Source organism: Novosphingobium sp. BL-S-20 (genome assembly GCF_055521635.1).
In genome coordinates, this window is sequence record NZ_CM145494.1 from 2,208,532 (window position 1) to 2,319,069 (window position 110,538).

The following is a 110,538-nucleotide window of genomic DNA, read 5'->3' on the forward strand; positions in this document are numbered from 1 at the left end:
GCGCGGCTGACGGCAAGCCGAATGCGGCTTGTGCCCGGCTCGCCGCTGCTGTTCCTCGCTTTGGCCGCCACGCTCAGAATTCCGATGTTCGGCAAGCCTGCGTTCCAGTCCGACGAGCAGTTCTATCTCCTCGTCGGCCAGCGCATGACCGAGGGCGCGCTGCCCTTCGTCGATATCTGGGACCGCAAGCCCTACGGCCTGTTCCTGCTCTATCGCAGCGTCTTAGCCCTGCCGTTCGATCCGGTGCTGACATACCAGATTGCCGGACTGGTCTTTTCGGTCCTGACCGCGCTCGTCATCGAACGCATGGCCCGCCGGATCGCCCCGCCGCGCGCGGCGCAAGCGGCGGGCCTTGCCTATCTACTCTATCAGCCGGTGTTCAACGTGGCGCTGGGGCAGTCGCCGGTCTTCTACAACCTGCCGGTCGCCCTTGCAGCGGGCCTCGTGCTCGATGCCCGGCGGCGCGACGAGGACCGCAGGCTGTTCCGGCGCGGCATGGCGGCCATGCTGCTCGTCGGGCTGGCCTTGCAGATCAAGTACAGCGTCGTGTTCGAAGGCATGGGTTTCGGCCTCATGCTGCTGGCACGCGGACGCGCGGTCGGCTGGAGCATGCCACGCCTCGCCGCAGCGGGAACGGCATGGGCCTTCGCCGCCCTTGTGCCGACGCTGCTGGTGTTCATGGGCTATGCGGCGATCGGCCATGCCGAAGCCTTCCTGCAAGCCAACTTCCTCTCGATCTTCGGCCGCACCGTCGATCAGGCCGACGCCTTCGCGCAGCTAGCCAAGGAAAGCCTCGCGCTTATTCCCTTCGCGCTGGCCATCGTGCTGGCCCCCACCCGCCTGCCCGTCTTGCGGGAAGCGAACCCCGCCGTGCTCACCAGCATCCGGATCTGGGCCTTTACCGCGCTGCTGGGCTTTCTCGTCTTCGGAACCTGGTACGACCACTATCTCGGCCCAGTTCTCGTCCCGCTCTGCCTGCTGGCCGCGCCCGCACTGGCACGCACTGTTCCCGGCGAGCGCTGGTACGGACGGCTGCTGCTCGGCTTCGGCCTGCTCGGCGCGCTGGTGGTCCCGGCCCTGCAAGTTCGCGAGCGCGGAACGGCGAAGGAATTCGCCGCCGCCAGCGCTGCCGTCTCACGCGAACTGCATGGCCGTTGCCTCTACGTCTACGAGGGCGACAGCGCGCTCTACCGGACGACACGGGCCTGCATCCCAACCCGCTTCGCCTATCCCAGCCACCTCAACGCGATGAACGAGGCCGGAGCGCTGGGCATCGATCCCGTGACCGAAGTCCGGCGAATTCTGGCCAGCCGCCCCGGCGTGATCGTCGTCGCGGAAACGAGTCGCCCCAACCTGCCGAACCTCAGGACACGGGCGCAGATACGAAACGCCCTCGCGCGCTCCTATGAGCGCTACGAGGGCGTGGCAATCGGTACGCGGAAGTTCGGTCTCTACCGCCTGAAACGCTGACTCTCAGCGTGCCTTGGCAATCGAGAACCCGTGCTGACGCGCGGCATCCTTGGTCGATTCCTCGGTGCGGTTGAGCGCCTTGGCGATCTCTTTCAGACCCTTGCCCTTACCGGCAAGAGTCTGGAGCTTCTGCAGTTCCTCAGGCTTCCAGGGCTGCTTGTGCTTGGCGATCTTGTCGCTCATTCGGCGGCTTCCTTCTTGGCCTTGGCCGTTGTTTTTGGCGCTGCCTTCTTCGCGGCAGGCTTCTTGGCCGCCGGTTTCTTGGCGGCGGCAGGCTTGTCGCCGTCCTTGGCAGCGGCCTTCTTGGCCGGAGCCTTCTTGGCCGGAGCCTTCTTGGCCGGAGCCTTCTTGGCGGCGGCCTTTTTCGGCGCGGCCTTCTTCTTCGCCGGTCCCTTGGCGGCCTTCTCGTCGATCAGGGTGATCGCCTGTTCGGCCGTCAGGTCTTCCGGCTTCTGGTCGCGCGGGAGCGTCGCATTCGTGGTGCCGTCGGTGACGTAGGGGCCATAGCGGCCCGCCAGCACCTTGATCTCGCCGCCCGAAGTCGGGTGCACACCCAGCACCTTGATCGGCTCCGCCTTGGCACGCGCGGCGCCGCCGCGATTGGCGGCATCGGCCAGCATCGAGACCGCCGCATTCATGCCGGTGTCGAAGACTTCGGCCGTATTGCGCAGGCGCGCATACTTGCCGTTATGCGCCAGATAGGGACCGTAGCGACCGATGCTGGCGGTGATGTTCTCACCGGTTTCGGGGTGCGGACCGACCGTGCGCGGCAGGCTGAGCAGCTTGATCGCCCATTCCAGCGTAAGTTCGTCGATGTCCTTGGGGATCGAGGCGCGCTTGGCCTCCTTGCCCTCGCCGAGCTGGATATAGGGACCGAAGCGGCCCGAACGGCGCACGATCTCAAGGCCGGTCTCGGGGTCCTGCCCCAGCGACTCGTCGTCGCCGCCGTCCGCGCTGCCGCCGGGCTGCGCGAACTTGCGGGTGAACTTGCACTCGGGATAGTTCGAGCAGGCCACGAAAGCGCCGTAGCGCCCGCCGCGCAGCGAGAGACGGCCTTCGCCGCACTTGGGGCAGAGGCGCGGGTCGGTGCCGTCCACCTTGGGCGGGAACAGGTAGTCGGAGAGGAATTCGTCGAGCGCCTCGGTCACTTCCGAGGGCTTCTTCTCCATGACTTCGTCGGACTTCAGCTTGAAGTCGCGCCAGAAGGCTTCGAGCAGCGCCTTCCATTCCTGACGGCCGCCGGACACGTCGTCCAGCTCGTCTTCCATGCCCGCGGTGAATTCGTAAGCGACATAGCGCGGGAAGAAGCGCTCAAGGAACGAAGTGAGCAGTCGGCCCGATTCCTCTGCGAAGAAACGGTTTTTCTCCGTGCGGACGTAGTTGCGGTCCTTGATGACCTGGATCGTCGCCGCATAAGTCGAAGGACGGCCGATACCGAGTTCTTCCAGACGCTTGACGAGGCTGGCTTCGGAGAAGCGCGGCGGCGGCTGGGTGAAGTGCTGTTCGGCGATGACGTCCTTCTTGGCGGGCATGTCGCCCGACTTCATGAAGGGCAGCAGGCCCGAATCGTCTTCGTCCGACTTGTTATCCTGGCCTTCCTCGTAGACGGCGAGGAAGCCGGGGAACTTCACCACCTGGCCCGAGGCGCGCAGCTCGTGCTGGCCGGTGCCGTCGCGCAGGGTGACGGTGGTGCGTTCCAGCGCCGCCGAGGCCATCTGGCTGGCCATCGCGCGCTTGAAAATCAGGTCGTAGAGACGGCCTTCGTCGCCCGAACCGTAACGGTCCTTGGTGAAGTCGGTCGGTCGGATCGCCTCGTGGGCCTCCTGCGCGTTCTTCGCCTTGGTCTGGTAGACGCGCGGCTGCTCGGGCAGGTAGTGGCCGGAGAAGCGGTCGCTGATCGCCGCGCGGGCGGCCGAGATCGCGCTCGGGTCCATCTGTACGCCATCGGTACGCATATAGGTGATCGCGCCCGCCTCGTAGAGCGTCTGCGCCACGCGCATCGTCTGGCTGGCCGAGAAGCCCAGCTTGCGCGCGGCCTCCTGCTGGAGCGTCGAGGTAGTGAACGGCGGCTGCGGGTTGCGCTTGTGCGGCTTGGTCTCGACCGATTCCACCTTGAAGGCGCCGCTTTCGACGGCGGCCTTGGCGCGCATCGCGGTGCCTTCCTCGCCGATGCTCAGACGGTCGAGCTTCTTCCCCTCGAAGGCCACCAGCTTGGCGGTGAAGTCGGTGCCATCATGCGCCATCTGCGCCGCGACCGACCAGTATTCCTGCGGCTTGAACGCCTCGATCTCGCGCTCGCGGTCGACGATCAGGCGCAGCGCAACGGACTGCACGCGGCCCGCCGACTTGGCGCCGGGCAGCTTGCGCCAGAGCACCGGCGAGAGCGTGAAGCCGAAAAGATAGTCCAGCGCGCGGCGGGCGAGGTAGGCGTCGATCAGGTCCTGATCCAGCTCGCGCGGCTGGGTCATCGCCTTGGTGACGGTGTCCTTGGTGATCGCGTTGAACGTCACGCGCTGCACGTCCTTGGGCAGGACGCGGCGCTTGGCCAGCAGCTCGCGGACGTGCCAGGAAATCGCCTCGCCTTCGCGATCAGGGTCAGTCGCGAGGATCAGGCGGTCTGCCCCCTTGGCGGCGTCGGCGATGGCCTTCACCTGCTTCTGCTTGTCGCCGTAAAGCTCCCAGTCCATCTCGAAGCCCTCGTCCGGGCGGACGGAGCCGTCCTTGGGCGGAAGGTCGCGGACGTGGCCGTAACTGGCGAGAACCTTATAGTCCTTGCCGAGGTACTTCTCGATGGTTTTCGCCTTGGCCGGCGATTCTACGATGACTAGCTGCATACTTTCAGACTCTGTGTGCCCCTGGGCGCCAATGCGCCCTTACGTGTGCGCATATACGTGTACGCATAGGGTGGGAAGCCATTGGGCGCTTCGTCAAGCCCGGAGATGTGGCTTGGATGTGGCTCGTTCGTTTCCGTGTCCCAGTCCCGGAAATGCGGCCTCATGCGAGACTTACCCTGCCCCCCGCATGGCGCAGGAGCCTGCCGCCGATCTCCAGTTCCAGCAGGGCCATGTGGATGGCCGGTGCCCCCGCGCCCGATTGCCGAATCAGTTCGTCGACGGCGATGGGGGCGGTGGAGAGCAAGTCGGCGATCTCGATTTCCGTGTCCTGCCCGGCTTCTTCCGCGACGGGGTGCCATGCGGGACGCCCCTCGCGAAAACCCGTCCGCACCGCGCCGTCGAAGCCGGAAAGCAGCTCGACCACGTCCTCCACCGATTGCACCAGCACGGCGCCGTCGCGGATGAGCTGGTTGCAGCCGTGAGAGCGCGGATCGAGCGGCGATCCGGGCACGGCCATGACCTCACGCCCCATCTCCCCCGCCAGACGCGCGGTAATCAGCGATCCCGACTTGGGCGCCGCCTCGGCGACGATCGTACCGGCGGCAAGCCCGGCGATGATGCGGTTGCGGGTGGGGAAGTGACGCGCCAGCGGCTCGGTACCGGGCGGTTGCTCGGCCAGCAGCAGGCCCTCGGTCGCCACGCGCTCCTGCAATTCGGCATGTTCGGGCGGATAGGCCACGTCGATCCCGCTGGCGATGACGCCGACGGTCGCGCCGCCTGCCAGCGCCCCCTGATGCGCCGCGCCATCGATCCCGCGCGCCAGTCCGGAGACGACCGTGAAACCGGCCTCCGCCAGGCCATGGGCGAAGTCCCGCGCCAGACGCACCGCGCCCGCCGAGGCATTGCGCGCACCGACGATCGCGACGGTGGGTCGGCCAAGCACGCCGGTATCGCCCCGGAACGTCAGGATCGGCGGCGCGCCTTCCGAATAGGCGAGCAGCGCCGGATAGTCGGGGGAATCGTGGAAGAGATAGCGTGCCCCGGCCTTGCGGGTGGCGGCGATCTCCGCCTGCACGCGGCGCTCGGGCACTACCTCGTAGCCCTTGCCCGCCCGCCCGGCGAGGTCCGGCAGGGCGCCAAGCGCAGCACGGGCATCGCCGAAGCGCGCCAGGAGCAGCATGTACGTGACCGGGCCGATATGGGGAGAACGCAGGAGACGGATGCGGGCAAAGGCTTCCTCCTGTGAGAGACTAGCTGAAGTCTTGCCTTCCTGTTCCCCCCCTTGCCCTGTCACGGTTTCTTGCCGCTCCCGACTTTCGGCTCGGTCCCGGCGCGCAGGCGGGCAATGTTCTCGCGGTGCTGGAACAGCACGATGGCCGCGATCACCGCGAGCACGGCGGCGGCCTCACCATGACCGAGGAGCAGCGCCGCGATCGGCGCGACGACGGCGGCGATCATTCCGGCCACCGAGGAAATCCGCACCGTCAGCAGCAGGCCGATCCAGGTCAGCGCATAGGCCAGCCCCACCGGCCAGGCGAGGCCGAAGGCGATGCCCGCCGTGGTCGCGACGCCCTTGCCGCCCTTGAAGCCCAGCCAGACCGGGAAACAGTGCCCCAGAAACGCGCCGAGCGCCGCCAGCCAGGTCCATTCCGGCAGGAAGTGCGCGGCGATCAGCACCGCCGCCAGGCCCTTGAGCAAATCGAGCAGCAAGGTCGCGGCGGCCAGCCCCTTGCGGCCGGTGCGCAGGACATTGGTGGCGCCGATGTTGCCCGAACCGATCGCGCGCAAGTCGCCCGCGCCCGCTATCCGGGTGATGAGAAGGCCGAAAGGCACCGAACCGAGGGCATAGCCCAGCACAAGGGCGAGAATCCATTCCATGCGTCGCTCTTAGACTTTGTTTGAAAATGCGCCAAAGCGCATTTTGCGGCACCGGCCCCCAAGTCATTTAGCCCCACCCGACCTCCCACGAGTGTATCCTGATGGGAGGTCGGGTGGGGGCGTGGGCCGGTGCCGTTCTTCCACCAACACTAGAAGCGGCTTGCAGCAATGAACATTGCCCTTTTCCCTCCTCAGCGATTAACAGGGTGCAAGGTCCAGGAATAAAGCCATGCCGTCCCCCGTTCTCGATACCCCCGCCGCCAATCCCGCCGTCGCTTCCGTCGATCCCGCCGCGCCGATCCTGCTGTTCGATTCGGGTGTCGGCGGCCTCACCGTGCTGGGCGAACTGCGCAAGGTGCTGCCCCAGGCCCCGGTGATCTACGCGGCGGACATGGCGGGCCTGCCCTACGGCACCAAGACCGAGGCCCAGGTCACGGCCCGCGTCGCCGGGCTGCTCGGCCGCATGACCGAGCGCTTCGCCCCGCGCCTCGTCTGCATCGCCTGCAACACCGCCTCGACGATCGCGCTCGGCATGGTGCGCGAAGTGCTGGAAGTGCCGGTGGTCGGCACCGTTCCCGCGATCAAGCCCGCGGCAGCGATGACCCGCAGCAGCGTGATCGGCCTGCTCGGCACGCAGGCGACGATCCGCCAGGCCTATGTCGACCGGCTTGAACAGGAATTCGCAGGCGGCAAGCGCCTGCTGCGCTACGGTGGCCCCGGTCTGGTCGAGGCGGCGGAAGCCAAGCTGCGCGGCGAGCCGGTCGATCCTACCGCGATCACCCGCGCCGCCGAAGCCCTGCGAGCCATGCCCGGCGGCGAGGACATCGACACGCTCGTGCTCGCCTGCACCCATTTCCCGCTGTTGGAAGAGGAACTGGCGCAGGCCTTCGGACCCGGTGTCCGCTTCGTTCACGGCGCCGAAGGCATAGCCCGGCGCATCGCCCAGCTTACCGCCGGACAGGAATTCGCGCGCCAGGTCCCCGACCGCGCGCTGTTCACCGGATCGGGCGAATTTCCCGGAGCCTACGGCGAGGCGCTGGCCCGCTACGGGCTGCCCGAAGGCGGAAGGTTTTGACGCCGCGCTTCAACCTGCTGCTGCTCATCCTCCTGCTGCTCGTCGGCGTGCCGCTCTACTGGTTCCAGCTCGACCGTAGCGCCCCCGGCGCCAAGGCCTATCCTCTCGACATCACCCGTCTGCGGGACCTCGCCGCCAGTATGCCCGGCCCCGCTCCCGCCGAACTGCGCCAGGAAGTCGTCGGCTACCGCACCCTCCTTTCCAACCGGATCGCCGCCGGTAGCGGCTTCCACCCGGAGCGACTGGCCGTGCGCGCCTTCGAAGCGATCGTCCCCGGTCAGCCACCTATCCTGATCGACGCCGGGACGACGCCCAGAGAGGCGAAGAAGCGCGATATCGAGGACTTCGACGCCGCCGCCCAGCACCGGGTCGATCGCCGGATCGAAGCGGCAGCGATGAAGCTCGTGCTGCTGGACCGGCCGCTCCATCACGGAAACCCGGCCCTGTCCTCTCCGGACGCGATCCCGCTTCCCGACCTTGGCGACGGCGAGCCGCGCGCAGTGGCGCCCGGCGTGGTGGTCGTTCCGCTGGCCGATCTGCCCGACCGGGCGATGATGGTGTACGTCCGGCTGGCGAACGGCCGCGAATTCCTCTTCACCGGCGATGTCGCCACGATCGACGCAAACTGGATGGAACTGCGCCCCCCGGCCCGCACTTTCGCGACGATGACCGACGGCGACGAGCGCCGCGAGACGGTTTCCTGGCTGATGACGATCAAGGCGCTGAAGCGCGCCGCCCCGGCGATGACCATCGTCGCCGGGCACGAACCGCGCGATGTGCCGGGCATTGCGAGCGGTTTTGCGCAAGCCTATTTGCAAAAGATCGATCACAGTCTGCGGGACAAGCGACTGGCCATGTCCCCGGCGATCATGTATTTGCCCGCAGCAACGGGTAATAGCCCAAGGACGTGAAGTCCCCCAAAGGCGAACGCAGGAAGTGCCCAGGTGAACTACGAACACATTTTCGATCAGGCGATCGAGCGCCTCCATTCGGAAGGCCGCTACCGCGTCTTCATCGACATCCTGCGCAACAAGGGCGCCTATCCGAACGCGCGCTGCTTCGCCGGGCACAACGGCCCCAAGCCGATCACCGTCTGGTGCTCCAACGACTACCTTGCGATGGGCCAGCACCCCAAGGTGATCGAGGCCATGGAAGAAGCGCTGCACGACGTCGGCGCAGGTTCCGGCGGCACCCGCAACATCGGCGGCAACACCCATTACCACATCGAACTCGAAAGCGAGCTGGCCGACCTCCACGGCAAGGAAGGCGCGCTGCTGTTCACCTCGGGCTACGTCTCGAACGACGCCACGCTCTCCACCCTCGCCAAGCTCCTGCCCGGCTGCGTGATCTTCTCGGACGAGCTGAATCACGCCTCGATGATCGCGGGCATCCGCAATTCGGGCTGCGAGAAGAAGGTCTGGCGCCACAACGACCTCGAACACCTTGAGGAACTGCTGGCCGCCACCGACCCCGCCCTGCCCAAGCTGATCGCCTTCGAATCGGTCTATTCGATGGACGGCGACGTCGCCCCGATCCACGCGATCTGCGACCTCGCCGAAAAGTACAACGCCCTCACCTATATCGACGAAGTCCACGCCGTCGGCATGTACGGCCCGCGCGGCGGCGGCATCACCGATCGTGACGAGGCGGCCCACCGCATCGACATCATCGAGGGCACGCTGGGCAAGGCCTTCGGCGTGATGGGCGGTTATATCGCCACCAACCAGAAGATCATCGACTGCATCCGCTCCTACGCGCCGGGCTTCATCTTCACCACCTCGCTCTCGCCGGTACTGGTGGCAGGCGTGCTCGCCTCGGTGAAGCACCTCAAGAGCTCCAGCGCCGAGCGCGACGGTCAGCAGCGCTCCGCCGCGATGCTGAAGCAGATGTTCCGCGACGCGGGCCTGCCGGTCATGGATTCGACCACGCATATCGTGCCGCTGATGGTCGGCGATCCGGTCAAGGCCAAGAAGATCAGCGACATCCTGCTCGCCGAATACGGTGCCTACGTGCAGCCGATCAATTTCCCGACCGTGCCGCGCGGTACCGAGCGTCTGCGCTTCACCCCCGGCCCCGCCCATACCGAGGCGATGATGCGCAATCTGACCGAGGCTCTGGTCGAAATCTGGGAACGGCTGGAAATGCGCGTCGCCGCCTGACCGGCTCTCCGCCACCGAATCTTTGGTATAGGGCTCCCCGTTCGCGCGGCGGAGCCCTTTTCATTTGCCCGGCCGACCCCAAGTTCACCCCGTCGCCCTTTCGCGCGCCGCTTTACGGCGCCCCTCTCCCGCGACGACGTGACCAGAAGGACTTCCATGGCCAAGCTGTTCGAGCCGATCACCCTCGGCAACCTCACTCTCGCCAATCGCATCGTCATCGCCCCGATGTGCCAGTATTCCGCAGAGGACGGGCGCATGACCGACTGGCACGCCATGCACCTCGGCAATCTGGCCCAGTCCGGCGCGGGCATCCTCACGATCGAGGCCACTGCCGTCAGCCCCGAGGGTCGCATTTCCTACGCCGACGTCGGCCTCTGGGACGATGCGACCGAGGAAGCCATGGGCAAAGTGCTGGAATCGGTGCGCCGCTGGTCGGACATGCCGATCGCCATCCAGCTCGGCCATGCAGGCCGCAAGGCGAGCACCGCCAAGCCCTGGGACGGCGGCGGCCAGATCGCTCCCGATGCCGTGAACGGCTGGCAGACGCTATCCGCCTCCGACCTTCCCTTCCTTGCCCATGAAAACGCGCCCCAGGCGCTCGACAAGGCCGGTCTGGACCGTATCCGCGAGGCCTTCGCCGATGCCGCCCGCCGCGCCGCACGGCTCGGCATTGATGCGATCCAGATCCACGGCGCCCACGGCTATCTGCTCCACCAGTTCCTCTCGCCGCTCTCCAACACGCGCGAGGACGAATATGGCGGCAGCCTCGAAAACCGCATGCGCTTCCCGCTCGAAGTCTACGACGCCGTGCGCGCCGCCTTCCCGGCGGACAAGCCGGTGACGATGCGCGTATCCGGTACGGACTGGGTCGAGGGCGGCTGGGATATCGAACAGACCATCGCCTTCGCCAAGGCGCTCGAAGCCCGCGGCTGCGCAGCCTATCACGTCTCCAGCGGCGGTCTCGACGCCGGGCAGAAGATTCCGGTCGGCCCGAGCTACCAGGTTCCGCTTGCCCGCAAGGTGAAGGAAGCGGTGTCGATGCCGGTGATCGCCGTGGGCCTCATTACCGAACCGGAGCAGGCCGAGGCCATCGTCGCCACCGGCGAGGCGGACATGATCGGCCTGGCCCGCACCGTGCTCTACGATCCCCGCTGGCCCTGGCACGCCGCCGCCGCACTGGGCGCGACGGTCAAGGCCGCACCGCAGTTCCTCCGCTGCCAGCCGCGCGTCTACAAGGACCTGTTCGTCCAGGCCTGACGCGCCAGACCGGATAAAAAAAACCGCCGGAACCGAAGTTCCGGCGGGGTTTTTTCGTAACCGTTCCGCTCAGGTCAGCGCAGCGAGACCACGTTGTCCGACACGCGCGGGTCCTTGCGCTCGCCGGTGTAGAGGCTGGCCATCGGCTCGTCCGAGACGTTCAGCACCTCGCCGGTGCCGAAGCCGTTGAACGCCGTGCGCATCGCCGCTCCGTAGGCGCCGAGCATGCCCACTTCGATCCAGTCGCCCGCCTTGATGTCGGCGGGTAGCATGAACGGGCCTTCCATGAAGTCGGCATCGTCGCAGGTCGGGCCGTAGAACGAGAATTCCTGAAGCTCATCCGAACGCTCGCCGCCGACGGCGGTTTCGCGCGAGATGCACTTCACCGGGAAACGCCAGGCGACGTGCGCGGCATCGTAGAGCGCGCCATAGGCACCCTCGTTGATGTAAAGCTCGTCACCGCGACGCTTCTCGACCTTGACGATCATCGAGCTGTACTCGGCCGAAAGCGCACGGCCCGGCTCGCACCACAGTTCGGCGTTATAGGCGATCGGCATGGCTTCGAAGTGACGGTGGATCACCTGGAAGTAGTCTTCGAGCGGCGGGGGTTCCATGCCCGGATAGACCGAGGGGAAACCGCCGCCGACGTCGATCATGTCGATGACGACACCGGCATCGGCAATCGCCGCGCGGGCGCGCTCCAGCGCCTGGACATAGGCGAAGGGCGTCATCGCCTGCGAACCGACATGGAAGCACACGCCCAGCCAGTCGGCGACCTGACGGGTCGCCTGAAGCAGCTCGCCCGCATCGGCGAGATCGACGCCGAACTTCGAGGCAAGGCTCAGTTCCGAATATTCGGAAGAGACGCGCAGACGCACGCAAAGGCGCAGGTCGGCGGCGCGGTTGCCGTCTTCATCGGTGGTCGCGTCGAGAATCTTCTCGACTTCCTCGATGGTGTCGAGGCTGAAGGTGCGGACGCCGTGTTCGAAATAGGCTTCGCGGATCGCGCTGGCGGTCTTCACCGGATGCATGAAGCACAGCGTCGCATCGGGCAGAGCGCCGCGGACCATGCGCACTTCACCGATGGAAGCGACGTCGTAATGGGTGATGCCGTTGGCCCAGAGGATCTTGATGAGATCCGGCGAGGGATTCGCCTTCACGGCATAGAGCGACTTGCCCGGAAACTTCGTGGCGAAGAATCGGGCCGCGCGCGCAGCCGCATGCGGGCGGTTGAGAATAACGGGTTCGTCGGGCGCGATTGCGCGCGCTACAGCCGGTGCGTCAAGAAATTCGAGCAACTCAAGGGACCCCCAAACGGAATTGTTAACGACAAGAGCTGCCTTGCGGTTTGGAAGTCCCCATGGGGCAGCGAGGGGCGGGATATAGGCCCCCCAAGCTGAATCGCAAGTGAAAAAAGTCCCGTTTCATGGAAACGTCACATAAGGGGATCGCGCTAAGGCCCATGCCGCCTCTCCGTTTTAATTTACCCCGCCTTTACAAACATTTGATCGAATAAACTCGACCAGGTCCGCCGTCACAAACACGGCCGCAAAGAGGGAAGTTTCACGGTTACAATGCGATGGGGGCCGATCCGGTTCTCTCGACTCGACGCGGCGGGGGCGGAATGGGGCAATCGCGGGACGGATCGAGCCGTCCCGCGCCTGATTCATGCCATTTTTATCAGCTCAAGCGGCCGCGGAAATCCTCATAATCGAAGCGACGGATGCATTCGAGCGAGTCCGTTTCGGAGTCCCACAACCAGATCGACGGCAGCGGCACGCCGTTGAAGGTCGTGGTCTTGACCATCGAATAATGGGCTTGGTCAAGAAAGGCGAAGCGCGCGCCCGGCTCTGCATCGACCGGCAGGATATAATCACCGATCACATCGCCCGCGAGGCAGGACGGACCGCCGAGACGCACGGCTTCGCCCTCACCTTCCGCCTTCTCGCCCAGCATGGCGGGGCGATAGGGGGCCTCGATCACATCGGGCATATGGCAGGTCGCCGAAATATCGACGATGGCCACCGGCATGCCGTTCTGGGCGACATCGAGCACCGACCCCACCAGAATGCCCGCATCGAGCGCCACGGCCTCGCCCGGCTCGATATAGACTTCGGCGCCGGTATCTTCCTGAAGGTCGATCAGGAATTCGACGAGTTCGTCGCGCTGGTAATCGGCGCGGGTGATGTGGTGCCCGCCGCCGAGGTTGATCCAGCGGAACTGGCCGAAGAACGGTTCCAGATAGTCGAAGGCCTTGTCCCAGGTGCGGCGCAGCGGCTCGAAGTCCTGCTCGCACAGGGTGTGCATGTGGATGCCGTCGATCATCTCGACATGCTCTTCGGTGAGCTGGTCGATCGGGAAGCCGAGGCGCGAATGCGGCGCGCAAGGGTCGTACTTGGGCACTTCGCCCTCGGCATGCATCGGATTGACGCGCAACCCGATGTCGAAGTCCTCGCCGCGCGCGCGGGCCGCCTCGATCTGCGGCCAGAAGCGCTCGATCTGCATCGGCGAATTGAAGATCACATGGTCCGAGAGACGCAGGATCTCGTCGAGGTCCTGTTCCTTGTAGGCGGCGCAATAGGTCGCGATCTCGCCGTCGTAGAACTCGCTGGCAAGGCGCGCTTCCCACAGACCCGAGGTGCAGACGCCGTCGAGATACTCGCCCACGATCGGCGCGGTCGACCACATCGAGAAGGCCTTGAGCGCGGAAAGCACCTTGGCGCCGGAACGCTCGCCGATGTCGGCCAGCACACGCAGATTATCGCGCAGCTTCGCGGCATTGACGACGAAGCTGGGGCTGTCGACGCGCGACAGGTCGAAGTGGGCAAAGGCTCCCGGATCGCCGGCGCGGGTTTCCATGTTCGTTCAGTCCTTTTCGGTCAGCGGCAGGACATCGCGCAGAAGTGCGGCGAAGACCTTGCCCGGCTCCTCGATCATTCCGAGATGAGCCGAATTTTCCAGCCAGATGGTCTTCCTGACCGGCGCGTTCAAGTGATCCATCCATTCGCCCGCCAGTGCGGCGTCGGTCGTATGGTCATGACGGCCGATCAGCATGACCACCGGCACTTTCATGCGGGTAAGCCCGGTGAAGCTGACATCGGCCAGCTTCGGCCAAAGGCGCGTGATCGTATATTCGGAACCCTTGCCCCAATCCTTCACGTCCTCGGACGTGTAAAGCGGCGAGAGGCGCGGTGCCCGCAAGTAGAAATTGCCGTCGGCGCGGCCCCAGGCCAGCGAGCCATAGGGGATTGCATATTGCCGCCAGCCATCGGCCTTCTCGATGGTGAAATCCCGGTCGGGATAGGGCTTCAGCGCCTCGACCGCAGCCGCGGCCTTTTCGTCGCCGCGCCGGCGGCCTTCGGCGGCGGTCCACGCCATGCCGCGCCGCTCGCTTTCCTTGAAATCGATGATCTGGCCGATGCCGACATAGGCATGGAGCAAGTCCGGGCGCTTCGCCGCCACCGCCATGCCGACGGCCGACCCCCAGCTATGCCCCATGACGACGATCTTGCGCTTGCCATAGCGCTTTTCCAGCCACTCGATCAGCTCGATCGCATCGTCGCGGTAGCGTTCGAGCGAAAGCGTCGGTGCCAAGGCATCGGGATCGTTCAGCGGATAGGAACGCCCTGCGCCGCGCTGATCCCATTGGACGACCGTGAACCAATCCTCCCAGGGCCGCTGGAACGACCAAGCGATCGGCATTTCCACCGCGCCGGGGCCACCGTGAATGAACAGCAGGATCGGATTGCCGCGATCCGCGCCGCGAATGTTGACGACCTGCCGCGCTCCGCCGAGCGTGACAGTCTCGGTCTCGTCCACGCCATTCGCGGTCACGATCCGGTCGATATCGGCGATCACCGCGCGACCGGGCGCGTAAGGATCGGTCTCCTGCGCCGCGGCCGGTGCGGTCATGAAAGCCAGTGCGCCCAGCAGCACGGCCCGCGCCGCGCTCAACCGAACGGCCCCTTGAAGATGAACCATGCCCCTGCCCCTACCAATGCAAAACCGACGATCTCGTTCAGCCCCGGTTTCTGCCCGAACAGCGCCCAGGCCACCAGCACGAAGGCGGTAAGCGACATCGCCTCCTGCAGCACCTTGAACTGGCCCAGCGAATAGACCTGGCTGCCGATCCGGTTGGCGGGCACGGCGAGGCAATACTCGAAGAAGGCGATGCCCCAGCTCATGGCGATCGCCACCCACAGCGCCTTGCCCGGCATCTTGAGATGCAGATACCACGCCGTGTTCATGAAGAGATTGGAACCCGCGAGCATGGCCACGGGCGCAACGAAGGTCCAGTTCATGTCCGGCTCAATCGACGCAGATCGCGGCGACGGCCTTGCCCTGCTTGACCTCGGCATAGCAGCCGTAGAGCCTATCGTCGGCCTGGCAGGTGCCGCTGGCCGCCTTGTCGGGCGAGACCGCTCCGGCACTGCCCACGCACTTGCCCTGGCACTGCGATGAATCGGTGCACTGCTTACCCGCATCGGCATAGGCATGGACGCATTGCTCCATGCCCAGCATGCCGCGGCGCTGCACGGTGCCGCCTTCGGCCTGACAGGCCGCGCGGTCCGCCGCGCTCATGTCGCGGCTGTAGCTCTGGTTCTGCCCCTTATCGCCACCGGCAGGCGGCGTAGGCGGTTGCGGACCGTCCTGCGGCGCGCAGCCGACCAGCGCCAGAGCGCCGATGGCCGCGACAAGGACGGTCCGCAAGCTCCGCATCAGAAGGCCAGAGGTCCGTCGAGTTCCTCGACCGTCCAGGGCAGGCCATGCTGATTCAGCATGTCCATGTAGGGATCAGGATCGAACTGCTCCATGTTGAACACGCCCGCACCGCTCCACTTGCCGGTCAGCAGCATGGCCGCGCCGATCATCGCCGGAACGCCGGTGGTGTAGCTGACGGCCTGGTTGCCGGTTTCGGCAAAGGCGTCTTCGTGGTCGCAGATGTTCTTGATGTAGAACGTCTTCTCGCCCGAACCGTCGAGCGCTTCGCCGGTCGCGATGTCGCCGATATTGGTCTTGCCCTTGGTGGTCGAACCCAGCGAGCTGGGCTCGGGCAGCACGGCCTTGAGGAACTGGAGCGGAATGATTTCCACGCCGTTGTAGATCACCGGATCGATGCGCGTCATGCCCACGTTCTGCAGCACGGTGAGGTGCTTGATGTACTCGTCACCGAAGGTCATCCAGAAGCGCGCGCGCTCCATTTCGGGGATGAATTTCGCGAGACTTTCCAGTTCCTCGTGGTACATCATGTACATGTTCTTGGGGCCGACGGCTTCGAAGTCGAAGCTCTGCTTCACGCCCATGGCCGGGGTCTCGACGAATTCGCCGTTCTCCCAGTGGCGGGCCGGTGCGGTCACTTCACGGATGTTGATTTCCGGGTTGAAGTTCGTCGCGAAGGCCTGGCCGTGATCGCCGCCGTTGCAGTCGAGAATGTCGAGCGTGCGGATGGTCTTGAGCTTGTGCTTCTTCAGCCACATGGCGAAGACCGAAGTGACGCCGGGGTCGAAGCCCGAGCCGAGCAGCGCGGTAAGGCCCGCTTCCTTGAAGCGCTCCTGATAGGCCCACTGCCAGTGATACTCGAACTTGGCCACGTCCTTGGGCTCGTAGTTCGCGGTATCCATGTAGTTCACGCCGGTCGCCAGGCACGCATCCATGATCGCGAGATCCTGGTAGGGCAGCGCGAGATTGACGACGAGCTTCGGCCCGATCGAGCGGATCAGCTCACTGGTTGCCGCTACATCGTCGGCGTCGATCGCATAAGTGCTGATCGAGACGCCGGTGCGTTCCTTCACCGACTCGGCAATCGCCTCGCACTTGGAAACCGTGCGGCTGGCGAGGTGAATGTCCGAGAAGATGTCGGGATTCATCGCCATCTTGTGGACCGCGACCGAACCGACGCCGCCTGCGCCGATCACCAGAACCTTGCTCACCAATCTGTCTCCTTAACGCGATAGTCGCGAACAGCCGCATATAGAGGCCCTGTGTGACAACTCAACTCTTCGAGTTTCGTTGAGTCGTTCGTCCGACCTGACGGTCGGGCAAAACGGCCATCCGGCCGTTTTGAGCGGCACCGGCCCACGCCCCCACCCGACCTCCCATCCAGGATACACTGTTGTGGGAGGTCGGGTGGGGGCGTGGGCCGGTGCCGCAAGCTCGTCACGGATGTGACGAGCGCACCCAACGAAAACTGTCACAAACCGCCATCGTCCCGTCATCGCGCGGTCACCCGGCGGAGGCAATGCGGCGAGTGAACAGCTTTCCCTCGCGGCCAAGGAATTTCCGATGCCTCCTGCCCAGCACCCTCACGCGAGGCCTGCGTCCGACCTCATCGGCAAGGCCGTCGTCCGTTCCGAAACGAGCACCGGCGCCCGCCTGCTCGACAAGGCCTTTGCCCTCGCCTTCAAGGGCCTGGTCTATGCGCAGATCTGGGAAGACCCGGTGGCTGACATGGACGCGCTGCAAATCGGTCCCGAAAGCCGCATCGTCACGATCGCCAGCGGCAGTTGCAACGCCCTCTCCTATCTGACCGCCGACCCGGCGGCGATCACCTGCGTCGATCTCAACACCGCGCATATCGCGCTGGGCCGCCTCAAGATCGCCGCGATCCGCAACCTCACCGACTATGCCGACTTGCGCCGCTTCATCGCCGAAGCCGACCAGCCCGGCAACCTCGTCACCTATCGCGACCGCCTGGCCCCCTATCTGGACGAAACGACCCGCCGCTACTGGGAAGGCCGCGATCTCGTCGGTCGCCAACGCATCCGGGGCTTTACCCGCGGCATCTACAAGCGCGGGTTGCTCGGCCACTTCATCGGCGCCGCCCATGTGCTCGCCAAGCTCTACAAGATCGACCCCAGCGAGATTCTCGGCGCCGAAACGCTGGAAGAACAGCGCCGCGTCTTCGACGAGCGCTTCGCCCCGATCTTCGAGCGCAAGCTGGTGCGCTGGCTGACCGACCAGCCCGCCTCGCTGTTCGGCCTCGGCATCCCGCCCGCCCAGTACGATGCGCTGGCAGGCGGCAACCGCATGGCCGACGTGCTGCGCGCCAGGCTAGAGAAGCTCGCCTGTCATTTCCCGCTCAATGACAACTACTTCGCCTGGCAGGCCTTCGGGCGCGGTTACGGACGCCAGCCGGAAGCGCCGCTGCCACCCTACCTCCAGGAAGCCAACGTGCCGATGGTGCGCGAGCGCCTGAACCGTCTCACTCTGCGCCATGCGAGCTTCACGCAGGTCTTGAAGGAAAGCGCCGAAGCCTCGCTCGACCGCTACATCCTGCTCGACGCGCAGGACTGGATGAGCGACGCCCAGCTCACCGAACTCTGGCGCGAGATCACCCGCACCGCCCGCCCCGGCTCGCGCGTGCTGTTCCGCACCGCCGCCGAACCGACGCTGCTGCCGGGCCGCGTGCCGGAGGATATCCTCGCCCGCTGGGACTACCGCGAGGCCGAATCGCTGGCGGCGACGCGGGCGGATCGCTCGTCGATCTACGGCGGCGTCCACCTCTACGTTCTGCGCTGAGGCTGCCATGACCGGCACCGCCCTCTCGCAGGATCACGCCGCGCTGATGGACAGGGTCTATCGCGGCCAGCGCCACATCTACGACTTCACCCGCAAGTACTACCTGTTCGGCCGCGACCGCCTGATCCGCGAACTGGACGCAGCGCCGGGCATGAGCGTGCTGGAAGTGGGCTGCGGCACCGGGCGCAATCTCGAACTGATCGCGAGGGCCTGGTCGCAAGTGCAGTGCCACGGCTTCGACATCTCCAGCGAGATGCTCAAGAGCGCAGGTGCCCGGCTCGGCCCGCAGGCCCGGCTCGCACTGGGCGATGCCACCCGTTTCGATGCGAACGCGCTGTTCGGCCGCGCGGGTTTCGACCGGGTCATGCTGTCCTACACGCTCTCGATGATACCGGACTGGCAGGCCGCGCTGGAGCAGGCCGCCTCTGCGCTGGCGCCGAACGGTGTGCTCCATGCTGTCGACTTTGGCGATCTCGCCGGGTTCCCCTCACCCTTGCGCAAGGGTCTCAGGGCATGGCTGACGAAGTTCCATGTCAGTCCCCGTCTCGACCTGCCGATGGTCGCGGCGCGGCTCGCCGGAGAGAAATCCCTCCGGATCGCGGTGAAGCGTGGCCCGATGGGCTATTACCAGTTGGTGCAGCTCTCCCGATAGGGTTATGCCGGGGCCATGACTCAGGCCCTCCTCCACCGTCCGACCGCGCAAGGCGTTGCGCTAGCTGCCCGCAAAGTCTCGGAAATCCTGCCAAGGACCCCGCTGCTGCCGCTGGATGTGGACGGCCGCACGATCTGGTGCAAGGCAGAAAGCCTCCAGCCGGTCGGCGCCTTCAAGATTCGCGGCGCCTGGCACCGCATGACCGCGCTGACCGAAGCGGAACGCGCATGCGGCGTCGTCGGCGTGTCGAGCGGCAACCATGCGCAGGGCGTCGCCTGGGCCGCCCGCAAGTTGGGCATCAAGGCCGCGATCGTGATGCCGGTCGATGCTCCGGAAGTGAAACTCACCAATACCCGCGCCCTCGGCGCCGAAGTCGTCCTCTACGACCGTCCCGGCGGCGAGGACCGCGAGGAAGTCGCAAACCGTCTCTGCGAGGCACGCGGCGCCACACTCGTCCATGCCTATGGCGATCCCTGGATCATCGAAGGCCAAGGCTCTGCAGGTCTCGAAATCGCCGAGCAGATGGCCGAACAGGGCCTGGCCTCGCCCGACCTGATCCTTGCCCCATGCGGCGGCGGCGGACTGACTGCCGGTCTTGCCCTCGCCCTGCCCGAGGCGCGGATCATCCCGGTGGAACCCGAAGGCTGGGACGATGTCTGCCGCAGCCTGGAAACCGGCGAAATCCAGCGCATCGGCCCCGATGCGCCACCGACGCCCTGCGATGCGCTCCAGACACCCGGCACCTGGCCGATCAACTTCGAGATTCTCAAGGCCCGCTGCCCCTTCGGCCTCGCCGTCACCCCCGCCGAGGTGCGCGCGGCCCAGCGCCTCGCTTTCGCAAAACTGCGACTCGTCGTCGAACCGGGCGGCGCGGCGGCGCTGGCGGCAGTGCTGGCGGGCAAAGTCGAGCCGACCGACCGGACGGCGGTGATCCTGTCCGGCGGGAATACCGACGCGCAGGCCTTTGCCAAAGTGCTGCAAACACAGGACTGACGCGGGACGGCGATCCTGCCGGACCTGTCGCATAGCGGTACGAATCCCCTGAAAGTAAATCTGGACGCCCCTACGCCCGGTGCATTATTCTTGCGCCCAGAAGACAGGATACTTTCGGGAGACAGTCGTGATCGTTCACCGCGAGTCACATTCCATCACCGCCACGCGCTGGGCGTTTGTCGCACTCGAAACCCTGCTCGTGCTCGTCACGCTCGCCGCGCTGACGAACAACCTGCTGGACGCCGACTGGGGACTGAGCTGGTCCACCTTCTTCGTCGGCGTCATCGGCAGCACCTGGGCACTGGTGATTTACCAGTTGATCGCCGCACACATGTCGCGGAACGAAAGCGACTCCTGACCCCCTTCGCGGCAAGGCTACACGCTGCTAGAGCGCGTTCATGGATTTGGACGACCAGCTTCGCCGCTATTTCGGCACCGACGATTTCGCAACCATCGCCCCTGCCGCGCTTGAGGCCGGTATCGAACGGATGCGCGTCGATTTCGGCATGCAGAAGGACCCAGCCCGGCGTTTCGCGCTGTGGTCCCTGCTCTATATGTTCGGCGCCTCGCCCGATCTGGATGTTGCCTTCGACAACGAGGACGATCGCAATGCCGCGCGGGATTTCATGGACATGATGTCCAAGGCGCAGGAAAGCGACTGAGGTCTCCTCAGCCGCGCTCGAAATAGCTCGCCAGTTCGACGTGGGTGGACCAGCGGAACTGTCCCACCGGGCGCAGTTCCACCAGTCGGAAGCCCGCCTCGATCAGCCGCGCCGCATCGCGCGACCAGCTGGACGGGTTGCACGAGATATAGACCACCCGGCCCACGGTGGAATCGGCGATGCACTCCACCTGCTCGCGCGCACCGGCACGCGGCGGATCGAGCACCACGGCCTCGAACTTGCTGAGTTCGTCGGGCTGGAGCGGATTGCGGAACAAGTCGCGGTGGGCGGAGAAGACCGGCAATTGCGCGCGGTCCGCGCCCGCCTTGCAGGACAGATGCGCGTCACGCGCCGCTTCGGCGGCCAAGACCCTCGTCTGCGGCCCGGCGAGCGCCAGCGCAAAAGTACCGAGACCGGAGAACAGGTCCGCCACGGTCGCCGCGCCCTGCAGCCAGGTCTTCGTCGCATCGACGAGCGCCTGCTCGCCATCGACGGTCGCCTGAAGGAACGAACCCGGCGGTAGCGGCACCTTGACGCCGCCAAGCGTTACCGTAACCGGCACCGGCTCCCACACGGTCTCGAAACCGTAGCCGCCGTCCATGGTCAGACGTGCGAGCTTATGTTCGCGCGAGAAATCGAGCATCGCCTCAGTTGCGGCAAGCCCTTCCGCGGTCAGGCCCTTAACCCCAAGATCGACGCCCTGATCGGTCAGCGTCATCTCGATATCGGCGGCCATGCGGGTCTGCTGGTGCTTGCTCGGCTTGCCGTGGCGGCCTTTCTTCGCCGGCGCCGCCTTGCCCATCATGATGAGCAGCTTGCGCAGCGGACCCAGCACCGCGAACAGTTCCGGCGCCATGACCGGGCATTCTTCCAATTCGACCAGCCGGTGCGACTTCGCCTCGCGGAAGCCGATCACCACGCGCCCGCCCGAGCTTTCCGCGCGCAGCGATACGCGGCGGCGTGCGCCCGGCGGCGAAAGGTGCGGCGGCGCGATCTTTTCCGCGCCCAGTTCCTGCGAGGCCGAGGCATTGGCAACGCGGCCCTCGACGAAATCGGCAAGCATCTCATCGCTCAGCTGCTGCAGCTGGCAGCCGCCGCAGCGGCCGAAATGGGTGCAGACCGGCTGGATATGGTTCGGTCCCCATTCCAGGGTGCCGTCTTCATGCAGCAGGTCGCCCGGAGCAGCGCCCCAGGCGAAGCGGCCGGATGCGGTTACGCCATCGCCTTTGGCGGCGATGCGCAGAATCTCTTCGGGGTTTTCTTCGGTTCCAGTAGTCACAGGCAGGCCGCTAGCGCAGCCGGGACCATTTGTCCAAGCTGACCGGCAGTAAAGGCGGGCGGAGAACGCCGCGCGGCCTCTCCATGCAGCCAGACGCCCTCGCAAGCCGCCGCGAATCCCTCCACTCCAGCAGCAAGGCGACTGGCGATGCAGCCTGCCAGCACGTCGCCCGTCCCCGCCGTCGAAAGCCACGAGGTCGCACGCGGAGCACAGGCGAGACGGCCATCCGGCGCGGCAATCACCGTGTCCGGTCCCTTGGCGACCACGACCATGCCGCTCGCCTCTGCCAAAGCCAGTGCACGGGCCGGTTTGCTGCCGCTGCCGTCGAGATCGAAGGCTCGTTCCAGCGCCATCAGTTCACCCTCGTGCGGGGTTGCCACGGTCGCCGCCGAACGCTCCGCCAAAGCGCGCGGCGCCAGCAGGATCAGTGCATCGGCATCGACCACCACCGGCACCGGATCGGCCAAAGCCACCGCCAGCCGCTCCCGCGCGGCGGCATCTCGGCCAAGCCCCGGCCCGACCAGAACCGCCGTGTTGCGATCGTCGCTCAGCACATCGGTCAAGGCACCCTGATTAACCACAAGATCGGCGGGCACGTTGCGCTTGCTGTCGGCAAAAAGCTTCACATAACCCGCCCCTGCCCCCTGCGCCGCAAGGCTAGCCAGCACCGCCGCGCCGGGCATCGCCCCGCCGACCACTGCCAGCAGCCCACGCCGATACTTGTGCGCATCCGCCCCCGGCGCCCCGATCCGGGGTTTGGCGACCGAAACAGCCGCTCCCTCGATCGAGGCAACGCCGATCGGAACCTGCCGCAGCGAGCCCATCATGGCCGTCGCGGGCATCAGGAAATGCGCGAACTTCCACGCGCCGAGCGCCAGCGTCGCATCGTAATCGGGCAGCCCCTGATTGAGCAGCATGCCGGTGTCCGACTGCACGCCGCTCGGCAAATCGAGCGCGATGCGGTGGTGATGCGCCTTTGCCAGCCGCGACAGAAGCGCGAAATCCGCCGCCGACAACGGGCGAGTGAGACCACTGCCATAGAGGCAATCGACGAAGACATCGCCATGCACGTCCGCATCCGCGCCCAGCACTGTGCCGTGGTAGCGCGCGCGCGCATCGCGGGCGGCCTCCGTCTTCGGATCGAGCGACGCAACCACCGTCACCTGCCCGCCGCGTTCGCGAATGGCCTCGGCGATCACATAGCCGTCGCCGCCATTGTTGCCGGGGCCGCAAAGCACGGTGACGGAGCGCCCTGCCGAAACCCGCCAGACCCATTCCGCTGCGCCCAGCCCGGCGATCCGCATCAAGGCCTCCACCGATGAGCCCGCTGCAATCAGCGCCTCTTCGGCAGCGCGCATCTGCGCGACGGTCAGGATCTGGTCATTTTGCGGCAGCAGCCTGTGGGGCATGGGATTTCCTCGTGGCCGGGAACAGGTAACGGTCGGCCCCGACCGAAACGTCGAGTTTGCCGCCTTCCAGCCTTGTTACCGCCACTTGCGCCCCATCGGCAACCTCAAGCCCGCGCCCGTCGCTGACCACGGCGAAGCGGCGAAAGCCGCCATCGGGGTGGCGGACCAGCAGCATGAGACCATCCGGTCCTTCGTGCCGTTCGACCGCGCAGATAGGTTTGAGTTCGCCGGAACCGGAGACCGCGCAAGGAATATGCTCGTCCCCCTCCGCCACTTTCGGCGCTTCTTGCTTCGACGAGCAGGCGGCAAGTGCGAGAATAAGGGCTATAGCAGTGAGCGGGCGTGCCATGGACCTTGGCTACAAGGACTTTCCCACCCGCAGCAAGGGTCCGTCTGGCTCAGGCCGAAAATGGGACACTTACGCAAGCCACCGTGCGGTGTTACGCTGCCCTATAATCTGTCGAGGGAGAGCATAACGATGCCGCTGATAGAACGCGCCGCCCGTGCCCTGGCGAAGGCCGAACACGGAACCGACGACTGGAATGCCCTTACCCCACAAGATCGCGAGCAATTCAAGGAAACCGCGCGGGAAGTCGTAAAGGCCCTGCGCGTTCCGACGCCGGGCATGTGCCTTGCCGGTGAGCATCTGCTCAAGAAGGATCGCGGCCTGTCCGTCAACATCAGCGACGTTCACGACGCCTGGCAGAACATGGTCGACGAAGCCGTCCGATTAGCCCCCGTCAGCGACGGCTAACCCGGCCGCAGGCCCTTCAACAAGCCAGCAAGTGTTGCGCCCACCGATAGGCCGGGCGCAACGAAGACAGTAATGGGGTGCAGGGGTATTAACCCCTGCTCTTACCCTTTTCTGAACCTTACTTCCGCTTGAGCTGCGTCACATCCCGCACCGCGCCCTTGGCCGCGCTGGTGGTCATCGCCGCATAGGCCTGAAGCGCCGCCGAAACCTTGCGCGGACGCGGATGGACCGGCGACCAGGCATCGGCGCCGCGCGCTTCCTGCTGGGCGCGGCGGTGGGCCAGCACTTCGTCCGAAACCATCAGGTTGATGGTGCGACCGGGGATATCGATCTCGATCGTATCGCCGTTCTCGACAAGCCCGATGGCGCCGCCCTCGGCCGCTTCCGGCGAGGCGTGGCCGATCGAGAGGCCGGAGGTACCGCCCGAGAAACGACCGTCGGTCAGCAGCGCGCAGGCTTTGCCGAGCCCCTTCGACTTCAGGTAGCTGGTTGGGTAGAGCATTTCCTGCATGCCCGGCCCGCCACGCGGTCCTTCGTAGCGGATGACCACGACGTCACCCGCGCCGACCTGCCCGCCGAGAATGCCCGCAACGGCAGCGTCCTGCGATTCGTAGACGCGCGCGGTGCCGGTGAACTTCAGGATGGAATCGTCCACGCCCGCCGTCTTCACGATGCAGCCGTCCAGCGCGATATTGCCGTAGAGCACCGCGAGGCCACCGTCCTGGCTGAAGGCATGCTCCTTGCTGCGGATGACACCGTTCTCGCGGTCGAGATCGAGTTCTTCCCAGCGGCGCGACTGGCTGAAGGCGGTCTGCGTCGGCACGCCGCCCGGTGCGGCCTTGAAGAATTCCTGCACCGAGGGCGCATTGGTGCGCGAGATGTCCCAGTGGTTCAGCGCATCGCCCAGCGTGCGCGCATGGACGGTCGGCAGATCGGTGTGCAGCAGGCCCGCACGGTCGAGCTGGCCGAGGATCGCCATGATCCCGCCAGCGCGGTGAACGTCTTCCATGTGGACGTCGTTCTTCGCGGGCGCGACCTTGGAGAGGCACGGAACCTTGCGGCTGAGGCGGTCGATATCCTCCATCGTGAAGTCCACGCCCGCTTCGACAGCGGCAGCCAGCAGGTGGAGCACGGTGTTGGTCGAACCGCCCATGGCGATATCGAGGCTCATGGCGTTCTCGAACGCGCCGAAGCTGGCGATAGCGCGCGGCAGGACGCTCTCGTCTTCCTGTTCGTAATAGCGACGGCAGAGATCGACCGCGAGGCGGCCTGCTTCGAGGAACAGGCGCTGGCGGTCGGAGTGCGTCGCCAGGGTCGAGCCGTTGCCCGGCAACGAGAGGCCCAGCGCTTCGGTCAGGCAGTTCATCGAGTTGGCGGTGAACATGCCCGAGCACGACCCGCAAGTCGGGCAGGCCGAACGCTCGATCGCCTTCACTTCCTCGTCGGTGTAGCTCTCGTCGGCGGCGGCGACCATGGCGTCGACCAGATCGAGCGCCTGCTCCTTGCCGCGCAGCACCACCTTGCCCGCTTCCATCGGCCCGCCAGATACGAAGACCACCGGGATGTTGATGCGCAGCGCGGCCATCAGCATGCCCGGCGTGATCTTATCGCAGTTGGAGATGCAGACCATGGCATCGGCGCAGTGGGCGTTGACCATGTATTCCACGCTGTCCGCGATCAGGTCGCGGCTGGGCAGCGAATAGAGCATGCCGTCGTGGCCCATGGCGATGCCGTCATCGACCGCGATGGTGTTGAATTCCTTGGCAACGCCGCCCGCCGCCTCGATCTCGCGCGCGACCATCTGGCCGAGGTCCTTGAGATGGACGTGGCCGGGCACGAACTGCGTGAACGAGTTCACCACGGCGATGATCGGCTTGCCGAAGTCCGCGTCCTTCATGCCCGTCGCGCGCCAGAGGCCACGCGCGCCCGCCATGTTGCGGCCGTGGGTGGAAGTGCGGGAACGATAGGCGGGCATTGTGCGAACTCCGGGATTGGTCATGGGCACGGTGCTCTGGGCGCGCCGTGTCGATCATTGATATGGGGCGCCCCTACGCCATGTGCATGGCTTTTGCGAGGCATAAAATTTCTCGAAATGCGCTTTTTGCTTTTATGATCGTGCGCGGTCAGCTTTGCGGCACGGGACCGTAGCGGTTCGCATCCGTCTTTCCGGAGCGGGCGAGCAGCAGCACCAGCACGCCGAGCGCGCCGAGGTAACAGAAGTTGTTGAGGAACAGCAGCCCGAACAGGCGCGTGTCGAAGGCGGGATCGGCGAAGAGCACCGGCATCCGCGCGAAGCCGAAGAACAGGAACGGCAGCGGCAGCAGCCCCCAGGCGCCGGAGCGCCCGGTATCGTGAAGGCGCCGCACCACGGCGGCGGCAATCAGCACGATCAGCAGGGCCATCACGCCCTCCATCGCCGTGAGGAACGGCGCGATGTCCGGCATCAGTTCGGGATGATAGCCCTGGATCTCGATCTCGTAATGCCCCGGGCCGGAGGAGATCGTCGCCTGTTCCGGGTGCTCCAGCGCGAACTGGCGCATCTTCGCCATCGAGGCGAGCACCATCGGCATCGCGGTGGCAAAACCGCCGATCATCGCGATCCCCGCGACCACTGCCGCCCATGGCCAGAACTGCGCGCGGGTCTCCCGGCCGGAGAATTTCGCCAGCCGCACAAGATGATAGCCGATCATGTTGCCCCCTGATCCATCGCCGCGAGACTATCGCTGCGTGTGGGGAGCCGCAAGACGGGGCGGGATCAGCCGAGCCGGGCGACGACCGCGCTGCAAAGCCGCGTCATGCGCTCAGCCCAGAGCGCCTGCCCTGCCGCATCGGCGATCTGGTCCTGCCGGATCTCGATGCTGAGATAGGGGCGGCCATGGGCCTCGGCATGGCGGTTCATCGAGGCGTTGAGAATGCGGCCGGAGTAAGGCTGCTGGTCGCCCACGGTCAGCCCTTCCGCCTCCAGCAGCGGGATGGCGAGGCGGGCGGCGCGGTCGTCCTCGTTGTAGAGAATGCCGATTTCCCAAGGGCGCGGCTTGTCGCAAGTCGCCAGCCCCGGCGTGAAGCTGTGGAGCGAGACGATCAGCGCGGGCGGGCTTTCGGCCAGCAGCTTTTCGAGCGCCGTGTGATAGGGATCGAAATAGGCCTCGACCCGCGCCGCGCGGCCTTCGTCGCCGATGCGGTTGCCGGGGATATCGTAGCCGTCCGAGACTTCGGGAAACATGCCGGGCATGCCGATATCCCGGTTGAGATCGCAGACCAGACGGCTGATTCCGGCGAGCCAGGCGGCGGTGCCCGGCGCGATCATCCGCTGCGCCACGGCGGCAACGCCGATGTCGATGGCGATGTGCTGGTTCATCAGCTCGGCCGGGATGCCGAGGTCGATGCCCTCGGGCACATGGTTCGAGGCATGGTCGGCGATGACGAGGATGCCGCCTTCGGTAGGCGTGCCGAGCAGGCTGTAGGGTTCGTTTTTCAACGCAGTTTCCCGGAGAGTTGCCACCAGTCGGGGTGTTCCGCCGCAATCCTTGCCGCGGCATGGCTTAAGGCTTCCTGACTTTCGTAGAGCGCAAAGCACGTCGCGCCGGAGCCGGACATGCGGGCGAGGAAAGGCGCGGTCTCGCCCAGCGCGGCGAGGACATCGGCGATCACCGGGCAGATGGCGATGGCGGGACCTTCCAGATCGTTGCGGCCCGCCAGAGCGATCTCGCGCAGGCTTCCCTCCGGCATGGGGCCGCGATCCTGCCCGTCCCAGGCCTTGAACACCGGCCCGGTGGGCACCGGCGCGCGTGGGTTGACCAGCAGGACCGGACAATGTTCGAGGTCGTTCTCCGCGACTTCGGCAAGCTCGGTGCCGGTGCCGGTGCCGATACAAGGCCGCGAGAGCACGCAGGCGGGCACGTCGGCGCCGAGCCTTGCCGCGCGTTCGTGCCAGTCATCGGGGAGTCCGTGGGCGCGCTCGACCATGCGGAACACCGCCCCGGCATCGGCAGAACCGCCGCCCAGCCCCGCCGCCACCGGCAGGCGCTTTTCGAGATCGACCGACCAGCCCCCATCTCGGCCCACGCCATGGGGCAACGCGGTCAGCGCCTTGGCAACGATATTGCCGAAGGGGTCGTCGATCTTCCCTGCGAATTCGCCGTGGGTGGTGAGACGGTCCTGCTCGGCGGGAGTCGCGGTCAGTTCGTCCCCGGAATCGACGAAGGCGAACAGGGTTTCCAGCTCATGGTAGCCGTCCTCTCGCCGTCTGCGGACATGAAGCGCGAGGTTGATCTTGGCGTAGGCGGTTTCGGAAATCATCGCTCCGTCCATGGCGCGACGCGGACGCAGAGGCAAGGTGCGCCTTGTTTCGCAGCTTCCCACATCTCACCACAAGCCCCGTCATCCTGAACTTGTTTCAGGATCCATCGGGCCGTTTGCGCCGAAGCGTCGTTTCACCAACGGCACCCGCAGCGAGCTACCTACAGCACCGCCCGCGCTGAGCGATGGACCCTGAAACGAGTTCAGGGTGACGAGGGAAATTGCGCGAGGGTCGGGACGGCGCAAAAAAGGGGAGAGCATCGCCCTCCCCTGATCCATCACATATTCGGATAGTTTGGCCCGCCGCCGCCTTCCGGCGTGACCCATTCGATGTTCTGGGTCGGGTCCTTGATGTCGCAGGTCTTGCAGTGGACGCAGTTCTGGGCGTTGATCTGGAGCTTCATGCCCGAACCGTCCGGATCGACGAATTCGTAGACCCCCGCCGGGCAATAACGCGCCTCAGGTCCGGCATAGAGCGGCAGGTTGATCGCGGTCGGAACCGTGGGATCCTTGAGCTGCAGATGGACCGGCTGGTCTTCCTCATGGTTGGTGAACGAATAGGACACGCTGGTCAGGCGGTCGAAACTGATGACGCCGTCGGGCTTGGGATAGGCGATCGGCTTGTAGAGATCCGCGCGCTGGAGCGTCGAGGCATCGGTGTGATGCTTCATCGGCTTGGCAAGGCCGAAGCCGAACAGCGAGCGCAGCCACATGTCGGCGCCAGCCAGCACCGTACCGATCTCGCCGCCCCACTTGGCGACCATCGGCTCGGCGTTCTGGACGAGCTTCAGCTCCTTGGCGATCCAGCTTTCGCGCACGGCGCTATCGTATTCGCCGAGCGTATCCTGCTCGCGGCCCGCCTTGATCGCGGCGGCGATCGCTTCGGCGGCCAGCATGCCGCTCTTCATCGCGGTATGGGTGCCCTTGATGCGCGGTACGTTGACGAAGCCCGCCGAGCAGCCCGCCAGCACGCCGCCGGGGAAGGCCAGCATCGGCACCGACTGCCAGCCGCCTTCGTTGATCGCGCGCGCGCCATAGGCGACGCGCTTGCCGCCTTCGAGAATCGCGCGGATCTCCGGATGCTGCTTCCAGCGCTGGAATTCCTCGAAGGGATAGACGTAGGGATTCTTGTAATCGAGCGCGGTCACGAAGCCCAAGGCCACCTGATTGTTCGCCTGGTGGTAGAGGAAGCCGCCGCCCCAGGAGTCGCTCTCGCTCATCGGCCAACCCTGGGTGTGAATCACCCGGCCGGGGACGTGCTTGTCCGCCGGGATGTCCCAGAGCTCCTTGATGCCGATACCGTAGATCTGCGGCTGGCAATCGGCCTCCAGATCGTACTTCGCCTTGAGCCGCTTGGTGAGATGGCCGCGCGCGCCTTCGCAGAACACGGTGTACTTGCCCAGCAGGTTCATGCCCGGCTGGAAATCGCCCTTGGGGTTGCCCTCGCGGTCGACGCCCATGTCGCCGGTCTGGACGCCGATGACGGCGCCCGCCTCGTCATAGAGAATCTCCGCAGCCGGGAAGCCGGGGAAGATCTCGATCTCCAAGGCCTCGGCCTGCTCGGCCAGCCAGCGGCAGAGGTTGCCCAGCGAGCCCGTGTAGTTGCCGTCGTTCGACATGAACGGCGGCATCACCAGATGCGGCAGGGAGAACTTCTTCTTCTTCGTGAGGTGCCAGTGCCAGTTGTCGGTCACCGGGGTCTCGGCCAGCGGGCAGCCGTCCTCGCGCCAACTAGGCAACAGTTCGTCGAGCGCCTTGGGATCGATCGTCGCGCCCGAAAGAATGTGCGCGCCGATCTCCGACCCCTTTTCGAGCACGCAGACCGAAAGCTCGGGATCGACCTGCTTCAGCCGGATTGCCGTCGCCAGTCCCGCAGGGCCTCCCCCCACGATGACGACGTCATACGGCATCTCTTCGCGTTCAATCATTGCGTCCACTGAGCAGGCCCCTAATTTAGTCGCTCGATTAATTTTCTCGAATTGCCTTGATTGGTGGAAGCCGAGAGGTCAAGACCCAGCCGATGGATCAGGCCCCAAATCGGCAATTTCTGGACGATATCACAGGTGCGCTCGGCTGGTGGCGCGAAGCCGGGGTCGATTTCGACTTCCTGGACGAGCCCCGCCAGTGGATTGTGCCCGAGGAAGAGCAGGACGAAAACGGCGAGCGTCTGCCGCCGCGTCGCCGCCCGCCGGTGGAGGAAAATGCGCCTCCGCCGATGCCGACGCGCATCGACCCTGCGCTGCTGCCCGCCGACCTTCCCGCCTTCCGCGACTGGTGGATGCGCGAATCGCTGCTCGACGACGGCGGCCCCGCCGGGCGCATCGCGCCGCGCGGCGAAGCAGGCGCAAAGCTCATGATCGTGGTCGAGACTCCCGAGCCTCAGGACCGCGAAGACCTGCTGACCGGCCCGCAGGGCAAGCTGCTGGATGCGATGCTCGCCGCCTTCGGCACCCGGCGCGAGGACATCTATCTCGCCAGCGCCCTGCCGCGCCACGATCCGCTGCCGGACTGGCGGGCGGCGGAGACTCGCGGAGTCGGCGATGCGCTCGCCCGCCACGTTAACCTTGTGGCACCGCAGCGACTCATCGTGCTCGGCGGAAACGTCCTGTCGCTCGTCGGCCACGAATTGCCGCAACGCGCTGCCGTTTTAAGACAATTTCAGCATGAAGGAAGGGTTATACCGCTTCTGGCCGGGTGGGGACTCGCCGCGCTGCTGCAACAACCGCGCGCGAAGGCGAGCTTCTGGAACGCCTGGCTGGAGTGGATGCAGTCTAGAACTGACACCAGAAATTAACCTTGCCGGAGGCTTCGGCGTTCTGAAAGAACGTGGTCCCCGGCAAATCGGTCGCACGATGCGGGGAATGAATTTGAAACGATCCGGCAGGGAGAGAATCCGCAAGGAAGCAGGTCGCGTAAGCGCCGCCCTTGCCGTTCTCGCCGTTCTATCCGCCGCAGGCGCAAGCCCGGCTTTCGCCAACAGCGCCGCCGTGGAATATTTCCGCACGCGCGCCGACAACACGGCGGTCCCCTCGCTCCTCAGCCAGGACGACCGCGCCTACTACAAGCAGGCGTTCGACGCGGTCGATTCGAAGGACTGGTCCACCGTGCAGCGCATGCTGGCGGATCGTCCGGACGGTCCGCTGCACCAGCAGCTACGTGCGGCCTATTACCTCGCCTCGGGCTCGCCCAAGATCGAACTGCCCGCGCTGGAATCGTGGCTCGCACAGGGCACGGACCTGCCCGGCGCCGACCAGATCAGCCGCCTCGCGCTGAAGCGCGGCGCGGCCAGCGTGCCCTCGCTGCCGTCCGAACAGCAGTTCGCCCGCCTGCCGACGATGGTGAAGCGCGTGCGGCCTTCCTCGATCAACGACGGCACGATGCCGGCGATGATCGCGAATGGCATCAACGATCGCATCAAGGCCGATGACCCCACCGGCGCGCGGGTGCTGCTTGACGGGATCGACGCCGGTCTCAGCCCGTCAACGCAGGCGGAATGGCGCCAGAAGGTAGCCTGGAGCTTCTATATTGAAAATCAGGACGCGCAGGCCTACCAGCTTGCGCAGCTGGCCGCGATGGGCACCGGCCCCTGGGTCGGCGAAGCCTGGTGGACCGCGGGCCTCGCCGCCTGGCGCCTTGGCGACTGCGACGGCGCCGCAGATGCTTTCGACAAGACCGCCAAGTCCTCGGAAAACGCCGAACTGACCAGCGCCGCGCATTACTGGCGCAGCCGCGCACTGATCCGCTGCCGCAAGCCCGAGCAGGCCTCGGCCGCGCTGCGTCTCGCCGCCGCGCGGGACGAAACGCTCTACGGCATGCTGGCCGCCGAACAGCTGGGCATGAAGCTGCCCGAACAGCACGCCGCCGCCGACTTCACCCAGAACGACTGGCAGCTGCTGCGCGGCAATGAGAACATCCGCACCGCCGTGGAACTGTCGGAGATCGGCAAGGACAGCCTGGCCGACGAAGTTCTGCGCCACCAGGCCCGTATCGGCACGCCTGCACAGTACGCCTCGATCACGCGCCTCGCCCGCGATCTCGGCCTGCCCTCGACCCAGCTCTGGATGGCCTACAATGCGCCCTTCGGCGGCAAGCCCGAACCTGCAAGCCGCTTCCCGACGCCGAAATGGACCCCGGTGGGCGGTTGGAAAGTCGATCCGGCGCTGGTCTATGCCCATGCCCTTCAGGAATCGATCTTCCAGACCGGCGTGGTCAGCCCGGCGGGTGCACGGGGCCTGATGCAGATCATGCCCGCCGCCGCGCGCGACCATGCAGATTCGCTCGGCTACAACGGCAATGCGTCCGATCTCAACAAGCCCGAAGTGAACCTCGCCTTCGGCCAGCGTCATCTGGAAACGCTGCGCAGCGATCCGGGTACGCAAGGCCTGCTGCCCAAGGTCATGGCCGCCTACAATGCGGGGCCGCTGCCGGTGCGCCGCTGGAATACCGAAGTGAACTGCCAGGGCGATCCGCTGCTGTGGATCGAATCGCTGCCGTACTGGGAAACGCGTGGCTATGTGAACATAGTGATGCGCAACTACTGGATGTACGAGCGGCAGGCAGGCGGTCAGTCGGAAAGCCGGATGGCGCTCGTGCAGGACATGTGGCCGACCTTCCCCGGACTCTCCGGTTCGCAGGCCGTTCGCATGTCCGCGAACGGAGCTATCCTGCGTGGCCATTGATACCGAGCGTACTTTCAAGCCTATCCAGATTGCCGTCCTGACCGTCTCGGACACCCGAGGCCCCGAAAACGACACCTCGGGCGATATTCTCGCCCAGCGCGTCGTCGATGCCGGACACGCGCTGGTCGATCGGGCGATCGAGAAGGACGACGCCGAGGTGATCGCCGCGCGGCTGAACGCCTGGATCGACGATCCCAATGTGGACGCGATCGTCTCCACCGGCGGCACTGGCCTGACCGGCCGCGACGTCACCCCGGAAGCGATCGACCGGGTGAAGGAGCGCGATATTCCGGGCTTCGGCGAACTGTTCCGCTGGCTCTCCTACAAGAGCATCGGCACTTCGACCGTCCAATCCCGCGCCTGCGCCGCCGTCTCGCGCGGCACTTATATCTTCGCCCTGCCCGGCTCGAACGGCGCAGTGAAGGATGGCTGGGACGGCATTCTCGCCGAGCAGCTCGACAGCCGCAACCGCCCCTGCAACTTCGTGGAACTGATGCCGAGGCTGCGGGAGAAGTAATTCAGCGGAAGATCGGCAGGCTGGCTGCTTCGGCCTCGCTCAGCGCGATGCCGAACAGCTCGCCCAGCAGACGGGCATATTCGGCGGAATTTTCCACCTGCCGCACCTCGCTGGCGCCGTTCCGGCTGAGCGTGAACTGACGGTCGCTCAGCGAGGCGAAGCCGCCATCCAAGACCACACTAGCAACGCAGACTGTCGTGAAGCGCGTGGCCGGGCGGGTCGAAGTCCAGTGGTTGCTCAGTTCCAGATCGTCCTGCGCCACATCGGCAAGGTCGAAGACGTATTGCGGCTGCCAGTCGCCATGCGGCGCCGCGCGGCCATCGGTGGCGCCGACGGGTCCCGCCCGCTCCAATCGCCATTCGCCGCCCAGCGAACCACGCTCGCCGCTGCGCAGGAGGCGGTGCCAGGCGCCGTCGCCGGTCTGGACTTGCGCGCCGTCTTCCAGCGGCAGCGGCGGAACGTAGGAGCCGCCGAACCCGGCATCGGCAATCCACGCCTCGCCGCCGAGATTGACCAGCAGCAGCGTATGGATGCGCGGCGGCACCACGCCTTCGCCCAGCCCCAGCAGCACCCGCGCCAGCAAGGGCCGGTTGACCAGCCCCAGGGCGGAAAGGACATCGGAAAACAGCCGGTTCTGCTCGAAGCAATAGCCCCCGCGTCCGCGCGTCACGAGCTTGTCGAACACGCTCTCGCTGTCGATGCGGATGCCCTCGCCGAGCAGGATCGCGAGGTTTTCGAAGCCGATGGAGCGGCGGTGTGCCTGCTGGAGGCTGGCCAACCCTTCGGGGGAAAGCGCGGGGGCGTCGAAAAGGCCGATGCGGGCAAAGTAGCGAGCGAGATCCATGCCCCGTCTCTGCATCCCGCGCGGCGTGGGGGCAAGCTTGGGGATAAGCTGTTCAGAAGCAGGGGATGGAGAGTGGAAAGTGTGTGGAGGGTCGGGGGAAATCCTGTGGACTACCCCCGGATGCTCCTTCCGGCGGTCAGCCCTGAACGGCCGCCATCGCTTCGTGGAAGGCCTTGATCGCCGCCACTTCGTCGCCGTTCCAGACGGCGCCCGAAACCGCGAGGAAGTCCGCGCCCGCCGCGACCAGCTCTCCGCAGTTTTCCGGGGTGATCCCGCCGATGGCGACGCAGGGAATCTCGAAGATTCCCTGCCACCATGTCAGCAGGTCCACGCCCGCCATGTGCTTCACCTGCTTGGTGGTCGTCGGGAAGAAGGCGCCGAAGGCCACGTAGTCGGCCCCCGCCTCACCCGCGTCCATCGCCATGTGGCGGCTGTCATGGCAGGTCACGCCGATCTGCGCATCGCGGCCGAGGGCATTGCGGGCTTCCTCGACGGTGCCGTCATCCTGACCGATATGCACGCCATCGGCGCCGAGGCGCTTGGCGAGGCTGATCGAATCGTTGACGATGAAAGCCACGTCGCGGTCGCCGCAGATCTTCTGCAGAGGCTCGGCAAGGCGCGCGGCTTCGTGCTGGTCGAGGTCCTTGACCCGGAACTGGAACGCCGCGACCGGCCCCGCGTCGAGGGCACGCGCCAGGCGTTCGGGAAACCCGCCGGCCACTTCCAGCGGCGAGATCAGGTAGAGCTGCGTCGGTTCGCGTTCGATATCGTCCATGGCTGCGGCACTAGCCTGTCCCTCGGCGGAGGAAAAGGCTTCGTCATTCGCGTAAAGGCGATAGTTAGGACAAGGTTCAGCCGCGATGCGGTTTTCTGCCGGGATCGCCGCTCGGCCAAGACAGACACGTGTGAGGATCATGAGACGACGCGCCCTATCGACCGCACTTTCGCTCATGACCGCCCTAGTCGCGCTTTCGGCCTGCCGGATCATTCCGGAAACGCCGGGTGGAGCGCCGCCCCGGCCCGTCGAGGCGAACCGCCCGCCGCCGCCTGCGCCCGAACCGGATGTCGTCGAAGCCGATCCCCGGACAGAGACGCCGCCTCCGACCGATTTCTACACCCCGCAATCATCCGCCCCGGCGTCAACCCCGCCCGCTCCCTATAGCGGACCGCCCCTGGCCTATACCCGCATCGGTGAGACGATCTACGTCGACGGGCCAAAAGTGACGCCGCTGGCCCTGCTGGAGGACAGCCGCTGCGCCGCAGGGACACAGTGCGTCTGGGCCGGACGCCTGCGCGTGCGCGTGCGGATCGATCTCGGCTCCGGCCCGCGCGAAATGGACATGACGCTCGGCCAGCCCGAGCAGGTCGCCGACGGCCAGCTCAATCTGCTGGATGCCCTGCCCCATCCGATCGGCGGCAAGAAGCCCGCGCCGCTCGCCTATCAGTTCGGATTCCGCTTCATGGGCGGCCTCTGAGAAACGAGAAAGGGCGGCGCCTTGCGGCACCGCCCCTCCCTCAAGCGAAATCCGCCGGAGCCGTTCAGGCAGCCGCAGCGGCACCGATCTTCTGGGTCGAGCCCTTGAAAATCTCGTCGATCGCCTCACCAAGCGCGGCATCGAACTCGGCATCGCTCATCGGCGCGCGCAGGTCCTGGAGCAGCGCGCGGCTGAAGCTGGCGATGATGCCCTTGTTCTTCGCCAGTTCGACGCAGGCCTCGGGACGCTCGTAGCCGCCCGAGAGCGCGACCACGCGCAGCACCTTGGGGTGCGAGACGAGCGGATCGAAAGTACCCGGCACGATCGGCAGCGAGAGCTTGAGCATCACCCGCGTGCCTTCCGGCAGCGCGTCGAGATTCTTGAGCAGCTCGGCGAGCAGAATTTCGTCGCACTCGGCGCGGGTCTCGCTCTTGATGTTCACTTCCGGCTCGATGATCGGCATCATGCCGTGCGAGAGCACCTGCTGGCCGACCTCGAACTGCTGCTTGACGACGGCGGCGATGCCCTCGGCATTGGCCGAGTGGATGACCGAGCGCTCCTTGGTGCCATACACGCCGAGCGCCTTCGAGCGTTCGAGTAGGGCGTCGAGGGTCGGCATCGGCTTCATCAGCTGCACGCCGTTCGCCTCGTCCTCAAGACCCTTGTCGATCTTGATGAAGGGCACCACGCCCTTGGCGATCAGGGCCTGCGGAGTGGGCACGCCGGCGACTTCGCCATCCATGGTCCGCTCGAACAGGATCGCGCCGATCACCTTGTCTCCGGTGAAGGCCGGCGATGCGATGATGCGGGCGCGCATCTGGTGGATCAGACCGAACATCTCTTCTTCGGTCGACCAGGCGCCTTCCTCGATGCCGTAGCCCTTGAGCGCCTTGGGGGTCGAACCGCCGCTCTGGTCGAGCGCAGCGATGAAGCCGTTCCCGCCGGCCATCTTGGCCGTCATCTCTGAAAATTCCATTGTTTTTCTCCTCCTAGATTGTGTGAGCAATCTTGAAACGGGCTTATTCTCCGAGGCTCCGTTTCGCAACTGCGGCAAAAGGCTATCCGTCCGTTGGGCGACCCGTTCCGGCGAAGAGCCGCGCCTGCTTGCGGCGGCGCAGCATGTCGGACAGCAGGGTGCGGGCAGGCACGTCGATCCAACGCACGCAGAACCACGCGGTGGCAAGGCAGGCGCCGAGATAGACGAAGGCCATTAGCACTTCGTTGTAATGCAGGTCGTCCTTGAAGTAGCGCATCGGCTCGATCAGCGCCCAGTGCACGGCATAGAGCGCGAAGGATACTTCGCCCACGAACCAGGCCGCGGGGGCCAGCCTGCGCGAAGGCTCGACGCGCGAACCGAACCAGACCAGCAGCGGCGAAATCACCAGCGTGCAGGCGAGATCGAAATGGCTCTCCGCGATCCATTTTGGATCAGCCAGCAGCATCGCGGCAATGGCGGCCAGGCACAGAAGCCCGCCCAGCTTCGCCGGTCGATGCGCGGGCTGGCGCAGCCGGGCGATCAGTATGCCCGCGCAGAACGAATAGAGCGTCCGCGCGAGGGCCAGCGACCACTCGTGCCAGACCGCCCCGATATTGCCCGAGCCGTTCTCCAGAACAGCAGGCACGAAGTGCCAAGCCGAAACCACGCAAACCGCCAGCAAGGCGAGGCGCGGAAGCCGGAACAGCACGAGGATCATTATCAGATTAGCGACCAGCTCGTAGAACAGCGACCAGGCCGGGACATTGAGCGGGAACAGCGTCCCCGTCAGCGGCGAGGGGATCATCAGCGCATTAAGCGCCGTGCTGATCACGATCGTCGGCAGCTTCAGCGAGGTATCGCCGCCGGTATAGTGGCGCACCACGCCCACGGTGGTCGTCAGCGCGATGCCGACGAGGAACAGCGGATAGAGCCGCACCAGGCGCTTCGTCATGAAGTCGCCGGTGCCCATCCCGCCCTGCCAGCGCGGCAGGTAGCTGGTGCAGAGCACGAAGCCGGACAGCGCGAAGAAGAAGTCCACCGCGACATAGCCGTGCGGGGCCTGCGAGATGTTGAAATGGAACAGCGCGACGGCAAGCGCGGCGATCCCGCGCATGCCGTCGAGCGTTACATAGCGGCCGTGCCAGGGCAGTTGCCGCTCGGGGCGAGCGGCAGGCATCGATGTGTTCATGCTTGCCGCCCCTCCCCAGCCGGTGTCGGATCAGGCCGAAAGCGCGGCGACGCCGGGCAGTTCCTTGCCTTCCATCCATTCGAGGAAGGCACCGCCCGCCGTCGAGATGTACGAGAAGTCGTTCGCCACGCCCGCATGGTTGAGCGCCGCGACGGTGTCGCCGCCGCCTGCGACCGAGACCAGCGAACCTTCACGGGTCAGCGCCGCTGCGGTCTTCGCCAGCGCCACGGTGGCAGCATCGAAGGGCACCGTCTCGAAGGCGCCGAGCGGGCCGTTCCAGACGAGCGTGCGGCAGGTCTTGAGCACGTCGCTGAGGGCTTCCACGGCGAGCGGGCCGACATCGAGGATCATCTCGTCGGCCGCCACTTCATGGACGTTGCAGGTGCGCAGCGAAGGCGGGTTGGCTGCAAATTCCTTCGAGACCACCACTTCGTAAGGCAGGTGCACGGTGCAGCCCGCCTTGTCGGCGGTATCGAGGATCTCGTTGGCGGTGCCGGTCAGGTCATGCTCGCAGAGCGACTTGCCCACGTCCACGCCCTTGGCGGCGAGGAAAGTGTTGGCCATGCCGCCGCCGATGATCAGGTGGTCGACCTGGGTGACGAGGTGCTTGAGCACGTCGAGCTTCGAGGAAACCTTGGCGCCGCCGACGACCGCCGCGACCGGCTTTTCCGGAGTGCCGAGCGCCTTGTCGAGCGCTTCCAGTTCGGCCTGCATCGAACGGCCCGCATAGGCCGGAAGCACATGGGCGAGGCCCTCGGTCGTCGCGTGGGCGCGGTGGGCGGCGGAGAAGGCGTCGTTGACGTAGAAGTCGGCGTTGGCGGCGATCGCCTTGACCAGTTCGGGGTCGTTCTTTTCCTCGCCCTTCCAGAAGCGGGTGTTTTCGAGGATGGCAATGTCGCCCGCGCGCAGAATGCCGACGGCCTGCTTGACCACGTCACCGGCGATCTCGGGCACGAACATCACTTCCTTGCCGAGCACCTTCTCGACCGCGCCGACCACCATCGACAGCGACTGGGTGGAGACGCGCTCGCCCTTGGGGCGGCCGAAGTGCGCGAGCAGGAGGACCTTAGCGCCCTTTTCGGCGAGTTCCAGCACGGTCGGCGCCGCGGCGCGGATGCGGGTGTCGTCGGTGACGACGGCGTCCTGCATCGGCAAGTTGAGGTCCACACGCACCAGCGCGACCTTACCCGTCACGTCACCAAGGTCATCCAGGGTCTTGAAAGCGCTCATTGCTCGATCCTCATCTTATGGTCGCCATGCAGCTAGCCCCGTCATCCCAGCGAAAGCTGGGACCGCTGGCCTGTTACGGCCAACTATCGTCAGGGCGCACCGCCGCAAGGTGGGCCGTTCACGGCCAGCGGTCCCAGCTTTCGCTGGGATGACGGGGTGGTGTCATTCAGCACTGCGCCGCGAAAGTCCGGTCTGGACTTCCGCGGCGACAGGCAAAGGCGGCAGACCGATTCCGATCCGCCGCCATCGTCATTTTCAGAGCAGGCCTGCCATAACGCCGGCCGTGTCGACCATGCGGTTGGAGAAGCCCCACTCGTTGTCGTACCACGACAGGACGCGGACCAGCTTGCCTTCGAGAACCGAGGTCTCAAGGCTGTCGATGGTCGACGAATGGGCGTCGTGGTTGAAGTCGATCGAGACCAGCGGCTCTTCGGTGTAACCCAGCACGCCCTTGAGTTCGCCTTCGGCGGCTTCCTTGAGCAGCGCGTTGACTTCCTCGGCGGTGGTGTCGCGCTTCGGCACGAAAGTCAGGTCGACGACCGAGACGTTCGGGGTCGGCACGCGGATCGACGAACCGTCGAGCTTGCCCTTGAGGTCCGGAAGAACGAGGCCCACGGCCACGGCGGCGCCGGTGCTGGTGGGGATCATGTTCATCGCGGCAGCGCGGGCGCGGCGCGGATCGCTGTGGATCTGGTCGAGGATCTTCTGGTCGTTGGTGTACGAGTGGATCGTGGTCATCAGACCGCGCTCGATACCGATCTTCTCGTGCAGGACCTTGGCGAAGGGCGCCAGGCAGTTGGTGGTGCACGAGGCGTTCGACACGACGACGTGATCGGCGGTCAGTTCCTTGTGGTTCACGCCGTAGACGACGGTGAGGTCCACGCCCTTGGCAGGCGCCGAGACGAGCACGCGCTTGGCGCCCGCGTCGATGTGCTTGGAGGCCGATTCCTTGTTGGTGAAGAAACCGGTGCATTCGAGTACGATGTCCACACCCTGCGCGGCGTGCGGCAGGTTCGCCGGATCACGCTCGGCGGTCACATGGATGCGCTTGCCGTTGATGACGAGGTCGGTGCCGTCGACTTCCACGGTGCCTTCGAAAGTGCCGTGGACGCTGTCGCGCTTGAACAGGAGGGCATTGGCCTTGGCATCGGCCAGGTCGTTGATCGACACCAGCTCGAGGTCATGGTCCGTGCGTTCGAGAATGGCGCGGGCGACATTGCGCCCGATGCGTCCGAAACCGTTGATCGCAACCTTGGTCGCCATAGGTAAATTCTCCTGTTTACACGCTGAGCTTGTTGAGGATCTTCGGGACGATCGCATCGACGGTGAAGCCGAAGCGAGCGAACAGGTCCTTGGCCGGAGCCGAGGCACCGAAGCGGTCGAGACCGATGTTCAGGCCGCCGTTGCGGCTCTGTGCGGTGTAGCGTTCCCAGCCCATGGTGATGCCGGCTTCGATCGAGACCTTCAGGATCGAGGCATCGTTGGGCAGCACTTCATGCTGGTAGGCTTCGTCCTGGGCGGCGAAGAGTTCCATGCAGGGCATCGAGACGACATCGGCGCCGATGCCCTGGGCTTCCAGCTCGTCCTTCACCTTCACGGCCAGTTCGACTTCCGAGCCGGTGGCGATCAGGATCACCTTGCGGTCGGCATCGGCGTGGCGGAGCGTGTAGGCACCGCGGGCCGAAAGCATGTCGCCGGTCTTGCGCAGCTGCGGCAGGTTCTGGCGGGTCAGCGCGAGGACCGAAGGGGTATCTTCGGATTCGAGCGCGATGTTCCAGCATTCCGCCGTCTCGATCACGTCCGCCGGGCGGAACACGTAGAGGTTCGGGATCAGGCGCATCGACATGACGTGCTCGACCGGCTGATGGGTCGGGCCGTCTTCGCCGAGGCCGATCGAATCGTGGGTCAGCACGTAGATCGCGCGGGTCTGCTGAAGCGCCGAAAGACGGATCGCGTTGCGGCAGTAGTCCGAGAAGATCAGGAAGGTGCCGCCGTAGGGGATCACGCCGCCATGCAGCGCCATGCCGTTGAGGGCAGCGGCCATGCCGAATTCACGGATGCCGTAATAGACGTAGCGGCCGCCGTAGTTGTCCGGGGTGAACGGCTCCTGGCACTTGGCCTTGGTGTTGTTCGAGCCGGTAAGGTCGGCCGAGCCGCCGATCATCTCGGGGATCGCCGGAGCCAGCACGTTCAGCCAATTTTCCGAGGCCTTGCGGGTGGCGACGGTCGAGTCGCTTTCCAGCCATTCGGCCAGCTTGGCGCGGATCGCGTCGGTTTCCGGCAGTTCACCGGCCATGCGGCGGCCGAATTCCTCGCCCTTGTCCGAAGCGGCGAGGCGGGCGAACCAGTCGGCGTGGGCAGCAGCGCCCTTTTCACCGAGCGAGCGCCAGTCGGCGAGGATCTCTGCCGGGATCTCGAAGGGCGCCGAAGTCCAGCCGAGGTATTCGCGGGCGGCGGCCACTTCGGCCTCGCCCAGCGCGGCGCCGTGCACGTCGTGGCCGCCCTGCTTGTTGGGGGCGCCCTTGCCGATCACGGTCTTGCAGGCGACGAGCGTCGGCTTGTCCGAAGCGGCAGCCTCGGCCAGCGCGCGTTCGATGTCGGCGAAGTCATGGCCGTCGCACTCGAACACGTCCCAGCCCGAAGCGCGGTAGCGCGCCGGAATGTCTTCGCTGGTCGAAAGCGAGGTGTCGCCGTCGATGGTGATCTTGTTGTCGTCCCACAGGACCTTGAGGCGGCCCAGCTTCAGCGTGCCCGCCAGACCGATGGCTTCGTGGTTGATGCCTTCCATGAGGCAGCCGTCACCGGCGATGACCCAGGTCTTGTGGTCGACCAGATCGTCACCGAAGTTGGCGTTGAGCTGACGCTCCGCCATCGCCATGCCGACCGCCATGGCCAGACCCTGGCCGAGCGGGCCGGTGGTGCATTCCACGCCTTCGATCAGGAAGTTCTCGGGATGACCGGCGCAGACCGAGCCGAGCTGGCGGAAGTTGCGGATGTCGTCCATCGTCGGGCTGGCATAGCCGGTCAGGTGGAGCAGCGAGTAGATCAGCATCGAACCGTGACCGGCGGACAGCACGAAGCGGTCGCGATCGGCCCACTTGGGCTGGGCGGGGTCGAACTTGAGGAACTTCGAGAACAGGACGGTCGCGACGTCGGCCATGCCCATCGGCATGCCGGGGTGGCCACTGTTGGCCGCCTGAACAGCGTCCATCGACAGCGCCCGGATGGCATTGGCCATCGGCGCGAGACGGTCAGCAGCAAGGGTCATCGTGAAAGCTCCGGAAACGGAAGGAATGGGACGATTCGAACTTGCCGACCCCCTTTAGGGCGAGGCCGTCTCCCGTCAAGTTCGCCTGATAGCGGGCATAGGCGGCTTATATGGGGGCTTGTACATATATATGCCAATCTCGTGGCCACACATTCCGCCCGGCTGATCGCCCGACTGATCGAAAGCCCTGTGAACAAGGCCATCCGATTGATTGCCTTTTGGCCATTTCACGGTAGCGCAAAATCGATGGACAAGGTGACCAACGAGGCCGCGACCGAGCAGGCAGTCGACAGGATCCGGGCAGCCCTCGCAAGGCTGGAACGCGCCGTATCGCAGAACCACGACTTGCAGGAGCGCCACGACCGCCTGCGCGGCACCGTAGAGGACGCGCTCGGCGAAATCGACGCGCTGCTCGCCGACAGCCAGCTCCCTAACCGGAAGTCCTGAGGCGATGGCGAACGTCACACTCACGATCGGCGGGCGCGAATTCATGCTCGCCTGCGCGGACGGCGAGGAAGCGCATATCACCCGCCTCGCGCAGATGATCGACGAGAAGCTCGCGCAGGCCGGAGTCGTCGGCCAGACCGAGCCGCGAATGCTGCTCTTCGCCTCGCTGATGCTGGCGGACGAACTGCACGAACTGCGCCAGCGCCCGGTTGCCGCGCCGCCCCCGCCCCCCGCTCCGGAACCGGAAATTCCCGAGGTTCTGGTCGAGGAACTCGTGCGGATCGCGGATCATGTCGAAAATCTTGCGGACCTCCTTGAGCAGCGCGCTCCGAATGCCTAAATAAGAGGCGACGGGAACTGCCCGGCACGAGCCGTACGAACATCCCTGAGGCTATAAGCAATCCAAAGGGGGCTGTCCCTGCCCGGACCCTGGTCCGATGTACATGGTCCCCACCTGACGTCGAGGCGTCAGAGGATTTCTCGAGCAAACGACCCATGGTGGTCCCGTCACCCTCTATTTCCGCTTGAAAATTCGCTTTCGCGAATTTTGCGGCACCGGCCCCAGTTCCGGCCATTTGGCCCACCCTACCACCCGCAGGATACTATCGTTGGGTGGTAGGGTGGGGCGCGGGCCGGTGCCGCAAAAATGCCCTCATGGGCATTTTTCAAACGGATTCTTATCTTTTTCGGCATGAACAGTGCCGGAATTCCGACATGCCGCGAGAGACCTTCGGTGCTATTGTCGCGGCCCTGATCAGTTCTTGCAGAAATGGGACCCTCGGTGGATTCGTCGCCCCCTCTCTCTCCGCCGTCCGAGAAAAGCGCCCTGCGCAAAAAGCACCGGGCCGCGCGTGCCGAACACGTCGCCTCGCTGCCGCAGGGCATGCGCGCGCTCGTGCTCAACCGTCCGCCCGCACCCGTCGCGGAAATGATGCCCGAAGGGCTGACCATCGGCCTCTACGCCCCCGTCGGCGACGAGGCCCCGGCCTTTGGCTGGGCGCGCTGGCTCTCCGAGCATGACCGCCGCATCGCCCTACCCTGGTTCGCCGCCAAGGACGCCGCGATGGAATTCCGCGAATGGGCCAACCCCTTCGACGAGGAACAACTGACCATCGGCCCCTGGGGCGCGCTCCAGCCGCTCCCTGATGCCAAGCCGGTGGTTCCGGCCATCGTCGTGGTGCCCCTGATCGCCTTCACGGCAGAAGGCCATCGACTCGGTCAGGGCGGCGGTCACTATGACCGCTGGCTGGAAGCCAATCCCGACGTTCCCGCGATCGGCCTTGCCTGGGACTGCCAGTTGGCCGACAACCTCCCCATGGAGCCGCACGACCGCATCCTCGATGCCGTGGTGACGCCGACGCGAATCTACGAGGGAGAGATCTGACTTGCGCGAGACCCCGACCTGGCGAATCCCCATCGGGGTCCTCGGCCTGCTCATCGCCCTGTGCGTCTACGGCCTGCTGATCGCGCGATACCTGCCGCCGGTGATCGGAACATGGCACGCCCTGCTCCAGACTCCGATCTACCTCGCGCTGGGCGTGGTGTGGATATTGCCGCTGAAGCGGTTCCTGATCTGGATGGAAACCGGACGCTGGGGGTAATATCCCAGTGTTTTTTGGGGGCGTTCTTTTTGCAGCCCGTCCGGAGCGGACAAAAGAAAAGGCCGGGCGTTAACCCGGCCTTTTTCGTTTCATTGCCTTACCACTTCCCGTGAAGGAAATGGCGCGAGTGACGGGGCTCGAACCCGCGACCTCCGGCGTGACAGGCCGGCACTCTAACCAACTGAGCTACACCCGCGCAGCAATGTATGTGAGGTTTTTAGACTACCTCAAGTCGCTGGATTACCAGCATTTTCCCAAGTGGCGCGAGTGACGGGGCTCGAACCCGCGACCTCCGGCGTGACAGGCCGGCACTCTAACCAACTGAGCTACACCCGCGTTCTTGCGGTTGCGTCCGCTTGGGAGGCCGCCCTCTATGTCAGCACCGGGTGGCTGTCAACGCGATATTCCAGCCCCATGAAGTTTTTTACGACCGAACCGCGACTAGCCTGTGGACAGTTTTGCCTGAAGCAGGATTTTTGGGGTGATTTTGCGATTTTCGTCGCGCGAAGGCGGCGTCCAAGTGGTTCACTCGAAGGAAAAATCGGCAAAAAAATTTTGGGCCAAGCCTAATTTTCTGCGGAGCTTCGTCGCCAACCTGCCCCCTCACAAAAATCGTCGCCCCCGCGAAGGCGGGGGTCCCGCTGCCTTTGCCCGCTTTTCGCCCACACCAAGAAAGCGGGGTCCCCGCCTTCGCGGGGACGACGAGACTGGGTTGGGAAAGGTAACTCGAGGGCAATGAGGACATACCCTCAGCAGGAAGTCAGGAAGGCTTACGCGGCTTCTCATATTTCCAGTTGCGCGCCTTGCCCTCGGCGATCCACTCGGCCGCCTGCGCCATGCGCTTGTCTCGCGTGGCAAGAGTCTTCGCCTCGGTGATCCATTCGAGATAGTCCCGCCGCTGGGACGGACTGAAAGCTCCGAATCCCCCCTGCGCCGCCGGTGTGGCGGCCAGCAGCGCCGCAAAGTCTTCCGGAATCTCAATTTCTGGACGTGGCTTGCGCTCGCCACCGGTCTTGAGCGCGGTGCCCTTCTCTAGCACCCGCGCCATCGCGGCTTGAAGATTCGCCGTCAGCACCGAATCGTCCGGCAGATCAGCCGTCTTCGCGATTCGCCCGAACTGGCCCATGGCGTCACCCTGCCGACCGTCACCATGAATGACGAAAGTACAGTGCGCCTTGAACGCCGCCATCCCGGCCACGTTCTTACCCCTCACCGTGAAGTGCGGCATGCCCCACTTGATCGTCTCTTCGGCACCGGGAAGCGCGCGGTGGGCCAGCTCGCGCAGATGTTCGAGAATCGGGCGGGCAAAGTCCGCGGCCTCTGCGATATAGTCATCGACGCGCGGATCCTTGCCCATTCACTCTCTCCCCTTACCCCGCAAGAATGAGCGCGGGGGCCTCGATCAGCTTCTTGAGGTCCTGTGCGAAACTGGCGGCATCCCAGCCATCTACCACGCGGTGATCGCAGGACATCGAGATATTCATGATCTTGCGCTTCTCGATACGCTCGGCGCCGTCGGCGCCCTTCACGAACATCGGCCGCTCGACGATCCGATTCGGGCCGATAATCGCCACTTCGGGACGGTTGATGACCGGCGTCGTCGCCACCCCGCCCATCGGCCCGAGCGACGTCACGGTGATCGTCGAACCCGAAAGCTCGGACGACTTGGCCGACCCATCGCGCGCCGCCTGCGCGAGACGTCCGATTTCGGTGGCAAGCTGCCAGAGGTTGCGGTCCTGCGCATCGCGGATCACCGGGACCATCAGCCCCGCCGGGGTCTGTGCCGCCATGCCGAGATGGACCGAGCCATAGCGCGTAACCACGCCCGCCTCGTCATCGTAGTGGGCGTTGAGCATCGGATACTTCGGCAGCAGCTTGCAGATCGCGGTGATGAGGAACGGCAGCATCGTCAACTTGGGGCGCCCGTCCACATTGGCTCCCCTGCCCGTGTTGAGCTGCGCACGTGTCTCCTCCAGCGCCGTCACGTCGAATTCCTCGACATAGGCGAAGTGCGGAATCTGGCGCTTGGATGCGGCCATGTTCTCGGCGATGCGGCGACGCAGGCCGATTACGCGGACCTGCTCGTCCTGCCCCTTGCGACCGGCAGGCTGGAAACCGCCCGCTGCATTGTAGGACAGGAAGGCGTCGAGATCGGAATGGCGCAGGCGGCCATCCTCGGCCGGGCGCACTTCGCCTATGTCGATACCGAGATCGGCAGCGCGCTTGCGCACGGCCGGGCTGGCCATGACTTTGGCGTGGGTGCTTGAGGGTTTTGGCGCGGGCGTGGGTGCGCGGGCTTCGACAGGCTCAGCCTGAGCGGGTGTGGGGGATGGGGCGGGAGTGGGGGCAAGCTCTACGGTAGTGCCAGATTCCACAACCTCCGCTCGTGCTGAGCCTGTCGAAGCACCGTCCACTGCCCCCTCGGCCACCTCGGCCTTCGGCGCAGGACCACGATCGACCTCGTTCCCCGCGCCTTCAACCTCGATCACCACCAGCGGCGAGCCAATGGCGATAACATCGCCCTCGGCGCCCGCCACCTCGACGACCACGCCCGAAACCGGGCTTTCCATCTCAACCGTCGCCTTGTCGGTCATCATGTCGGCCAGACGGCCGTCCTCTTCGACCGTGTCCCCGACCTTGACGTGCCAGGCGACGATCTCGGCTTCGGCGATACCTTCGCCGATGTCGGGAAGGCGGAATGTGAAACGACCCATCGGATCAATCCTTCATGAGCCGATCGACCGCCTCGCCGATGCGGACGGGACCGGGAAAATAGGCCCACTCGAGGCTGTGCGGATAAGGCGTGTCGAAACCGGTCACGCGCTCCACCGGGGCTTCGAGATGATAGAAGCAGCGCTCCTGAACGAGCGTGACGAGTTCGGCGCCGAAGCCGGAAGTGCGGGTGGCCTCGTGTATCACCAGGCATTTCCCGGTCTTCCCCACCGACTTTTCCACAGTGTCGATGTCGAGCGGGACAAGGCTGCGCAGGTCGATGATCTCGGCATCGACGCCCTTCTCGGCCAGCACCGCCTCGGCGACATGAACCATGGTGCCGTAAGTCACGACCGTCAGCGCCGCGCCTTCGCGCACCACGCGGGCCTTGCCGAGCGGGATTTTGTAGTAGCCCTCCGGCACCTGACTGCCCGGCAACCCTTTCCAGGGCCGCGAGGGGCGATCGTAATAGCCGTCGAACGGGCCGTTGTAGATGCGCTTTGGCTCGAAGAAGATAACCGGATCGTTGTCCTCGATCGCGGCGATCAGCAGGCCCTTGGCGTCGTGCGGGGTCGCCGGGATCACCGTCTTGAGACCGGCGACATGGGTGAACAGCGCTTCGGGACTCTGGCTGTGGGTCTGGCCGCCGAAGATGCCGCCGCCGAACGGCGAGCGCACCGTGATCGGCGCCACAAACTCGCCGGCCGAGCGATAACGCAGACGCGCCGCTTCGGAGACGAGCTGGTCGAGGCCGGGATAGATATAGTCCGCGAACTGGATTTCCGGCACCGGGCGCAGGCCATAGGCGGCCATGCCCACCGCCGCGCCGATGATGCCGCACTCGTTGATCGGCGTATCGAACACGCGGTTCTTGCCGAACTTCTTCTGCAAGCCCGCCGTCGCGCGGAACACGCCGCCGAAGTAGCCGACATCCTCGCCCATGATGACCACGTCGGGATCGCGCGCCATCATGATGTCGAGCGCGTCGTTGATCGCCTCGATCATGTTCATCGAGCGGCTCGGCGCGTCGTGGAGGCTGACGGGGTTTTCCTCGATCATGGTCCTCACTCCTTCCACTCCGGCCATTTTGTCTGTCGCTCGCGGATCGCCTGTTCGGCCTGTTCCTGGAGGTGCCAGGGCAGTTCCTCGAACACGTCCTCGAACATCGTGTGGAACGGATGGTGCAGGCCATGCCCGAGGATGCCGTTCTTCTCGGCTTCCTTGGTGGCCGCCTTGACCTGCTCGGCGAGATCGCGGTCCATCGCGGCGTGCTGCTCCTCCGACCATTCGCCGAGCGCGATCAGGTGCTTCTTGAGCCGCATGATCGGGTCGCCGAGCGGCCAGTCCTCGGCCTCGCGCGCGGAGCGGTAGGCGCTGGGATCGTCCGAGGTGGAGTGCCCTTCGGCGCGGTAGGTGAAGTGCTCGATCAGGGTCGGGCCCTTGCCCGCACGGGCGCGGTTGGCGGCCCATTCCATCGCCGCATAGACCGCGAGGATATCGTTGCCGTCCACCCGAAGCCCGGCGATGCCGTAGCCTGCCGCGCGCGCCGCGAACGTCGTCCGCTCCGCCCCGGCAAAGCCCGAGAAGCTGGAGATCGCCCACTGGTTGTTGACCACGTTGAGCACGACCGGCGCATTATAGACCGCCGCAAAGGTCATCGCCGCGTGGAAATCGCCCTCGGCGCTGGAGCCTTCGCCCACGAAACTGGTGGCGATGCGGGTATCGCCCTTGATCGCGCTCGCCATGGCCCAGCCCACCGCCTGCGGGAACTGGGTGGCGAGGTTGCCCGAGATGGAGAAGAAGCCGTAGTCCTTGGCCGAATACATAATCGGTAGCTGACGGCCCTTCAACGGGTCGGCGCGGTTGGAGTAGATCTGGTTGACCATCTCCACCAGCGGATAGCCGCGGGCGATCAGCACGCCCTGCTGGCGGTAGCTGGGGAACACCATGTCATCCGCCGCGAGCGCGTGGGCGCAAGCGATCGAGATCGCCTCCTCTCCGGTAGACTTCATGTAGAAGCTGGTCTTGCCCTGCCGCTGGCCGCGATACATGCGGTCGTCGAAAGCGCGGGTCAGCGCCATCGTCGCCAGCATCCGTCGCAGGGTTTCGGGATCGAGACCCGGATTCCACGGGCCGACGGCGCGGTCGTCATCACCCAGCACCCGGATCATGTCGAGCGTCAGCGGCCAGGTTTCCCCGGCCTCGCAGGCCTCGTCCGGCCGGGCCAGAAGGCCCGGTTCGGGGATATCCAGGTGAGTATAATCTACCGTATCGCCGGGCCGATATCTCGGCTCGGGAACATAGAGTTCGAGCGGCGGCAGATTGCCACGTAACTTGCCTGTGCGAACCGGGCCTTCGGCCATTCTGGTTATCCTCTCCCGACTTTCCGGGCCGTGGAAACCTGATCTGCGCTAGGAAAAAGGGACGAACCTAACGCGTTTCAAAATTCCACGGTCAGGTCATAATATTTCAACCTCCAGCAATGTCAATCCACCGAGAAAGGCGCTGAAACCGGCGCTAGACAGCCACCGGAGCGGCGATATGCGCCTGCGGCGCATAGCCCGAGACCACGAAATCCTCGATGCGGTAATCGAAGATCGAATCGGGCCTGCGAGCGAATTCGAATCGCGCTTCGCCCTCGGGTGTTCGCGACAGCTGCTCTTCGACCAGCGCGGCATGGTTGAGGTAGAGATGGACATCACCGCCCATCCAAACGGCCTCGCCCGGCTCAAGGTTGCATTGCTGCGCGAACATCCGCGTCAGCAACGCCAGCGACCACATGTTGAAGGCGAATCCGAGCCCGAGGTCGCAGCTGCGCTGATAGAGCGCGCAGGAGAGCCGTCCGTTGGCGACATGGAACTGATAGCTCTTGTGGCAAGGCGGCAGCGCCATCGAATCGAGTTCGGCCACGTTCCAGCCCTCGATGATATGACGGCGGCTGCCGGGATTGTTCTTCAGGCTCTCGATCACTTGCGCGACCTGGTTCACCCCGGCCTCGCGCTTGCGATAGAGGCCATCGCCCGCGTCTTCATAGACCGGCCAGTCCACCCACTGCTTGCCGTAGACCGGACCGAGATCGCCCCACTCAGCGGCAAAGGCGGTATCCTCGACGATCCGCCGCGAGAATTCCGCGCGCTCGATCGCCTCACCGGTTTCGCGGCGATAGCGGTCCAGCGGCCAGTCGGTCCAGATTTCCACGCCCTGCGCGCAGAGCGAACGGATATTGGTGTCGCCGGTCAGGAACCAGAGCAGTTCGCGGGTGGCCGTCTTCCAATAGACGCGCTTGGTAGTGAGCAGCGGCATCGCGCCGGTCGACAGATCGAAGCGGATCGTCGCCCCGAACAGCGAGCGCGTGCCGACGCCGGTGCGGTCCACCCGTTCGTCGCCCTCCTCCCAGATGCGGCGCATGAGATCGAGGTATTGCCACTCCCAGTGGCGAGATGAGGCCGGAGCGGTGTTTTGTGCAGCGGAATCGGCAGCGAGAATATCGGTCATGGCCGAAACCTAGCCCATCGGGCCGCTCAAGGAAAAGGTTGTCGATACGCGAAAGCCGAACGGCAAAACGCGAAAGCCAGACAGCAAAAAACCCAGCGTTTCCGCTGGGTTTTTATGCCTCACCCGAAGGTGAAAATGGTCGGGGAAAGAGGATTCGAACCTCCGGCCCCTGCCTCCCGAAGACAGTGCTCTACCAGGCTGAGCTATTCCCCGACCGGGTGGGCGTTCCGAAGACCGCCCTGGGCAGGAGCGCGCCTATATAGGGCGACTCCGGGGGTGGCAAGGGGCCAATCTCATTTTTGTTCTCCCCGCCCGGCGAAAGAGTAGCGAGACAGCCTTCAGGGCGCCGAAAAACCTGGAAATTCCAGTAAAAACAAAAATTTCCACAGGCCGGATTTTCTTCGATCGAAGCCTGCAAAGCACTGGTGCGCCCATCGAATCGCTCATCCACGAGGCTGAAGAAAGTCGAATCGGCGGGCTTTCCGGCTGCCCTACCCCTTTTGGCCAGCCCGGTTGTCACCCCGCAGGCCCTCGGGCAGAACATTGGCGAGGGATGCATGGTCGCGGGGAATGACGATGCGACATCTGCCTTTTCGACATCTTATCGCTTGCGGGGCGGTAGCATGGCTCACCCTGCCCGGCATGGCCGCCGCCTCCGCTCCGGTCACACTCACGCCGATCACCCTCGCGTCGGGGATGAACGCCCTGCCGGACATCGCCGGAACCGGCGAGGACGGATCGATCGCACAGCTCTGGCGCCAGAACAACAAGGTGCGCGGCCAGCATGTCTTCCTGGTGAAAGTGGGCGAGGCCACCGCCCTGCTCGAAGGGCGCGGGCAGATCATCGACGCGCCGGACGTCGGCGACGACATGATCCGCTCGGTCCGCTTCGCCCGCGGCGATTATCGCGGCAAGGCGACACTCTATATGCTGATCGCCAGTCGGGACATCGGTGCGTCGCCCTATGACGCCGCGCCGACGCATATCCAGTCCTTCGCGCTGGTGAAGGAGCAGGAGGGCTTCGGCTTCACCCCCGTGCGCGCCTTCGTCGCCAAGGACAAATACTGCCACGCCGACGCCGCCCTGCTGGCCGAGCTGAACTTTCCGCTTTCGCCTGTCTATGCCGGACGAGCGACGCCGACCGGCTGCCGAACAGCCCCCTAGCCGCCACGAAGAAGCTGCACGCCCCAATCGCGCTCGAACAGATAGAGCAGCAGGCGCGCCGCTTCCCCGCGCGGTCCGGCGAGGCCGCCGTCGCGCTCGATCAGCAGGCGGGCGTCGTCATGGGCGAGCGGCAGCAGCTTGGTGATCTGCTCCAGACTGGCGATGCGGAACGGCGTGTCGCCCGACTGGCGCGTACCGAGCAGTTCGCCGCCGCCGCGCAGTTGCAGGTCTTCTTCGGCCAGCCGGAAGCCGTCCTGCGTCTCGCGCATCAGGGCAAGGCGCTGGCGAGCCGTCTCGCTGAGTTGCTGACCGCGCAGCAGCAGGCAGGTCGATTTCTCGCTGCCGCGCCCCACGCGTCCGCGCAGCTGGTGAAGCTGGGCGAGGCCGAAACGCTCGGCCTGTTCGATCACCATGAGCGTGGCATTGGGCACGTCGACGCCGACCTCGATCACCGTCGTCGCCACCAGCACCGAGGCCTCGCCGCTGGCGAAGCGCTCCATGCCCGCGTCCTTGGCGTCAGGCTTCAACTGTCCGTGTACGAGCACGACCTTGTCGCCGAAGCGATCCTTGAGCGTGGCATAGCGAGCCTCTGCAGCGGCAAGGTCGTCGTTCTCGCTCTCGCTTACCATCGGACAGACCCAATAGGCCTGCTGCCCGGTCTCGATATGGCGGGCAATGCCTTCGACGACATCGCCCATGCGCTCCACCGAGACCACGCGGGTATCGATCGCCTGGCGCCCCGGCGGCAGTTCGTCGAGCTTGGAGACTTCCATCTCGCCGTACTGCGCCAGAGTCAGCGTGCGCGGGATCGGCGTGGCGGTCATGGCCAGCGTATGCGGCGTGCGGCGGCCCTTGCGCGCCAGCATCAGCCGCTGGCCGACACCGAAGCGGTGCTGCTCGTCGATCACCACCAGCGCGAGGTTGCGGTAGGACACCGTGTCCTGAAAGATCGCATGGGTGCCGACGACGATATCGATGGTGCCGCCGACCAGCCCCATCAGGATCGCCTCGCGCGCCTTGCCCTTGTCGCGCCCGGTCAGCAGCGCGACTTCGACGCCGGTGCCCTGAAGCATCCGGGCGAGCGTCTCGTAATGCTGGCGGGCGAGGATTTCGGTCGGCGCCAGCAGCGCCGCCTGCGCGCCTGCCTCCACCGCGATCAGCATCGCGTTGAGCGCCACCACCGTCTTGCCCGCGCCGACGTCGCCCTGGAGCAGGCGCAGCATCGGCGCGTTCTGCGCCACGTCGCCCTCGATCTCGTCGATCGAGCGCTTCTGCGCGCCGGTCAGCGCAAACGGCAGCTTGAGCTTGGCCCTCAGCGCGCCGTCGCCTTTCAGCGGCGTGCCGGACTGCTTGCGGTTGCTCTCGCGCACCAGCATCAGCGCCAGCGCATTGGCGAGCAGTTCGTCATAAGCGAGCCGGTCGCGCGCCTGGGCATGGACGCCGCGATGAACCTCTCGCACGGCCTCGTGCCAGACCGGCCACTTCATCTTGTCGTAGAGGCCGTGCTCGATCCATTCGGGCAGTTCCGGCAGGGCCTTGAGCGCCTGCTGGACGAGACCCGCGACACGCCCCTGCGTCAGTCCCTCGGACAACGGATAGACCGCCTCGCAAAGCTGGCCCACCGGCGCGGCGCTGGTTTCCGAGACATGTTCGGGGTGCACCATCTGGAGCATCTGACCATACTGGTCGAGCCGCCCCGCCACCCAGCGCGTCTCGCCCATCGGAAGCTGCTTCTTCGCGGTATAGGAGGCGCGGCCGAAATAAGTGATCGTGCAAATATTGCCGGTCTCGTCCTCGGCGATCACCCGGAACGGGCCGCGCCCCGACGGGGAACGATGCTCGCGCACGGTGAGGCGGACGATCACGTTCTCACCCACGCTGGCATCGTCGAGATTGAGCACCGCGCGCCGCTCCACGAAGCGGTCGGGCAGATGATAGAGCAAGTCGCGGATGCGGGTCAGCCCGAGCTTTTCCAAGGGACGCTTGAGCTTGGGGCCAACGCCGTCAAGGGAATCGGTCTCGGTGAACAGGCAATTCAGAGCTTCGGGCCGCATGGCCGCCTCTTAGCGCGAGAACGGCTCGTTTCGCCAGACCGATGGGGAACGGATTTGCGGACAGCCACGTTGGCCTCAGTGAACCCCACCCCAGCATAGGAGAATTAGATGCTTCTTCCGCACGGAACCGTGTTCGCGATCGTCGACGGTGAAAACTTCGAACTCTATCGCAATGCCGGACGCGAAGCCGCACCACGGCTCACTTCGCTGGACGCGCCCGATCTGGAGGCCACCAACTTCAGCGCAGGCTTCCGCCGCCGCGATGCCCCTTCCCGCCACCAGGCCCGCACCGGCGACGGTAGCAACGATGCGCTGGACGAAAGCGCCCATGCCGCCGCAGTCGCAGGCTGGCTCAACCAGCAAGTGCTGGACCGCGAGATCGATCAGCTGGTGATCGTCGCCGATCCGCGCTCATTGGGCGAGATGCGGCGTCACTATCACAAGGAACTGAAAAGCGCGCTGTTGACCGAAGTGCCCAAGACGATGACCGGCCGCCCGAGTGACGAGATCATCAAGGTCTTCCAGAGGTAAGTTCCGGGAAATCGCACTCGCTCCCTCCCCTTAACCGCCTCGTCACCCCCGCGAAGGCGGGGGCACCGCTTTCTTCTACAAGCTATCGGTAAGCCGCAAGAAAAGCGGGGTCCCCGCCTTCGCGGGGACGACGGGGTTTATGTTCCAGCCGCCTCGCCTTTCCCTACCCCTGCGCAAGACATCCCGAAACTTGCCCCGACCCGCCGGGCACGGTAACGGCGCCGGTATGACCGAACTTCTCCCACGGCTCGCCCGCCTCAAGTTCCGCGCCTGGCATCGCGGCACGCGCGAGGCCGATTACATGATCGGCTGCTTCTTCGACAAATTCCACGCCGAATGGTCCGAAGCCGAGATCGACCTCTTCGAAACGATGATCGAGGAAGAAGACGTCGACATCATGGCCTGGGCGCTCGGCACCCAGAGCATTCCCGAGCAATATCGCGGCCCTTTGATGGACCGCATGATGAAGCTCGATTACGTCGATATTCCGCGCTGATGCTTCGGCAAGCTCAGCATGAGCGGAGGATGACCCAATTTCCCAAACCCGCTCAGCCTGAGCTTGTCGAAGGCCCTGCACGACGCGCATGACTGATTTCCAACGCATTCTCTCGGCCACCTCGCCGCTTACCCTCGCTTCGGTAACGCGCGGTGCCCAGCCGCTGGTCATGGCGGACCTTGCCCGCGCCGCAAAAGGCCGGGCGGTGTTCATCGCCGACAACGAAAGCGCCATGCGCGCCGTGGCCGAGGCGGCGCAATTCTTTGCGCCGGAACTGGATGTCGTCGAATTCCCCGCATGGGACTGCCTGCCCTACGACCGCGCCAGCCCTGCCCTGTCGGTCAGCGCCCGCCGTCTGGCCGCGCTGCACCGGCTCCAGCTGAAGCGCACCGGGCCGCAGCTTCTCGTCACCACCGCCAATGCCGTGCTCCAGCGCGTGCTCACGCCGTTCCGCATTCGCGAATCGGTGCGCCTGCTCAAGCCCGGAACGGAAATCGGCCATGAAAGCCTGATCGCGCTGCTGCGCCGTCAGGGCTACCAGCGCAGCGACACCGCCATCGATGCGGGCGAATTCGCGGTGCGCGGCTCGATCTTCGATATCGTGCCCTCCGGTCTGGAAGGCGGCCTGCGCCTCGATTTCTTTGGCGACGAGCTGGAAACGCTGCGCCTGTTCGATACCGGCACCCAGCGCTCCACCGGCACCGTGCCCGATCACCTGCTGCTCCCCGCCAGCGAAGCGCTGGTGGACGAGGACAGCGTCAAGCGCTTCCGCAGCCGCTATCGCGAGATGTTCGGCGCCAATGCCACGGCAGACCCGCTCTATCAGGCAGTCAGCGACGGCCGCCGGCTTGCGGGCATGGAGCACTGGCTACCGCTGTTCGAAGACCGTCTGGTCACGCTGTTCGATCACCTTTCGGACGACGACCTGCTGGTGATCGACAGCCCCGCGCTGGGCGCCGCGGACGAGCGCTTCACCGACATCGCGGACTATCACAAGGCCCGCCTCGAAACCTCCGGCCAGAAGGCAGGATCGTACCGCCCGCTGGCGGTCGACGCGCTCTATCTGGGGCGCGAGGAGTTCGAACAGGCCGTTGCCGCCTTCCCGGTCCACCGCGCCGATCCTTTCGCGCAGCCGGAAACCAAGACTGTCATCGATTTCGGCTTTGGCAATGCTCGTGATTTCACGCCCGAGCGTGCGCGCGGCGACAATGCCTATGAGGCCGCCGCCAAGCACCTCCATGCCGTTGCCAAGACCGGCCGCAAGGCGATCCTGGCCGCCTACTCCACCGGCAGCCGCGCCCGCCTCGTCTCGATTCTGGGCGAAGCGCAAGGCCCCGAACCCAAGCTGGCCGAAACCTGGCAGGAAGCGCTCGGCCTTGCCGTTCAGGGACGCTCCGCCGCGCTGGTGCTGCCGCTGGAGACCGGCTTCTCCAATGATTCGGTCGAAGTCGTCACCGAGCAGGACATTCTGGGCGACCGCCTTGTCCGCCGGAAGAAAAAGAAAAAGGATTCGGACGCCTTCCTCGCCGAACTGGCGGCGCTGACACCCGGTGATCTGATCGTCCACATGGACCACGGCATCGGTCGTTACGAAGGCTTGCAGTCGATCCCGGTCGGCAAGAGCCCGCACGACTGCGTGATGCTGACCTATGCAGGCGGCGACAAGCTCTACATCCCGGTCGAAAACCTCGACGTGCTTTCCCGCTACGGCAGCGAGGCGGAAGGCGTCGCGCTCGACAAGCTGGGCGGCGAGGCATGGCAGAAACGCCGCGCCAAGCTGAAGGAACGCATCCGCGAGATCGCGGGCGAACTGATGAAGACCGCCGCCGAACGCGCGCTGCGCGTTGCCCCGGCGCTGCTGCCCGAAAAGTCGAGTTACGATCAGTTCGTGGACCGGTTCCCCTGGCAGGAAACCGAGGATCAGGAACATGCCATCGACGACGTGCTTGGCGATCTGGCCGAGGGCAAGCCGATGGACCGCCTCGTCTGCGGCGATGTCGGCTTCGGCAAGACCGAAGTGGCCCTGCGCGCCGCTTTCGTCGCCGCCATGGCGGGCCAGCAGGTCGCCGTGGTCGCGCCGACCACCCTGCTCGCGCGCCAGCACTATTCGAGCTTTGCCGACCGCTTCAACGGCTTCCCGCTGGAAGTGGGCCGCCTCTCGCGCTTGGTGCCCGAAAAGGAAGCCAAGGCCACGCGCGAGGGCCTGACCGCCGGCACCATGGACGTCGTCTGCGGCACCCACGCGATCCTCTCGAAAACGGTCAATTTCAAACGCCTCGGCCTTGTCATCGTCGACGAGGAGCAGCGCTTCGGCGTCAATCACAAGGAGCGCCTGAAGCAGCTGCGCACCGACGTGCATGTGCTGACACTCACCGCCACGCCGATCCCGCGCACGCTGCAGATGGCGATGTCGGGCCTGCGCGAACTCTCGACCATCCAGACCCCGCCGGTGGACCGCCTTGCGGTGCGTACTTACGTGATGGAATGGGACGAGATGGTGATGCGCGAGGCTCTGCTGCGCGAACACCATCGCGGCGGCCAGAGCTTCATCGTCGTGCCGCGCATTTCGGACATGGCCGAAGTCGAGGAATGGCTGGCCAAGAGCGTGCCCGAAGTGAAAGTCATCTCCGCCCACGGCCAGATGAGCGCGGGCGAAGTGGAAGAGCGCATGAGCGCCTTCTACGAGGGCAAGTACGAAGTCCTGCTGTCGACCACCATCGTCGAAAGCGGCATCGACATTCCCCGCGCCAACACGATCATCATCCACCGCGCCGACCGTTTCGGCCTGGCCCAGCTCTACCAGCTGCGCGGACGCGTGGGCCGATCGAAGCTCCGCGCCTATGCCTATCTGACGACGCCTGCGGGCCGTGCGCTTTCCGAAGTCGCGGAGAAGCGCCTCAAGGTCCTGAGCGACCTCGATTCGCTGGGTGCGGGCTTCCAGCTTGCCAGCCACGACCTCGACATTCGCGGCGCCGGGAACCTGCTGGGCGACGAACAGTCCGGCCATATCCGCGAGGTCGGCTTCGAACTCTACCAGTCGATGCTGGAAGACGCGATTCTCGAAGCCCGCGCGGGCGGCGTCGGGCTGGAGAAGGATACCTCGGGCCTGTCCCCGCAGATCACGGTGGAAGCGCCGATCATGATCCCGGAGGACTACGTTCCCGATCTGGCCGTCCGCATGGCGCTCTATCGCCGCCTCAACGATGCCGACAGCAAGGACGAGATCGAATCGCTCTCGGCCGAAATGATCGACCGCTTCGGGCCGCTGCCGCAAGCCACGGCGAACCTCGTCCAGCTTATCCAGATCAAGCGGCAGGCGATCGAGGCGCATATCGCCAAGATCGACGTGGGACCGCGCGGCACGCTGGTCAGCTTCCACAACGACAGCTTCCCGAACCCGCTGGGCCTGATTGCTTATGCCGAGCGGCTTCAGGGCGCGGTCAAGCTGCGGCCGGACAACAAGCTGGTGCTGCAACGCGCCTGGGGCGATCCCAAGTCGCGCCTCAATGGCCTGCTGCAATTGACCAAGGGCCTAGCCGCGGTAGCGCGCAAAGGCTGACGCCGCGCTACTCCATCGTCATCCTGAACTCGTTTCAGGATCCATCTTGCCGATTAAGCGGCCGTTGATGGTCAGAAATGGATCCTGAAACAAGTTCAGGATGACGAGCGCTAGGGGAATAGCTTCCCCTCGCTACATCAACGGCACCCTGATCCGTGCGATCAACCCCCCGCAGGGCGACGTCGCGAAGGAGAGCTGCCCGCCAAAACGCATCATCAGCCGGTGCGCCGTCGGGATGCCGAGACCGAAGCCCGGTGTGTCGCGCGTGCGCGCCTCATCGAGACGGAAGAACGGCGTCAGCACATCCTCGAAATGGCTCGGCGGAATGCCGGGGCCGGTATCCTCCACGTCGATGAACCAGTCCGCCCCTTCATGGCGCACGGCGACTTCCGCCCGCCCGCCGAAGCGGATGGCGTTCTCGACCAGCGCGCCGGTCGCCAGAGCCAGCGGCTGGGGGAAGCTCTCGACCACCGCCTTGCCCGCCCCCATCAGCCGCGCCCGGTCCTCGTATGGCGCAATGACGCCCGCCACGAGTTCACCCAGATCGACCTTCTCTGCATCCGAAGACAAGTGCTGGGCCCGCAGATAGCCTTGCAGGGAAGCGAGCAGCCCCTCCATTTCGTCTATGCTGGTCTGCATGATCTCCGATATTTCGGAATCCTCGATCAGGTCCGCGGCAATCTGCTGGCGTGAGAGCGGAGTGCGAAAGTCGTGGCTGATCGCTTCGAACGATCTCGCCTGATCCTCCAGCAGCCGTGCAATACGCTCCTGCATGACGTTCATCGAATGGGCGAGATTGCGCAGGTCTTCAGGCCCGCTCTCGCGAATCTCGACGCGCTGGCCGTGGCCGATGGCGTCGGCGGCCTGGGTTAGGCGGCGCAGCGGATTGGTGAGCAGGCGCAGCAGGATCAGCCCGATGGCGATGCAAGCGAGCGCCGTACAGAGCATGAGCACGCTGGCCCGCAAGGCGATCGGCCACATCGAGGTGATGTCCCGCGAGCGGAAATTCAGCCACTTACCGTCGGCAAGACGCACCGACCCCACGAGATCGCTCTTGCCGCCGGAGGTATCGGCGGTCGCAAGATGGAGCGGACGCGCGGCAAGACCCGGTTCCCATTCGATCACCTGCCCGGCGATTCGGTGCAGTGATTCGGAATCGGCCATGCCGCGCACGGCGGGCTCGGGCGAAAATTCCGCCTTGAGATGGCCCGTCGTCATGATCGGCGCGGCAAGATTCGGTTGAAGCGTATGGATGCGGTCGCTGACGACGATCAGTTCAGCGATTCGCCGCGCGTGATCGGCGCGAATCGTCTGCCGGTCGATGGACTGATAGAACAGGAGGCTGCCAGCCAGCTGCGCCACGCAGAGCGCCAGAAATACGACGGCAGCAAGAACTGCCAGACGCGGGATACTGATTCGGGCCACGGTTCCTCTCACGGGATGCCCGATTGTTCTGCGTGATATGCCGGGGCGTCCTGCAAGAGCGCTCTCACCGGATGAGGCGTTCGTCAATGCGCTGTCTGCTTGGGAAACATTTTGACACTTGCGGATAGAACCGCAACACTCGCACCTTGTGCAGAGCGACTTTCCTGCTTCCGCTTCGGAAGGAAGAAAGTGGCTCCCCGAGTAGATGTCACATTTCATAGTTCTGACCCGCTGTTTTCTGTCGATTTCAGGTGTGCGTACTTGGGCAGATGCCCCCTGAAGTGCCCCCCCCAGGGATCGGCAATTTGACCGTCGAATTATTATTCTTGGTGATTCGCGAAAGGGCGCTGACGCTTCCATTCTTCGATTTCTGTCGAGAGCCAGGCCACGGCCTGGACACCGATTCGCCGAGGTTTGGGGAAGGTGCCGCTCGCCATCTGACGGTAAATTGTTGGGCGGCTGAGGCCGGTCTCTTGCTCAACTTCCTTGCGGCGCAAGAAGCGGCCGATGCCCCCCTCGGGTCCGGAACAGGCGCTGGAGCTCGGTGTGGGATAAGTGTTCATGCGCGCGTCTCGAGAGTTGCGGAGCTCCGGGGAGCGAAAGCGCTCGCCGGCGGTATCGCCGGCAGCGGCGCTGCGATGTGGTGGAAGTCGATCACCAAGACCTCGGGGTTGTTCTTCCAGACCTGGTCGCCATTCGAGAGCGCCAGGTTCTTGTCCCAGGCACGCGCGAAGGCTGCGCGGTGGGTGAAACCTTGAGCGTGGATCTCGTCGATCGTGATCGACTGGAGCGGCGCCCGGCCGACGTAGGCGACCTTTAGGTGATGGCGATGCCATACCCTCAGCAGCTCGCGCGCGAACCGGCGGCGGCCCAGGGTCGGCTCTGGTTCCGGCGTCTGGATGTCCGTAACAAACGTCGGCCGCGCACCACGCAACTCCGCCTGGACGGGGGACTTGTGCTCGAACTCGCGGGGCAGATGAAAGGGTTCGCGCACCCACAGCAGATCGCCCGGCCGGATGGCTTTGAGCCGTCCGACCGGGCGATAGAGGCGAGAGAGGCAACCATCGACGAGCCGCTCGATCTGCGGCTCCACGATCGTGAAGGGCTGGGATTTCACTCCGCTGCCTCCCCTTGCCCGCTGTGTTCGGATGCCCCGTTTTCGGGGCTGTTTGCGACACCGAAGGACAGCAGCGGATGGACCCAGCGCGCACTTTGCGCGAGCGCTTCGACCGTGACGTTGAGCGGCGAAACGAGCAGTTGGTCGACGGTAACGGTGACCATCGTCATGATAGAGCACTCCGTTGAGCGGCGCCCTTCGCGCGCCGTGCGGCCTTGCGGCGGGAAATGAGCTTGATCGGGAAAGCGAGCTGCGTGCCTTCACCTGGGTGTGTGGCGTCGAGCGCCTGGCACTCCACGCACCTGCAGCGGCGCGAGCGGGGTCGATTGGTCATGAGCGGCCCTCTGGTTCGGCGCGCTCTTCGCGGCGGCGGCGGAGTTCGTCCAACACCTGGCGATCGTCGGCCGACATAGGCATGAGGCCCGAGGCCGGGCGGCGGCGGATGGCCTTCAGGAGCTTGGCGATCATTGGGACTCGCCCGCGAGCGCCGCGACCAGAGCGGGCACGACAAGGCACCCGGCCGTTGCGAGCAGCGCCGCCCACATCCCGGCCAGCCTCTGCTCTGCCTGGCTGGCCCGGCCGACCTGGCTGCTGATCCACGAGGCCCCCCGCGCGAACATCAGTCGAGCCCGAGGGCCGTCTTGTAGGTGTCGAGAAGCATGTCCATCTCGCGGCGATCGTCCGGCTTCATCTTCCGGATGCGAATGATCTGCCGCATGATTTTAACGTCGTATCCGACGGCCTTGGCCTCGTTGTAGACATCGCGGACATCGTCACCGATGCCCTTCTTTTCTTCCTCCAAGCGCTCGACGCGCTCGATTAGCAGGCGGAGGCGATCGTCGGTGGTTTCAGCCATTGGCCTTGGCCCCCTCTGCTGGATCCCGAGCGAGGCCGAAAATGGCGCCGAGCCGAATAAGATTTTTGAGCGTGAACTCTAGCCGTTCCTTCGTCAGGTTGAGCGCGAGCTCGGTCGCTACAAGCTTCACACCCGATCCCGTACCGCCAGCGGTCAATCGAAGAAGGGTGGCCAGGCACTGGTCCGTTGCATGGCAGGCCAAGTCGACAGCCTCAGCAACGCGGGCGGGGTCAACACCGTCCCGCGCCAGCATCGCGCGCAGTTCTCGGCGAAAGCTTTCATCGTACGGAGACGTCACGCGAACTCTCCCTGGAGCGAATTGTCGACCAGGTGGCGAGCAAGCCAGCCCGCGCCCGCGTAACGCTCGCGGCGGATCGCGGCCGGCGTCGGCAGGTGGCGGACGTGCATGATCTTCTCGAGAATGCCGAAATGGCCGTAGACCACGTCGTCGTCGAACGGATCGAAGTCGGCGCCGGCGCGCATGGCGTACTCAGCGCAGAGCGGTGTTTCCTCGCAGTCGATCCAGGATTCTCCCGAGACCCGATCCCACCAATCCTCGATCGTGAAGTCGTGGCCGACGTAAGTGCCGCTGGCGATGACGACGGTCTGTCCCGCGAGCGGGTGCGGCTTCCGATGCAATGTCACGCGAATTCTCCCTGACGGGTGGGTTGCACCTGGTCGTCGGTTAGACAGCCGGTGCAGAGATCGGAGGATGAGCTGGTCCAGCTGCACGGACCGGAGCTGGTGCGGCAGGCGTCAAGCCAGGAGCAGGCGCAATCGCGGCAGATGTGCGGTTCCGGGAGTGTGCAGCCTGGGCCGGCGAAGTGGCGCAGGAACATCAGTTCGTAGACGGCTGCATCGAACGCGAAGATCCGCCGCAGCAGGCTCGCCTCTACCGGCGTCAGACAAGGATCGTTTTCCTCGGCCGCGAAAAGGCGATGCTCAAGCGCAAGAAGGTCGCTGTCAGTGAGCGGCCGGATCGGGCGACCAAATGCCACCAGGGCGGCCGCTACTTCGACAACCTCAAGTCCCGCCGCAACGCGACGTTTCTGAAGGTAAGCTCCGGGCGACATGGACATCGATCACCATTTCACGAGACAGCACGAATGCGCTTCGAAAGGCGGACGGCCGATCGAGCGCTGGTAGGTTGCAGAGGTGTCGGAGGGTGCCTCTAACCCTCGCCTCAAGGCGGGCCCGTTGCGCGCGGGCCGCCGGCGAGATCGGGCGGGTCGCCCGTCAGATCGGCAATAAGGGTCGCGCTGTCGATGCGGCCCCCGTTGGCGAGAGCCGCGACGAGCACGCGCACGCGCTGGTAGGCGTCAATCGCCTCGTCAACATGGCCCAACGTCAGGCGATGGTCAGCGATATCGGCGCCCGGTTGAGCGGATAGCACCAAGTGAGAGCTGGCCTCCCCGCACTCGCGGATGACTAGCGCGGCCAAGCGGCCCAACGCGATCTCGTCCGCGAAACGGAACATGCCAGCCTCATCGAGCTGATAAGCGAAGGTTTCGAAGAGCGGGGCACCGTCGCCGCCGGCTTCCCGATAAGCCACATCTAGGACGATCGCGTCGCACAGCGGGATTTGCTCGCGCCGATCAGGGTCTCCCCAGGCGCGGACGATGCTCGGGCTTTTCCCACCCAAGGCTTCCGCCATCGCATTCCAACCGCCCTCGAGCTGACCGGCGATGCGCGCCAGCGCGGCGTCGATCGTGAGGGGGGCGCGGCGCTTCGTCATTGTGAACCGGCCCGCAGCAGCAGTTGGGATTCTTGGCTGTCGCGTTGTGCGCCGCCGCTCGGCCAGGAGCGCGCGGCGCAGGCGGCGCCGGTGGACGCCTTGTAGGCTGAAATGTGGCCACGCGATTGCAGCATTGCCGCCCGGCCCGAGTCGCTATGCCCTGCCGTTATGGACGAGATCATGACTGGAGGCCCTGCACAGGGTCTTGGACGCCGGCGGCAGCGGGGGGAATGGTTGCTGCCGCCGGCGATCCGCCCGCATGCTCATCGGGCATCTCGATCGGATAGATATCGGGACGTAACTCGTGCCGAGAAATCCCGCTCAATTCGCTCGCAGCGTGCACAAAAGGGTGCGGCAGCAGGCGCCTGTTCTTCAGCAACTTCGACACATTCTGCTGCGTCGTGCCGATGACGTTCGCGAATTTCACTTGGCTACCAGCGATCGCGACTGCGCGGCGGAAGGCCTTGTGAGCCCTCTCCCTTTCGGCGCCTGCCATGTCACGCTCTGACTCGTCCATGACAACCAACTACAACTCGCAACAACCTGAGTCAACCACTCGGTTGTTGCCCGTTGTAGTTGTTAAACGTTGTACCATCTTACCGGTGGACAATGAGGCGCGAACCAGACTCGATTTCAACGCATCCTGGTTGCGCGAGCAACGCGGGCGCTTAGGCTGGTCGACATCGGAGACAGCCGATCGAGCGCGAGAAACAGCGAAAAAGTACGGCGACCCAATAAAGCTTTCGCAGCAACTGATCTCGAAGTTCGAAAACGGCCACTTCAAATCTACTCCTCGCTGGTTGGGCTACGTGCAGATCGCGATGTCCCATTTCCTAGCGGATAATGGCTTGCCGTACGGCGATGTGTTCGCGCTACGGTTGCCGCTCGAGATGAAGCGGTACTTCGATGATCGGCAGGCCTGGTACAACGAGCAGGAACATCCCGAGGACGACGAGGCCAATTCCCAACCGCTAGGCTGGGCGCCCGAAGAGATGGAGTGCGTAGAACTTCTGCGCGTGCTCAGTTCGGCAGATAGGTCGGCCGTGCTCCAACTGGTTCGATCATTGGCAGGCCGCGCGCCATCCGCATGAAGTTGAGGCTCAAGCCACGCCTTCGGTTCTCAATCCGGAAATTTTCGTTGGGAGTGTAGATAGTTGTTACAACTTGTTAAGGCCAAGTTGGCTGAGGGGCCTTTCGAAACGCAAATTCTCGAGGTCGGCGGCGTTGGTCAGATTGCCTTGAAGGTCCAAGTGCTCGATGCCGACGAGGTCGGGATCGTCTGCAGGGTGAAGGGCATGCTGGGGGGACTAGGTGATATCCAAGGTCGGCCCTGGTCTCGCATCGCATGGATCAATCTACCCTGACGACACCTTACGCGGATCGCTAAGGCGGCCTGATCCGGGGGTATCTGCGGGGTATCTGCGTATCCGCAGACCCGCACTTCGCCGCGATCGCGGCGGAGGGTATATCCGCCGCGCTGAGGCGGCAAAACTCACTCCTCATTGGTCCTAACGCACCGATCCATTCATGTCTCAATGAGGTTTTCGTGGACTTTCCACAAAAATTGGTGTGAGAAGGAGGGGAGTAAGGGGTCTAAGATGTTAATTTCGTTCACGGTAGAAAATTTCAAATCTTTTCGGGAGCGAGCTGCCCTATCGATGGTGGCGCGCCGTGCAGAGAAGAACCTAAAAGGCTCGTTGTTATCTGCTGGCAGCGCGCTACCCTCGCGCGATCACTTGCTCCCAGCCGTAGCGATTTACGGCGCGAATGCGTCTGGAAAAAGTAATTTCCTACTAGCATTCTCGTACATGGGCTTAGCGGTTCGAAACTCTCAGGCAGAGTGGAAATCAGGAACCGGAACCAGATTTGATCCTAACGTCGCTCTTCCAGACGGTGAGGGCTTCTTTGAAATTATTATTTGTGAGGGTAGCACCAAGTATCGGTACGGGTTCAAAGCCCATCGCTCTCACTTCTCTGAGGAATGGCTCTATAGCTATCCAAAGGGGAGAGAACGACTCCTATTTCGGCGCTCAACAAATATAGATGGCGGTGCAGTTCCAGCTGGCGAAAAGGATGTCAGCCGCAATGCGACGTCTTCTATCGAATTTGGCCCCCAACTTAATGGGGATAGAAGAGAACACGAGTCGTCCTTCCGGCGCACTCGCGAAAATAGTTTATTTCTCTCATCAGCTGCTCAAGACAATCAATCTGATTGCATGAGTGTAGAGAAATGGTTCCGCAATAATGTCGTTACCGAAGTAAAACTAAACATCAGTAATTTTCACCAAGGCCATACCTCTTATTTGGCCGATGAATATCCGAACTTTAAATCGCTCCTCATTCCACTTATGCGGGCGGCAGATCCTTGCATAAGGGACATTATCGTACATAAGCCCCAAGGTGAAGAAAATCTTGAGTCAGAGATAGCACGTGCAGAGAGAATTATTGACTATAAGGTGTACTTTATCGTCAATAATGACGGAGAAGAAGTGCAAATTCCGTTTGAGAAACAGTCACGTGGTGTAAAGAGACTATACGCCTTAGCCGCAGGACTGATAACGGGTTTGAAGTTCGGAAAAGTCGTGTTTATAGATGAGCTTGAAACCAGCATGCACGCCCATGTTGCAAGCCAACTACTAGCACTTTTTCAAAATCGTTCTTCCAACCCACAGGGCGCGCAGCTAATCTTCTCAACCCATGAGACGAGACTCCTAAACCTCCAGCACCTCCGCAGGGATCAAGTTTGGTTCTGCGAGCGCGACCTATCTGGCAACTCTTCGCTATTTTCTCTCTTGGAGTTTTCTCCAAGGAAAGATGAAAACTTTGAGCTAGGCTATCTCAGAGGCCGTTATGGCGCAGTTCCGCTCGCCGGTATCGACCCTTCGTGGCTTCACGCTATTAACGATGAAGAATTGACCATTTCGCCAGAATTTAGCAATGTCTAAAATAAACCCGCTTGCCAGAAACACCGGCGGCCGAACCGCCAAGGATTACACCATCATTATTGCTTATGATGGAGAAAAAACTGAAGACGATTATTTCAGGGGCTGGCAACTGATCATTCCACCAAGCCGTCTTTCATTAGAGCCTATCTATGTAAAAAGCGGCGGCAACGCACTGAAGGCAGTTGAAAAGTCAATTACGAAGAAGAAGAAGTCGTCTAACTTTGCCGAGTTCTGGTGCGTCTGTGATGTCGACGATACGTCGGCGAAGGACCTAAATGATGCTCGTGCGTTAGCCGATGCGAATGGTATCCGTCTTTGTTTATCGAACCGCTGCTTCGAAATTTGGCTGGCTATGCATTTCGACTATTCCACTCAGGCTATTACCTGTGAAAAGGAAGCGATCGAGTTAGTAAGGCAGCATCACGACCAGTACGGGACAAAGGGTAAGACAATCCCTTTTCATCAACTATATCGCCGGACAGAGGATGCAATCCGGCGGGGTACTCAATTGGCCGCCACACAGATAGATAACCCCTCTACAAACGTCCACAATTTGGTCAGAAAACTGCACCAAAATACCGTGTAAGAGATGTGTCCGATGAACGTCGATTCATTCGAGGCAGATACAACGGCGGAGGGTGTATCCGCCGTGTACAGGGGGATTATCTTTACATGCGATTGAATGTTCTGGGATTGGCGCTGGCCTTAGGTCTGACCTCATGCGGGCAGTCAAGTCCACCCTCCTCTGATGCTAGGAGCGCCTTCCTCGAGAGTCAGATCCAGGCACTTGCAACGCGCGTCGACGCGTTGGAGCGCGAACAACCCGAACCCGTAAATGGCACCTTCAAGGTTGGCGATAGCGGGTTCGGAATAATTGAATCCTCCTACGGCAAAATAACCGCGCAGCTCATATCTTTGAAGCCAGAAGGGTCTGGCACTCGTGTCACCTTCAAGCTGGGGAATCCGCTTAGCGCTCAACTTAGGGATTTGAGCGCATACGTTAGCTGGGGCACAGTGAATGAGAAAGGAGATGCGGATTTTCCGTCGTTGGGGATGAAGCTGATCACGTTGCCGGGCTCGCTACCTGCCGGGACCTGGACAGAGACGTCATTCGTGCTGGACGGCATCAGACCCGATAAGCTTGGATACGTCGGAATGACGAGGGTCCTTAGCGGCAGCATTAGCCTTGCAGTCCCGGCCGGCTCTCACTGATAGATAATCCACAGGATGCAATTTCCGGAGTTTCTCGCTATGTTCCTCCTAGGGGGACCTGGGGGCGAACAGGTGCGAACTGGAAACTCGACAATGACTGGCGAGGCAGCCTCGGGCGCCTCGCTCCGACTTCACCCTGCGATGACAAGCCGGCGGCTCCTAGTCCTCGGTTTTGTCCGCGACTATATCCTGCGGTACGGCGGGAGCCCCTCCTACGGCGAGATCGCCAACGGTCTGGGCATCAGCCCGACCCGCGCGAGGCAATTGGTCCAGGCGCTAGTGAAGTCAGGGCAGCTGCTGCGCACACCCGGCCCGCGCGGTCTATCCCTGCCCGCTCTTCGTGATGAGGCCGTGCGCCAGCTCCGCGAGCTCGGCTGGCAGGTGTTCGCCCCCTGCGCAGATTCGGCTCTGCCGATGCCTCCCATGCTCGACTACCTCCAGGACGACAATTCGGAGACTGCGGGGCAATGGGAACAGCGACGAGCCGACGCTCGAGGGAACGCCTGAAGGAACAGGCGCGGGCCCACGACGACATCCATCGGAAATGGGCCGCGCGTCATCCGGCTCGAGCGCGCGACGAGCGCCAACTCCGCAAGTTCAACGCTGCGGTTCGGAAGGACTTCGGCCACAAGGTCAACGGCACGCCCGAGACCTGCGCCCGCGCATCGGTGACGCGCCAGGGCGCTGTCGCCCGTTTGTTCGAGGCTGGCGACATCGATGCCGAGCAGCTGGCCGCTTCTCAGTCGATCGCGCAGACCCACGCCCGCATTACCGGCGACGTGGCGATCAACACCGTCAGCTTCGAAACGCGGGTCGATCAGAGCGGCAAGTTCGGTGACGCGTTCTACGAGAAGCTTGGCAGCGTGCGCGCAGAGGTTGCCTACACCGGCTGGCGCCAGGCGCTGCCCTACCCATCCCTCGTGCTGGCTGTGATCATTGACGACGAGGGGATCAGCGTCGTGGCCAAGCGCCTCGGCATGCGGAACGCCCGAGCGAAAAAGATCCTCATCGATGCGCTAGACCTTTGGCGCAGCTGCTCGATCGAGGCCTGCAAGTTCGTCGACGACGCCACGCTGGCGGCTGCGCAGGCGGGTATTCTATGATCCGCTGCGGACCTCTATCCCTCGCCTTTCTTCCCTTCGGCGGTTGGCCTCGGCCTGCGCTTCGGCGAAATAAGCGTTCGACTCTTCCTGCTCACTGAGCCGCTTTTCGGTATAGTGCTGGAGTTTCGTTTCTAGTTGCGTTCTAGGATCCCAGATTTCTTCGAGCAGTTCGACCTTCTCACCTTCGTATTCATCTTGGAACTTGGCAGCGAGCTGGAGGGCTCGAGCGCCGGCGCGGGCCGTTTTTTCTCTTACGGTGGGAAGAACGATCTCATGATCGTTCACTACATCCCATTCGAACGCGATAAGTGCCTGCGCGGCTTCGATTTCCATAGGAAATGCCAGAGCCAATTTTGTTAATTTAGTCCCTAGCGCTTTCCACTCAATCGTTTCGGGATAGGCTGGGAAATCCGGAATGTTCTTCCAGTGCGCGCCCACGTCTCCGTTCGAAGCCTCATAGATCTCGGAATCCGATATCGCTCTTGCTGCTACGGATCCGTAGGCCTCAAGGGCGGTGACGATGTAGAGCCTTGCGAAGGCCTCTTCACGGGATCCATTCAGATGATCTCGAAGCCAGCTCACGCCTTGCGTAACGAAAGCCGCAAAGACCGATGATCCAGCTACCAGCGTGACAATCCCTAACGTCGTGAAGTCAGTTGTCGGCATTGATCCCCCCTATTCACGCCTGAATAGCGAAATTACCCCCTGCGCAAAATAGACCCTGCCGTTTCGTCACCTGAACCGGCAAATCGGACCCCGCAATAGTTGCGTCTGCCCTCGGCGCCGCAGCTACATGGATCCTAATGAGCCCGTCAGCCTCCCCAGGCCGGCGGGCTTTTTGCTTGCCCGGAGATGCCTAAGTGAAGATGCGCAGCGAACACGCCAACGGTCGCCGACCGCTCGGCTTCACCCCGATCGGCAACGCCCGCATTGCGAAGGCCCTCCAAGTCGCCTTCGCCGCCGCCATTGCGCTCCGAATGACACCGCAACAGGCGGATACCCATGCTCGAACAGCCGTTGCGCGCACGCTTTCCCCCGCGCCGTTCGCGAAGCGCTACCGCCTTCCAAAGCCTTCCCGCTCCGACGATCCCAGCTACCGCAAGCCGATCGTCCTGAAGAGCCACAGGTTGTGCGCAGTCGCTGCGTAACGGCTCGGCCGAGCCTGGAGGCTCAGCTGGATGCACAGCAGAGCGACCTTGACCAAGTGCTTGCCGAGGTCAGCAACGGCATCCGCGACGCCCGTCACTTCGACGAGCTCGAGGAGCGCATCCATTCCATTGCCGGTGGCCTGAAGGCTGCCTTCCGAACTTCCCGAGGAACCCGCTCGTGATCGATCTCGATAAGGCGCGCCAGATTGTCGCTGACGCCCACGACAGCGCCACCATCACCGTCTCGGCGCGATGGCTGAAGCAAGCCATCCGCGAGATCGGGCAAGGCCGCGAGTCTCAGCACCTGGTGCTCCTCGATCTTCCGCCAGCGCCGAGCCGCTGACCCTTCCGACATCCACCAGCTGGAGAGCCTGATGTCCATCCGCACCCCCAAGACTGAACACGCCGCGACCTTGCTGCTGCAACGGTTCGCCCAGCTGCTGGCGTCGATCGACCTGCACGAGAACGCCCGCAACGACGCCATCGCTGCAGCGAACGCCGATGCGGACACGAGCCTGGCACCACTCATCAAGGAGTGCGACGAGATCCGCTCGAAACTTGAGCCATGGTGGAAGCAGGCGGCGGCCGCGCTTACCGGCGGCAAGCGCAAGTCCGTCCAGCTCGGCGGCTGCATGATCGGCACCCGCACCGGCCGCGCCAGCTTGGCGATCGACGGTGACGAGGAGGCCATCGTTGCGAAGCTGGAGAAGCGGACCTGGGCTGCGGGCTTGCTCCGCATCACTACGAAGCTCGACAAGACGGCGATCCTCAAGGCGGTCCCCGGCCAGCACGGCAAGAAACTCAAGGCCCTAGGCCTGACCAAGAGTGACGGCGCTGAGACTTTCTACGTCGAGCGAGCCGAGCAGGACGGCACTGTCGCCGCCGTCGGCTGATGCCGACCCAGAACCCCCGCTTCCGTCCTCCTGGCTGGCGTGAGCGCCAGCCCTGGGAGCGTCCGCTGCTCCATCGAGACCAACGCAAGCGCGGCCGCGCGGGCCAACGCGATCGGCGCCAGGTCCTCCGCGAGGAACCCTTCTGCCGGCGCTGCTTGGAGGACGGCAAGCACGTTGCCAGTGACGTCGTCGACCACATCGTACCGCTCGCCGAAGGCGGCAGCGACGACCGAAAGAACAAACAGGGCCTCTGTGAGCCCTGCCACAACGCGAAAACGCGCGACGAGGCACGGCGAGGCCGATCCCGTTCAGGCTCGCCCTGCGAAACCTGAACCGGGAGGGGGAGGGGGCGGGTCTACGGCCGATTTGGCCGGACACCGACGCCCTCCCCAAATTTTCACGCGGGCAAATTCAAAGGGTAAAAAGTTTCGGGGCGCTCGCCTCGCAGCCGATGCCCCCAACGAAAATCGGAGGTGTCGGTGTCGAGAGGTGGATCCCGGCCTGGCGCCGGTCGGCCGCGCAAGGCCCCCGAACTCAAAGCCCTCGCTGGCACCGAACGGCCGGACCGCGAACTCGCGATCGGCGAGGAGCCGAAAGCCGGCGCCATGATTTGCCCGCTGCACCTGTCCGACCTGGCGCAGCTGCATTTCGCGTCGATCGCGCTGATCCTCGAAGAGCAAGGCCGATCGAGCCCGCACTTCGCGGAGCACGTCGCCCTGCTCGCTCAGCGTTTGGAGCAGATCCAGCGCTATCAGGCTGTCATCGAAGTGGAGGGCGACACCTTCACATCTGAATCGGCAAAAAAGGTCGACGGCGACACAGTCATTACCCGCATGGTCCGGGCCCGGCCGGAGGTGGCGATGCTGAATGAAGCAATGCGCCACACCCAGTCCCTGCTCACCGACCTGATGCTCACACCTGCCGCCGCGCTGCGGATCGTCAGCGGCGCGAAGGCGGAAGCCGGCGACTTCGACGACTTCTGATGTGGAGCAGCGCGACTACGCGGCGATCGCTCGCCAGTACGCCGGCGACGTCATCGCCGGCCGCATTCCGGCGTGCCTTTCTATCAGGCTGCAATGCGCCCGATTCATTGATGATCTGAAGGCTCAGGCGACCGACGCCTTTCCCTACCGGTTCGACGACGACAAAGCCGCCCGGCCCTGCCGGTTCATCGAACGCCTGCCCCACTCCAAGGGGAAATGGGCGCGCAAGAAGGAGACTCTCCGCCTCGAGCCGTGGCAGGTTTGGGTCATCGCCTGCACATTCGGCTGGCTCCGTAAGGAGACCAGTCTCCGCCGGTTCCGCCGGTTGTTCGTGGTGGTACCGCGTAAAAACGGCAAATCGGCGCTGTCGGCCGGCATCGGCCTGTACATGTTCTGCGCCGATGGTGAGTTCGGCGCCGAAGTCTACTCGGGCGCCACGAACGAAAAGCAGGCATGGGAAGTCTTCGGCCCTGCCCGGCTCATGGCCTCGCGCACTCCGGCGCTGGTCAAGCGCTTCGGCATCAGCGTCAATGCCAAGAACCTGACGCGCGTCGACGACGCCTCGAAGTTCGAAACCATTATCGGGGATCCGGGCGATGGGCAGTCGCCCAGCTGCTCGATCCACGACGAATATCACGAGCATGCTGACGACGGCCAAGTCGACACCATGCAGACCGGCATGGGCGCGCGCGATCAACCGCTCCAGGTACTGATCACCACCGCCGGCGATAACCTGGCCGGCCCTTGTTACGCCTCAATCCAGGACGAGCGGAAAAAGCTGGCTGGCATCGGTCACAACGGCGGCCCGCCGCTGGACGACGAAACCTTCTTCGTCGAATACACGATCGACCAGGACGACGACTGGAAGTCCGAAACCGCGCTTCGCAAGGCAAATCCGAACTACGACGTCTCCGTTTCAGGCGACTTCCTGAAGGCCCGCCAGCGCGACGCGATCGCTACGCCGCGCAAGGCGGGTGTCTTCAAGACCAAGCACCTCAACCTGTGGGTGTCGGCGAAAGCCGCCTATTTCGACGTCGAAGCCTGGCGCAAGTGTGCCCGGCCGTTGATCCCAGCGGATCCACGTGAGGCGCTGAAGCTGGATTGGCTACAGGGCCGCCGTGTCATTCTCGGCTTGGATCTCGCGTCCAAAATCGACATTGCCGCCTTGGAATACCTTTTCCTACCCCTCGGCGAGAAAGCCACAATTGACGATCCCTACATCCGGATCGGCCGATACTTCCTTCCGGCAGACACCGTTGCGGACGTCGCGGCCTATCAGGGTTGGGACGCCCAGGGACTGCTGGACGTCACCGAGGGCAACATCGTCGATTACGACGAGATCGAGCTCGCGATTGAAGAGGCCAGCAGCTGCTTCCAGGTCGAGCATGTGCCTTACGACCCGTTCCAGGCAACGCAGCTGTCGACCCGGCTGCAGAAAAAGGGCGTTCCGGTCATCGAGTACCGCCCGGTCGTGCTGAACTTCAGCGAGCCGATGAAGGAACTGGACGCGCTCATGCGCTCCCAGCGGATGATCCATGGCGGCGACCCCGTGATGGAGTGGGAAATCTCCAACGTGGTCGGCGCCCCCGACAAGAAAGACAACGTCTACCCCAACAAGCCGGAGGGGCAGGCACACCTCAAGATCGACAACCCGGTCGCGCTGATGAGCGCGCTGGGCGTCGCCATGGGCGGGAAGGAACCAGAGGAAGAGCCTAGCTCGCCCTGGGACGACCCCAATTTCAGTATGAACGGGGAGAACGAACCGTGATGTCGCCCGACGACTACATCCACCGGTCGGCGGCGCAGCGCGCAAGCGAAGTCCGTTCGATCGAGGATCCCACCCATCGCTTGAGCGAGAACCCCGAGGCGCTCCTGGCAATGCTGGGCGCCCTCGACAGCAGGAGCGCTCTGCCGCCGGTGTCGATCGACGCCGCGCTGGGCGTTCCTGCTGTCATGTGCGCCGTCGGTTTCCTGTCGCGTGCCCTCGCCAGCTTGCCCCTGCAAGCCTTCCGCGGGGGCGATGGCGGCGAAAAAGTCGACGATAGCCTGGCCATGCTGCTCAACGAGGCTCCGAACGAGGAGACATCGAGCTTCGAGTGGCGCCGGCACATGTGGCAACAGGTGTTCACCGGCGGCCGCGGTATGAGCTGGATCGAGCGCGCGGGCGTCCGTCCCGTCGCGATCTGGCCGCTCGATCCGAAGGAAACCTCGATCCAGCGTCGCAATGGGCGCAAGATCTTCATCTCCGAGGGCCGCGAATACCCCGCGCGCGACATCATCGACGTGTCGTTCATGCCGAAATCCGACTTGGTCGGGCACTACAGCCCGATCTTCCTGGCTCGAAAGGCGATCTCGCTTGCCATCGCCATGAACGATTTCGCAGGCAGCTTCTTCGCCAGCGGCGGCGTTCCGCCCCTAGCTCTGGAAGGCCCCCTCCCGCAGGGGGCCGATGCCTTCAAACGCGCACAGGCAGATATCAAGCGCGCGATCGACCTCGCGAAACAGGCAGGCACACCGTTCTTTGGCATGCCGCCCGGCCATGCGCTGAAGGCCATCGGCATTGACCCCGCCAAGGGGCAGATGACCGAGCAGCGGCTCTTCCAGATTCAGGAGATTGCCCGGATTTGGGGCCTGCCGCCCGTCTTCCTTCAGGATCTGTCCAAAGGCACCTTCTCCAACACGGAGCAGCAGGACCTCCAGCTGGTGAAGCATGTCATCGGTCAATGGGCGAAGGCGTTCGAAGACGAGCTCAACCTGAAACTGTTCGGCCAGCGCCGGCGCAGCCGCAAGGCGAAGCACAACCTCGACGGCATGCAGCGCGGCGCCTTCAAGGATCGGATCGAGGGCATCGCCCGGGCCATTCAGACTGCCCAGATGACCCCGGATGAAGCCCGCGCACTCGAAAACCGGCCGCCGGACCCCTCTGGCGCTGGCGCAAAACTCTACATCCAGGGCGCGACCGTCGAGCTGGGAACTTCGCCTGGCCAAGGCCACAACGGCGGCCCGCCGCTCAACGACAACGAGGAGAACGGCGGCGATGCCGGCGACGACCAAACCGAAAACTGACGAGCGCGAGTTCCGCGCCCTCACCGAAGGCCTCGAGCTCCGCTCCGCCACCGCCGCTGGCGAGTTACGTACGGCCACCGGCTATGCAGTGCTCTACAACCAGGAAGCGAGCGTCGCCGGGTACTGGATCGAGACGATCGCGCCTGGTGCGTTCGACAAGTCCCTCCAGGAGCGCGACGTGCTGGCGGTACACAGCCATGACACCGGGCGCGTTCTCGGTCGCAAGGATGCCGGCACGTTGACCTTGCGGTCTGACAGCAAGGGCCTTTCGTTTGAAAACCCGCTTCCAGACACGAACGACGGTCGAGATCTCGCTGTGCAGATCGACCGCGGAGATATTCCCGGCATGTCGTTCGGGTTCCGCTCGCTGAAGGAGGAGTGGGACGACACGCGGGATCCGCCGAAGCGGACCATCCTCGAGGGTGAACTCTTCGAGATCACCTACAGCCCGATGCCCGTCTACAAGCAGACCGAGGTCGGCCTGCGATCGCTCGACGCGGCCCGTCAGGAACGCCGCGCGCACAACCGCGCCGGGGCGACCGGCCGGATCGCCGCCAAGCGTATGAAACTGGCGCAGTCCGAACGAAAAATCTGAGTTCCCGGCCAAGCCGGAGGTGGCGAAAGCACCCGCTTCTCGCCCTGATCGCCCCGCCAGCGCGGGGCTTTTTCATTCCAGGAGCATGAGATGACCATTCTCACCCAGTATTACGAGGAGCGGGGCCAGCTCGTCACGGAGGCGCGCGACCTCCTTGGCCAGGCCGAAAAGGAAACCGACACCACCAAGGCGGCCGAGCTCGAGCAGCGCCATGACCAGGTGATGGGCAAGGTCGATGCGCTCGATCTGAAGATCAAGCGCGAAGAGCGCACCGCCGCCGCCGAAACTGCCGAGGAAGAGCGCCGTTCGCGCAATCGCCCGGGCCGTAGTAACGTCGAACATCGCGGCCAGGAAGGCGGCGAAGGCCAGGAGCGCTCGACCGAGCAGCTGCAGACCGAATATCGCGACGCTTTCTACGCGGTCCTCGCAGAAGGCGGTGACATCAGCGCCGTTACCTCGGAGCAGCGATCGCTGCTGCGACGCGGTTTCGTCGAAAACCGCACCCAGACTGCCGGTACGCCGGCCGCCGGCGGCTATACCGTGCCGCGCGAACTGGCGAACCGCATTGTCGAGACCATGCTCGACTGGGGGCCGATGTACGATCCGGGCATCACGGACGAGATCGTCACGAGTTCGGGCAATCCGTTCGACATCCCGACGAACGATGACACCGGGAACACGTCGGCGCCGCTCGACGAGGGCGACGATGTGGTCGACGATAACAGCGGCGACCTCGAGTTCGGCCAGGCCAACCTGAGCGCCTACGTCGAAGCAACACCGTGGCTGAAGATCAGCATGGAGCTGCTGCAGGACTCGGCATTCAACATCGAGCAGTTCGTCGGCCGTAAGCTGGGCGAACGTCTCGGGCGCGGTGCGAACCGCAAGCTGACCGTCGGCACCGGCAATGACGAGGCCCGCGGCATTGTCGTTGCATCGCTGCAGGGCAAACTGGCGGCAGCCGTGGCCGCCCTGACCGCAGAAGAGCTGATCGACCTTCAGCACTCGGTCAATGCCGCCTACCGCCGCAGCCCGTCCTGCCGCTGGATGTTCGCCGACACCACCCTCGCCGCCATCCGCAAGCTTAAGGACGGCGAAGGCCGCTTCCTGTGGACCATGGGCGACGTCCGTGTGGACGTTCCTGACCAGATCCTCGGCAAGCCCTACTCGATCAACGATGATGTGCCCGCGATCGCCGCCGGCAATCGTTCGGTCCTCTTCGGCGACTTCAGCCGCTACACCGTTCGCAAGGTCGGTTCGCCGCTGATCGGCACCGTCCGCGAGCGCTTTTGGCCCAAGGTCGGTCTGGCCGGCATCATCCGTTACGACGGTGATTTGCTGGACAGCGCGGCAGTGAAGCATCTCCGCCAGGCCCTTGCCTGACAGGTTCTCCGGGCGGGATCACTCCCGCCCGGGCCTTTTCCTGCCGCCGGTGCACCGGTTGCACGGAAAGGCAAGTTCCAGGAGCTCACCATGAAAATCAGAATGATCGCAGGCCTTTCGGGGCCGAAGGTTTCGCTCGCCCCTGGCGACGTCAAAGACTTCGCCGACGAAAAGGAAGCCCAGCGCCTGATCGACGCCAAGCTCGCCGAACTGGTGACCGAGGATAGCGCTACGCCAGCTCCCATCAACGAGACGACCGGTGAACGCATCGCCCGCCTTGAAGCCGAACTGAAGGATGCCAAGGCAGACCTGAAGGCCGAGACCGCAGCGGCCAAGGCGGCCGGCACGCAGGCCTGACCATGTGGCAGTCCCCGGTCATCGTTACGCCGCCGGCGGCCGAACCGGTGACGCTCGACCAGGCGAAGGAGTTCCTGCGCGTCGATGATGGCGACGACACCTTCGATACCGAGATAGGCCTCTCGATCGCCGGCGCCCGCAATCACATCGAGTCCATGACGGGTACCAGGCTGATCAGCCAGGTGGTCGATCTGCGCGGGGATGCCTTCGAAGATCTGGCGCTGTTCAAGGTGGGGCCAATCCTCTCGATCGACGAAATCACCTACCTCGATCGCGACGGTGCCGCCCACACGCTCGCAGCCGACAGCTACGAGCTCACCGGCACCGGCCTCGAGCGCGGTGTCCGACCGGCCGCGTCCACACGGTGGCCGATCGCTTCCACCGCCGGTGGTGCAATCACCGTCCGTGCAAAGGTCGGCTATGGTGATGACGGGGCCGCCATCCCAGAAGCCGTTCGCCTTGCAATCCTGCTGAAACTCCGCGGTCTGTTCGAGGATTCGGCGTCCATTATCGACTATCTCCTGGTCAACGATCGGATCTGGCTGTGACCAAGGTCACCAAGCGCACCACGCGGATCTCGATCGAGCGCGCTACCGTCGCCCAGGACGATTACGGCGAGGAAATCTCCACCTGGGCGCCGATCGCCCGGCCGTGGGCCGCGCTGTTCTACGGCACGGGCCAAGAGCGGCGCCAGGCGGCGGCCGAAATGGGCCAGCAGTCCGTCACGCTCAATGTCCTGGCGTCCGCCCTCACCCGCTCCGTCAATCTGAAGGACCGGATCGTCGTCGGCGCCGAGACCTGGGACATCGTAAGCATCTCGCCGATCGGCCGCCGCGAGATCGACTTTACCGCGGTGCGATCGCAATGAGCTTTGAATCGGACCTCCGCACTAGGCTCATCGATGACCCCCTGGTCGGGCCGGTCATCGGCACCTCGGTCTATTGGCGTATCCGCCCGCAGAGCCAACCCGTGCCAGCGATCGTCCTCACCATCATCTCGGATCCGCGTCCGCAGCACCTCGAGGGCTTCCACTCGCTGCGTGACACCCGGGTTCAACTCGACTGTTACGGCCGAACCTACGACGAGACCCGCGCGCTGCGCGACGACGTCATCACCGCGATCGCGCCCTATGCGCGCGTCGGCGGGACCCGCTTCGACCATTCGGAAATCGAAAACGTGCTCGACCGCGGCGACGACACCGCCGCCACCTTCCAGCACTGCCACGCCATCGATGCCACGATCTGGCACGGAAAGGAGTAACCCATGCCCGAAATCTCGAAAGTGACCACCGGTCACGGCACCCAGCTGCACATCAACCCCATCGACGTCCTGACCAAGGTCGCCGAAGTGGACGATATCCCCGAGCTGCCCTCGTTCACCACCACGCTGTACGAGACCTCGAGCTTCGACACCGAGGAGGCGAAGGAGTTCAAGAAGCAGCCGCTGAAGGAAGGCGTCGAATACACGATCGCCGGCAACTTCGTGCTCGGCTCTGCCTCCACCACCCTCCTCGACGCCGCCGAGGCGAACAACGAGCCGATCCCCTACGAGATCCATCTGCCCCAGGGCGAGGACGTCTACGTGGTCAGCGGCACCGCCCTGTTCTACAACCTCAAGTACCTGAACACCGCGAATGAAAAGCGGAAGTTCAACATCACCATGAAGCCGACGTCGAAAGCGTCGCGCGTCAAGCAGGAGACGCCGTAATGGTCGCTCCAGTCGACGCGAAGACCGTCATCACGGTCGACGGTGAGGATTTCACCTTCCGTCTCGGCTTCCGCGCGATTGCCCTGGGCGAACACCTGGGCGTCGACCTGTTTGCCAAGGATGGCATCGACTTCACGATCTCGAAGGTCGCGCTTCTGGTGAAGTGCCTCACGGTCGCCGATCACGAGGAGCTCACCGAAGACGACGCCCTGGCGATCGCCTTCCGCTACGGCATCGAGAAAATTGCGCCGCTCATCCTCGATCTGCTGAACCGCTTCGGCGGTCGGGCCGAAGAGCCGAGTGCCGAGGGAAAGGCAAAGCCGCCAGCGAAGCGGACGAGGAAGCCGACAACGACCCCGTAACCACCGAGCGCTTCTTCGTCATGTGGTGCCAGTCCGGTTTCGATCCCGACAGCTTCTGGCATCAGACCCCCCTGCACTTCCAACTCGCCATGCGTGGGGTGCGCCGACGGCTCACAGCTGCGGCGGAAGCCAGTCTGCGCGAGGCCTGGTGGGGCGGCGCCTTCTCGGGCCTCACCCAGTCGAAGGGCGGCCTCAAGCCGCTCGATCACTACCTGCGCAGGAACAACGATCGCCGCATGGCGCCGGACGCAATGCTCGCCGCCTTCCAGTCCATGGAAGCGCGCGGCGCGCCGATGACGATCCGCAAGTTCACCCGCGCAGAACTGGAAGCGAGGAACTCCGATGGCTGACGAGGCAATTTCGCTCGAAGGCTTTTCCGACTTGGATGCGGCACTTGCCGCTCTGGCCGACGAAGCGCTCGAGCGAGGCGTACTCATTCGCGCCGGGACCCGGGCGCTGCAGCCCGTCCAGGCCGAAGCGCGGCGGCTTGTCCCCGTTCACGAGGGAAAGCTGCGCGATTCCCTGCTGATCTCCACCAACGGCCTCACCCGCGACGCCGCCCGCGAGGAACTCATCGACAAGGGGGCTGTGCGGATCTTCTTCGGCACCGCCAACCGCAACGGCGTTCCGCGGGAGTTCGGCACCTTCCGGTCGGTCGCTAAGCCGTTTGCTCGGCCAGCGTGGGAGGCGAATGTCGATGGTATGCTCGACACCCTCGCCGCGGAGCTGGGGCCGGAGATCGAGGCCACGGCGGAACGTTTAGCGAAACGTCGCGCCCGCATAGCCTGATCAGGCGTCGAGGCCCTTTTCGACCAGGCGGCGGATCGCCTCCGACACCGTGACATTCTCGGCGTCGGCAAATTGCTCCAGGCGCGCCTTCAGTCGCTCATCGAACCGAACGCCGATCCGGGGCGAATGCCCAGTTGCCGGACGACCGCGACGTTTCTGTGGGACACTTATTGACGACATATTTTCTGTGTGCCATAAAGTTCGGGCTGGAACAAGGTAGGCGCTTTGTTCCAGCCCTAACCTTCCACATGGAGGACACCATGTATCAGGCTGCGGCCGCTTCTAGCATTCCACACCTTCCCGCCAACCCGCTCCGTCGTCTATTCGAGCGCCTGATCGGTGATCACGCGCAGTCGGCCGATTGCACTATGGAAATCGGACTGGTCCAACGGCGCCTCATCGCGCTGCGCGGATCCGCACCGACGTGGCATCCGCTGCATCTGCAGCGCACCGTAAACCGCACCGTCGCCGAGCCGCTCCGCTCCATCCTGCCCCAGCTGCGCGGCGGTGCCGCCAAGCAGGTATCGGCAGCGCTGGCCGTCCTGGCGAATGTCGGCGTCTACGAATCCTCGATCGAGGACATTGATAACGCCGCTTTGCTGCTCGCGGGCGTCACCGCAGGACGCCGCCGTGCATAGTGGTACCGCGATCGCGGTTTCCAGCCCCGCCGCAACGGCGCTTGCTATGGCCCACCAGCACCAGGAAGCGCTCGACCAACTGGAAGAGCTGCTGTCGGGTGCCGACCGCCCCAGTATGGATGATGCCGCCGCCGCAGTGATCATGCTCGGCGCGCAGTTCCAGCTGCTCGTCCAGGAAATCGAGAAACTCACCTGACCGCCTAGTCGGTCAGCCGAAAGCTCCCATCAGGGGCGGTCCTTCACGGGGCCGCCCCTTTTTCGTGGCCGGATGGCCGGAAGGAACCCGCGATGGCCGCCAAAATCGGTTCGCTGCGCGCGGACCTGACGCTCGAGACTTCGCGCTTCAAGGCCGGTGCCGCCGACGCGCAGGCAAAGATGGCTGCGCTGAAGAACAGCATCAACGTCGGCTCCCGCGAAATCCGCAAGGCCGCGAACGACATGGGCACCAGCATGGCCGGCTTCAGCCGCCAGCTGGCCGACCTCAAGGCCCGCCTCGATCCCCTGAGCGCCGCCCAGGCGCAGTACCGACAGGAAGTGGACCTCGCGCGAAAGGCGCTGAGCCTCGGTGCGATCTCTGGCAAGCAGTACGGCCAGGCCATGGTCGAGGCCGGACAGAAGCTCGCCCAGTTCCGCAGGGACCTAAATGGTTTGAAGGAAGGCACCGGGGCGACGACGGCGCTTTCGGCCGAAATGGCGGCCCTGAAAGCGCGCCTCGATCCCGCCAGTGCCGCACTCGCCGCGTACCGCAACGAGACCAAGCTGCTGCGCCAGGCGCAGCGCGAAGGCGTGATCTCAACTGAACAGTTCGTCACCGGCATGAAGTCGGCGACCGCCGCGTATCGCCAATCGTCATCGGGTGTCGTCGCTGCCAACGGGGCTGCGCGCGCCGGCATGCAGCAGCTGCAATTCCAGATCAACGACGTCGCCACCATGTGGGCGATGGGCGCGAAGCCCATGCAGATTTTCGCCTCTCAGGCTGGTCAGGTTGTCCAGGCCCTTCAGCTCATGACAACGGGTGCCGGAAAATTCGGCAAGTTCATGGCCGGGCCGTGGGGCTTGGCTATCACCTCGGCAATCATTGTTCTGTCGACGTTGATCCCGAAGCTGCTCGACACCGACAAAGCGATGAAGAGCGTTGAACTTGCCTCCAGCGGGCTAGCCGACGCGCAGTCCGTCCTTGGCGAAATCTTCGATCTCACGACTGGCAAGCTGAAAAGCCAGAACGAGATGCTGCGCCTGAATGCCCAGATCATGGCGATAAACCTGCGCGCGCAAGCGAGCATGAATCGTTCCAAGGCGCAGGAGACCTTGGGCTTCATCGACAGCGGGCTGGGCCTCTCGATGGGCAAGCGCGCCCTCGGTATGTTGGGTGTGCCGGTCAGCGGCGACTTCGGCCGCGCCCAATTGGTTAACGACCTCGCGAAGCAGGTCAAAGCGATCGACCCCATGAAGGATGGTGCCGGTGATGCCTTGGGCGCATTGGCCAGAAAGGCCGAAAAGCTCGACTTCGACGGACTCAGCATCGGCCGTAAAGATTTCATCGAAGCCATCACGGCTTATGCATCGGCTCCGTACCAGGACCGGACGGCGTCGAAGATCGATAGCGATGTAAAAACTCGCACGCTTGATTCCGAGTTTCGTCAGGAAGGGCGCGGCCGCAAGCCGCGCACTCCTAACATGGAGACCGACGCACAGCAGGACGAGGAACTCGCCGCCCTCAACCGTGAATATCTGCAAGCGAAGCTGGACGTCACCACCGATGCGGAAGAGCGCGCCAAGATCGAGGACGAGCTCCTCGCCGCCGATCGCACGAAGCGCCTCCTCGAGGTCGATGCCAACAAAAAGTTGACGGACGCGCAGAAGGCTCAGCGCAAAGCCGCGATCGAGCGCATCTATGGTCCGGAGAGTTCCACTGGCGAGATCGGCGTCACTCTTGCCCCTGCCCGCCTCAAGCTCGCAAAGGAGCGCTCAGACCGCGCCATCCAGCTCGACAACGACATGCTGTCCCGCCAGGCCGAAACGCTTCAGGCCATGGCCGACATCGAGCCGAACACGCGAAAGCGGGCTGAGCTCGAGGGCAAGGCTCTGGAGATCCAGCAGGAGATCCAGCGCAACCTGCTCGACCAGCAGATTGCCAACGGCGACATCGCCGATGCCGACAAAGCGCGATCGGAGCTCGCGGCGCAGCAGACCGCGCAACGTCAGCGCCTCGCGATCCAGAACATGTCGCCGGGCCAGCAGTACGTCTACCAGCTGCGCAGCCAGGTCTCGAACATCAACGACGCGATCGAGGGCATCAAGGTTGACGGCATCGACGCCATGATCAACGGCTTTGCCGACGCGACCGTGGGCGTCCGCAAGTTCGGCGAAGTCTTCAAGAACGTGGCGCAGCAGGTGATTTCCGACCTCGTGAGGATCCAAATCCGCAAGGCCATGGTCGGTGCCCTGGGGAACATCTTCGGCGGTGGGCTTTCGCTCGGCGGCGGCGGTTCCTCCAACATTTCCAGCGCCGGCGCGTCCTACGACTTCAGCGCCTACAGCGGGATCTCGCTCGGCGGCGCGCGAGCTGACGGCGGCCCGACCGCAGCCGGCCTGCCCTATCTGGTCGGCGAGCGCGGACCGGAGATCTTCCTGCCCAGCTCCTCCGGCCAGGTCATCCCGAACCACGAGCTGGCGAACCTTGGCGGCGGCAACGGCGTCGGAACGCAGAACAACTACTACGGCCCCGGCGCCGATGTGTTCTGGAGCCAGGTGGACCAACGTGCCGCCGGCGTCGCGGCGCCGATGTCGGTGGCCTCAGGCGTCCAGGCGCGATCGGCCGCCGGCGCCGACATGTCGCGCCAGGCCCGCCGACGCATTCCATAAGGAAAAGCACCTGTGGCAGCGATTGCTATGCCGGCGGAGGTCGTCCCGAACTCCGCCACCGTATTCCTGCGCGAATTCGGCGCGGTCCTGACGCCGTTCCTCGGCGGCCCCGAACAGCTGATCGACCGGCTCGGAACCCGGTTCGGCGTTCGCCTTCAGCTTCCATCGAAGCGCACTGAAACCGAGGCCATGGTCATCCAGTCCCGCCTGCTTCAGGCGCGTAAACAACGGCTGATCATGCCCTTCCCGCAGCCTGGCTTCGATACCGGCAATCCTGGGGCACCTGTACTCGCAAGCGCCGTGCTCGCGGGCAGCTCAATCCCCCTCACCGGCCTCACGCCCGGTTACGTTGCCGCCGAGGGGCAGTTCCTTTCCATCGTCCGGGCCGGGCGCCGCTACCTCCACATGTTCCGGACGGGCGGCACAGCAGCCGCCAACGGATCGCTGACCGCGAACATCTTCCCGATGCTCCGCGTCCAGCTCGGCGCCGGCGACGTCGTCGAGATTGCCCAGCCCCAGATCGAAGGTCTCGTCAGCCCCGGCGACGAGCTCAACTGGCAGATTTCCGTCTCCCGCCTGACCGCCTTCAGCTTCACGATTTCCGAAGGGGCCTGACCCGTGGATCCTACGCTACAGAGTGCGCTGGCACAGCCATCAGTGCTGCTGTTCGGCGCCGTGCGCATCGAACTGCCGAACTATACCCTCCGTCTCCTCGATGGGGCCGGGACCGTCCTTATCGACGGGGAAGCGTACTCGGGGATCGATCCGACCTTCGGCACCCTGTCCACGATCTCCGAACTGTCGGAAGAAATCGGCGACGAAGCGCCGGAAGTGACGATCGGCCTGATGCCGCCGGACATGAGCGCGATGGCCGTGCTGGCTGATTCGTCGATGCAGGGATCTACTGTCCGAATCATGGTCGGGGCCGCAGACCCGATCACTGGGATGGCGATCGGCCAGCCTGAGACCCTTTTCCTGGGCGAGATCGACGTGCCGACCCCCGGCCTCGATGCAAACGGCGCCCGCACTCTCGAATACACCGTCGTCAGCGTCTTCGAGCGCCTCTTCGAGGTCGAGGAAGGTCAGCGCGCCTCCAACGCTTGGCACCAGTCCATCTGGCCTGGCGAGCGCGGCCTCGAATTCATGACCGGCACTGACAAGAACCTCTATTGGGGTGTCAAACCACCGAAGAGCAGCTCGACCGCGAAGTCGGGCGTCTCGGTGATCACTGGCGCCAGGCAGGTAATCGCATGACCCCGCTTGAACGGCGCCACGCCGCGACCGAAGCCACCCTCTCCCGGTATCGCACCCGAGCCTTCCAGTGGGGCTCGGTCGACTGCGCAAAGGTAGCCGCGTTCCACCTGAAAAAGCTCGGCCACAAGATCATGGTCAGCAAGGCCGGCGCATACCAGAGCGAATTCGGCGCCGCCCGCGCGCTGAAGCGCTTAGGCTATTCCACCCTCGCCGAAATGGCGGACGGCATCGGCCTGATCGCGATCGCGCCCGCGCGCATGCTGCTGGGCGATATCGCGCTGATCCCGTCGGAGCGCGCAATCGGCGCGCTCGGCATCTACGCGGGCAACGGCAACCTGTTCTGCTTCCACCAGGACCACGAAGGGCTTGTGACTTTCAAGCCTACCGAGATCCTGCGCGCCTGGAGTGTCCTCGCATGAAGACCCTCCGCACTGCAGGGATGGTTGTTGCGGCCGTCGCCCTGGTCGCCACCGGCGTCGGCGCGCTCGCGGGCGCGGGCGTTCTCGGCGCGGCCGCTATGGGATCTGCCGGTGTGGTTGCGGGTATCTCGACCACCACGATCACCGCAGTCGGTATGTACGCCGGCCTTGCCGCCGGTGTGATCGGCCTGATCGGCGCGGCCGCGGCGCCGAAGGTCTCGAACCAGGGCAGCGCGACCAGCTTCACGACGAACCCGCAGAGTGGCCTTCCCTACGCGATGGGCCGCACTCGCATGTCGGGTCTGCGGTATTTCGCCGATACGAACACGCGGCCAGGCTACACGAAATTCAACGATCTCCTCTGGTTCGGCGCCCTGCTGACGATCGGCGGGCCGATCGAAGGGATCGAGCAGTTCACCGGCGACAACGAAGCCGTCACCTTCGCGACCGATGGCAACGCGATCGGGACCTACCACGACTACCAGGCGCAGAAAGTTCACCTGGGCGGGCAGATGTCGTCAGCGCTGGCGGTCTCGCTCGGCGGCGGTACCGCGCCAGGCTGGACCACCGCGCACAAGCTGTCCGGCATCACCCATGCCATGTGGTGCCTGCGCTACAACAAGCAGGGCGAAATGTACGGCGCCGGCGCGCCAGAGCCTGCTTGGATCGGCAAGTGGGTCAAGGTCTACGATCCCCGCCTCGACAGCACCTATCCCGGCGGTTCGGGCAACTGCCGCGCCTTGGTCGAGGCGACCTATGTGTGGTCGGACAATCCGGCGCTGCATGCACTGACCTGGTCGCTCGGCCGCTATCAGAACGGCAAGCGCACCTGCGGCATCGGCGCCCCGATCGCGAATATCCGCGTCGAGGAATTCGTCGAATGCGCGAACGTCTGCGACGCCAACGCCTGGAAGGTCGGCGGCGTCGAATGGACCACCGACAGCAAGTGGGACACGCTGAAGCGGATCCTTCAGGCGGGCGGCGCTGTGCCGACGAAGACCGGCGCGATGATCGGCTGCATGGTGCACACTCCGCGCGTGGCGATCGCTACGATCGAGAGCTACCACCTGCACGACGGCGCTTCGTTCCCAATGACGAAGAGCCGGCGCGACCGGTTCAACACCGTAATCCCGCGCTACGTCGACGAGGCCAGCGAATGGTCGGTCATTTCCGGCACGGCTGTTACCGAACCAGCCTATGTCACGGCCGATAAGGGACAGCGCACCAAGGAAATCGACTTTCCGCTGGTCCAGGTCTTCTCCGGCGAGCAGGCAAAGCAGCCGGGCCAGCTCGCTGCCTACGAGATCGTCAACAGCCGCGAGGCCGGACCGTGGACGTTCACCACCGGCCCGCAGTGGATCGGCCTGAAGACCGGCGACGTCGTCAACCTGAATGTGCCCGATGAGGGCATTGTAAATCAGCCGGTGCTGATCACGAGGCGCTCGATCGACCCGGCAACCGGCAAGGTCGCTTTCACGGTCCAGACCGAAACGCCGACGAAGCATGGCTATGCGCTGGGCCAGACCACTACGCCACCGGCGCCGTTCTCGCTTTCTGCACCCGAACTCAAGGCTCCGGCTCCGACCGCTATCGAGTGGACGGTTTCGGGCGGCACCTCGGGTGAAGGCTTCCCCGCCCTGCTGGTCGTTGGCGAAAGCGAGATGCCCTCGGCCGACGCGATCGTCATCGACTACCGCCTTGCCGGGTCTGATGCCTGGACGAATTCGGCGATCGTTTCGGCGGCCGAGCCAGTGCGCCATGTCATTTCACCGCTCCAGAGCGAAACTTCCTACGACGTTCGCCTCGGCTATCGTGTGGGTGAAATCACCGGCGATTTCACGATCTTCACCGGCGTGACGACCGGCACGGGCAAGATCACCACGATCGAGAACCAGCTGGACGACATTTCGGAGACGACGAAAGTCTCCTCATTCCTGACTTTGCCCGCTGTCACGCTGTACGCTTACGCAAACGGTGGCGTCGCCGACTACTCGCCCGCGACCGGCCAGTTCAAAGTCCTCCGCGGCGCCGACGATATCAGCGCGAGCTTCTCGTTCGAAATCACGTCCAAGCCGGCGGGCCTCGAGGTCGGGCTCAACGGCAATACCTACGCCGTTACGGGCGGGCTGAATGTCGACAGCGCAGCAGTTGCGATGCGAGCGACGGGAAGCGGCGTTTACACCGGCCTCAGCTTTGACCTCGTTTTCACGGTGTCGCGCGTTAAGGGCGGCTACGAGATCGTCTCCGCCTTGCCGACGACGAACCTGTTCGAGGGCCGGATCGTCTACAATGACACCGACGGCAAGCTCTACACCTACACCAGCGATGCCTGGAAAACGGGCGTCAATGCGGCAGACATTGCCGGTGATATTGTCGCCGATCAGTTCGCGCCGAACATCGAGCCTGTCGCGCTGGTGACCGTGGTCCCTGCCGCCAAGAGCACAAGCGTCATCTTTAACCAGACGGATGGCAAGACCTACCGCTGGAACGGCACCGCCTATGTGTCCACGGTGGCCGCTGCCGACGTGACGGGCGGGCTGACGGCCGCGCAGTTCGCTTCCGGTATCGAGCCGATCACGATCGTCACTTCGCTGCCAGCGGCGAAAGTCACGACCGTCGTCTCGTACAATGGCAAGCTCTATCGCTGGAACGGGTCTGCCTACACCGCCAGCGTCGCGACCACCGACCTTTCCGGCTCCATTGCAGCCGCGCAATTCGCTTCCGGTATCGAACCGGTCACGCTTGTTTCTGGCGCGCTGCCTACGACCCGTATCACCAATGTCATCACCTTCGGCGGAAAGCTGTACCGGTGGAACGGCTCGGCCTATGTGGCGAACACCGCCGCTACCGACGTCACCGGCACGCTGACGTCCGATCAGATCGCCTCGCTAGACGCGGCGAAGCTGGCTGGCCAGATCATCGGGACGCAGATCACGGACGGCGCGATCTCGACGGCCAAACTGGCAGCCGGGTCGGTCACCGCAGCGCAGATCGCCGCCGGGTCGATCCTTGCTTCCAAGCTGGCGATCACCGGCGACAACCTTTGGCCGGACCCTCAGTGCCAGGACATCAGCTGGTGGAAAGGCCCCACGCAGGGCACCCTTGCGGAGAGCGGCCGCGTCAACCCGACGAACAGCGGCAACACCCAGGCCGCCGGTTGGCAATTCGTCCCCACTGGCCTTGAGGCGTACGCCGCTCGCGTCGGTGGCTCGAAGGGGATGTGGCAGCTTTATTCCGGCTCCAACAACGAACTGTTCACGGGCACCGCCGAGGCGCAGATCATCCCGCCCTCGCTTATGGCAAAACCCAACACGGCGTACGAGTTGGGTCTTGGATGCACCAACGGGTCCAACAAAGCCCTCGTCGCCAACATCCAACAGTTTGATGCATCAGGTACCTATCTCGGCTTTGCCCCCGTAAACATTACTTTCGACGCGGGAGATCAAACGACCATTTTCAAGCGGGTCCAGTTCACCACTCGGCCCACGTGTGTCTGCATCCGCGTGTACTTCTCCTCAGTAGCTGGCGCGGCATTCTCGGGCTTCGTCAATGTGGGGAACTTCAGCCTCCGGGAAGCCGCATCCGGCACGATGCTGGTCGATGGCGCAATCACTGCCGCCAAGATCGCCGCGCAGACCATCACAGCCGCGCAGATCGCATCGGATACCATCACGGCCGGTCAGATCGCTGCTGGCGCCGTCAACACTTCGGAACTCGCGGCAGGCGCTGTCACCGCGACCAAGATGTCGATCGGTGACACCGGAAACCTGTTCATCAACGGAAACGTCGCGTCCGGAAATCTCGATGGCTGGACCCGGGTGTATCAGGGCACGGGAGCCTTCGGATCGAGCATCACCGTGGACGGCGGTACCAACTGGCCTTCCAACTTCGGCATCCGGATGTACCGGGGACCAGGCGAGACGGGCGAGCTTTCCCTCGTGAACGGCGTCACTTCGTTCGACGATACCACCATGCGCGACGGCATCGATATCGCGGCGGGGGAGAGCATCTATTTCGAGGCCACGGTGTGGACCACGAACACCACCAGTTCGGCAGCCGTGGTGGAAATGCTTCTCCGGACCAACGCCACCTCACTTTACAGCTCGATGCCCGCCACTGCCCTGTCCAATTGCACGGGTGGCTCCAATCTTTCGGCGAAGCCCGGCCAGACAATGACGCGCATCTCCGGGTATTTTACGAACAGCACCAGCCAACCGGGCAAAGCCTATTTCCGTTTCATTCATACCGGTTTCGGCCAACAGACCGCCGCTGACGGAACGAACATCTACTTCTGGAACTGCAAGGCGAGCCGGCGGAACGCAGGCAAGCTGATTGTCGATGGTTCGATCACGGCAAACCATATCGCGTCCCAGACCATCACGGCCGCGCAGATTGCGACCGATACAATCACCGCCGCGCAAATCGCCGCCGGGGCCATCAATGCCGCTGAAATCGCGGCCGGTGCTGTAACCACCGCCAAGCTCGCTGTAGTCCCCGAAGGCATCATCCCCGATCCCTACTTCGCGGATCAGGCCTGGTGGAGCGGCTCTCGGCTTGATGCCTCGGGCTGGTATTTCGAGGCCAACAACGGGTCGTCGGGCGGAGCTTACCAATTGGGCGTGCCGAGGGTCGCTGCGCTCGCGCCGCAGGCCAACTCGCGAAAGCACTGTTGGTCCGCCAGCATGCCCTTCTCCGGGCAGGGCCAGGTCCTGCGCCTCCGCGCCGTAGGATCTAATGGCACCAATGACGGCATGCGGGTCACCGTCCGGTTCCTCAATGTCGCTGGTGGCGGCATCGGAGACCTGAGTTTGTATTGGGCGCCCGGCGCTGGCACCAACCTTCCCCGCACCGACCAGCTTCCGGTTCCCTCAGGCACCGTCGCGTTCCAGGTCATCATTTACAACGAAGGCAACGTGGCCGGAAACGGCTATATGTGGCTCAGTGGTATCAAACTGGATGTCGCCGCCTCAGCCGAGCTTCTCGTCGATGGCTCGATCACGGCGGGCAAGATAGCCGCTCAGACCATCACAGCCGCGCAGATCGCCACGGATACGATCACCGCCGGTCAAATTGCCGCCGGCGCCGTCGCGGCCTCGGAACTTGCCGCTCGATCGGTCATCGCGACGAAGATGACCCTGCTCGACTTCGAGAACCTCATGGTCGACGGGGACCTCGCCTCCGGCACGCTGTCGGCGTATTCGCGCAACACGGCTCCTTCAGGCCTCCCCCTGATCGACTGTGCGGACGGCGGCGCGGGTACAGCTTGGCCCTCGCGCTACGCCCTGCGCATGCAGCGCGCCGGTAACACGACGAATGAATTGAGCATCGTCAACGGGGTCAACAACTTCGACAGCAACGAAGGTATCCACGGAATCGCGGTGAAGCCGGGTGACGAATTCGGCTTCGAATGCATCGCTTGGGCCAGTGAGGGCACCGTCTGCTTCGATTTTATCATGCGGACGGCAAGTGGCAGCCTGGAGTGGCTGGTCGCTGAGGCTGTCGAAAACACGGCAGTTTCAAATGGGACGCTGCTCTACGCCACTCCCGGGCAGGCTTACAGGGTTATCCGGGGCACCTTCAAATACACGGGGGCTACCCAGGGCAAAGCTTGGCTGCGCATCTTCGGACCCGGCTCCAGCACTCCGAACGGCTACTGCTATTTCTGGAACATGAAGATGCGCCGGCGCAATAACGCGCAGTTCATCGTCGATGGCTCGGTCCAGGCCAACCACATGGCCGCGAACTCGATCAGCTCGAATTCTCTGCAAGCTGGATCGGTGGTCGCCGCGAAGCTCGCCGTCAGCACGTTGGCCGCAATCTCGGCGGACGTGGGCACGCTGACGGCGGGCACGATCCGCAACGCCGGGGGCACGTTCTCGATCGACGTCACGAACGGACGCTCGATCGCGAGGAGCGGCGGCTACATGAAGGTCACCGGAGCCCCGTTCGGATCGGCAAACCAGTTCCTCGAATGGTACGGTCCCGACCAGTCGAACCTGGCCGCCTGCACCGAGGGCAATGCCGCCTATTACCTCAAGACCAACGGCGCGGCCTACTTCGGCGGCACCCTCTCGGCGGGCATCCTGAAGAACGCGGCGCAGTCCACTTCGATTGCCGCCAATGCCAGCCTGCAGGTCGGCCCATCCGCGTCGAACGGCAACCCGATCAGCGTGGTGATGAGCTACAACTGTGTCAGCCAGCAGCTCGACTATTATCCTGGTACCACACAGGGCCGGAACGACTGGAACAGCTCGGTGTCTGCCTGGGGCGCCACGCCGCCGTCCGGCGGCGGTGGCGAACTCATCAATCAGACCAAGTCCATCAGCTGCAACGTTGTGGTGAACCTGGCGCGCGGCATCGCCGGGGGCGCGAACAACAGCTGGACGAACCTCGTGATCTCGTCGTGCACCGAGCAGATTTACGGCACGCGGCCGTCCCCGACCGACGGGGTCACCGGTTCGCTGCAGTACACGCGCACGGTGTCCGGCTCGCTAACCGCGACGGACTCCGCTGGCACGGCCCAGACGCGAACCTTCGTCGCGACCATCACCGACCGCAGCAACGGCACTGTGGGCACGGTCACGTCCCAGGTCCTCTCCATCGTCGCCACGGAATGACCGGGCGCCCCACCTGCAATTAGGAAACTCGCAGATGTACATCATCCAGGACGTCCTGGGAGAGCTTCCGCTCTACCACAAACTCGGCTCCGTGAGCCTCGACGACGCCGTCACCGTGAACGTCACCACCACCAAGGCCGAGCCGATGCCCGGCCCCGGCGGGACGTTGCTGCCTTACATCGGCAGCGGGTACTGGACAGTGCCCGAAGGCGCGATCGCGGCGGGCAATGTGTCCAAGGCATCCGTGGCCGAGTGGCTCGTCGGCGCAGATGGGCCATACCCCGGCGGCCTGATTTGTTCGGACGACGACTTTCCCTGGCAGTCCGAGCGCATGGTCCTGCTCGCCAAGGTTCGCACCAAGCGCGACACGGTCCGGGACGGCGGCTGCTCGGTCGAGATCCACGGCGATGCCTGCCGCGTCGAGACAGACGCAACAAGCCGGGTCAACATCTCGGGTTCGGTGGTGGTGGCGATGCTCGCCCTTCAGAGCGGTGACAGCTTCTCCACCGATTGGCGCATGGCCGACAACTCCATCATCGCCCTCGAGGCCGCCGAAATGATCCAACTCGGCAAGTCCGTCGCCGCCTTCGTCGAAGCGGGCCAGCGCCGGAAGAACGAACTGGATGCTCTGGCGGCGACTATCAGCGCAGACACCACCGACGACGAGCTTGCCGACATCAAGGCCCAGATCCTCTCCGGCTGGCCCGTCTAAACTTCGGAGACACAAAATGATCGAGCACACGGAAGGTGCCAGCGAATACGCCGGTGCCGTGGGGAAGGCTGCGCCCCCGATCGCGGTCAGCACAGCAGCTATCGCGGGCCTCAGCCTGCAAGATTGGGTACTGATCGCCACCCTCGCTTACACCCTGCTGCAGATTGCGCTCCTGGTCTGGAAGTTTGTCCGGGAGCAGCGCCGTGGCTGAAACCGCGAAAAAGCTCGTCGGCCTGGCCGCGGTAGTCGGGACGGCAGCGGCCGCCATGCTGCTCACCGGCATCCCTGAGGATGAGAGTGGCCGAAAGGTTCAGGTCTCAATGGCACAGGACGGCAAGGCAACGGTGACACACGTCGCCGGCCGCCAGTACCTGAAGGCGTACCTGGACATCGCCGGCGTCGCCACTGCATGCGACGGCCTGACCAAGTACAAGGGCAAGCCGATCCGGATGGGCATGAACTTCACCGAGGCGCAGTGTGCCTCGATGCTCGAGGAAGAGCTGGTCGCCCATGGCAAGATCGTAATGGCCTGCACCCGCTGGGATAAGGAGCGGCAACCGCACCAGATCTTCGCCAGCGTGAGCATGAACTACAACACCGGCGGATGGTGCGGATCCACCGCTGCCAAGCGCGTCGCCGCCGGCAACGTGCCCGGAGGCTGTGAGGCACTGCTGATGTGGAACAAGGCCACCGTCAACGGCCGCAAAGTTCCCGTACCGGGTCTGACGAAGCGTCGGCACCGCGAGCTCGAGTACTGCCGCACCAACATCGTACACGGCGCGACGCCCGCGAACCTTCAGGAGCGCCTAAAGCCATGGCGCTGAACCCATTTTCGGCATTGGCCGCCAAGATCTACGCCGGACTATTCGGCGCTGCGCTCGCCTTGGTCGCGGTGCAGGCCATTCGTATCCACGGCCTCTGGTTCATCACCGGCCTGGAGGAAAAGGTCGAGACCGCACGCATCAGCCTCGCCGTCGAGCGGAACGGCCGCGCCGATGACCGCAGTGAGTGGGCGCGCCAGGTCGCCATCGCCACTGCCGCGCGAAAGGCGGCCGAACAGACCTCGAAGGAGATCGCCACCGATGCCCAAGTCTCCCATGAATCGCTGCTTGCGGACAATGCTGGCCTGCGCGAGTACATCGCTTCTCATCGCGTGCAGCAGGGTGGCCCCGTCAGAGCCGCAGCTTCCACCGGCGCCGCCGGAGATCTCGCTGCCCACCTTCCTGAAGCAACCGCCGCCGGTGCCATCGTGGCGACGTCCGAAGCCGACCTCCGCGCCTGCGACGCCGATTACGCCTACGCCTTCAGCGCCTACGAGTTCGGTCAGCAGCTGATCGCCGAAAGGCTCGCCAAGTAGGCCGAAACCGCCCCGAAAAATGGGGGTATCGGTTGGGGTATCGGAATCTGCCCGGCCCCTCACAAACGGCGGAAATCCGCCAGATCAGCGCTTAACCGGGGCGGAGGGATCATCCGCCGTTTTACGAGGCATATGCAGAACAGATTGCTGTCGCCGCTGATGCAATCGCTGCGACAGCGTTAAGCCGAGCAACTTTCTTCTCGGCGCGGCTGCGTTCCACGTCAGTATCCCAGCCGAACGGAATGTTCACTAGAGCCGCCCAGAGCCAAAGGCCTGCTGAGATAATCCCAAAAACCAGCGTTGCAGTCTTCAACGTCACGTCGCCCCCTGTCACCGGTCATCCGGTTGATGAAGAGCGCGCATTAAGTTGAAACCGCACCATTTTTCCAGAGTACACGTATGCTTACCAACGGTGCTGTGAAAGCCGCCGCCGCGCAGTCGCGCCCCTACAAGATGAGCGACGCCGGCGGGCTCTACCTCTACGTCACCCCCGCCGGCACGAAGTCATGGCGCCTTAAGTACCGCTGGCAGGGCAAGGAAAAGCTGCTGGTGATCGGCCGCTTTCCCGGCATTTCGCTTGCCGAAGCACGTCAGCGCCGGGAGGACGCGAAGGCGAAGATCCGCCAAGGCGCGGATCCTTCGTCCACCGAAGAAAAGCTGGAGACTTTCGAGCAGGTCGCGCGCGCCTGGTATCGACATAACGAGAACGGTTGGTCGCCCGCGCATGCCGGCGATGTCCTGGCGAGCCTGGAGCGCGATGTCTTCCCGGCGATCGGCGCGCGCACGATCGCGTCGATCGAGCCGCCCGAGCTGCTGGACGTTCTACGCCAGGTCGAGGGCCGAGGCCGGATCGAAACCGCGCGCCGGCAGCGCCAGCGCCTTTCGGCGATCTTCGGCTATGGCATTGCGCGCGGGCTCACCGATCGCGACCCGGCAGAGCACGTCGGCCGTGCGATGAGCAGCGCCCGCCCTGTCCGGCCGCAGCCGGCGCTGACGATCGCCGACGAGTGCCGCGAGCTGCTCGCGGCCGCCGATTGCCAGCCGGGGCGCGCCGCCACGAAACTCGCCTCGCGGTTCCTGGCGCTGACGGCCGTTCGCCTGGAAGCAGTGCGCGGCATGCGCTGGGGAGAAATCGAGGACCTGGACGGCGGCGCGCCGGTGTGGCGCGTCCCGCCGGCGCGCATGAAGCTCAAGAAATCGAAGAAGGACGACCCGCGTTTCGCCCATGTCGTGCCTCTTTCGAGTCAGGCCGTGGCGGTACTGCGCGAGGCTGCGCGCGAATTCGGTTACGATGCCGTCCGTCCCCAGGCTGACGATCTGGTCTTCCCGGGGCGGGATCGGAGCCGGCCGATTGGTGAGAGCGCGATAGGCGCGCTCTATGATCGGGCCGGCTTTTCGGGTCGCCATGTTCCACATGGCTGGCGCTCGAGCTTCTCCACGATCCTGAATGAAACGCTGGGACCGGACGCCGCCAGCGACATCGATCGGGCGCTCGCCCACAGCCCCAAGGATAAGGTCGAGGCCGCTTACAACCGCGCCGAGCTGCTCGGCCGAAGGCGCGCGCTTTTCGATCGCTGGGGCGAGCTACTAGGGCCGCGTGGACAAAAACCAGCCATCCGCGAATGACTGTAATGGGTGGTTTGCGGCCGTTCCTTGTGCATGAACAAGCGGCAGCTATTGGGCTTGCTGTGAACGGTCCGTTTCGGCAGCAACGTTGGGGGAAGCGGACGCTAGCGCAAATCAAGAATCGATGGGTTACAGTTTCGGGTTTTCAGCAACATGGCAAGTTGCGGTTGGCGTAAATCCTGCATCTCGGGGACGTATCGCTCGAATGTTTGGGCCGCCCAATCGCCCAAAACATCGTAATGGCAGGGGGAATTCCCCATGCCCGACGTGATATGGGCGCCATGGCGACGTTCAAACGCAAGAAGAGTCCCGTCCGTAATGCTACGCCCCTCGCCGGAATATCCATCCACCATCTCGTCCCACTGAGTGAGAAAAAGAAGCAGGTCAGCCTCCGGTAGCACGAACGTCTCATGTCGAATGACGTCGCCAGCCGGACTTGTCACGACAGCTTCCCCAACTCCTTGTCCCTTGATGATGCTGGCCGAAACCGCGAACCACTTTTGCCCAAATGATGGGATTGCGACGAACCTAAGATTGTTGTCCCCTTGTACAGGCTTCAATCGAGCGAACATTCCGTTAGGCTCAGAATAATATGTATTCTGCGTATCCTCTGACAAAGGGCGTTCATGGGTTCTGTTAAATTGGGCGATGCGGTGCTTTTCGTACACCCAAAACAAGCAAAGGATCACGCTGAGAAGCGCTAATAGCGCAATAACTACTAAAGTGCCGCGCTTGATCCAGCGCCATGTCGCCTGCCACATTCCAACTAGATTAGCGCCGTAGCGGATGTCCGCAATGTCGGCGTGTCCGGAAGGGCCGGTTTCAGGTTAAAATCTTGAAAAGCTGCCCTTCGGCTGAACGTCCGACCGCTCCTGGCACCTGAACAAAGCGCCGCCAAAGTCGGAAAGGTCGGGGGAGAGCTGTCATAAACTTTGCGAGCCGCAGCGAATGTCGTTCAATCTGTTCTTAATGGCGAGCCACCCCAGCGTCAGTAGGATCGCGAAGAGATAACGAACAGCGGCGGGAAGGCTGCAGCGATCACAAACCAGAAACGCAAGATAGAGGCAGGCAACGTACGAGACCCAAATTCCTGCGGTTAACAGTACATACGTTGTCTTCGTCATTCGCTCCAACCCGAAAACATCAAGGCAGCCCGAAGCATTATCAGCCGGCACAACGTCTGCAAAGTTGGCGATTACCGTCAGGCGGCTACGAGGTAGCTCCGGACTTATGGTCAGCGGCAGGGCTCGAACCTACACCTCGGTTTCACGAGGACCGTTGTGACGATACGTCTACCAATTCCGTCACGCTGAACGATCCGATATGCCCTTCACCTTGCGCTTCGGCAATGACTGCTTTGTTGGCGGGTCCGGACAGGCAGCTTTTGGATTAAAATCGTGCAATCTTGCCATTCCGGTTTCGGCAGCGCGGCTGCGCGCCGCCTATGACCGAGATGGGTGGTTAGCTGCCGCTCAGATGGCGGGCTAGATCGTTCAAGTTTCGCTTAAATCCGTCGTCGAAGCAGCGGCCAATGTCTTCAACTTCCAGTCTTTCCGCTTCCGATCCTGGTTCGAAACGAACTCGGTCTACGTCACGGCCGGAGCGGACTTGCTTACCGCCAAGAACATGCCCCGTTTGGCTTTCGATTCCGGTGAATCTGATGACGAGATCGTCTAACGACGACCCACCAATGTCGATCCACAGATCGAGGATTTTGCGGCATCCAAGGATCAATTCCGCCCCAGTAAGTTGGCCATTGGCAATCCGCGCCTCCAAGGCTGAGACGACTTTTTGAAGCTCAGAACGGGCCTGTTGCTGCATGACAGAATTTATGGACATTGTGCCATCATAGTCAGCCCGCGAACGACCGCAAAGGGGCGGACCCGGAACGGCGCAAATTGGCGTTTGCGGGTGGCTAGCTGCCGCTAGCTTCGCGTGCTTCAACCCACCATGTCCGCCCCGTGATGCTGCCGCTGAAAGCTCCCAATAGCGCAAGCCACCACCCTCCGGCGGCTCCCATGCAAACCAAGACAAGCAGTGGTAATGCAAAGCCTATAATGAACCCAATCGAGACGTATGCAGCCTTGCTCTCCGCTCGGAGCCGAACGAGGATCGCTGTCACAGGCAAACCCAGCAAAATGCTGGCCGGTAAGACAAATGCTAATGCTATGGCGATCGGAAAAAATGCGAAAACCAGCGAAGATGCCAAACTGCCTTGCCCGTTGATCGCGTTTGGAATCAAGCTGAGTGTAACCACGACTGTGAAGATCATTGGCATCCACGCACCAGCCAATGTGCCGATCGCTACCGTTTTGAGAAAGGCACGCATGTATTCTGTGTAAGCCATCAGGCCTGTGCGTCAAATGAATGAATTAGTTCCGCTTTGGGGCGTCAGCCGACAGCTCGAACTTGTCCACGCCACCTAGCGGACTAGCTCCCCTTCTCATTTCCTCCCTAGTCCACCGGCCAGCTTGGCCGGCGGGGCGGGGGTTTCCGGGCTGGCCCCCGGGCACCGACGAGTAATGGCTCGCCACGACACAGCTGGCCGACTGGCCGCCCCGCACCCGCATACGGGCGGGGTCATGGAGCCTATTTAAAAAATGCAGTCAATACAAAGCGTTCGCCCTGTTTCGCCCGCCGCCGGTTATCAGGGCGGAAAGCGCAACCTGGCGCGACGGATCTGCGCGATGATCGATCGCACGCCCCACGAGGCATATGCCGAGCCCTTCGTCGGCATGGGCGGGATCTTCCTGCGGCGCGGAACGCGGCCGAAGGCCGAGGTCATCAACGATATCTCCGGTGACGTCGCCACGTTCTTCCGCGTGCTCCAGGAGCATTATCCCTATTTCATCGACATGCTGAAATGGCGCGTCGCGAGCCGAGCGGAATTCGAGCGGCTGCGGGATCTGGATCCCGCCCGGCTCACTGACCTCCAGCGCGCAGCGCGTTTCCTCTATCTCCAGCGCCTGGCGTTCGGTGGTAAGATCGTCGGCCGGAACTTCGGCGTCAGCACAACCGCGTCATCGCGCTTCAACGTCACGAAACTCGAGCCTGTCCTTGCGGATATTCACGAGCGGCTCGCCGGCGTTGTGATCGAGCAGTTGCCGTTCGACAAGTTCATCGCGCGCTACGATCGGCCGGGCACGCTGTTCTATCTCGATCCGCCTTACTTCGGTTGCGAGACCGACTATGGCGCCGGCGCGTTCGATCGTAGCGACTTCGAGCGCCTGGCGTCGATCCTGGCCGGCGCGCGCGGCAAGTTCCTTCTCTCGATCAACGATACACCAGAGGTGCGCGAGATCTTCTCGGCATTCGAGATCAGGGACATCGAGACGACCTGGACGATCTCCAGCGAGGCGAAGAAGGTCAACGAGCTGATCATCAGCAATTTCGCGCCCGATTGACAGAGCAACCGACGGGGCCGGGACAACGACGCAGAATGGCACGGCCGTTGCTCCCGGCCCCCTGGGACACCCTGGGCGGCGCAGCCGCCCCCGCGCGCCGGTGCGTCCGGCGCTTCGTTTTTTTGTCAGAACTGCCTTAAAGGCCTCGGGGGACGGAACAAACCGGGGCGAAGCCGGCTTCATAGGGCGCCGAAGCGCCCTATGTCGTCATTGGATCAGAATGATCCCCCGGTCTCTCCAGTGCTGGAAGATTCGCCCCTGCGGATATCGCGCGCGTCGATCCCGGCGGCGAGGCACCGCAACGTCTCGCCCAGGAGACGATCCCCGCTCCAAGTCGCGTTGTGGCGCTCCTCGGCGGTCAGGGAGGCGAGCATGGCCTCGTAGGCATCACGCTCGCGTTTCCTGCGGTCCCGCTCACAGCCCGGCTCTGGGGCGCCCTTGAACAGCGCTCGCAGCCAGTCTTTCATCTCGGTCGGAACAAGCAAGGCGTATGCGTTCTGTATCTGTTCCACCTGTTGACCACCCGGCTGTGGGTTGTCGATCGGGCGGGAGCGTCGCATCCAGTGCAGGAAGCCCTCTTTGCGCAATCTGCAAAGAGCTTCGTGGACGGCGCCGTAGGAACGACCGATGCCATCAGCGATCGTCTGGATCGCGGGCTCAAGGCGTCCGGTCGAGAAGTCGACCAGCTCGTAAAGAAATTCGAGCACTTCGATGCCAATTTCGCCAAGCGCACCGTTGCGCGCACCAGGCTCGGCCTGGCGACGCTTGAGGCGCGTCTTGTATTCCAGCGCCTTGGCCGCCTTTAGCAGCGCGCCCACCCAGCGCTTGCCGCCGCGCGCGGTGCCGTCGTGGATCGGTTTCCAGACACGATCCTCGATCGTGCCCTCGGTGTAGGAGTTGCGCCAGACCTTCTCGCCGCTGCGCGGGCTATCGCCACGCTCCAGGAGCGCGCGTGTCTTGCGGCCGAGCGCGGTCTTCGTGACCTTTGCGGCGATCAGGCCAAACGGCGAGGCGTCGTTGCGTGTGGCGGCCGTCATGCGCGGCCGCCCTTGATCAGCGTCGCGGCCCGATCAGCAAGGTCTCTGGGTGCGGCACACCTTCCAGAAGCATGTCCGACCACTCCTGGGCGAGTTGGCGCCGGCGCGGCATATAAGCGGCCCGGTTGTAGTGCGCTTCGACGCCCTCCGGCTGGTGCGCCAGCATAAGATCGATGATTGCCCGATCGCCGGGTCGATCGAGATCCATGGCGCGCTCGTTCATGATCGTCGAGAACGACGACCGCCATCCATGCGGAACGTGCCGCCCAGCAAAGCCCGAGCGCCGGTACGCGCTGCTCAGCGCATTCTCGCTGATGGGCAGGTGCGACTTCGAGGCTGACGCGAAAACGTACTTCCGATTGCCGGTCATCTGGCGAACTGCGCGAATCGTCTCCACCGCCTGCCGCGAGAGCGGCAACACGAATTCGAAGGCCGCCTGTTCGCTCTCCTCGCGCTCCAGCTTCATCTTCTCTGCCGGAACCCGCCAGATCGGCGTTGGCCCGTCCAGATCCTCGAACTCGTGATGCTCGACGAATCGGATCATGCCCGGCCGCGCGGCCGTCAGCGCCAGCAGCCGCGAGGCGAGTTTCACAGCGGGAAAGCCGGGCTCGCTCTCCACCTTCAGCAGGCAGGCGCGGGCTGAGCGAATATCCAGCAGCGCCGGGTGCTTCCGCTTCACGATCGGCTTCAGGGCTTTCGACAGCGAGGCGGCAGGATCCGTCCTGATCATCTCCGAAACCATGGCCGTCTGAAAGATCGAGGAGAGCCGCGACCTGATTCGATGCGCAGCCTCCGTCGCGCCGCGATCCTGGATGGAAGTGAGCAGCTCGAGCACGTCGGCCGCGCTGATTTGATCCAGGGGCCGATCGCCCAGCGCAGGATAGACCTCGCTCTCCAAGCTGTGCCTCACGTCCGCCGCGTGCTTCGGCTTCCAGACGTCCGCCTGCAAAGCCAGCCAGCGAGTAGCCATTTGCCGCAGCGTGGGCGCCGGCTCCGCAGACTTCACATTCCCCGGGTCCAGGCCGTCCCGAATCGCGCGCCGCGCCTCGTCGCGTCGATCGCGCGCTTCCTTCAGCGAGACCTCCGGCCAGGCGCCGAAGGTGAGTCGCTTTTCTTTGCCCGCGAATCGGTATTTGTAACGCCAGCTCTTGAAGCCGGTCGGCGTGACGTAGAGGTGTAAGCCCTTCTCGTCCGTCAGCTTGTACGCTTTGTCCTTCGCAGCAGCCTTCCGGCACTGCAATTCGGTCAACATCGGGTGCCCCCACTTCCGAAAGCCGGTGCCCCACGAATGCCCCCGCTATGCGTGAGCTTCGATGAGAACGGCTGTACTTGGTTGAGGACCCGGTAAGGCCAAAAAGCTCGACATTACAAGGCTTGTGAGCCTGCTGGAGCTTCCTTGAGAAAGGAAAGTGGCTCCCCGAGTAGGATTCGAACCTACGGCCATTCGATTAACAGTCGAATGCTCTACCGCTGAGCTATCGGGGAGCAGCCTGTCAGTGTTACCACCGCCGGGCAGGAGTGCGCCTATAAAAGGGGTCCTCAGGGTTGGCAAGCACTCTGTCATGAAAATGATGCAAAAACTTTTCCACAGGCTGAGGTCGCTACCCCGGTCCCTTCCTCAAACCTGGAACTGCTCGGCGAAGATGCGTTCTTCCAGGGTGAAGCCCGGATCGAACAACAGGGTCAGTTCCTTCTCGGCATTGGCGACGATGCGGACGGTCTTCACATCGCGCACTTCCTTCTGGTCGGCCACGGCGGCGACCGGGCGCTTGCCGGGCTCGCGGATGCGGAATTCGACTTCGGCGCTCTCGGGCAGGATCGCGCCCTTCCAGCGGCGCGGACGGAACGGGCTGAGCGGGGTCAGCGCCAGCATCCGCGAACCAAGCGGCAGGATCGGTCCGTTGGCCGAAAGGTTGTAGGCGGTGGAGCCGACCGGCGTGGCCACCAGCACGCCGTCGCCCACCAGTTCCTCCATCCGCACTTTGCCGTTGATCGTCACTTCCAGCTTGGCGGTCTGGCGCGTCTCGCGCAGCAGCGAGACTTCGTTGATCGCATAGTAGACGAAGCTGCGCCCATCATGGCTGGTCGCATGCATCTGGAGCGGGCGCACCGGCACCGGATGGGCTTCGGCAATGCGCTCGGCGATGGGAACGCCGTCGTGCGGCCCGTTCATCAGGAAACCCACGGTGCCGAGGTTCATTCCGTAGACCGGCTTGATCATGTCCCGGTCGAGCATCTCGTGGAGGATATGCAGCAGGAAGCCGTCCCCGCCGACGACGACGAGCACGTCGGCCTCGGCGGGATCGACCCAGTCGTGGGCCTTGCGCAGGTCCGCCGCGCCGCACTGCGCCTTGGCGCTGGCGGAGACGATCAGGCCCAGCTTGGGTTCGTCAGTCATTGCAATTCCCGGTGTGAAGAGGTGCGAACGCCCGATCGGCGTTCATCTGGGAACAATTCATGAGATCCCGTCTCATTTTGAAGCCCTTTTCATGCCGCGGACCTTTCGAATTTTGCATCGTTTGGCAAGGCCTTTGGCTATAGCAAAGGCGATGGGCGAACGACGCAAAGGTTTGCCGCGGGAACATGCCCGCGGGCTGGAAGACAGACTGACCGGGATTCCCGGCCTCGACGCCGTGCGCGAACGCATCGCCGGATGGCGCAGCGATGCCGAAAGCGCCCCGCAGCATGCCCATGTCCACGCCATGCTGGTCTCGCTGCGGCGGCTCGACACGATCAACATGGCTTACGGCGCGGAAGCCGGCGACGGCGCACTGGAGGAAGTGGCCGGACGCATCGCCCATTTCGCGGGCGAGGAACTCGACGGCCCCTGGCTGGTGGCGCGTGCGGGCGGCGGCTCCTTCGTGCTGGTCGCCAACGAGGCGTGCAGCCGCGAGCGCTGGCACCTCGTGGCGGACCAGCTGGCCGACTTCATATCCCGCCCGATCGCCCTGCCCACCGGCGTGCTGCGCCTCTCGCCCCGTATCGCCCTGATTCGCGCGCTCACCGGCGAGAGCGTCGATTCGATGCTAGACCGGCTCGGCCATGCCCTTGTCGATCTGCAGGACCAGTCCGCCACCCGCCTGGGCTGGGCGGACGGCGAAGTCACGGTACCGGGCCGCTCCGCCGCGCAGCTCGAAGCCGACCTGCTCGGCGCGATCGACCGCGACGAGATCGAGATCCTGTTCCAGCCGCAATTCAGTCTCACCGACGATTCGCTGACCGGGGCGGAGGCTCTCGCCCGCTGGAACCATCCCGTGCTCGGCCGCATCGGCGCGGGCGCCCTCTTCGCCATTGCCGAGCGCACCGACCATATCGGCCCGCTCTCCCGCCATATCGCCGCCAAGGCCATGGCGGCGGCGGGCAAGTGGCCCGGCGACTTGCGCCTCTCGATCAACGTCACCCCGGCCGATCTCGCCTTCGGCACTTACGTACGCCAGATGCTCGACCTCGTGCGCGAGAGCGGCTTCCCGCCGCGCCGGTTGACGCTGGAGATCACCGAGCAGTCGCTGATCAGCGATATCAGCCAGACCGCGCAGATGATGGCGGAATTCTCCTCGCAGGGCATCCGCATCGCGCTCGACGACTTCGGCGCGGGGTTCTGCAACTTCCGTTATCTCAAGGTCCTGCCGATCCACTATCTGAAGCTGGACCGGACGATGATCGAGGGCGTCGCCACCGACCGCCGCGACGTGGCGGTGCTGCGCGCGATCGTGGCGATGGCGCGGGCGCTCGATCTTGAGGTCATCGCCGAGGGGATCGAGGAAGAAGCCCAGCGCAAAGTCGCGGCGCGTGAGGGCTGTGCTTATTATCAGGGTTTCCTGAGGGCGCAGCCGATGTCGGCAGCGATGTTCGCCAAGCTGGCGCGGGTCGGCAGCGAGAAGCCTGCGGGCTGAGAGGAAGGCCTTTTCGGCTTCCTCGCCTTCTCTCCGCCCCCTTCATTCGTCATTGCGAGCGCAGCGAAGCAATCCAGAGCGGCTCGGCGCGACTCTGGATTGCTTCGCTGCGCTCGCAATGACGAGACGTTTTGTGCCGTTGCCGACCTCATCAGGCCGGCCATGCAGGGCAGCAAAACGGGCTCTTGCGGGAGAACCGCAAGCGCCCGTTTTGCTTTACCATCGGCCCCGCGCAATCCGGGACCGATGGCCTATCCGATACCCCGTTACGCCAGAGCGCCGTGGCAGTGCTTGTACTTCTGCCCCGAACCGCAGGGGCACGGCGCATTGCGGCTGATCGGCAGGTCCGCATAGGGGTTCTCACCCGCTGCCCCCGGCGCGACGCCAGCCTGCGGGCTTCCCGCCAGCGAGCCGAACAGTTCCGGCATGAAGGCCGAACCGTCGCCGTCGTTCGAATTGTCGAGACCGGTCAGCGGATCGATGTGGCCGGTCAGGAAGTCCGGCAGTTCCGGCAGGCCGACCGGCTCGGGCATGCGCAGTTCGCTGACCGAGAGAATGCGCGTCACGTCCTCGCGAATCTGGTCGAGCAGGCGCTCGAACAGGCTGAAGGCCTCGGTCTTGTATTCGTTGATCGGGGTCTTCTGGGCATAGGCGCGCAGGAACACCACCTGACGCAGCGCGTCGAGGGTGGAGAGGTGCTCCTTCCAGTAATGGTCCAGGCGATCGAGCAGGATCGACTTCTCGACCTGGCGCCAGATCGCCGGATCGTCCTGCGCCATCTTCGCGTTCATGTGCTCGGTGGCCATGGCGGCGATGCGTTCCTCGACGAGTTCGGGATCGACGCCGTTCTCCTCGATCCAGTCCTCCAGCGGCACATCGAGCGCGAGGATGTCCAGCGCCTTGGCCTTGAGACCCTCGATATCCCAGTGCTCGGGGTAGGAACCGGCCGGGCAGGCGTCGGCGACGAGCGCATTGACGGTGTCGTTGCGCATGTCGACGACGACTTCGTCCACCGTTTCCGAATCCATGATGTCGGCGCGCTGCTCGTAGATGACCTTGCGCTGGTCGTTCATCACGTCATCGTATTCGACGACCTGCTTGCGCACTTCGTAGTTGCGCGCCTCGACCTTCTTCTGCGCGGTCTCGATGGCCTTCGACAGCCACTTGGAACCGATCGCCTCGCCGTCGGCGAGGTTGCTGTTCATCATCTTGGCGAAGAGCGTGTCCGGGCCGAAGATGCGCAGGAGGTCGTCCTCCAGGCAGAGGTAGAACTTCGACAGGCCGGGGTCGCCCTGACGGCCCGAACGGCCGCGCAGCTGGTTGTCGATGCGGCGGCTTTCGTGGCGCTCGGTGCCGATCACACAGAGGCCGCCGGCTTCGAGCACGAGGCGCTTCTGCTCGGCGACTTCCGCCTTGATCCTGGCGATCGCCTCGTCACGCTCCGGCCCCTCGGGCAGTTCGCTCAGCTCGTCCTCGACGCGGAACTCGACGTTGCCGCCGAGCTGGATGTCGGTGCCGCGACCGGCCATGTTGGTGGCGATCGTCACCGCGCCCAGCGAACCGGCCTGCGCGACGATGTGCGCTTCCATCTCGTGGAAGCGCGCGTTCAGCACCGAGTGCTTGACGCCTTCCTTATTGAGGAAGTCCGAGAGCAGTTCCGACTTCTCGATCGAGACCGTGCCGACCAGCACCGGCTGGCCGATCTCGTGCTTTTCGCGGATCAGCTTGGCGATGGCGCCGAACTTGTCGTGGGTGTTCTTGTAGAACTCGTCTTCCTCGTCGATGCGCTGGATCGGCACGTTCGTGGGGATGGTGACGACGTTCATCTTGTAGATGTCGTAGAACTCCGGCGCCTCGGTAGCGGCGGTGCCGGTCATGCCCGAAAGCTTCGGGTACATGCGGAAGTAGTTCTGGAAGGTGATCGAGGCGAGCGTCTGGTTCTCCGGCTCGATCTTGACGCCTTCCTTGGCCTCGACGGCCTGGTGGAGGCCGTTCGACCAGCGGCGACCGTCCATCATGCGGCCGGTGAACTCGTCGATGATGACGACCTTGCCGTCCTTGACGATGTAGTCGATGTCGCGCTTGAACATAACCACGCCCTTGAGGCTCTGGTCGAGGTGGTGGACCACCTGGGTGTTCTCGACGTCGTAGAGGTTCGAGCCGACCAGCAGGCCCGCGGCTTCGAGCATGCGCTCGGCCTTTTCGACACCGTCCTCGGTCAGGCTGATGTTCTTGGTCTTCTCGTCCATCTCGTAGTCTTCGGGGACGAACTGCTTAACGACCGCGTCGACCTGCATGTAGAGTTCGGACTTGTCGTCGGTCGGACCCGAGATAATCAGCGGGGTGCGCGCCTCGTCGATCAGGATCGAGTCGACTTCGTCGACGATCGCAAAGTTGAAGGGGCGCTGCACCATCTGGCTGCGCTCATGCTTCATGTTGTCGCGCAAGTAGTCGAAGCCGAATTCGTTGTTGGTGCCGTAAGTGATGTCGGCGCCGTAGGCCTCGCGGCGTTCCCACTCGTTGAGGTTGGGAACGATCACGCCGATGGTGAGGCCGAGAAAGTTGTGCAGCTTGCCCATCTGCTCGGAGTCGCGGCGGGCGAGGTAGTCGTTGACGGTGACGACGTGGACGCCCTTGCCCTCGATGGCGTTGAGGTAGGTGGCGGTGGTCGCCACCAGGGTCTTGCCCTCACCCGTGCGCATTTCCGCGATTTCGCCGCGGTGGAGCACGATGCCGCCGATCAGCTGCACGTCGAAGTGGCGCATGCCGAACACGCGCTTCGAGGCTTCGCGCACGGTCGCGAAGGCTTCCGGCAGGATCTGGTCGAGCGTGCTGCCATTGGCCAGCAGTTCGCGGAACTTCGGCGTCTGGGCGGCGAGTTCCTCGTCGCTCATGGCTTCGAGCACGGGTTCGAAGGCGGCGATCTGGCCGACGACCTTGTCGAGCGACTTGACGTAGCGTTCGTTGGACGAACCGAAAATGGACTTGGCGATGGCGCCGAACATGGCGGAAATCCCTGTTTTTCGTGAATGCGTATGTCGGATATGCGCGCCTGCGATACGCGCAGGCACGGGAAATGGTTCGCGAAAGAGCGAATCGCCGGCGCGCTTATTCGCGCGCGCGGTCTATCCCGGTAAGGACAGCGGGAACCGCCAGAGGAACCGGCGCCTCGACCAGCGGCGGCGCCTGCCGCCGAACCGAGCGCAGGCCCGGCTGCGGCAATTGCGCCAGCGCCACCGGCGCGCGCGGCGCCTTGGCGGCGACGGCGGCCTCGGTCAGCACCACCTGCAGGCTGGACACCTGCGATGCACGCGCGTCAGCGGGGCCGATCTGCGCGGCAAGACCCGTCAGAAGGGCCAGCAGGGTGAGGAGCAGGCGGTTTGCCATCGCGGATCAGATAGGGGGCGGCGGATGAATAGTCCACAACCCATGTAAAACACCGGAGATCGCATATCCTGGGCACCACGCGGACGCTTGACCTGTCGCACCCACGCGCTACCCACCCGCCATGGCCTATCCCACCTCCCCGCTCGCCTCGCCCTTCCCCGCCATGCCGCCGATCGCCGGCGTCACCCCGCACGTCGTGCGCGCCGGGTACAAGGACTGGGGCCGATGCGACCTGACTTATGTGGAGCTGAACGAAGGCACCGCCGTCGCGGGTGTGTTCACGAAGAACCTGTGCTGCTCCAGCGAAGTCGAACTGGGCCGGGACAACGTGAAGCAGGGCCATGCCCGCGCACTCGTCGTCAACGCGGGCAATTCCAACGCCTTCACCGGCTACCGGGGACGCGAGGCCGTCGAGCAGATCATGGACCAGGTCGCCGCCCATATCGGCTGCCCGCGCGAGCAGGTCTTCGTCTCCTCGACCGGCGTGATCGGCGTGCCGCTGCCCAAGGACAAGGCGCGCGAGGGCGTGGAGAAAGCTCTCACCGCCGCGCCCTGCTCGTGGGAAGACGTCGCCAACACCATCGCCACCACCGACACGTTCGCCAAGGGCGCGACGGCCACGGCGATGATCGGCGACACCAAGGTCACGCTCGCCGCCGTCATCAAGGGATCGGGCATGATCGCGCCCGACATGGCAACGATGCTCGGCTACGTGTTCACCGATGCCGCGGTGGAACCTGCCTTCCTGCAGGAATGCCTCTCCGCCGCCAACTTCCGCACCTTCTCGTGCATCACCGTCGATTCGGACACCTCGACCAGCGACACCGTGCTGGCCTTCGCCACCGGCAAGGCAGGCAACGCGCCGCTTGCCTCAATCGCCTCGCCCGGCGCCCATGCCTTTGCCGCCGCGATCCATGACGTCTGCCGCCAGCTTGCCCACCTCGTCGTGCGCGACGGCGAAGGCGCGCAGAAGTTCATCGAAGTGGCCGTCTCCGGCGCGGTCTCGGACGAAAGCGCCCGCAAGGTCGGCATGGCCATCGCCAACTCGCCGCTGGTGAAGACCGCCATCGCGGGCGAGGACGCCAACTGGGGCCGCGTCGTCATGGCCGTGGGCAAGGCGGGCGAACCCGCCGACCGCGACAAGCTCTCGATCGGCTTCGGCGGCACCTGGGCCGCGCGCGAGGGCCTGCCGCTGGCCGACTACGACGAAGCCCCCGTCGCCGCCCACCTCAAGGGGCAGGACGTGACCATCGAGGTCGACCTCGGCCTCGGCGAAGGCGCCGCCACCGTGTGGACCTGCGACCTGACCCACGGCTACATCTCGATCAACGCCGATTACCGGAGCTGACGATGGCAGGTCCGCAGTTCACCATCTGGGGTCGCCTCAACTCCCACAACGTGAAGAAAGTCGCCTGGTTCGCCGAAGAACTGGGCCTCAACTATGTGCGCCACGATATCGGCGGGAAGTTCGGCTATACCGAGGAATACCTCGCCAAGAACCCGAACCGACTGGTGCCGATGATCGAGGACGGCAAGCTCTCGCTCTGGGAGTCGAACGCGATCCTGCGCTACATGGCGGCGGAGTATGGCGGCGAGCGCTGGTTCCAGCGCGACCCCATCGACCGGGCGCTGGCCGACCGCTGGATGGACTGGCAGATCACTTACGCCGACGCCCAGCGCCTGCCCTTCCTCTCGATGGCCCGCACCCCGCGCGAGCAATGGGACATGCCCGCCATCGAGCGCGACGTGAAGGCCTGCGCCGCCCACCTCGCCGTGCTGGAACGCTACCTTTCCGAGAAGCCGTGGCTGTCGGGCGGGCAGTTCGGCATCGGTGATATCCCCATGGGCGTCTATGCCTACACGTGGTTCAGCCTGCCGTTCGAAAAGCCCGAGTTCCCCGCGGTGGCCGAATGGTACGCCCGCATCCGTGAGCGCAAAGGCTATGCCCAGCAGGTCATGATCCCGCTCACCTAACTCTATCCGAAAGCCTCCCGCATGATCACCCCTTCGCTCAACGCCGCAGTCGAAACGATCATGCGCGAGGTTTCCCGCGATGTGATCCTGCCGCATTACCAGTCGCTGTCGAGCGAACAGATCGTCAGCAAGGCGGTGAACGACGTCGTCACCGTGGCCGACCGCGAAAGCGAGGCGATCCTCACCGAACGCCTCACCGCCCTCCTCCCCGAAGCCGCCGTCGTCGGCGAGGAAGCCACTTTTGCCGACGAGAACGAGCTGCTGAAGCTCAAGGACCACCTCTGCTGGATCGTCGACCCGCTCGACGGCACCAACAACTTCGCCTCGGGCAAGCCCCCCTTCGGGATGCTCATCGCGCTGGCCGACAAGGGCGAGACGCTGGGCGGCTGGATTCTCGACTGCCTGACCGGCCGCTTCTGCCGCGCCGCGCTGAACGGCGGCGCCTGGGTGGACGAGGGCCAAGGGAACGAAGAACGCCTCACCGCCCGCGCCACCGGAGAAACCCCGCCCGTCGCCGCGATCTCGCTGATCTTCACCGAGGAAGCCCGCCGCGAGCGCCTGCGCAGCGAAGTCGCCCCGCACTACCGCATGGTCGACATCCCCCGCTGCGCCGCCGAGCAATACCCCCGCCTCGCCCTCGGCCAGAACGACGTGGCGGTGTTCGAGCGCACCCTGCCCTGGGACCACGCGGCAGGCGCGCTGTTCCTCAACGAAGCGGGCGGCAAGTGCGCCCGCCCCGACGGCAGCGCCTACCGCGTCGACGAAATCGGCCGCAAGGGCCTGATCGGCGCCGCCTCGCCCGCCCTGTTCGAAGCTCTCGCCACGCGCCTCTCCGCGCTGGAGGACTGACGCTTTCCGCAGAAGGTGACTCTCAAGGTGCCACTCAGGTTGACACAGTTGACACGGTCCTGAGTGGAAAAAACCGTCACCTTGCGCCGCCCCGCGACGAGAGGCGGTTTCGCTGAAAAGTTTCGAAAGATAGCGCATCCGGCGATGATGACAGACCGGCGCGATGTAGGAAAACGCGCGCCGCCCTGCCTGCCGACCGCTCGCATAACGGCTTGATCTCCCGCATGTCCCGGTGCCAAGTGGCGCCATGCAAGCCCATACCCGCGCCCTGATCGCCGCAGCCGCCTTCGCTTTCGTCACCGGCAAGAAAGTCGCCGGTCTCTACGACCATGCCGCAACGGCGGACCGGCGTATCGC

The 110,538-nt window shown here is 64.4% G+C and carries 119 protein-coding genes and 4 tRNA genes (1 of these 123 only partly in view); 66 read left to right on the forward strand and 57 right to left on the reverse strand.

Going from position 1 to position 110,538, the window contains the following annotated elements:
• The first annotated feature begins 21 nt into the window (after positions 1–21).
• On the forward strand, positions 22–1,470 hold the full coding sequence (locus ACZ1II_RS17950; protein WP_465144966.1) for a hypothetical protein: 1,449 nt from the start codon (positions 22–24) through the stop codon (positions 1,468–1,470).
• Positions 1,471–1,473: 3 nt separating this feature from the next.
• Here ACZ1II_RS17950 and ACZ1II_RS17955 read toward each other — a convergent pair whose 3' ends face one another.
• The 4 genes from ACZ1II_RS17955 to plsY all read right to left on the reverse strand — a co-directional run bounded on the left by ACZ1II_RS17955 (position 1,474) and on the right by plsY (position 6,182).
• Positions 1,474–1,653, reverse strand: coding sequence for a hypothetical protein (locus ACZ1II_RS17955; protein ID WP_313440627.1), 180 nt, complete (start codon positions 1,651–1,653; stop codon positions 1,474–1,476).
• Entirely contained in the window at positions 1,650–4,304 is a 2,655-nt protein-coding gene (gene topA / locus ACZ1II_RS17960; RefSeq protein WP_465144967.1) for a type I DNA topoisomerase, read from the reverse strand. The genes ACZ1II_RS17955 and topA overlap by 4 nt, the downstream gene beginning before the upstream one ends.
• A gap of 160 nt (positions 4,305–4,464) precedes the next feature.
• Entirely contained in the window at positions 4,465–5,598 is a 1,134-nt protein-coding gene (gene dprA / locus ACZ1II_RS17965) for a DNA-processing protein DprA (protein ID WP_465144968.1), read from the reverse strand.
• Complete coding sequence (gene plsY / locus ACZ1II_RS17970) at positions 5,595–6,182, reverse strand: glycerol-3-phosphate 1-O-acyltransferase PlsY (RefSeq protein ID WP_465144969.1); 588 nt, start codon at positions 6,180–6,182, stop codon at positions 5,595–5,597. Before plsY ends, dprA begins: the two co-directional genes overlap by 4 nt.
• Before the next feature lie 229 nt (positions 6,183–6,411).
• On the opposite strand from plsY, the gene murI reads away from it, so the two are divergent.
• The 4 genes from murI to ACZ1II_RS17990 all read left to right on the forward strand — a co-directional run bounded on the left by murI (position 6,412) and on the right by ACZ1II_RS17990 (position 10,673).
• A complete protein-coding gene (murI, locus tag ACZ1II_RS17975; protein ID WP_465144970.1) occupies positions 6,412–7,257 on the forward strand; it encodes a glutamate racemase in 846 nt (281 codons plus the stop codon).
• Positions 7,254–8,168: a hypothetical protein gene (locus ACZ1II_RS17980; protein WP_465144971.1), complete on the forward strand. Its 915-nt coding sequence runs from the start codon at positions 7,254–7,256 to the stop codon at positions 8,166–8,168. The genes murI and ACZ1II_RS17980 overlap by 4 nt, the downstream gene beginning before the upstream one ends.
• Positions 8,169–8,201: 33 nt before the next feature.
• Positions 8,202–9,416, forward strand: a complete 1,215-nt coding sequence (gene hemA, locus ACZ1II_RS17985; protein ID WP_465144972.1) for a 5-aminolevulinate synthase — start codon at positions 8,202–8,204, stop codon at positions 9,414–9,416.
• Between the two features lie 156 nt (positions 9,417–9,572).
• A complete protein-coding gene (locus ACZ1II_RS17990; protein WP_465144973.1) occupies positions 9,573–10,673 on the forward strand; it encodes an NADH:flavin oxidoreductase/NADH oxidase in 1,101 nt (366 codons plus the stop codon).
• A gap of 74 nt (positions 10,674–10,747) precedes the next feature.
• Here ACZ1II_RS17990 and ACZ1II_RS17995 read toward each other — a convergent pair whose 3' ends face one another.
• From ACZ1II_RS17995 to ACZ1II_RS18020, 6 genes are all read right to left on the reverse strand, one after another.
• Positions 10,748–11,971, reverse strand: coding sequence for a type III PLP-dependent enzyme (locus ACZ1II_RS17995; RefSeq protein ID WP_465144974.1), 1,224 nt, complete (start codon positions 11,969–11,971; stop codon positions 10,748–10,750).
• Between the two features lie 382 nt (positions 11,972–12,353).
• Positions 12,354–13,532 carry a carboxynorspermidine decarboxylase gene (locus ACZ1II_RS18000; RefSeq protein ID WP_465144975.1) on the reverse strand — a complete coding sequence of 393 codons (1,179 nt, stop codon included), beginning with the start codon at positions 13,530–13,532 and terminating at the stop codon, positions 12,354–12,356.
• Between the two features lie 6 nt (positions 13,533–13,538).
• Positions 13,539–14,654, reverse strand: a complete 1,116-nt coding sequence (locus tag ACZ1II_RS18005) for an alpha/beta fold hydrolase (RefSeq protein WP_465144976.1) — start codon at positions 14,652–14,654, stop codon at positions 13,539–13,541.
• Positions 14,624–14,974: a DMT family protein gene (locus ACZ1II_RS18010; protein ID WP_465144977.1), complete on the reverse strand. Its 351-nt coding sequence runs from the start codon at positions 14,972–14,974 to the stop codon at positions 14,624–14,626. The genes ACZ1II_RS18005 and ACZ1II_RS18010 overlap by 31 nt, the downstream gene beginning before the upstream one ends.
• Before the next feature lie 7 nt (positions 14,975–14,981).
• Positions 14,982–15,392, reverse strand: coding sequence for a hypothetical protein (locus ACZ1II_RS18015; protein WP_465144978.1), 411 nt, complete (start codon positions 15,390–15,392; stop codon positions 14,982–14,984).
• The gene (locus ACZ1II_RS18020) at positions 15,392–16,603 is read right to left on the reverse strand and encodes a saccharopine dehydrogenase family protein (protein WP_465144979.1); all 1,212 of its coding nucleotides are present in this window, start codon (positions 16,601–16,603) and stop codon (positions 15,392–15,394) included. Before ACZ1II_RS18020 ends, ACZ1II_RS18015 begins: the two co-directional genes overlap by 1 nt.
• 352 nt (positions 16,604–16,955) lie before the next feature.
• Here ACZ1II_RS18020 and ACZ1II_RS18025 point away from each other — a divergent pair, with 352 nt between their 5' ends.
• The 5 genes from ACZ1II_RS18025 (at position 16,956) to ACZ1II_RS18045 (ending at position 20,498) form a co-directional block, all read left to right on the forward strand.
• Positions 16,956–18,191 carry a BtaA family protein gene (locus ACZ1II_RS18025; protein ID WP_465144980.1) on the forward strand — a complete coding sequence of 412 codons (1,236 nt, stop codon included), beginning with the start codon at positions 16,956–16,958 and terminating at the stop codon, positions 18,189–18,191.
• A gap of 7 nt (positions 18,192–18,198) precedes the next feature.
• On the forward strand, positions 18,199–18,843 hold the full coding sequence (locus tag ACZ1II_RS18030) for a class I SAM-dependent methyltransferase (RefSeq protein WP_465144981.1): 645 nt from the start codon (positions 18,199–18,201) through the stop codon (positions 18,841–18,843).
• Positions 18,844–18,858: 15 nt separating this feature from the next.
• Positions 18,859–19,836 (forward strand): threonine ammonia-lyase, encoded by a 978-nt coding sequence (locus ACZ1II_RS18035; RefSeq protein WP_465144982.1) that lies wholly within the window; start codon positions 18,859–18,861, stop codon positions 19,834–19,836.
• Positions 19,837–19,963: 127 nt separating this feature from the next.
• Entirely contained in the window at positions 19,964–20,194 is a 231-nt protein-coding gene (locus ACZ1II_RS18040) for a hypothetical protein (RefSeq protein ID WP_465144983.1), read from the forward strand.
• Between the two features lie 40 nt (positions 20,195–20,234).
• Entirely contained in the window at positions 20,235–20,498 is a 264-nt protein-coding gene (locus ACZ1II_RS18045) for a hypothetical protein (protein ID WP_465144984.1), read from the forward strand.
• A gap of 7 nt (positions 20,499–20,505) precedes the next feature.
• On the opposite strand, the gene ACZ1II_RS18050 is transcribed toward ACZ1II_RS18045, so the two are convergent.
• Genes ACZ1II_RS18050 through ACZ1II_RS18060 form a run of 3 tightly spaced genes read right to left on the reverse strand, consistent with a single transcriptional unit; the run spans position 20,506 to position 23,535 of the window.
• A complete protein-coding gene (locus ACZ1II_RS18050) occupies positions 20,506–21,777 on the reverse strand; it encodes a class I SAM-dependent RNA methyltransferase (RefSeq protein ID WP_465144985.1) in 1,272 nt (423 codons plus the stop codon).
• Entirely contained in the window at positions 21,774–23,186 is a 1,413-nt protein-coding gene (locus ACZ1II_RS18055; protein ID WP_465144986.1) for an NAD(P)H-hydrate epimerase, read from the reverse strand. The genes ACZ1II_RS18050 and ACZ1II_RS18055 overlap by 4 nt, the downstream gene beginning before the upstream one ends.
• A complete protein-coding gene (locus tag ACZ1II_RS18060; RefSeq protein ID WP_465144987.1) occupies positions 23,158–23,535 on the reverse strand; it encodes a hypothetical protein in 378 nt (125 codons plus the stop codon). The genes ACZ1II_RS18055 and ACZ1II_RS18060 overlap by 29 nt, the downstream gene beginning before the upstream one ends.
• Positions 23,536–23,664: 129 nt before the next feature.
• Here ACZ1II_RS18060 and ACZ1II_RS18065 point away from each other — a divergent pair, with 129 nt between their 5' ends.
• Complete coding sequence (locus ACZ1II_RS18065) at positions 23,665–23,940, forward strand: hypothetical protein (protein ID WP_147215545.1); 276 nt, start codon at positions 23,665–23,667, stop codon at positions 23,938–23,940.
• A 118-nt stretch (positions 23,941–24,058) separates the two neighbouring features.
• Here ACZ1II_RS18065 and ilvD read toward each other — a convergent pair whose 3' ends face one another.
• The 5 genes from ilvD to ACZ1II_RS18090 all read right to left on the reverse strand — a co-directional run bounded on the left by ilvD (position 24,059) and on the right by ACZ1II_RS18090 (position 30,167).
• Entirely contained in the window at positions 24,059–25,915 is a 1,857-nt protein-coding gene (ilvD, locus tag ACZ1II_RS18070; protein ID WP_465144988.1) for a dihydroxy-acid dehydratase, read from the reverse strand.
• Positions 25,916–26,063: 148 nt separating this feature from the next.
• Positions 26,064–26,630 carry a DUF805 domain-containing protein gene (locus ACZ1II_RS18075; protein ID WP_465144989.1) on the reverse strand — a complete coding sequence of 189 codons (567 nt, stop codon included), beginning with the start codon at positions 26,628–26,630 and terminating at the stop codon, positions 26,064–26,066.
• A 65-nt stretch (positions 26,631–26,695) separates the two neighbouring features.
• Positions 26,696–27,418: an N-formylglutamate amidohydrolase gene (locus ACZ1II_RS18080; RefSeq protein WP_465144990.1), complete on the reverse strand. Its 723-nt coding sequence runs from the start codon at positions 27,416–27,418 to the stop codon at positions 26,696–26,698.
• A complete protein-coding gene (locus ACZ1II_RS18085; protein WP_465144991.1) occupies positions 27,415–28,239 on the reverse strand; it encodes a 4-(cytidine 5'-diphospho)-2-C-methyl-D-erythritol kinase in 825 nt (274 codons plus the stop codon). The genes ACZ1II_RS18080 and ACZ1II_RS18085 overlap by 4 nt, the downstream gene beginning before the upstream one ends.
• Positions 28,240–28,517: 278 nt before the next feature.
• Positions 28,518–30,167 carry an electron transfer flavoprotein-ubiquinone oxidoreductase gene (locus ACZ1II_RS18090; protein ID WP_465147331.1) on the reverse strand — a complete coding sequence of 550 codons (1,650 nt, stop codon included), beginning with the start codon at positions 30,165–30,167 and terminating at the stop codon, positions 28,518–28,520.
• Between the two features lie 92 nt (positions 30,168–30,259).
• Here ACZ1II_RS18090 and ACZ1II_RS18095 point away from each other — a divergent pair, with 92 nt between their 5' ends.
• From ACZ1II_RS18095 to moaB, 3 genes are all read left to right on the forward strand, one after another.
• On the forward strand, positions 30,260–31,033 hold the full coding sequence (locus ACZ1II_RS18095; RefSeq protein ID WP_465144992.1) for a uracil-DNA glycosylase family protein: 774 nt from the start codon (positions 30,260–30,262) through the stop codon (positions 31,031–31,033).
• Between the two features lie 67 nt (positions 31,034–31,100).
• Positions 31,101–32,918 carry a lytic transglycosylase domain-containing protein gene (locus tag ACZ1II_RS18100; protein ID WP_465144993.1) on the forward strand — a complete coding sequence of 606 codons (1,818 nt, stop codon included), beginning with the start codon at positions 31,101–31,103 and terminating at the stop codon, positions 32,916–32,918.
• Positions 32,908–33,435: a molybdenum cofactor biosynthesis protein B gene (moaB, locus tag ACZ1II_RS18105; RefSeq protein ID WP_465144994.1), complete on the forward strand. Its 528-nt coding sequence runs from the start codon at positions 32,908–32,910 to the stop codon at positions 33,433–33,435. The genes ACZ1II_RS18100 and moaB overlap by 11 nt, the downstream gene beginning before the upstream one ends.
• A 1-nt stretch (position 33,436) precedes the next feature.
• Here the strand turns inward: moaB and ACZ1II_RS18110 are convergent, their stop codons facing one another.
• Both ACZ1II_RS18110 and thiE read right to left on the reverse strand, forming a co-directional pair.
• A complete protein-coding gene (locus tag ACZ1II_RS18110; protein WP_465144995.1) occupies positions 33,437–34,279 on the reverse strand; it encodes an arylamine N-acetyltransferase family protein in 843 nt (280 codons plus the stop codon).
• Positions 34,280–34,415: 136 nt separating this feature from the next.
• On the reverse strand, positions 34,416–35,054 hold the full coding sequence (gene thiE, locus ACZ1II_RS18115; RefSeq protein WP_465144996.1) for a thiamine phosphate synthase: 639 nt from the start codon (positions 35,052–35,054) through the stop codon (positions 34,416–34,418).
• Between the two features lie 175 nt (positions 35,055–35,229).
• Between thiE and ACZ1II_RS18120 the strand changes: the two genes are divergently transcribed.
• Positions 35,230–35,754 (forward strand): hypothetical protein, encoded by a 525-nt coding sequence (locus ACZ1II_RS18120; RefSeq protein WP_465144997.1) that lies wholly within the window; start codon positions 35,230–35,232, stop codon positions 35,752–35,754.
• A 64-nt stretch (positions 35,755–35,818) separates the two neighbouring features.
• On the opposite strand, the gene ACZ1II_RS18125 is transcribed toward ACZ1II_RS18120, so the two are convergent.
• The 5 genes from ACZ1II_RS18125 to tkt form a co-directional block, all read right to left on the reverse strand.
• Complete coding sequence (locus tag ACZ1II_RS18125) at positions 35,819–36,730, reverse strand: fructose bisphosphate aldolase (RefSeq protein ID WP_465144998.1); 912 nt, start codon at positions 36,728–36,730, stop codon at positions 35,819–35,821.
• 82 nt (positions 36,731–36,812) lie between these two features.
• Positions 36,813–37,919: an acyltransferase family protein gene (locus tag ACZ1II_RS18130; protein WP_465144999.1), complete on the reverse strand. Its 1,107-nt coding sequence runs from the start codon at positions 37,917–37,919 to the stop codon at positions 36,813–36,815.
• Positions 37,920–37,949: 30 nt separating this feature from the next.
• Positions 37,950–39,149: a phosphoglycerate kinase gene (locus tag ACZ1II_RS18135; protein WP_465145000.1), complete on the reverse strand. Its 1,200-nt coding sequence runs from the start codon at positions 39,147–39,149 to the stop codon at positions 37,950–37,952.
• A gap of 255 nt (positions 39,150–39,404) precedes the next feature.
• On the reverse strand, positions 39,405–40,412 hold the full coding sequence (gene gap, locus ACZ1II_RS18140) for a type I glyceraldehyde-3-phosphate dehydrogenase (protein WP_334182709.1): 1,008 nt from the start codon (positions 40,410–40,412) through the stop codon (positions 39,405–39,407).
• A 16-nt stretch (positions 40,413–40,428) separates the two neighbouring features.
• On the reverse strand, positions 40,429–42,417 hold the full coding sequence (gene tkt / locus ACZ1II_RS18145) for a transketolase (protein WP_465145001.1): 1,989 nt from the start codon (positions 42,415–42,417) through the stop codon (positions 40,429–40,431).
• Positions 42,418–42,606: 189 nt separating this feature from the next.
• Here tkt and ACZ1II_RS18150 point away from each other — a divergent pair, with 189 nt between their 5' ends.
• The 4 genes from ACZ1II_RS18150 (at position 42,607) to ACZ1II_RS18165 (ending at position 44,465) form a co-directional block, all read left to right on the forward strand.
• Positions 42,607–42,864 carry an MCP four helix bundle domain-containing protein gene (locus tag ACZ1II_RS18150; RefSeq protein WP_465145002.1) on the forward strand — a complete coding sequence of 86 codons (258 nt, stop codon included), beginning with the start codon at positions 42,607–42,609 and terminating at the stop codon, positions 42,862–42,864.
• 4 nt (positions 42,865–42,868) lie between these two features.
• Positions 42,869–43,204 (forward strand): cell division protein ZapA, encoded by a 336-nt coding sequence (locus ACZ1II_RS18155; protein ID WP_465145003.1) that lies wholly within the window; start codon positions 42,869–42,871, stop codon positions 43,202–43,204.
• 441 nt (positions 43,205–43,645) lie between these two features.
• Positions 43,646–44,248 (forward strand): 5-formyltetrahydrofolate cyclo-ligase, encoded by a 603-nt coding sequence (locus ACZ1II_RS18160; protein ID WP_465145004.1) that lies wholly within the window; start codon positions 43,646–43,648, stop codon positions 44,246–44,248.
• Position 44,249: 1 nt separating this feature from the next.
• The gene (locus ACZ1II_RS18165) at positions 44,250–44,465 is read left to right on the forward strand and encodes a DUF2842 domain-containing protein (protein ID WP_465145005.1); all 216 of its coding nucleotides are present in this window, start codon (positions 44,250–44,252) and stop codon (positions 44,463–44,465) included.
• Positions 44,466–44,584: 119 nt separating this feature from the next.
• On the opposite strand, the gene ACZ1II_RS18170 is transcribed toward ACZ1II_RS18165, so the two are convergent.
• Positions 44,585–44,661: transfer RNA gene (locus ACZ1II_RS18170), tRNA-Asp, on the reverse strand.
• A gap of 63 nt (positions 44,662–44,724) precedes the next feature.
• Positions 44,725–44,801, reverse strand: a tRNA-Asp gene (locus ACZ1II_RS18175).
• A gap of 78 nt (positions 44,802–44,879) precedes the next feature.
• Here ACZ1II_RS18175 and ACZ1II_RS18180 point away from each other — a divergent pair.
• Positions 44,880–45,035 carry a hypothetical protein gene (locus ACZ1II_RS18180; RefSeq protein WP_465145006.1) on the forward strand — a complete coding sequence of 52 codons (156 nt, stop codon included), beginning with the start codon at positions 44,880–44,882 and terminating at the stop codon, positions 45,033–45,035.
• Positions 45,036–45,225: 190 nt separating this feature from the next.
• On the opposite strand, the gene ACZ1II_RS18185 is transcribed toward ACZ1II_RS18180, so the two are convergent.
• From ACZ1II_RS18185 to ACZ1II_RS18210, 6 genes are all read right to left on the reverse strand, one after another.
• Positions 45,226–45,822 carry a YdeI/OmpD-associated family protein gene (locus ACZ1II_RS18185; protein ID WP_465145007.1) on the reverse strand — a complete coding sequence of 199 codons (597 nt, stop codon included), beginning with the start codon at positions 45,820–45,822 and terminating at the stop codon, positions 45,226–45,228.
• 13 nt (positions 45,823–45,835) lie between these two features.
• Complete coding sequence (locus ACZ1II_RS18190) at positions 45,836–47,179, reverse strand: dihydrolipoamide acetyltransferase family protein (protein WP_465145008.1); 1,344 nt, start codon at positions 47,177–47,179, stop codon at positions 45,836–45,838.
• A gap of 4 nt (positions 47,180–47,183) precedes the next feature.
• Positions 47,184–48,236 (reverse strand): alpha-ketoacid dehydrogenase subunit beta, encoded by a 1,053-nt coding sequence (locus ACZ1II_RS18195; protein WP_465145009.1) that lies wholly within the window; start codon positions 48,234–48,236, stop codon positions 47,184–47,186.
• Positions 48,237–48,241: 5 nt separating this feature from the next.
• Complete coding sequence (locus tag ACZ1II_RS18200; RefSeq protein ID WP_465145010.1) at positions 48,242–49,540, reverse strand: thiamine pyrophosphate-dependent enzyme; 1,299 nt, start codon at positions 49,538–49,540, stop codon at positions 48,242–48,244.
• Between the two features lie 154 nt (positions 49,541–49,694).
• Positions 49,695–50,672: a thymidylate synthase gene (thyA, locus tag ACZ1II_RS18205; RefSeq protein ID WP_465145011.1), complete on the reverse strand. Its 978-nt coding sequence runs from the start codon at positions 50,670–50,672 to the stop codon at positions 49,695–49,697.
• Positions 50,673–50,808: 136 nt separating this feature from the next.
• A tRNA-Pro gene (locus ACZ1II_RS18210) sits at positions 50,809–50,885 on the reverse strand.
• Positions 50,886–51,248: 363 nt separating this feature from the next.
• Between ACZ1II_RS18210 and ACZ1II_RS18215 the strand changes: the two genes are divergently transcribed.
• Positions 51,249–51,836 carry a hypothetical protein gene (locus ACZ1II_RS18215; protein ID WP_465145012.1) on the forward strand — a complete coding sequence of 196 codons (588 nt, stop codon included), beginning with the start codon at positions 51,249–51,251 and terminating at the stop codon, positions 51,834–51,836.
• On the opposite strand, the gene recG is transcribed toward ACZ1II_RS18215, so the two are convergent.
• A complete protein-coding gene (gene recG, locus ACZ1II_RS18220) occupies positions 51,833–53,890 on the reverse strand; it encodes an ATP-dependent DNA helicase RecG (protein WP_465145013.1) in 2,058 nt (685 codons plus the stop codon). The two genes, ACZ1II_RS18215 and recG, sit on opposite strands and share 4 nt — an antisense overlap.
• A 108-nt stretch (positions 53,891–53,998) precedes the next feature.
• On the opposite strand from recG, the gene ACZ1II_RS18225 reads away from it, so the two are divergent.
• From ACZ1II_RS18225 to mfd, 3 genes are all read left to right on the forward strand, one after another.
• The gene (locus ACZ1II_RS18225) at positions 53,999–54,421 is read left to right on the forward strand and encodes a host attachment protein (RefSeq protein WP_465145014.1); all 423 of its coding nucleotides are present in this window, start codon (positions 53,999–54,001) and stop codon (positions 54,419–54,421) included.
• Positions 54,422–54,647: 226 nt separating this feature from the next.
• The gene (locus tag ACZ1II_RS18230; RefSeq protein ID WP_465145015.1) at positions 54,648–54,917 is read left to right on the forward strand and encodes an FAD assembly factor SdhE; all 270 of its coding nucleotides are present in this window, start codon (positions 54,648–54,650) and stop codon (positions 54,915–54,917) included.
• Positions 54,918–55,005: 88 nt separating this feature from the next.
• Entirely contained in the window at positions 55,006–58,476 is a 3,471-nt protein-coding gene (mfd, locus tag ACZ1II_RS18235) for a transcription-repair coupling factor (protein ID WP_465145016.1), read from the forward strand.
• A 132-nt stretch (positions 58,477–58,608) separates the two neighbouring features.
• On the opposite strand, the gene ACZ1II_RS18240 is transcribed toward mfd, so the two are convergent.
• The 11 genes from ACZ1II_RS18240 to ACZ1II_RS18290 all read right to left on the reverse strand — a co-directional run bounded on the left by ACZ1II_RS18240 (position 58,609) and on the right by ACZ1II_RS18290 (position 64,105).
• Complete coding sequence (locus ACZ1II_RS18240; protein WP_465145017.1) at positions 58,609–59,901, reverse strand: ATP-binding protein; 1,293 nt, start codon at positions 59,899–59,901, stop codon at positions 58,609–58,611.
• A 320-nt stretch (positions 59,902–60,221) separates the two neighbouring features.
• Positions 60,222–60,464 carry a helix-turn-helix transcriptional regulator gene (locus tag ACZ1II_RS18245; RefSeq protein WP_465145018.1) on the reverse strand — a complete coding sequence of 81 codons (243 nt, stop codon included), beginning with the start codon at positions 60,462–60,464 and terminating at the stop codon, positions 60,222–60,224.
• The gene (locus ACZ1II_RS18250) at positions 60,461–61,018 is read right to left on the reverse strand and encodes a hypothetical protein (RefSeq protein ID WP_465145019.1); all 558 of its coding nucleotides are present in this window, start codon (positions 61,016–61,018) and stop codon (positions 60,461–60,463) included. Before ACZ1II_RS18250 ends, ACZ1II_RS18245 begins: the two co-directional genes overlap by 4 nt.
• Positions 61,015–61,188 (reverse strand): hypothetical protein, encoded by a 174-nt coding sequence (locus ACZ1II_RS18255; RefSeq protein ID WP_465145020.1) that lies wholly within the window; start codon positions 61,186–61,188, stop codon positions 61,015–61,017. Before ACZ1II_RS18255 ends, ACZ1II_RS18250 begins: the two co-directional genes overlap by 4 nt.
• Positions 61,189–61,348: 160 nt before the next feature.
• Positions 61,349–61,486, reverse strand: coding sequence for a hypothetical protein (locus ACZ1II_RS18260; RefSeq protein WP_465145021.1), 138 nt, complete (start codon positions 61,484–61,486; stop codon positions 61,349–61,351).
• Between the two features lie 151 nt (positions 61,487–61,637).
• Positions 61,638–61,874: a DUF2312 domain-containing protein gene (locus tag ACZ1II_RS18265; protein WP_465145022.1), complete on the reverse strand. Its 237-nt coding sequence runs from the start codon at positions 61,872–61,874 to the stop codon at positions 61,638–61,640.
• Entirely contained in the window at positions 61,867–62,172 is a 306-nt protein-coding gene (locus tag ACZ1II_RS18270; protein ID WP_465145023.1) for a hypothetical protein, read from the reverse strand. Before ACZ1II_RS18270 ends, ACZ1II_RS18265 begins: the two co-directional genes overlap by 8 nt.
• Positions 62,169–62,519, reverse strand: a complete 351-nt coding sequence (locus ACZ1II_RS18275; protein ID WP_465145024.1) for a hypothetical protein — start codon at positions 62,517–62,519, stop codon at positions 62,169–62,171. Before ACZ1II_RS18275 ends, ACZ1II_RS18270 begins: the two co-directional genes overlap by 4 nt.
• On the reverse strand, positions 62,516–62,953 hold the full coding sequence (locus ACZ1II_RS18280) for a hypothetical protein (RefSeq protein ID WP_465145025.1): 438 nt from the start codon (positions 62,951–62,953) through the stop codon (positions 62,516–62,518). Before ACZ1II_RS18280 ends, ACZ1II_RS18275 begins: the two co-directional genes overlap by 4 nt.
• A gap of 104 nt (positions 62,954–63,057) precedes the next feature.
• Complete coding sequence (locus tag ACZ1II_RS18285) at positions 63,058–63,609, reverse strand: hypothetical protein (protein WP_465145026.1); 552 nt, start codon at positions 63,607–63,609, stop codon at positions 63,058–63,060.
• A 178-nt stretch (positions 63,610–63,787) separates the two neighbouring features.
• Complete coding sequence (locus ACZ1II_RS18290; protein ID WP_465145027.1) at positions 63,788–64,105, reverse strand: YdaS family helix-turn-helix protein; 318 nt, start codon at positions 64,103–64,105, stop codon at positions 63,788–63,790.
• A gap of 19 nt (positions 64,106–64,124) precedes the next feature.
• Here ACZ1II_RS18290 and ACZ1II_RS18295 point away from each other — a divergent pair, with 19 nt between their 5' ends.
• The 7 genes from ACZ1II_RS18295 (at position 64,125) to ACZ1II_RS18325 (ending at position 68,869) form a co-directional block, all read left to right on the forward strand.
• Positions 64,125–64,700, forward strand: coding sequence for a hypothetical protein (locus ACZ1II_RS18295; protein WP_465145028.1), 576 nt, complete (start codon positions 64,125–64,127; stop codon positions 64,698–64,700).
• A complete protein-coding gene (locus tag ACZ1II_RS18300; protein ID WP_465147332.1) occupies positions 64,697–64,759 on the forward strand; it encodes a YSIRK-type signal peptide-containing protein in 63 nt (20 codons plus the stop codon). Before ACZ1II_RS18295 ends, ACZ1II_RS18300 begins: the two co-directional genes overlap by 4 nt.
• A 4-nt stretch (positions 64,760–64,763) precedes the next feature.
• Positions 64,764–64,973 (forward strand): hypothetical protein, encoded by a 210-nt coding sequence (locus ACZ1II_RS18305; protein ID WP_465145029.1) that lies wholly within the window; start codon positions 64,764–64,766, stop codon positions 64,971–64,973.
• 234 nt (positions 64,974–65,207) lie between these two features.
• Positions 65,208–66,554, forward strand: coding sequence for an AAA family ATPase (locus ACZ1II_RS18310; protein WP_465145030.1), 1,347 nt, complete (start codon positions 65,208–65,210; stop codon positions 66,552–66,554).
• Positions 66,547–67,140, forward strand: coding sequence for an RloB family protein (locus tag ACZ1II_RS18315; protein ID WP_465145031.1), 594 nt, complete (start codon positions 66,547–66,549; stop codon positions 67,138–67,140). The genes ACZ1II_RS18310 and ACZ1II_RS18315 overlap by 8 nt, the downstream gene beginning before the upstream one ends.
• 86 nt (positions 67,141–67,226) lie before the next feature.
• On the forward strand, positions 67,227–67,766 hold the full coding sequence (locus tag ACZ1II_RS18320) for a DUF3251 domain-containing protein (RefSeq protein ID WP_465145032.1): 540 nt from the start codon (positions 67,227–67,229) through the stop codon (positions 67,764–67,766).
• Positions 67,767–68,233: 467 nt separating this feature from the next.
• Positions 68,234–68,869, forward strand: coding sequence for a hypothetical protein (locus ACZ1II_RS18325; RefSeq protein ID WP_465145033.1), 636 nt, complete (start codon positions 68,234–68,236; stop codon positions 68,867–68,869).
• Here ACZ1II_RS18325 and ACZ1II_RS18330 read toward each other — a convergent pair.
• A complete protein-coding gene (locus ACZ1II_RS18330; protein ID WP_465145034.1) occupies positions 68,864–69,535 on the reverse strand; it encodes a hypothetical protein in 672 nt (223 codons plus the stop codon). The genes ACZ1II_RS18325 and ACZ1II_RS18330 overlap by 6 nt on opposite strands.
• A 194-nt stretch (positions 69,536–69,729) precedes the next feature.
• Here ACZ1II_RS18330 and ACZ1II_RS18335 point away from each other — a divergent pair, with 194 nt between their 5' ends.
• The 17 genes from ACZ1II_RS18335 to ACZ1II_RS18415 all read left to right on the forward strand — a co-directional run bounded on the left by ACZ1II_RS18335 (position 69,730) and on the right by ACZ1II_RS18415 (position 80,149).
• Complete coding sequence (locus ACZ1II_RS18335) at positions 69,730–70,017, forward strand: hypothetical protein (protein WP_465145035.1); 288 nt, start codon at positions 69,730–69,732, stop codon at positions 70,015–70,017.
• A gap of 178 nt (positions 70,018–70,195) precedes the next feature.
• Positions 70,196–70,360: a hypothetical protein gene (locus ACZ1II_RS18340; RefSeq protein WP_465145036.1), complete on the forward strand. Its 165-nt coding sequence runs from the start codon at positions 70,196–70,198 to the stop codon at positions 70,358–70,360.
• Positions 70,361–70,391: 31 nt separating this feature from the next.
• The gene (locus tag ACZ1II_RS18345; protein WP_465145037.1) at positions 70,392–70,910 is read left to right on the forward strand and encodes a host-nuclease inhibitor Gam family protein; all 519 of its coding nucleotides are present in this window, start codon (positions 70,392–70,394) and stop codon (positions 70,908–70,910) included.
• A complete protein-coding gene (locus tag ACZ1II_RS18350; RefSeq protein WP_465145038.1) occupies positions 70,910–71,242 on the forward strand; it encodes an HNH endonuclease in 333 nt (110 codons plus the stop codon). Before ACZ1II_RS18345 ends, ACZ1II_RS18350 begins: the two co-directional genes overlap by 1 nt.
• A 141-nt stretch (positions 71,243–71,383) precedes the next feature.
• On the forward strand, positions 71,384–71,893 hold the full coding sequence (locus ACZ1II_RS18355) for a P27 family phage terminase small subunit (protein WP_465145039.1): 510 nt from the start codon (positions 71,384–71,386) through the stop codon (positions 71,891–71,893).
• A 1-nt stretch (position 71,894) separates the two neighbouring features.
• The gene (locus tag ACZ1II_RS18360) at positions 71,895–73,661 is read left to right on the forward strand and encodes a terminase large subunit (RefSeq protein WP_465145040.1); all 1,767 of its coding nucleotides are present in this window, start codon (positions 71,895–71,897) and stop codon (positions 73,659–73,661) included.
• Positions 73,661–74,959: a phage portal protein gene (locus tag ACZ1II_RS18365; RefSeq protein ID WP_465145041.1), complete on the forward strand. Its 1,299-nt coding sequence runs from the start codon at positions 73,661–73,663 to the stop codon at positions 74,957–74,959. Before ACZ1II_RS18360 ends, ACZ1II_RS18365 begins: the two co-directional genes overlap by 1 nt.
• The gene (locus tag ACZ1II_RS18370; RefSeq protein ID WP_465145042.1) at positions 74,931–75,554 is read left to right on the forward strand and encodes an HK97 family phage prohead protease; all 624 of its coding nucleotides are present in this window, start codon (positions 74,931–74,933) and stop codon (positions 75,552–75,554) included. Before ACZ1II_RS18365 ends, ACZ1II_RS18370 begins: the two co-directional genes overlap by 29 nt.
• A 90-nt stretch (positions 75,555–75,644) precedes the next feature.
• The gene (locus ACZ1II_RS18375) at positions 75,645–76,934 is read left to right on the forward strand and encodes a phage major capsid protein (RefSeq protein WP_465145043.1); all 1,290 of its coding nucleotides are present in this window, start codon (positions 75,645–75,647) and stop codon (positions 76,932–76,934) included.
• Between the two features lie 90 nt (positions 76,935–77,024).
• Positions 77,025–77,291 (forward strand): hypothetical protein, encoded by a 267-nt coding sequence (locus ACZ1II_RS18380; RefSeq protein WP_465145044.1) that lies wholly within the window; start codon positions 77,025–77,027, stop codon positions 77,289–77,291.
• A gap of 2 nt (positions 77,292–77,293) precedes the next feature.
• Entirely contained in the window at positions 77,294–77,839 is a 546-nt protein-coding gene (locus tag ACZ1II_RS18385; protein WP_465145045.1) for a head-tail connector protein, read from the forward strand.
• Positions 77,836–78,159, forward strand: coding sequence for a phage head completion protein (locus tag ACZ1II_RS18390; RefSeq protein ID WP_465145046.1), 324 nt, complete (start codon positions 77,836–77,838; stop codon positions 78,157–78,159). Before ACZ1II_RS18385 ends, ACZ1II_RS18390 begins: the two co-directional genes overlap by 4 nt.
• Positions 78,156–78,551: a tail completion protein gp17 gene (gp17, locus tag ACZ1II_RS18395; RefSeq protein ID WP_465145047.1), complete on the forward strand. Its 396-nt coding sequence runs from the start codon at positions 78,156–78,158 to the stop codon at positions 78,549–78,551. Before ACZ1II_RS18390 ends, gp17 begins: the two co-directional genes overlap by 4 nt.
• Before the next feature lie 3 nt (positions 78,552–78,554).
• The gene (locus ACZ1II_RS18400) at positions 78,555–78,998 is read left to right on the forward strand and encodes a hypothetical protein (protein ID WP_465145048.1); all 444 of its coding nucleotides are present in this window, start codon (positions 78,555–78,557) and stop codon (positions 78,996–78,998) included.
• Positions 78,998–79,360 carry a hypothetical protein gene (locus ACZ1II_RS18405; protein ID WP_465145049.1) on the forward strand — a complete coding sequence of 121 codons (363 nt, stop codon included), beginning with the start codon at positions 78,998–79,000 and terminating at the stop codon, positions 79,358–79,360. Before ACZ1II_RS18400 ends, ACZ1II_RS18405 begins: the two co-directional genes overlap by 1 nt.
• A 20-nt stretch (positions 79,361–79,380) precedes the next feature.
• Complete coding sequence (locus tag ACZ1II_RS18410) at positions 79,381–79,710, forward strand: hypothetical protein (protein ID WP_465145050.1); 330 nt, start codon at positions 79,381–79,383, stop codon at positions 79,708–79,710.
• Positions 79,703–80,149, forward strand: a complete 447-nt coding sequence (locus tag ACZ1II_RS18415) for a hypothetical protein (protein ID WP_465145051.1) — start codon at positions 79,703–79,705, stop codon at positions 80,147–80,149. The genes ACZ1II_RS18410 and ACZ1II_RS18415 overlap by 8 nt, the downstream gene beginning before the upstream one ends.
• Here ACZ1II_RS18415 and ACZ1II_RS18420 read toward each other — a convergent pair whose 3' ends face one another.
• Positions 80,150–80,329: a ribbon-helix-helix domain-containing protein gene (locus ACZ1II_RS18420; protein ID WP_465145052.1), complete on the reverse strand. Its 180-nt coding sequence runs from the start codon at positions 80,327–80,329 to the stop codon at positions 80,150–80,152. It abuts the gene before it with no gap.
• Positions 80,330–80,409: 80 nt separating this feature from the next.
• On the opposite strand from ACZ1II_RS18420, the gene ACZ1II_RS18425 reads away from it, so the two are divergent.
• From ACZ1II_RS18425 to ACZ1II_RS18475, 11 genes are all read left to right on the forward strand, one after another.
• Positions 80,410–80,787, forward strand: a complete 378-nt coding sequence (locus ACZ1II_RS18425) for a hypothetical protein (RefSeq protein ID WP_465145053.1) — start codon at positions 80,410–80,412, stop codon at positions 80,785–80,787.
• Positions 80,780–80,983 carry a hypothetical protein gene (locus ACZ1II_RS18430; protein ID WP_465145054.1) on the forward strand — a complete coding sequence of 68 codons (204 nt, stop codon included), beginning with the start codon at positions 80,780–80,782 and terminating at the stop codon, positions 80,981–80,983. Before ACZ1II_RS18425 ends, ACZ1II_RS18430 begins: the two co-directional genes overlap by 8 nt.
• Before the next feature lie 92 nt (positions 80,984–81,075).
• Entirely contained in the window at positions 81,076–83,652 is a 2,577-nt protein-coding gene (locus tag ACZ1II_RS18435) for a phage tail tape measure protein (protein WP_465145055.1), read from the forward strand.
• Between the two features lie 12 nt (positions 83,653–83,664).
• On the forward strand, positions 83,665–84,267 hold the full coding sequence (locus ACZ1II_RS18440; protein ID WP_465145056.1) for a hypothetical protein: 603 nt from the start codon (positions 83,665–83,667) through the stop codon (positions 84,265–84,267).
• Between the two features lie 3 nt (positions 84,268–84,270).
• On the forward strand, positions 84,271–84,906 hold the full coding sequence (locus tag ACZ1II_RS18445; RefSeq protein ID WP_465145057.1) for a hypothetical protein: 636 nt from the start codon (positions 84,271–84,273) through the stop codon (positions 84,904–84,906).
• Complete coding sequence (locus ACZ1II_RS18450) at positions 84,903–85,325, forward strand: DUF6950 family protein (protein WP_465145058.1); 423 nt, start codon at positions 84,903–84,905, stop codon at positions 85,323–85,325. The genes ACZ1II_RS18445 and ACZ1II_RS18450 overlap by 4 nt, the downstream gene beginning before the upstream one ends.
• On the forward strand, positions 85,322–91,942 hold the full coding sequence (locus ACZ1II_RS18455) for a hypothetical protein (RefSeq protein ID WP_465145059.1): 6,621 nt from the start codon (positions 85,322–85,324) through the stop codon (positions 91,940–91,942). The genes ACZ1II_RS18450 and ACZ1II_RS18455 overlap by 4 nt, the downstream gene beginning before the upstream one ends.
• Positions 91,943–91,976: 34 nt before the next feature.
• The gene (locus ACZ1II_RS18460; RefSeq protein ID WP_465145060.1) at positions 91,977–92,654 is read left to right on the forward strand and encodes a DUF4376 domain-containing protein; all 678 of its coding nucleotides are present in this window, start codon (positions 91,977–91,979) and stop codon (positions 92,652–92,654) included.
• Positions 92,655–92,670: 16 nt separating this feature from the next.
• Positions 92,671–92,865, forward strand: a complete 195-nt coding sequence (locus ACZ1II_RS18465; protein WP_465145061.1) for a phage holin family protein — start codon at positions 92,671–92,673, stop codon at positions 92,863–92,865.
• A complete protein-coding gene (locus tag ACZ1II_RS18470; RefSeq protein WP_465145062.1) occupies positions 92,858–93,478 on the forward strand; it encodes a glycoside hydrolase family protein in 621 nt (206 codons plus the stop codon). The genes ACZ1II_RS18465 and ACZ1II_RS18470 overlap by 8 nt, the downstream gene beginning before the upstream one ends.
• Complete coding sequence (locus tag ACZ1II_RS18475) at positions 93,469–94,011, forward strand: hypothetical protein (RefSeq protein ID WP_465145063.1); 543 nt, start codon at positions 93,469–93,471, stop codon at positions 94,009–94,011. Before ACZ1II_RS18470 ends, ACZ1II_RS18475 begins: the two co-directional genes overlap by 10 nt.
• 121 nt (positions 94,012–94,132) lie before the next feature.
• On the opposite strand, the gene ACZ1II_RS18480 is transcribed toward ACZ1II_RS18475, so the two are convergent.
• Positions 94,133–94,330, reverse strand: a complete 198-nt coding sequence (locus tag ACZ1II_RS18480; protein ID WP_465145064.1) for a hypothetical protein — start codon at positions 94,328–94,330, stop codon at positions 94,133–94,135.
• 80 nt (positions 94,331–94,410) lie between these two features.
• Here ACZ1II_RS18480 and ACZ1II_RS18485 point away from each other — a divergent pair, with 80 nt between their 5' ends.
• Positions 94,411–95,637, forward strand: coding sequence for a tyrosine-type recombinase/integrase (locus ACZ1II_RS18485; protein ID WP_465145065.1), 1,227 nt, complete (start codon positions 94,411–94,413; stop codon positions 95,635–95,637).
• Between the two features lie 104 nt (positions 95,638–95,741).
• On the opposite strand, the gene ACZ1II_RS18490 is transcribed toward ACZ1II_RS18485, so the two are convergent.
• The 3 genes from ACZ1II_RS18490 to ACZ1II_RS18500 form a co-directional block, all read right to left on the reverse strand.
• Positions 95,742–96,398 (reverse strand): hypothetical protein, encoded by a 657-nt coding sequence (locus ACZ1II_RS18490; protein WP_465145066.1) that lies wholly within the window; start codon positions 96,396–96,398, stop codon positions 95,742–95,744.
• 700 nt (positions 96,399–97,098) lie between these two features.
• Complete coding sequence (locus ACZ1II_RS18495; RefSeq protein WP_465145067.1) at positions 97,099–97,458, reverse strand: hypothetical protein; 360 nt, start codon at positions 97,456–97,458, stop codon at positions 97,099–97,101.
• A gap of 94 nt (positions 97,459–97,552) precedes the next feature.
• Positions 97,553–97,984: a hypothetical protein gene (locus ACZ1II_RS18500; RefSeq protein ID WP_465145068.1), complete on the reverse strand. Its 432-nt coding sequence runs from the start codon at positions 97,982–97,984 to the stop codon at positions 97,553–97,555.
• A 253-nt stretch (positions 97,985–98,237) separates the two neighbouring features.
• Between ACZ1II_RS18500 and ACZ1II_RS18505 the strand changes: the two genes are divergently transcribed.
• Positions 98,238–99,041 (forward strand): DNA adenine methylase, encoded by an 804-nt coding sequence (locus ACZ1II_RS18505; protein WP_465145069.1) that lies wholly within the window; start codon positions 98,238–98,240, stop codon positions 99,039–99,041.
• 215 nt (positions 99,042–99,256) lie between these two features.
• On the opposite strand, the gene ACZ1II_RS18510 is transcribed toward ACZ1II_RS18505, so the two are convergent.
• The 4 genes from ACZ1II_RS18510 to ACZ1II_RS18525 all read right to left on the reverse strand — a co-directional run bounded on the left by ACZ1II_RS18510 (position 99,257) and on the right by ACZ1II_RS18525 (position 102,476).
• Positions 99,257–100,078, reverse strand: coding sequence for a LexA family transcriptional regulator (locus tag ACZ1II_RS18510; RefSeq protein ID WP_465145070.1), 822 nt, complete (start codon positions 100,076–100,078; stop codon positions 99,257–99,259).
• A 16-nt stretch (positions 100,079–100,094) separates the two neighbouring features.
• Positions 100,095–101,330: a tyrosine-type recombinase/integrase gene (locus ACZ1II_RS18515; RefSeq protein WP_465145071.1), complete on the reverse strand. Its 1,236-nt coding sequence runs from the start codon at positions 101,328–101,330 to the stop codon at positions 100,095–100,097.
• Between the two features lie 158 nt (positions 101,331–101,488).
• Positions 101,489–101,563, reverse strand: a tRNA-Asn gene (locus tag ACZ1II_RS18520).
• A 133-nt stretch (positions 101,564–101,696) separates the two neighbouring features.
• Complete coding sequence (locus tag ACZ1II_RS18525) at positions 101,697–102,476, reverse strand: NAD kinase (protein WP_465145072.1); 780 nt, start codon at positions 102,474–102,476, stop codon at positions 101,697–101,699.
• A 151-nt stretch (positions 102,477–102,627) separates the two neighbouring features.
• Here ACZ1II_RS18525 and ACZ1II_RS18530 point away from each other — a divergent pair, with 151 nt between their 5' ends.
• Positions 102,628–103,971 carry an EAL domain-containing protein gene (locus tag ACZ1II_RS18530; RefSeq protein ID WP_465145073.1) on the forward strand — a complete coding sequence of 448 codons (1,344 nt, stop codon included), beginning with the start codon at positions 102,628–102,630 and terminating at the stop codon, positions 103,969–103,971.
• A 266-nt stretch (positions 103,972–104,237) separates the two neighbouring features.
• Here ACZ1II_RS18530 and secA read toward each other — a convergent pair whose 3' ends face one another.
• On the reverse strand, positions 104,238–106,976 hold the full coding sequence (gene secA / locus ACZ1II_RS18535; protein ID WP_465145074.1) for a preprotein translocase subunit SecA: 2,739 nt from the start codon (positions 106,974–106,976) through the stop codon (positions 104,238–104,240).
• A gap of 103 nt (positions 106,977–107,079) precedes the next feature.
• Entirely contained in the window at positions 107,080–107,358 is a 279-nt protein-coding gene (locus ACZ1II_RS18540; protein WP_465145075.1) for a hypothetical protein, read from the reverse strand.
• 121 nt (positions 107,359–107,479) lie between these two features.
• Between ACZ1II_RS18540 and argJ the strand changes: the two genes are divergently transcribed.
• The 4 genes from argJ to ACZ1II_RS18560 all read left to right on the forward strand — a co-directional run.
• Positions 107,480–108,706, forward strand: a complete 1,227-nt coding sequence (gene argJ / locus ACZ1II_RS18545; RefSeq protein ID WP_465145076.1) for a bifunctional glutamate N-acetyltransferase/amino-acid acetyltransferase ArgJ — start codon at positions 107,480–107,482, stop codon at positions 108,704–108,706.
• 2 nt (positions 108,707–108,708) lie between these two features.
• Positions 108,709–109,332 (forward strand): glutathione S-transferase family protein, encoded by a 624-nt coding sequence (locus ACZ1II_RS18550; RefSeq protein WP_465145077.1) that lies wholly within the window; start codon positions 108,709–108,711, stop codon positions 109,330–109,332.
• A 21-nt stretch (positions 109,333–109,353) separates the two neighbouring features.
• Positions 109,354–110,181, forward strand: coding sequence for an inositol monophosphatase family protein (locus tag ACZ1II_RS18555; RefSeq protein ID WP_465145078.1), 828 nt, complete (start codon positions 109,354–109,356; stop codon positions 110,179–110,181).
• Positions 110,182–110,428: 247 nt separating this feature from the next.
• Positions 110,429–110,538, forward strand: partial view of a hypothetical protein gene (locus tag ACZ1II_RS18560; protein WP_465145079.1) — the beginning only. It continues 292 nt past the right edge of the window; only the first 110 of its 402 coding nucleotides appear in the window; the start codon lies at positions 110,429–110,431; the stop codon falls past the right edge of the window.

Excerpts from the sequence above, each read along its gene's own strand:
- ACZ1II_RS18420 (WP_465145052.1), bottom strand. The coding sequence starts at position 80,329 with ATGTCGTCAATAAGTGTCCCACAGAAACGTCGCGGTCGTCCGGCAACT.
- ACZ1II_RS18505 (WP_465145069.1), top strand. The coding sequence starts at position 98,238 with ATGCAGTCAATACAAAGCGTTCGCCCTGTTTCGCCCGCCGCCGGTTAT.
- ACZ1II_RS18290 (WP_465145027.1), bottom strand. The coding sequence starts at position 64,105 with ATGGCAGGCGCCGAAAGGGAGAGGGCTCACAAGGCCTTCCGCCGCGCA.
- ACZ1II_RS18095 (WP_465144992.1), top strand. The coding sequence starts at position 30,260 with ATGGATCAGGCCCCAAATCGGCAATTTCTGGACGATATCACAGGTGCG.
- ACZ1II_RS18320 (WP_465145032.1), top strand. The coding sequence starts at position 67,227 with ATGCGATTGAATGTTCTGGGATTGGCGCTGGCCTTAGGTCTGACCTCA.
- recG (WP_465145013.1), bottom strand. The coding sequence starts at position 53,890 with ATGCGGCCCGAAGCTCTGAATTGCCTGTTCACCGAGACCGATTCCCTT.
- ilvD (WP_465144988.1), bottom strand. The coding sequence starts at position 25,915 with ATGCCCGCCTATCGTTCCCGCACTTCCACCCACGGCCGCAACATGGCG.
- tkt (WP_465145001.1), bottom strand. The coding sequence starts at position 42,417 with ATGACCCTTGCTGCTGACCGTCTCGCGCCGATGGCCAATGCCATCCGG.
- ACZ1II_RS18415 (WP_465145051.1), top strand. The coding sequence starts at position 79,703 with ATGGCTGACGAGGCAATTTCGCTCGAAGGCTTTTCCGACTTGGATGCG.
- ACZ1II_RS18375 (WP_465145043.1), top strand. The coding sequence starts at position 75,645 with ATGACCATTCTCACCCAGTATTACGAGGAGCGGGGCCAGCTCGTCACG.
- gp17 (WP_465145047.1), top strand. The coding sequence starts at position 78,156 with ATGAGCTTTGAATCGGACCTCCGCACTAGGCTCATCGATGACCCCCTG.
- ACZ1II_RS18530 (WP_465145073.1), top strand. The coding sequence starts at position 102,628 with ATGGGCGAACGACGCAAAGGTTTGCCGCGGGAACATGCCCGCGGGCTG.
- ACZ1II_RS18455 (WP_465145059.1), top strand. The coding sequence starts at position 85,322 with ATGAAGACCCTCCGCACTGCAGGGATGGTTGTTGCGGCCGTCGCCCTG.
- ACZ1II_RS18225 (WP_465145014.1), top strand. The coding sequence starts at position 53,999 with ATGCTTCTTCCGCACGGAACCGTGTTCGCGATCGTCGACGGTGAAAAC.
- ACZ1II_RS18345 (WP_465145037.1), top strand. The coding sequence starts at position 70,392 with ATGTCCATCCGCACCCCCAAGACTGAACACGCCGCGACCTTGCTGCTG.
- ACZ1II_RS18510 (WP_465145070.1), bottom strand. The coding sequence starts at position 100,078 with ATGACGGCCGCCACACGCAACGACGCCTCGCCGTTTGGCCTGATCGCC.
- ACZ1II_RS18010 (WP_465144977.1), bottom strand. The coding sequence starts at position 14,974 with ATGAACTGGACCTTCGTTGCGCCCGTGGCCATGCTCGCGGGTTCCAAT.
- ACZ1II_RS18065 (WP_147215545.1), top strand. The coding sequence starts at position 23,665 with ATGCCGCTGATAGAACGCGCCGCCCGTGCCCTGGCGAAGGCCGAACAC.
- ACZ1II_RS18215 (WP_465145012.1), top strand. The coding sequence starts at position 51,249 with ATGCGACATCTGCCTTTTCGACATCTTATCGCTTGCGGGGCGGTAGCA.
- ACZ1II_RS18500 (WP_465145068.1), bottom strand. The coding sequence starts at position 97,984 with ATGGCTTACACAGAATACATGCGTGCCTTTCTCAAAACGGTAGCGATC.
- ACZ1II_RS18515 (WP_465145071.1), bottom strand. The coding sequence starts at position 101,330 with ATGTTGACCGAATTGCAGTGCCGGAAGGCTGCTGCGAAGGACAAAGCG.
- ACZ1II_RS18025 (WP_465144980.1), top strand. The coding sequence starts at position 16,956 with ATGCCTCCTGCCCAGCACCCTCACGCGAGGCCTGCGTCCGACCTCATC.
- ACZ1II_RS18060 (WP_465144987.1), bottom strand. The coding sequence starts at position 23,535 with ATGGCACGCCCGCTCACTGCTATAGCCCTTATTCTCGCACTTGCCGCC.
- ACZ1II_RS18110 (WP_465144995.1), bottom strand. The coding sequence starts at position 34,279 with ATGGATCTCGCTCGCTACTTTGCCCGCATCGGCCTTTTCGACGCCCCC.
- ACZ1II_RS18085 (WP_465144991.1), bottom strand. The coding sequence starts at position 28,239 with ATGATTTCCGAAACCGCCTACGCCAAGATCAACCTCGCGCTTCATGTC.
- ACZ1II_RS18005 (WP_465144976.1), bottom strand. The coding sequence starts at position 14,654 with ATGGTTCATCTTCAAGGGGCCGTTCGGTTGAGCGCGGCGCGGGCCGTG.
- ACZ1II_RS18550 (WP_465145077.1), top strand. The coding sequence starts at position 108,709 with ATGGCAGGTCCGCAGTTCACCATCTGGGGTCGCCTCAACTCCCACAAC.
- ACZ1II_RS18030 (WP_465144981.1), top strand. The coding sequence starts at position 18,199 with ATGACCGGCACCGCCCTCTCGCAGGATCACGCCGCGCTGATGGACAGG.
- topA (WP_465144967.1), bottom strand. The coding sequence starts at position 4,304 with ATGCAGCTAGTCATCGTAGAATCGCCGGCCAAGGCGAAAACCATCGAG.
- plsY (WP_465144969.1), bottom strand. The coding sequence starts at position 6,182 with ATGGAATGGATTCTCGCCCTTGTGCTGGGCTATGCCCTCGGTTCGGTG.
- murI (WP_465144970.1), top strand. The coding sequence starts at position 6,412 with ATGCCGTCCCCCGTTCTCGATACCCCCGCCGCCAATCCCGCCGTCGCT.
- ACZ1II_RS18385 (WP_465145045.1), top strand. The coding sequence starts at position 77,294 with ATGTGGCAGTCCCCGGTCATCGTTACGCCGCCGGCGGCCGAACCGGTG.
- ACZ1II_RS18255 (WP_465145020.1), bottom strand. The coding sequence starts at position 61,188 with ATGACGATGGTCACCGTTACCGTCGACCAACTGCTCGTTTCGCCGCTC.
- argJ (WP_465145076.1), top strand. The coding sequence starts at position 107,480 with ATGGCCTATCCCACCTCCCCGCTCGCCTCGCCCTTCCCCGCCATGCCG.
- ACZ1II_RS18400 (WP_465145048.1), top strand. The coding sequence starts at position 78,555 with ATGCCCGAAATCTCGAAAGTGACCACCGGTCACGGCACCCAGCTGCAC.
- ACZ1II_RS18425 (WP_465145053.1), top strand. The coding sequence starts at position 80,410 with ATGTATCAGGCTGCGGCCGCTTCTAGCATTCCACACCTTCCCGCCAAC.
- ACZ1II_RS18540 (WP_465145075.1), bottom strand. The coding sequence starts at position 107,358 with ATGGCAAACCGCCTGCTCCTCACCCTGCTGGCCCTTCTGACGGGTCTT.
- ACZ1II_RS18350 (WP_465145038.1), top strand. The coding sequence starts at position 70,910 with ATGCCGACCCAGAACCCCCGCTTCCGTCCTCCTGGCTGGCGTGAGCGC.
- ACZ1II_RS18185 (WP_465145007.1), bottom strand. The coding sequence starts at position 45,822 with ATGGGCAAGGATCCGCGCGTCGATGACTATATCGCAGAGGCCGCGGAC.
- ACZ1II_RS18485 (WP_465145065.1), top strand. The coding sequence starts at position 94,411 with ATGCTTACCAACGGTGCTGTGAAAGCCGCCGCCGCGCAGTCGCGCCCC.
- ACZ1II_RS18100 (WP_465144993.1), top strand. The coding sequence starts at position 31,101 with ATGAATTTGAAACGATCCGGCAGGGAGAGAATCCGCAAGGAAGCAGGT.
- ACZ1II_RS18035 (WP_465144982.1), top strand. The coding sequence starts at position 18,859 with ATGACTCAGGCCCTCCTCCACCGTCCGACCGCGCAAGGCGTTGCGCTA.
- ACZ1II_RS18155 (WP_465145003.1), top strand. The coding sequence starts at position 42,869 with ATGGCGAACGTCACACTCACGATCGGCGGGCGCGAATTCATGCTCGCC.
- ACZ1II_RS18450 (WP_465145058.1), top strand. The coding sequence starts at position 84,903 with ATGACCCCGCTTGAACGGCGCCACGCCGCGACCGAAGCCACCCTCTCC.
- gap (WP_334182709.1), bottom strand. The coding sequence starts at position 40,412 with ATGGCGACCAAGGTTGCGATCAACGGTTTCGGACGCATCGGGCGCAAT.
- ACZ1II_RS18120 (WP_465144997.1), top strand. The coding sequence starts at position 35,230 with ATGACCGCCCTAGTCGCGCTTTCGGCCTGCCGGATCATTCCGGAAACG.
- ACZ1II_RS18380 (WP_465145044.1), top strand. The coding sequence starts at position 77,025 with ATGAAAATCAGAATGATCGCAGGCCTTTCGGGGCCGAAGGTTTCGCTC.
- ACZ1II_RS18280 (WP_465145025.1), bottom strand. The coding sequence starts at position 62,953 with ATGTCCATGTCGCCCGGAGCTTACCTTCAGAAACGTCGCGTTGCGGCG.
- ACZ1II_RS18365 (WP_465145041.1), top strand. The coding sequence starts at position 73,661 with ATGTCGCCCGACGACTACATCCACCGGTCGGCGGCGCAGCGCGCAAGC.
- ACZ1II_RS18015 (WP_465144978.1), bottom strand. The coding sequence starts at position 15,392 with ATGCGGAGCTTGCGGACCGTCCTTGTCGCGGCCATCGGCGCTCTGGCG.
- ACZ1II_RS18190 (WP_465145008.1), bottom strand. The coding sequence starts at position 47,179 with ATGGGTCGTTTCACATTCCGCCTTCCCGACATCGGCGAAGGTATCGCC.
- ACZ1II_RS18475 (WP_465145063.1), top strand. The coding sequence starts at position 93,469 with ATGGCGCTGAACCCATTTTCGGCATTGGCCGCCAAGATCTACGCCGGA.
- ACZ1II_RS18295 (WP_465145028.1), top strand. The coding sequence starts at position 64,125 with ATGACAACCAACTACAACTCGCAACAACCTGAGTCAACCACTCGGTTG.
- ACZ1II_RS18555 (WP_465145078.1), top strand. The coding sequence starts at position 109,354 with ATGATCACCCCTTCGCTCAACGCCGCAGTCGAAACGATCATGCGCGAG.
- ACZ1II_RS18125 (WP_465144998.1), bottom strand. The coding sequence starts at position 36,730 with ATGGAATTTTCAGAGATGACGGCCAAGATGGCCGGCGGGAACGGCTTC.
- ACZ1II_RS18460 (WP_465145060.1), top strand. The coding sequence starts at position 91,977 with ATGTACATCATCCAGGACGTCCTGGGAGAGCTTCCGCTCTACCACAAA.
- secA (WP_465145074.1), bottom strand. The coding sequence starts at position 106,976 with ATGTTCGGCGCCATCGCCAAGTCCATTTTCGGTTCGTCCAACGAACGC.
- ACZ1II_RS18310 (WP_465145030.1), top strand. The coding sequence starts at position 65,208 with ATGTTAATTTCGTTCACGGTAGAAAATTTCAAATCTTTTCGGGAGCGA.
- ACZ1II_RS18180 (WP_465145006.1), top strand. The coding sequence starts at position 44,880 with ATGAAGTTTTTTACGACCGAACCGCGACTAGCCTGTGGACAGTTTTGC.
- ACZ1II_RS18525 (WP_465145072.1), bottom strand. The coding sequence starts at position 102,476 with ATGACTGACGAACCCAAGCTGGGCCTGATCGTCTCCGCCAGCGCCAAG.
- ACZ1II_RS18410 (WP_465145050.1), top strand. The coding sequence starts at position 79,381 with ATGTGGTGCCAGTCCGGTTTCGATCCCGACAGCTTCTGGCATCAGACC.
- thyA (WP_465145011.1), bottom strand. The coding sequence starts at position 50,672 with ATGACCGATATTCTCGCTGCCGATTCCGCTGCACAAAACACCGCTCCG.
- ACZ1II_RS18315 (WP_465145031.1), top strand. The coding sequence starts at position 66,547 with ATGTCTAAAATAAACCCGCTTGCCAGAAACACCGGCGGCCGAACCGCC.
- ACZ1II_RS18230 (WP_465145015.1), top strand. The coding sequence starts at position 54,648 with ATGACCGAACTTCTCCCACGGCTCGCCCGCCTCAAGTTCCGCGCCTGG.
- ACZ1II_RS18130 (WP_465144999.1), bottom strand. The coding sequence starts at position 37,919 with ATGAACACATCGATGCCTGCCGCTCGCCCCGAGCGGCAACTGCCCTGG.
- ACZ1II_RS18285 (WP_465145026.1), bottom strand. The coding sequence starts at position 63,609 with ATGACGAAGCGCCGCGCCCCCCTCACGATCGACGCCGCGCTGGCGCGC.
- ACZ1II_RS18090 (WP_465147331.1), bottom strand. The coding sequence starts at position 30,167 with ATGATTGAACGCGAAGAGATGCCGTATGACGTCGTCATCGTGGGGGGA.
- ACZ1II_RS18265 (WP_465145022.1), bottom strand. The coding sequence starts at position 61,874 with ATGGCTGAAACCACCGACGATCGCCTCCGCCTGCTAATCGAGCGCGTC.
- ACZ1II_RS18045 (WP_465144984.1), top strand. The coding sequence starts at position 20,235 with ATGGATTTGGACGACCAGCTTCGCCGCTATTTCGGCACCGACGATTTC.
- ACZ1II_RS18330 (WP_465145034.1), bottom strand. The coding sequence starts at position 69,535 with ATGCCGACAACTGACTTCACGACGTTAGGGATTGTCACGCTGGTAGCT.
- thiE (WP_465144996.1), bottom strand. The coding sequence starts at position 35,054 with ATGGACGATATCGAACGCGAACCGACGCAGCTCTACCTGATCTCGCCG.
- ACZ1II_RS18370 (WP_465145042.1), top strand. The coding sequence starts at position 74,931 with ATGCCGGCGACGACCAAACCGAAAACTGACGAGCGCGAGTTCCGCGCC.
- ACZ1II_RS17955 (WP_313440627.1), bottom strand. The coding sequence starts at position 1,653 with ATGAGCGACAAGATCGCCAAGCACAAGCAGCCCTGGAAGCCTGAGGAA.
- ACZ1II_RS18245 (WP_465145018.1), bottom strand. The coding sequence starts at position 60,464 with ATGAACACTTATCCCACACCGAGCTCCAGCGCCTGTTCCGGACCCGAG.
- ACZ1II_RS18490 (WP_465145066.1), bottom strand. The coding sequence starts at position 96,398 with ATGTGGCAGGCGACATGGCGCTGGATCAAGCGCGGCACTTTAGTAGTT.
- ACZ1II_RS18000 (WP_465144975.1), bottom strand. The coding sequence starts at position 13,532 with ATGGAAACCCGCGCCGGCGATCCGGGAGCCTTTGCCCACTTCGACCTG.
- mfd (WP_465145016.1), top strand. The coding sequence starts at position 55,006 with ATGACTGATTTCCAACGCATTCTCTCGGCCACCTCGCCGCTTACCCTC.
- ACZ1II_RS17950 (WP_465144966.1), top strand. The coding sequence starts at position 22 with ATGCGGCTTGTGCCCGGCTCGCCGCTGCTGTTCCTCGCTTTGGCCGCC.
- ACZ1II_RS18405 (WP_465145049.1), top strand. The coding sequence starts at position 78,998 with ATGGTCGCTCCAGTCGACGCGAAGACCGTCATCACGGTCGACGGTGAG.
- ACZ1II_RS18325 (WP_465145033.1), top strand. The coding sequence starts at position 68,234 with ATGGGAACAGCGACGAGCCGACGCTCGAGGGAACGCCTGAAGGAACAG.
- ACZ1II_RS18260 (WP_465145021.1), bottom strand. The coding sequence starts at position 61,486 with ATGATCGCCAAGCTCCTGAAGGCCATCCGCCGCCGCCCGGCCTCGGGC.
- ACZ1II_RS18195 (WP_465145009.1), bottom strand. The coding sequence starts at position 48,236 with ATGATCGAGGAAAACCCCGTCAGCCTCCACGACGCGCCGAGCCGCTCG.
- ACZ1II_RS18200 (WP_465145010.1), bottom strand. The coding sequence starts at position 49,540 with ATGGCCGAAGGCCCGGTTCGCACAGGCAAGTTACGTGGCAATCTGCCG.
- ACZ1II_RS17990 (WP_465144973.1), top strand. The coding sequence starts at position 9,573 with ATGGCCAAGCTGTTCGAGCCGATCACCCTCGGCAACCTCACTCTCGCC.
- ACZ1II_RS18055 (WP_465144986.1), bottom strand. The coding sequence starts at position 23,186 with ATGCCCCACAGGCTGCTGCCGCAAAATGACCAGATCCTGACCGTCGCG.
- ACZ1II_RS18495 (WP_465145067.1), bottom strand. The coding sequence starts at position 97,458 with ATGCAGCAACAGGCCCGTTCTGAGCTTCAAAAAGTCGTCTCAGCCTTG.
- ACZ1II_RS18135 (WP_465145000.1), bottom strand. The coding sequence starts at position 39,149 with ATGAGCGCTTTCAAGACCCTGGATGACCTTGGTGACGTGACGGGTAAG.
- ACZ1II_RS18465 (WP_465145061.1), top strand. The coding sequence starts at position 92,671 with ATGATCGAGCACACGGAAGGTGCCAGCGAATACGCCGGTGCCGTGGGG.
- ACZ1II_RS18435 (WP_465145055.1), top strand. The coding sequence starts at position 81,076 with ATGGCCGCCAAAATCGGTTCGCTGCGCGCGGACCTGACGCTCGAGACT.
- ACZ1II_RS18075 (WP_465144989.1), bottom strand. The coding sequence starts at position 26,630 with ATGATCGGCTATCATCTTGTGCGGCTGGCGAAATTCTCCGGCCGGGAG.